The organism is Streptomyces sp. NPDC040718, from assembly GCF_055593565.1.
This window is the reverse complement of sequence record NZ_JBVIXO010000004.1, coordinates 1-111581: the sequence shown is the minus strand read 5'-3', so window position 1 is coordinate 111581 and position 111581 is coordinate 1. Positions and strand designations below refer to the sequence as shown.

At 72.8% G+C, this 111581-nt stretch carries 111 protein-coding genes and 1 riboswitch; of the genes, 63 read left to right on the top strand and 48 right to left on the bottom strand.

Going from position 1 to position 111581, the window contains the following annotated elements:
- Nucleotides 1-22: 22 nt before the first annotated feature.
- The 4 genes from ACZ597_RS12035 to ACZ597_RS12020 form a co-directional block, all read right to left on the bottom strand.
- Nucleotides 23-1012 (bottom strand): COX15/CtaA family protein, encoded by a 990-nt coding sequence (locus ACZ597_RS12035; protein ID WP_471328162.1) that lies wholly within the window; start codon nt 1010-1012, stop codon nt 23-25.
- 4 nt (nt 1013-1016) lie between these two features.
- Nucleotides 1017-2153 carry a hypothetical protein gene (locus ACZ597_RS12030; RefSeq protein ID WP_471328161.1) on the bottom strand — a complete coding sequence of 379 codons (1137 nt, stop codon included), beginning with the start codon at nt 2151-2153 and terminating at the stop codon, nt 1017-1019.
- Between the two features lie 111 nt (nt 2154-2264).
- Nucleotides 2265-3032, bottom strand: a complete 768-nt coding sequence (locus tag ACZ597_RS12025; protein WP_471328159.1) for an ABC transporter permease — start codon at nt 3030-3032, stop codon at nt 2265-2267.
- A gap of 88 nt (nt 3033-3120) precedes the next feature.
- Complete coding sequence (locus ACZ597_RS12020) at nt 3121-4047, bottom strand: ABC transporter ATP-binding protein (RefSeq protein WP_471328157.1); 927 nt, start codon at nt 4045-4047, stop codon at nt 3121-3123.
- Nucleotides 4048-4308: 261 nt separating this feature from the next.
- Between ACZ597_RS12020 and ACZ597_RS12015 the strand changes: the two genes are divergently transcribed.
- The 9 genes from ACZ597_RS12015 (at nt 4309) to ACZ597_RS11975 (ending at nt 12434) form a co-directional block, all read left to right on the top strand.
- Nucleotides 4309-5046: a helix-turn-helix transcriptional regulator gene (locus tag ACZ597_RS12015; RefSeq protein WP_471328864.1), complete on the top strand. Its 738-nt coding sequence runs from the start codon at nt 4309-4311 to the stop codon at nt 5044-5046.
- Nucleotides 5043-6458 (top strand): Fe-S cluster assembly protein SufB, encoded by a 1416-nt coding sequence (gene sufB, locus ACZ597_RS12010; protein ID WP_471328155.1) that lies wholly within the window; start codon nt 5043-5045, stop codon nt 6456-6458. Before ACZ597_RS12015 ends, sufB begins: the two co-directional genes overlap by 4 nt.
- An 83-nt stretch (nt 6459-6541) precedes the next feature.
- Nucleotides 6542-7720, top strand: coding sequence for a Fe-S cluster assembly protein SufD (sufD, locus tag ACZ597_RS12005; RefSeq protein ID WP_469113056.1), 1179 nt, complete (start codon nt 6542-6544; stop codon nt 7718-7720).
- Nucleotides 7720-8037, top strand: a complete 318-nt coding sequence (locus ACZ597_RS12000) for a bifunctional 3-phenylpropionate/cinnamic acid dioxygenase ferredoxin subunit (protein ID WP_042820167.1) — start codon at nt 7720-7722, stop codon at nt 8035-8037. Before sufD ends, ACZ597_RS12000 begins: the two co-directional genes overlap by 1 nt.
- Before the next feature lie 7 nt (nt 8038-8044).
- Complete coding sequence (gene sufC, locus ACZ597_RS11995; protein WP_030846240.1) at nt 8045-8809, top strand: Fe-S cluster assembly ATPase SufC; 765 nt, start codon at nt 8045-8047, stop codon at nt 8807-8809.
- Nucleotides 8806-10062, top strand: coding sequence for a cysteine desulfurase (locus ACZ597_RS11990; protein ID WP_471328153.1), 1257 nt, complete (start codon nt 8806-8808; stop codon nt 10060-10062). The genes sufC and ACZ597_RS11990 overlap by 4 nt, the downstream gene beginning before the upstream one ends.
- 22 nt (nt 10063-10084) lie before the next feature.
- Nucleotides 10085-10546, top strand: coding sequence for a Fe-S cluster assembly sulfur transfer protein SufU (sufU, locus tag ACZ597_RS11985; protein WP_471328151.1), 462 nt, complete (start codon nt 10085-10087; stop codon nt 10544-10546).
- A complete protein-coding gene (locus ACZ597_RS11980; protein WP_007263433.1) occupies nt 10543-10887 on the top strand; it encodes a metal-sulfur cluster assembly factor in 345 nt (114 codons plus the stop codon). Before sufU ends, ACZ597_RS11980 begins: the two co-directional genes overlap by 4 nt.
- A gap of 239 nt (nt 10888-11126) precedes the next feature.
- Nucleotides 11127-12434, top strand: coding sequence for a hypothetical protein (locus ACZ597_RS11975; RefSeq protein WP_471328862.1), 1308 nt, complete (start codon nt 11127-11129; stop codon nt 12432-12434).
- On the opposite strand, the gene ACZ597_RS11970 is transcribed toward ACZ597_RS11975, so the two are convergent.
- Complete coding sequence (locus ACZ597_RS11970; RefSeq protein ID WP_471328148.1) at nt 12421-13275, bottom strand: hypothetical protein; 855 nt, start codon at nt 13273-13275, stop codon at nt 12421-12423. The two genes, ACZ597_RS11975 and ACZ597_RS11970, sit on opposite strands and share 14 nt — an antisense overlap.
- A gap of 106 nt (nt 13276-13381) precedes the next feature.
- On the opposite strand from ACZ597_RS11970, the gene ACZ597_RS11965 reads away from it, so the two are divergent.
- Both ACZ597_RS11965 and ACZ597_RS11960 read left to right on the top strand, forming a co-directional pair.
- Nucleotides 13382-13705 (top strand): DMT family transporter, encoded by a 324-nt coding sequence (locus tag ACZ597_RS11965; protein ID WP_471328146.1) that lies wholly within the window; start codon nt 13382-13384, stop codon nt 13703-13705.
- The gene (locus ACZ597_RS11960; RefSeq protein WP_471328144.1) at nt 13705-14241 is read left to right on the top strand and encodes a TetR/AcrR family transcriptional regulator; all 537 of its coding nucleotides are present in this window, start codon (nt 13705-13707) and stop codon (nt 14239-14241) included. Before ACZ597_RS11965 ends, ACZ597_RS11960 begins: the two co-directional genes overlap by 1 nt.
- Here ACZ597_RS11960 and ACZ597_RS11955 read toward each other — a convergent pair.
- Nucleotides 14238-15086: a hypothetical protein gene (locus ACZ597_RS11955; RefSeq protein ID WP_471328142.1), complete on the bottom strand. Its 849-nt coding sequence runs from the start codon at nt 15084-15086 to the stop codon at nt 14238-14240. The two genes, ACZ597_RS11960 and ACZ597_RS11955, sit on opposite strands and share 4 nt — an antisense overlap.
- Nucleotides 15087-15202: 116 nt before the next feature.
- Nucleotides 15203-16078 (bottom strand): winged helix-turn-helix transcriptional regulator, encoded by an 876-nt coding sequence (locus tag ACZ597_RS11950; RefSeq protein ID WP_471328140.1) that lies wholly within the window; start codon nt 16076-16078, stop codon nt 15203-15205.
- A 97-nt stretch (nt 16079-16175) separates the two neighbouring features.
- Here ACZ597_RS11950 and ACZ597_RS11945 point away from each other — a divergent pair, with 97 nt between their 5' ends.
- Together ACZ597_RS11945 and dapD are read left to right on the top strand one after the other, a co-directional pair.
- Entirely contained in the window at nt 16176-17405 is a 1230-nt protein-coding gene (locus ACZ597_RS11945; protein WP_471328860.1) for an MFS transporter, read from the top strand.
- A gap of 9 nt (nt 17406-17414) precedes the next feature.
- On the top strand, nt 17415-18395 hold the full coding sequence (gene dapD, locus ACZ597_RS11940) for a 2,3,4,5-tetrahydropyridine-2,6-dicarboxylate N-succinyltransferase (protein ID WP_471328138.1): 981 nt from the start codon (nt 17415-17417) through the stop codon (nt 18393-18395).
- 87 nt (nt 18396-18482) lie between these two features.
- On the opposite strand, the gene ACZ597_RS11935 is transcribed toward dapD, so the two are convergent.
- The 4 genes from ACZ597_RS11935 to ACZ597_RS11920 form a co-directional block, all read right to left on the bottom strand.
- Complete coding sequence (locus ACZ597_RS11935; protein ID WP_471328136.1) at nt 18483-19073, bottom strand: RICIN domain-containing protein; 591 nt, start codon at nt 19071-19073, stop codon at nt 18483-18485.
- 318 nt (nt 19074-19391) lie between these two features.
- The gene (locus tag ACZ597_RS11930; protein WP_401253546.1) at nt 19392-19646 is read right to left on the bottom strand and encodes a hypothetical protein; all 255 of its coding nucleotides are present in this window, start codon (nt 19644-19646) and stop codon (nt 19392-19394) included.
- 124 nt (nt 19647-19770) lie between these two features.
- A complete protein-coding gene (locus ACZ597_RS11925; protein WP_471328134.1) occupies nt 19771-20232 on the bottom strand; it encodes a GNAT family N-acetyltransferase in 462 nt (153 codons plus the stop codon).
- An 82-nt stretch (nt 20233-20314) separates the two neighbouring features.
- Entirely contained in the window at nt 20315-22156 is a 1842-nt protein-coding gene (locus tag ACZ597_RS11920; protein ID WP_471328132.1) for an endonuclease/exonuclease/phosphatase family protein, read from the bottom strand.
- A 330-nt stretch (nt 22157-22486) separates the two neighbouring features.
- On the opposite strand from ACZ597_RS11920, the gene ACZ597_RS11915 reads away from it, so the two are divergent.
- Together ACZ597_RS11915 and ACZ597_RS11910 are read left to right on the top strand one after the other, a co-directional pair.
- On the top strand, nt 22487-23989 hold the full coding sequence (locus tag ACZ597_RS11915; RefSeq protein WP_471328130.1) for a hypothetical protein: 1503 nt from the start codon (nt 22487-22489) through the stop codon (nt 23987-23989).
- Nucleotides 23990-24350: 361 nt separating this feature from the next.
- Nucleotides 24351-25799 carry an alkaline phosphatase PhoX gene (locus ACZ597_RS11910; protein WP_471328128.1) on the top strand — a complete coding sequence of 483 codons (1449 nt, stop codon included), beginning with the start codon at nt 24351-24353 and terminating at the stop codon, nt 25797-25799.
- Between the two features lie 51 nt (nt 25800-25850).
- Here ACZ597_RS11910 and ACZ597_RS11905 read toward each other — a convergent pair whose 3' ends face one another.
- The 4 genes from ACZ597_RS11905 to ACZ597_RS11890 form a co-directional block, all read right to left on the bottom strand.
- The gene (locus tag ACZ597_RS11905; protein ID WP_470965302.1) at nt 25851-26027 is read right to left on the bottom strand and encodes a hypothetical protein; all 177 of its coding nucleotides are present in this window, start codon (nt 26025-26027) and stop codon (nt 25851-25853) included.
- Nucleotides 26028-26140: 113 nt separating this feature from the next.
- A complete protein-coding gene (locus tag ACZ597_RS11900) occupies nt 26141-27358 on the bottom strand; it encodes a TerD family protein (RefSeq protein ID WP_471328126.1) in 1218 nt (405 codons plus the stop codon).
- Nucleotides 27359-27412: 54 nt separating this feature from the next.
- Nucleotides 27413-27634 carry a hypothetical protein gene (locus tag ACZ597_RS11895; protein WP_471328124.1) on the bottom strand — a complete coding sequence of 74 codons (222 nt, stop codon included), beginning with the start codon at nt 27632-27634 and terminating at the stop codon, nt 27413-27415.
- Between the two features lie 41 nt (nt 27635-27675).
- On the bottom strand, nt 27676-29202 hold the full coding sequence (locus ACZ597_RS11890; RefSeq protein ID WP_471328122.1) for an aldehyde dehydrogenase (NADP(+)): 1527 nt from the start codon (nt 29200-29202) through the stop codon (nt 27676-27678).
- A gap of 136 nt (nt 29203-29338) precedes the next feature.
- Between ACZ597_RS11890 and ACZ597_RS11885 the strand changes: the two genes are divergently transcribed.
- The 8 genes from ACZ597_RS11885 to ACZ597_RS11850 all read left to right on the top strand — a co-directional run bounded on the left by ACZ597_RS11885 (nt 29339) and on the right by ACZ597_RS11850 (nt 37337).
- On the top strand, nt 29339-30139 hold the full coding sequence (locus ACZ597_RS11885; protein ID WP_471328120.1) for an IclR family transcriptional regulator: 801 nt from the start codon (nt 29339-29341) through the stop codon (nt 30137-30139).
- A 92-nt stretch (nt 30140-30231) separates the two neighbouring features.
- A complete protein-coding gene (locus ACZ597_RS11880; RefSeq protein WP_471328118.1) occupies nt 30232-31314 on the top strand; it encodes a hypothetical protein in 1083 nt (360 codons plus the stop codon).
- Nucleotides 31315-31345: 31 nt separating this feature from the next.
- Nucleotides 31346-32686, top strand: coding sequence for a sensor histidine kinase (locus ACZ597_RS11875; protein WP_471328117.1), 1341 nt, complete (start codon nt 31346-31348; stop codon nt 32684-32686).
- On the top strand, nt 32683-33348 hold the full coding sequence (locus tag ACZ597_RS11870; protein WP_471328115.1) for a response regulator transcription factor: 666 nt from the start codon (nt 32683-32685) through the stop codon (nt 33346-33348). Before ACZ597_RS11875 ends, ACZ597_RS11870 begins: the two co-directional genes overlap by 4 nt.
- Nucleotides 33349-33410: 62 nt before the next feature.
- Nucleotides 33411-34859 carry a peptidoglycan D,D-transpeptidase FtsI family protein gene (locus ACZ597_RS11865; protein WP_471328113.1) on the top strand — a complete coding sequence of 483 codons (1449 nt, stop codon included), beginning with the start codon at nt 33411-33413 and terminating at the stop codon, nt 34857-34859.
- Nucleotides 34860-34922: 63 nt separating this feature from the next.
- Nucleotides 34923-35414 carry a GNAT family N-acetyltransferase gene (locus tag ACZ597_RS11860; RefSeq protein ID WP_471328111.1) on the top strand — a complete coding sequence of 164 codons (492 nt, stop codon included), beginning with the start codon at nt 34923-34925 and terminating at the stop codon, nt 35412-35414.
- A gap of 62 nt (nt 35415-35476) precedes the next feature.
- A complete protein-coding gene (locus ACZ597_RS11855; RefSeq protein ID WP_471328109.1) occupies nt 35477-36184 on the top strand; it encodes a DsbA family oxidoreductase in 708 nt (235 codons plus the stop codon).
- A gap of 85 nt (nt 36185-36269) precedes the next feature.
- Nucleotides 36270-37337, top strand: a complete 1068-nt coding sequence (locus ACZ597_RS11850; protein WP_471328107.1) for an aminotransferase class V-fold PLP-dependent enzyme — start codon at nt 36270-36272, stop codon at nt 37335-37337.
- Nucleotides 37338-37372: 35 nt separating this feature from the next.
- On the opposite strand, the gene ACZ597_RS11845 is transcribed toward ACZ597_RS11850, so the two are convergent.
- On the bottom strand, nt 37373-38443 hold the full coding sequence (locus ACZ597_RS11845) for an aminotransferase class V-fold PLP-dependent enzyme (RefSeq protein WP_471328105.1): 1071 nt from the start codon (nt 38441-38443) through the stop codon (nt 37373-37375).
- A 64-nt stretch (nt 38444-38507) separates the two neighbouring features.
- On the opposite strand from ACZ597_RS11845, the gene ACZ597_RS11840 reads away from it, so the two are divergent.
- Together ACZ597_RS11840 and ACZ597_RS11835 are read left to right on the top strand one after the other, a co-directional pair.
- On the top strand, nt 38508-39602 hold the full coding sequence (locus ACZ597_RS11840; RefSeq protein WP_471328103.1) for an amidohydrolase family protein: 1095 nt from the start codon (nt 38508-38510) through the stop codon (nt 39600-39602).
- Nucleotides 39603-39876: 274 nt separating this feature from the next.
- A complete protein-coding gene (locus tag ACZ597_RS11835) occupies nt 39877-40824 on the top strand; it encodes an SCO1860 family LAETG-anchored protein (protein ID WP_471328101.1) in 948 nt (315 codons plus the stop codon).
- 12 nt (nt 40825-40836) lie between these two features.
- On the opposite strand, the gene ACZ597_RS11830 is transcribed toward ACZ597_RS11835, so the two are convergent.
- Together ACZ597_RS11830 and cobC are read right to left on the bottom strand one after the other, a co-directional pair.
- Complete coding sequence (locus ACZ597_RS11830; protein WP_471328099.1) at nt 40837-42021, bottom strand: CapA family protein; 1185 nt, start codon at nt 42019-42021, stop codon at nt 40837-40839.
- A 296-nt stretch (nt 42022-42317) separates the two neighbouring features.
- Entirely contained in the window at nt 42318-43727 is a 1410-nt protein-coding gene (gene cobC / locus ACZ597_RS11825; protein WP_471328858.1) for an Rv2231c family pyridoxal phosphate-dependent protein CobC, read from the bottom strand.
- Nucleotides 43728-43846: 119 nt separating this feature from the next.
- On the opposite strand from cobC, the gene ACZ597_RS11820 reads away from it, so the two are divergent.
- Entirely contained in the window at nt 43847-44602 is a 756-nt protein-coding gene (locus ACZ597_RS11820; protein WP_471328097.1) for a ZIP family metal transporter, read from the top strand.
- A 20-nt stretch (nt 44603-44622) separates the two neighbouring features.
- On the opposite strand, the gene ACZ597_RS11815 is transcribed toward ACZ597_RS11820, so the two are convergent.
- The 7 genes from ACZ597_RS11815 to ACZ597_RS11785 form a co-directional block, all read right to left on the bottom strand.
- Nucleotides 44623-45987: a cobyrinate a,c-diamide synthase gene (locus tag ACZ597_RS11815; protein WP_471328095.1), complete on the bottom strand. Its 1365-nt coding sequence runs from the start codon at nt 45985-45987 to the stop codon at nt 44623-44625.
- A gap of 5 nt (nt 45988-45992) precedes the next feature.
- Nucleotides 45993-46592: a cob(I)yrinic acid a,c-diamide adenosyltransferase gene (cobO, locus tag ACZ597_RS11810; RefSeq protein ID WP_352212342.1), complete on the bottom strand. Its 600-nt coding sequence runs from the start codon at nt 46590-46592 to the stop codon at nt 45993-45995.
- Nucleotides 46592-48676: a putative cobaltochelatase gene (locus ACZ597_RS11805; RefSeq protein ID WP_471328093.1), complete on the bottom strand. Its 2085-nt coding sequence runs from the start codon at nt 48674-48676 to the stop codon at nt 46592-46594. The genes cobO and ACZ597_RS11805 overlap by 1 nt, the downstream gene beginning before the upstream one ends.
- A 262-nt stretch (nt 48677-48938) precedes the next feature.
- The gene (locus ACZ597_RS11800; protein WP_471328092.1) at nt 48939-50459 is read right to left on the bottom strand and encodes a cobyric acid synthase; all 1521 of its coding nucleotides are present in this window, start codon (nt 50457-50459) and stop codon (nt 48939-48941) included.
- Entirely contained in the window at nt 50456-51427 is a 972-nt protein-coding gene (locus ACZ597_RS11795; RefSeq protein WP_471328090.1) for a cobalamin biosynthesis protein, read from the bottom strand. The genes ACZ597_RS11800 and ACZ597_RS11795 overlap by 4 nt, the downstream gene beginning before the upstream one ends.
- A 58-nt stretch (nt 51428-51485) precedes the next feature.
- Nucleotides 51486-51571: riboswitch (cobalamin riboswitch) on the bottom strand.
- A gap of 159 nt (nt 51572-51730) precedes the next feature.
- On the bottom strand, nt 51731-51952 hold the full coding sequence (locus ACZ597_RS11790) for a hypothetical protein (RefSeq protein WP_007263389.1): 222 nt from the start codon (nt 51950-51952) through the stop codon (nt 51731-51733).
- Between the two features lie 28 nt (nt 51953-51980).
- Nucleotides 51981-53273: an inorganic phosphate transporter gene (locus ACZ597_RS11785; RefSeq protein ID WP_471328088.1), complete on the bottom strand. Its 1293-nt coding sequence runs from the start codon at nt 53271-53273 to the stop codon at nt 51981-51983.
- A 343-nt stretch (nt 53274-53616) separates the two neighbouring features.
- On the opposite strand from ACZ597_RS11785, the gene ACZ597_RS11780 reads away from it, so the two are divergent.
- Together ACZ597_RS11780 and ACZ597_RS11775 are read left to right on the top strand one after the other, a co-directional pair.
- Nucleotides 53617-54747, top strand: coding sequence for an alpha/beta hydrolase family protein (locus tag ACZ597_RS11780; RefSeq protein ID WP_471328086.1), 1131 nt, complete (start codon nt 53617-53619; stop codon nt 54745-54747).
- A gap of 140 nt (nt 54748-54887) precedes the next feature.
- Nucleotides 54888-56297 carry a hypothetical protein gene (locus tag ACZ597_RS11775; protein WP_471328084.1) on the top strand — a complete coding sequence of 470 codons (1410 nt, stop codon included), beginning with the start codon at nt 54888-54890 and terminating at the stop codon, nt 56295-56297.
- A 34-nt stretch (nt 56298-56331) separates the two neighbouring features.
- On the opposite strand, the gene ACZ597_RS11770 is transcribed toward ACZ597_RS11775, so the two are convergent.
- Nucleotides 56332-56727: a VOC family protein gene (locus ACZ597_RS11770; protein ID WP_471328082.1), complete on the bottom strand. Its 396-nt coding sequence runs from the start codon at nt 56725-56727 to the stop codon at nt 56332-56334.
- A gap of 69 nt (nt 56728-56796) precedes the next feature.
- Nucleotides 56797-57687 (bottom strand): KPN_02809 family neutral zinc metallopeptidase, encoded by an 891-nt coding sequence (gene ypfJ, locus ACZ597_RS11765; protein WP_471328080.1) that lies wholly within the window; start codon nt 57685-57687, stop codon nt 56797-56799.
- A gap of 256 nt (nt 57688-57943) precedes the next feature.
- Here ypfJ and ACZ597_RS11760 point away from each other — a divergent pair, with 256 nt between their 5' ends.
- From ACZ597_RS11760 to amaP, 8 genes are all read left to right on the top strand, one after another.
- Nucleotides 57944-59542: an ABC-F family ATP-binding cassette domain-containing protein gene (locus ACZ597_RS11760; RefSeq protein ID WP_125818899.1), complete on the top strand. Its 1599-nt coding sequence runs from the start codon at nt 57944-57946 to the stop codon at nt 59540-59542.
- 376 nt (nt 59543-59918) lie between these two features.
- Complete coding sequence (locus ACZ597_RS11755) at nt 59919-60140, top strand: helix-turn-helix domain-containing protein (protein WP_267089015.1); 222 nt, start codon at nt 59919-59921, stop codon at nt 60138-60140.
- Nucleotides 60141-60345: 205 nt separating this feature from the next.
- On the top strand, nt 60346-61125 hold the full coding sequence (locus tag ACZ597_RS11750; protein WP_471328078.1) for an enoyl-CoA hydratase/isomerase family protein: 780 nt from the start codon (nt 60346-60348) through the stop codon (nt 61123-61125).
- A 149-nt stretch (nt 61126-61274) separates the two neighbouring features.
- Nucleotides 61275-61706, top strand: coding sequence for an Asp23/Gls24 family envelope stress response protein (locus tag ACZ597_RS11745; RefSeq protein WP_471328076.1), 432 nt, complete (start codon nt 61275-61277; stop codon nt 61704-61706).
- A gap of 28 nt (nt 61707-61734) precedes the next feature.
- The gene (locus ACZ597_RS11740) at nt 61735-61926 is read left to right on the top strand and encodes a hypothetical protein (protein ID WP_471328074.1); all 192 of its coding nucleotides are present in this window, start codon (nt 61735-61737) and stop codon (nt 61924-61926) included.
- Nucleotides 61927-61934: 8 nt separating this feature from the next.
- A complete protein-coding gene (locus ACZ597_RS11735; RefSeq protein WP_471328072.1) occupies nt 61935-62300 on the top strand; it encodes an Asp23/Gls24 family envelope stress response protein in 366 nt (121 codons plus the stop codon).
- Nucleotides 62198-62827, top strand: coding sequence for a DUF6286 domain-containing protein (locus ACZ597_RS11730; protein WP_471328070.1), 630 nt, complete (start codon nt 62198-62200; stop codon nt 62825-62827). Before ACZ597_RS11735 ends, ACZ597_RS11730 begins: the two co-directional genes overlap by 103 nt.
- Nucleotides 62824-63375, top strand: a complete 552-nt coding sequence (gene amaP / locus ACZ597_RS11725; protein WP_471328068.1) for an alkaline shock response membrane anchor protein AmaP — start codon at nt 62824-62826, stop codon at nt 63373-63375. Before ACZ597_RS11730 ends, amaP begins: the two co-directional genes overlap by 4 nt.
- Before the next feature lie 484 nt (nt 63376-63859).
- Here amaP and ACZ597_RS11720 read toward each other — a convergent pair whose 3' ends face one another.
- The 6 genes from ACZ597_RS11720 to ACZ597_RS11695 form a co-directional block, all read right to left on the bottom strand.
- Nucleotides 63860-64615 (bottom strand): SDR family oxidoreductase, encoded by a 756-nt coding sequence (locus ACZ597_RS11720; RefSeq protein ID WP_471328066.1) that lies wholly within the window; start codon nt 64613-64615, stop codon nt 63860-63862.
- A gap of 10 nt (nt 64616-64625) precedes the next feature.
- Nucleotides 64626-65411 carry an SURF1 family cytochrome oxidase biogenesis protein gene (locus ACZ597_RS11715; RefSeq protein ID WP_471328064.1) on the bottom strand — a complete coding sequence of 262 codons (786 nt, stop codon included), beginning with the start codon at nt 65409-65411 and terminating at the stop codon, nt 64626-64628.
- A gap of 78 nt (nt 65412-65489) precedes the next feature.
- Complete coding sequence (locus tag ACZ597_RS11710; RefSeq protein ID WP_405981313.1) at nt 65490-65723, bottom strand: hypothetical protein; 234 nt, start codon at nt 65721-65723, stop codon at nt 65490-65492.
- An 85-nt stretch (nt 65724-65808) separates the two neighbouring features.
- Nucleotides 65809-66786: a DEDDh family exonuclease gene (locus ACZ597_RS11705; protein ID WP_471328062.1), complete on the bottom strand. Its 978-nt coding sequence runs from the start codon at nt 66784-66786 to the stop codon at nt 65809-65811.
- A gap of 75 nt (nt 66787-66861) precedes the next feature.
- Nucleotides 66862-69477 (bottom strand): MXAN_6230/SCO0854 family RING domain-containing protein, encoded by a 2616-nt coding sequence (locus ACZ597_RS11700; protein WP_471328060.1) that lies wholly within the window; start codon nt 69475-69477, stop codon nt 66862-66864.
- Nucleotides 69478-69624: 147 nt separating this feature from the next.
- Nucleotides 69625-70251 carry a TetR/AcrR family transcriptional regulator gene (locus ACZ597_RS11695; protein WP_471328058.1) on the bottom strand — a complete coding sequence of 209 codons (627 nt, stop codon included), beginning with the start codon at nt 70249-70251 and terminating at the stop codon, nt 69625-69627.
- A 114-nt stretch (nt 70252-70365) separates the two neighbouring features.
- On the opposite strand from ACZ597_RS11695, the gene ACZ597_RS11690 reads away from it, so the two are divergent.
- From ACZ597_RS11690 to ACZ597_RS11675, 4 genes are read left to right on the top strand one after another with little or no spacing between them, the layout of a single operon-like run.
- Nucleotides 70366-71163, top strand: coding sequence for an acetoacetate decarboxylase family protein (locus ACZ597_RS11690; RefSeq protein ID WP_471328056.1), 798 nt, complete (start codon nt 70366-70368; stop codon nt 71161-71163).
- A gap of 1 nt (nt 71164) precedes the next feature.
- The gene (locus tag ACZ597_RS11685; RefSeq protein WP_471328055.1) at nt 71165-72049 is read left to right on the top strand and encodes an SDR family NAD(P)-dependent oxidoreductase; all 885 of its coding nucleotides are present in this window, start codon (nt 71165-71167) and stop codon (nt 72047-72049) included.
- 10 nt (nt 72050-72059) lie between these two features.
- Nucleotides 72060-73352: an amidohydrolase family protein gene (locus ACZ597_RS11680; RefSeq protein WP_471328054.1), complete on the top strand. Its 1293-nt coding sequence runs from the start codon at nt 72060-72062 to the stop codon at nt 73350-73352.
- Nucleotides 73349-74569, top strand: a complete 1221-nt coding sequence (locus ACZ597_RS11675) for an amidohydrolase family protein (protein WP_471328052.1) — start codon at nt 73349-73351, stop codon at nt 74567-74569. Before ACZ597_RS11680 ends, ACZ597_RS11675 begins: the two co-directional genes overlap by 4 nt.
- A gap of 58 nt (nt 74570-74627) precedes the next feature.
- Here ACZ597_RS11675 and ACZ597_RS11670 read toward each other — a convergent pair whose 3' ends face one another.
- Nucleotides 74628-77723, bottom strand: a complete 3096-nt coding sequence (locus tag ACZ597_RS11670) for an NACHT domain-containing protein (RefSeq protein WP_471328050.1) — start codon at nt 77721-77723, stop codon at nt 74628-74630.
- A 121-nt stretch (nt 77724-77844) separates the two neighbouring features.
- Between ACZ597_RS11670 and ACZ597_RS11665 the strand changes: the two genes are divergently transcribed.
- The 3 genes from ACZ597_RS11665 to ACZ597_RS11655 are packed head-to-tail and all read left to right on the top strand — an operon-like array spanning nt 77845 to nt 80529.
- A complete protein-coding gene (locus ACZ597_RS11665) occupies nt 77845-78753 on the top strand; it encodes a sterol desaturase family protein (protein WP_471328048.1) in 909 nt (302 codons plus the stop codon).
- Nucleotides 78750-79457, top strand: a complete 708-nt coding sequence (locus ACZ597_RS11660; protein ID WP_471328047.1) for a lysoplasmalogenase — start codon at nt 78750-78752, stop codon at nt 79455-79457. The genes ACZ597_RS11665 and ACZ597_RS11660 overlap by 4 nt, the downstream gene beginning before the upstream one ends.
- A gap of 28 nt (nt 79458-79485) precedes the next feature.
- Nucleotides 79486-80529 (top strand): zinc-dependent alcohol dehydrogenase family protein, encoded by a 1044-nt coding sequence (locus ACZ597_RS11655; RefSeq protein WP_471328045.1) that lies wholly within the window; start codon nt 79486-79488, stop codon nt 80527-80529.
- A gap of 78 nt (nt 80530-80607) precedes the next feature.
- On the opposite strand, the gene ACZ597_RS11650 is transcribed toward ACZ597_RS11655, so the two are convergent.
- Nucleotides 80608-82152 (bottom strand): S8 family serine peptidase, encoded by a 1545-nt coding sequence (locus ACZ597_RS11650; protein ID WP_471328043.1) that lies wholly within the window; start codon nt 82150-82152, stop codon nt 80608-80610.
- A 257-nt stretch (nt 82153-82409) separates the two neighbouring features.
- Between ACZ597_RS11650 and ACZ597_RS11645 the strand changes: the two genes are divergently transcribed.
- The 3 genes from ACZ597_RS11645 (at nt 82410) to moaA (ending at nt 85575) form a co-directional block, all read left to right on the top strand.
- Complete coding sequence (locus ACZ597_RS11645; protein WP_471328041.1) at nt 82410-82775, top strand: DUF485 domain-containing protein; 366 nt, start codon at nt 82410-82412, stop codon at nt 82773-82775.
- Nucleotides 82772-84409, top strand: coding sequence for a solute symporter family protein (locus ACZ597_RS11640; RefSeq protein ID WP_471328039.1), 1638 nt, complete (start codon nt 82772-82774; stop codon nt 84407-84409). The genes ACZ597_RS11645 and ACZ597_RS11640 overlap by 4 nt, the downstream gene beginning before the upstream one ends.
- Before the next feature lie 176 nt (nt 84410-84585).
- A complete protein-coding gene (gene moaA, locus ACZ597_RS11635) occupies nt 84586-85575 on the top strand; it encodes a GTP 3',8-cyclase MoaA (RefSeq protein WP_471328037.1) in 990 nt (329 codons plus the stop codon).
- A 40-nt stretch (nt 85576-85615) separates the two neighbouring features.
- Here moaA and ACZ597_RS11630 read toward each other — a convergent pair whose 3' ends face one another.
- Entirely contained in the window at nt 85616-85852 is a 237-nt protein-coding gene (locus tag ACZ597_RS11630; RefSeq protein WP_007263363.1) for a hypothetical protein, read from the bottom strand.
- Nucleotides 85853-85990: 138 nt separating this feature from the next.
- Nucleotides 85991-86323 (bottom strand): DUF3099 domain-containing protein, encoded by a 333-nt coding sequence (locus ACZ597_RS11625; RefSeq protein WP_362467568.1) that lies wholly within the window; start codon nt 86321-86323, stop codon nt 85991-85993.
- A 179-nt stretch (nt 86324-86502) separates the two neighbouring features.
- On the opposite strand from ACZ597_RS11625, the gene ACZ597_RS11620 reads away from it, so the two are divergent.
- The gene (locus ACZ597_RS11620; RefSeq protein ID WP_471328035.1) at nt 86503-86781 is read left to right on the top strand and encodes a GlsB/YeaQ/YmgE family stress response membrane protein; all 279 of its coding nucleotides are present in this window, start codon (nt 86503-86505) and stop codon (nt 86779-86781) included.
- Nucleotides 86782-86850: 69 nt separating this feature from the next.
- Here ACZ597_RS11620 and tyrS read toward each other — a convergent pair whose 3' ends face one another.
- The 3 genes from tyrS to ACZ597_RS11605 are packed head-to-tail and all read right to left on the bottom strand — an operon-like array spanning nt 86851 to nt 91128.
- Nucleotides 86851-88119 (bottom strand): tyrosine--tRNA ligase, encoded by a 1269-nt coding sequence (gene tyrS / locus ACZ597_RS11615; protein WP_471328034.1) that lies wholly within the window; start codon nt 88117-88119, stop codon nt 86851-86853.
- A gap of 52 nt (nt 88120-88171) precedes the next feature.
- A complete protein-coding gene (locus ACZ597_RS11610; protein WP_471328033.1) occupies nt 88172-89566 on the bottom strand; it encodes a metallopeptidase TldD-related protein in 1395 nt (464 codons plus the stop codon).
- Nucleotides 89566-91128, bottom strand: coding sequence for a TldD/PmbA family protein (locus tag ACZ597_RS11605; RefSeq protein ID WP_471328031.1), 1563 nt, complete (start codon nt 91126-91128; stop codon nt 89566-89568). Before ACZ597_RS11605 ends, ACZ597_RS11610 begins: the two co-directional genes overlap by 1 nt.
- Nucleotides 91129-91273: 145 nt before the next feature.
- Here ACZ597_RS11605 and fabG point away from each other — a divergent pair, with 145 nt between their 5' ends.
- The 3 genes from fabG (at nt 91274) to ACZ597_RS11590 (ending at nt 93450) form a co-directional block, all read left to right on the top strand.
- A complete protein-coding gene (fabG, locus tag ACZ597_RS11600; protein WP_125819328.1) occupies nt 91274-91993 on the top strand; it encodes a 3-oxoacyl-[acyl-carrier-protein] reductase in 720 nt (239 codons plus the stop codon).
- Between the two features lie 5 nt (nt 91994-91998).
- Complete coding sequence (gene fabI / locus ACZ597_RS11595; RefSeq protein ID WP_471328029.1) at nt 91999-92769, top strand: enoyl-ACP reductase FabI; 771 nt, start codon at nt 91999-92001, stop codon at nt 92767-92769.
- A gap of 237 nt (nt 92770-93006) precedes the next feature.
- On the top strand, nt 93007-93450 hold the full coding sequence (locus ACZ597_RS11590; RefSeq protein WP_471328027.1) for a hypothetical protein: 444 nt from the start codon (nt 93007-93009) through the stop codon (nt 93448-93450).
- Nucleotides 93451-93467: 17 nt separating this feature from the next.
- Here the strand turns inward: ACZ597_RS11590 and ACZ597_RS11585 are convergent, their stop codons facing one another.
- On the bottom strand, nt 93468-94145 hold the full coding sequence (locus ACZ597_RS11585; RefSeq protein WP_471328025.1) for a FadR/GntR family transcriptional regulator: 678 nt from the start codon (nt 94143-94145) through the stop codon (nt 93468-93470).
- A gap of 105 nt (nt 94146-94250) precedes the next feature.
- On the opposite strand from ACZ597_RS11585, the gene ACZ597_RS11580 reads away from it, so the two are divergent.
- The 4 genes from ACZ597_RS11580 (at nt 94251) to ACZ597_RS11565 (ending at nt 96638) form a co-directional block, all read left to right on the top strand.
- The gene (locus ACZ597_RS11580; protein WP_471328023.1) at nt 94251-95540 is read left to right on the top strand and encodes a CynX/NimT family MFS transporter; all 1290 of its coding nucleotides are present in this window, start codon (nt 94251-94253) and stop codon (nt 95538-95540) included.
- A gap of 5 nt (nt 95541-95545) precedes the next feature.
- A complete protein-coding gene (locus ACZ597_RS11575; RefSeq protein ID WP_260618654.1) occupies nt 95546-95665 on the top strand; it encodes an SGM_5486 family transporter-associated protein in 120 nt (39 codons plus the stop codon).
- A gap of 159 nt (nt 95666-95824) precedes the next feature.
- Entirely contained in the window at nt 95825-96028 is a 204-nt protein-coding gene (locus tag ACZ597_RS11570; protein ID WP_471328021.1) for a hypothetical protein, read from the top strand.
- A gap of 88 nt (nt 96029-96116) precedes the next feature.
- Nucleotides 96117-96638: a SixA phosphatase family protein gene (locus ACZ597_RS11565; protein WP_471328019.1), complete on the top strand. Its 522-nt coding sequence runs from the start codon at nt 96117-96119 to the stop codon at nt 96636-96638.
- A gap of 59 nt (nt 96639-96697) precedes the next feature.
- On the opposite strand, the gene serB is transcribed toward ACZ597_RS11565, so the two are convergent.
- Nucleotides 96698-97897 (bottom strand): phosphoserine phosphatase SerB, encoded by a 1200-nt coding sequence (gene serB, locus ACZ597_RS11560; RefSeq protein ID WP_471328017.1) that lies wholly within the window; start codon nt 97895-97897, stop codon nt 96698-96700.
- A 382-nt stretch (nt 97898-98279) separates the two neighbouring features.
- Between serB and ACZ597_RS11555 the strand changes: the two genes are divergently transcribed.
- Nucleotides 98280-100784: an ABC transporter ATP-binding protein/permease gene (locus ACZ597_RS11555; protein ID WP_471328015.1), complete on the top strand. Its 2505-nt coding sequence runs from the start codon at nt 98280-98282 to the stop codon at nt 100782-100784.
- A gap of 96 nt (nt 100785-100880) precedes the next feature.
- Here the strand turns inward: ACZ597_RS11555 and ACZ597_RS11550 are convergent, their stop codons facing one another.
- Nucleotides 100881-101519: a transglycosylase SLT domain-containing protein gene (locus ACZ597_RS11550; RefSeq protein WP_471328013.1), complete on the bottom strand. Its 639-nt coding sequence runs from the start codon at nt 101517-101519 to the stop codon at nt 100881-100883.
- A gap of 485 nt (nt 101520-102004) precedes the next feature.
- Between ACZ597_RS11550 and ACZ597_RS11545 the strand changes: the two genes are divergently transcribed.
- The 3 genes from ACZ597_RS11545 (at nt 102005) to ACZ597_RS11535 (ending at nt 104166) form a co-directional block, all read left to right on the top strand.
- Nucleotides 102005-103141, top strand: a complete 1137-nt coding sequence (locus ACZ597_RS11545) for a GAF domain-containing sensor histidine kinase (protein ID WP_471328011.1) — start codon at nt 102005-102007, stop codon at nt 103139-103141.
- Entirely contained in the window at nt 103134-103793 is a 660-nt protein-coding gene (locus ACZ597_RS11540; protein ID WP_471328009.1) for a response regulator, read from the top strand. Before ACZ597_RS11545 ends, ACZ597_RS11540 begins: the two co-directional genes overlap by 8 nt.
- Nucleotides 103794-103920: 127 nt before the next feature.
- On the top strand, nt 103921-104166 hold the full coding sequence (locus ACZ597_RS11535; RefSeq protein WP_319732101.1) for a chaplin: 246 nt from the start codon (nt 103921-103923) through the stop codon (nt 104164-104166).
- Between the two features lie 89 nt (nt 104167-104255).
- Here ACZ597_RS11535 and ACZ597_RS11530 read toward each other — a convergent pair whose 3' ends face one another.
- Nucleotides 104256-105035 (bottom strand): hypothetical protein, encoded by a 780-nt coding sequence (locus tag ACZ597_RS11530; protein ID WP_471328007.1) that lies wholly within the window; start codon nt 105033-105035, stop codon nt 104256-104258.
- A gap of 135 nt (nt 105036-105170) precedes the next feature.
- Between ACZ597_RS11530 and ACZ597_RS11525 the strand changes: the two genes are divergently transcribed.
- From ACZ597_RS11525 to ACZ597_RS11510, 4 genes are all read left to right on the top strand, one after another.
- Nucleotides 105171-105971, top strand: coding sequence for an ABC transporter ATP-binding protein (locus tag ACZ597_RS11525; RefSeq protein WP_471328005.1), 801 nt, complete (start codon nt 105171-105173; stop codon nt 105969-105971).
- A 77-nt stretch (nt 105972-106048) separates the two neighbouring features.
- Nucleotides 106049-106477 carry an NfeD family protein gene (locus ACZ597_RS11520; RefSeq protein ID WP_007263342.1) on the top strand — a complete coding sequence of 143 codons (429 nt, stop codon included), beginning with the start codon at nt 106049-106051 and terminating at the stop codon, nt 106475-106477.
- A gap of 84 nt (nt 106478-106561) precedes the next feature.
- On the top strand, nt 106562-107536 hold the full coding sequence (locus tag ACZ597_RS11515; protein ID WP_471328003.1) for an SPFH domain-containing protein: 975 nt from the start codon (nt 106562-106564) through the stop codon (nt 107534-107536).
- A 96-nt stretch (nt 107537-107632) separates the two neighbouring features.
- Entirely contained in the window at nt 107633-108403 is a 771-nt protein-coding gene (locus ACZ597_RS11510; protein ID WP_471328856.1) for a sulfite exporter TauE/SafE family protein, read from the top strand.
- Nucleotides 108404-108451: 48 nt separating this feature from the next.
- Here ACZ597_RS11510 and ACZ597_RS11505 read toward each other — a convergent pair whose 3' ends face one another.
- From ACZ597_RS11505 to ACZ597_RS11495, 3 genes are all read right to left on the bottom strand, one after another.
- Entirely contained in the window at nt 108452-108955 is a 504-nt protein-coding gene (locus tag ACZ597_RS11505; protein ID WP_471328002.1) for an HNH endonuclease, read from the bottom strand.
- Nucleotides 108956-109104: 149 nt separating this feature from the next.
- Nucleotides 109105-109641, bottom strand: coding sequence for a YbhB/YbcL family Raf kinase inhibitor-like protein (locus tag ACZ597_RS11500; RefSeq protein WP_471328000.1), 537 nt, complete (start codon nt 109639-109641; stop codon nt 109105-109107).
- 40 nt (nt 109642-109681) lie between these two features.
- Nucleotides 109682-110464 (bottom strand): sporulation protein, encoded by a 783-nt coding sequence (locus ACZ597_RS11495; protein WP_471327998.1) that lies wholly within the window; start codon nt 110462-110464, stop codon nt 109682-109684.
- Between the two features lie 102 nt (nt 110465-110566).
- Here ACZ597_RS11495 and ACZ597_RS11490 point away from each other — a divergent pair, with 102 nt between their 5' ends.
- Nucleotides 110567-111208, top strand: coding sequence for a DNA-3-methyladenine glycosylase (locus ACZ597_RS11490; RefSeq protein WP_471327996.1), 642 nt, complete (start codon nt 110567-110569; stop codon nt 111206-111208).
- A 149-nt stretch (nt 111209-111357) separates the two neighbouring features.
- Here ACZ597_RS11490 and ACZ597_RS11485 read toward each other — a convergent pair.
- The coding region (locus ACZ597_RS11485) for a hypothetical protein (RefSeq protein WP_471327994.1) at nt 111358-111581 on the bottom strand (224 nt) is incomplete at its 5' end.

The window sequence follows — 111581 nt, the reverse complement described above, 5'->3', positions numbered from 1 at the left end:
GGGCGTCGCCGGCCGGGCGGCGTCAGACCGCCGAGAGCTGCTCCTCGTCCCGCGCCGGGGCCTCCACCGGGTCCGCGGAGCGCTCGCGCAGGCTCAGGGCCAGGCGCAGCACCGAGATCCACACCAGGCAGGAGCCCAGCATGTGCAGGGCGACCAGGACCTCGGGCAGCTTCGTGAAGAACTGGACGTAGCCGATCGCGCCCTGGGCGAGCAGCACCACCAGCAGGTCGCGGGCGCGCGCCCGGGTGTCGGCGGGGGCGTCCACCACCCGCAGCACCAGCCACATCGCGACGGCGAGCGCGCAGACCAGCCAGGCGGCGATCGCGTGCACGTGGGCGGTGGCCGCCCAGTCGAACGGCATCCGCTTGATCTCGCTCTTGTCGCCGGCGTGCGGACCGGAGCCCGTCACGACAGTGCCCGCCGCGATCAGCACCAGGGTGGTGGCGATCAGCGCCCACGACAGCTTGCGCACGGGCCCGGGCACGCGCGGCCGGGGGGCGCCGTCACCCTCGCGGGTGCGCTGCCAGGAGACGGTGGTGACGGCGATCAGGCCGGTGGCGAGCAGGAAGTGACCGGCGACGCTGTACGGGTTGAGCCCGGTCCGGACGGTGATGCCGCCGAGGACCGCGTTTCCCATCACCAGGGCGAACTGGATCCAGCCGAGCTTCGTCAGCGAGTGCCGCCACGGCTTCGCCGCGCGTGCCGCGAGGATGAACCAGCCGACGGCCGCGCTGAGCACGTACGTCAGCATCCGGTTGCCGAACTCGATGGCTCCGTGGAAGCCCTGGGCCTGGGTGACGACCAGGCTGTCGTCGGTGCACTTGGGCCAGGTGTCGCAGCCGAGACCGGATCCGGTCAGCCGCACCGCGCCGCCGGTGACGATGATGGCCACGCTCATCAGGAGCGCGGCGGACGCGGCCCGCCGGACGATCCGGGGTGACGGTGTCCAGCGGTCGGCGATGTATGCGAATGGGTTCAACACGGCGCCTATCGTATGCGGCGCCTTGTGCAAAGTTTCACGAGGGGGTCCCGGCGGGGGCGTCGGGCCCGAACGTCGAGCGGAACCTGGCCCCCGCCGGGTCCCCCTCCTCGTGCCACCACACGAGCACCCGCCACAGGCCGCCCCCACCGGGGTGGAGCGGCGACCCGGCGAACCCCCGCACCAGGTCGGCCCCCACCTCCTCGGCGGTCAGCCCCCGCACCTGCGCCGACCCCTGCCACGGATCCGGCTGTACGTTCCACAGCCCGTCGGCGCCCCGCACCTCGACCCGCCACACCGCGAGCCACGGGGTCACCTCCAGCATCGTGGCCACCTGCTCGGCGTCCAGCCCCAGCCGGCCCCCGATCACCGCCTCGGGCACGCCCTGGATCCGGGCCGCCACCACCGCCTGCGGGAGCAGCCGCTCGGGCAGCAGCCCATCGGCCCGGAGCCCCGCCAGCGCGTCGAAGCCCAGGAAGCGCAGCCGCAGCTCCAGCTGGCGGCCGATGTGGTCGAGGGCCTCCTCGGCCTCCTGCGCTGCCTCCGGCGCGGGGCCGGCGAGCAGCAGCCGGCGGAACCCGGCCTCGGCGTCCACCGCCCAGGCGACCGCCTGCGTCGTGGAGCCCAGCTCCGCGAGACGGTCGGCGAGGAACACCTTGGCCTGCGCGAGCCCCCGCCGGTTGACCGGGTCCTCCTGGTCCAGCCCGGCCCAGACGTCGACGGCGGCCCGCGTCACGTCACGGGCGCGCTCGCCGGCCGCCCGCTCCATCGCACCCGGGCCGCTCTCGCCGCCCCGCCCCAGCGGATGCCGCGGCAGCCGGGCACCGTCGCTCAGCGGCCACGCCAGCCAGACCCCCTGGTTGATCAGCCCCCGGGCGTACCAGCGGGCGTACTCCGGCGCGTGCGGCGCGGCCCGGCGCGCGTGGCCGAGCCCCTCCTCCACTGCGGCCAGCGCCCCGGCCCGGTCCCCGCCCCCGAACCGGCGTGCCGCGAGGTCGCCCAGGCGCAGCCCGAGCCGGGCGGCGCACTCGGGGTCGGTCTGCGCGGGCCCGCGCAGCGCGCCGATCAGCTCCCGCAGCAGCCGCTCGGCCTCTGCGGGACCGGCCGGTTCGGCCCCCGACCTGATCCGCGCCCACTGTTCGTCCAGCCGCAGAGCGGCCTCCCGCTGCGCCATGCCACGCCCCCCGGCGTTCCGATGTGCGGAGGCTGGTCATCCTCCAGCCGGGCCAACGATCCGGAGCGCCGATTCACTCCCGGAGCAGCGGCTCACGCCGGGTGGTCCGGCTCACTCCCAGCGGAACCACTTCGCGGCGGCGCCCAGCCCCAGGACCGCCCAGCCGCCCAGTACGGCCGCGTCGCCCCACGGCAGCCCGGCGCCGTCCCGCAGCACAGCGCGCAGCCCGTCGGACAGCGCCGAGATCGGGAGCAGGCCGAGCACGGACTGCACCGCCGCGGGGAACTTCTCCAGCGGCACGATCACCCCGCCGCCGACCAGCAGCAGCAGGAACACCAGGTTCGCCGCGGCCAGCGTCACCTCGGCCTTGAGGGTGCCCGCCATCAGCAGCCCCAGCCCGGAGAACGCGGCCGTGCCGAGCAGGAGCAGCAGCGCGACGGACAGCGGGTTGCCGTGCGGGGACCAGCCCAGCGCGAGGGCGATCACCGTCAGCAGGGCCACCTGGAGCACCTCGGTGACCAGCACCGACAGGGTCTTGGCGGCCATCAGTGCCCAGCGCGGCAGCGGGGAGGCCCCGAGCCGCTTGAGCACGCCGTAGCGGCGGTCGAAGCCGGTGGCGATGGCCTGGCCGGTGAAGGCGGTGGACATCACGGCGAGCGCGAGGACGCCGGGCGCGAGGAAGTCGACGGCCTTCCCCTCTCCTGTGTCGACGATGTCGACGGCGGAGAAGAGGGTCAGCAGCAGCGCCGGGATGATCACGGTCAGCAGCAGCTGCTCCCCGTTGCGCAGCAGCATCCGGGTCTCCAGCACGGTCTGCGCCCAGATCATCCGGGACACCGGCGCGGCCCCCGGCCGGGGGGTGAACGTACCGGCGCTCATGCGCGCAGCTCCTTACCGGTCAGCTCCAGGCTGTGCCTTCCCGGGGGGCAACCCCCGGACCCCCGGCAAGGGGCGGTGGCGGTCGGCATCATGCGCGCAGCTCCTTACCGGTCAGCTCCAGGAAAACGTCTTCGAGGGTGTGCCGCTCCACCGAGAGGCTGTCGGGCATGACCCCGTGCTGGGCGCACCAGGAGGCGACGGTGGCCAGCAGCTGCGGGTCCACGTCACCGGTGACCCGGTAGGCGCCCGGGGTGAGCTCGGCGGCCTGGGTGCCGTCGGGCAGGGCCTTCAGCAGGGAGGCGAGGTCGAGGGAGGGGCGGCCGGTGAAGCGCAGGGTGTTCTCGGCGCCGCCCCGGCACAGCTGCTCGGGGCTGCCGTGCGCGATGACCTTGCCGGCGTCCACGATGGCGACCTCGTCGGAGAGCTGCTCGGCCTCGTCCATGTGGTGGGTGGTGAGGACGACGGTGACGCCGTCGGCGCGCAGTTCGCGTACCAGGTCCCAGGTCGCGCGGCGGGCCTGCGGGTCGAGGCCGGCCGTGGGCTCGTCCAGGAAGACCAGCTCGGGGCGGCCGACGACGGCCATGGCCAGGGCGAGCCGCTGCTGCTGGCCGCCGGAGAGCCGGCGGTAGGCGGTGCGGCCGCAGCCGCCGAGGCCGAGGCGTTCCACGAGGGTGTCCACGTCGAGGGGGTCGGCGTGCAGCTCCGCCATGTGGCGCAGCATCTCCACGGCGCGGGCGCCGGAGTAGACCCCGCCGGACTGGAGCATCACGCCGACGCGCGGGCGCAGCCGCTCGGCCTGGGCGACCGGGTCGAGGCCGAGGACGCGGACGGTGCCGGCGTCGGGGCGGTGGTAGCCCTCGCAGGTTTCCACGGTGGTGGTCTTGCCCGCGCCGTTGGGGCCGAGGACCGCGGTGACGGAGCCGCGCGGGACGGTGAGGTCCAGGCCGTCCACCGCCGTTTTGGGGCCGTACCGCTTCACCAGTCCGCGGATTTCCACGGCGGGGTCGTTGCTCATGGTGACTGAGTCTACGGAGCCCGGGAAGAGGGCCTCGGCCCCGGGGTGGACGGGCCGGGAAAGGCGGAATCGATTCGAACACCGTGCCGTGGACACGGCTGCTTCCGGTGGGAATGGAAGCGGAATTCCATCTACCGATTAACTCTCCGTAGATAAATAAGGTAACCCTTAGTGATGGACGCCACCGGGCGTGGCGTCCGTCACGGCTTGTCGGGGCTCGCTTAATTACGCAACAATGGCGTTGTGAAAAACGGCGAACGGATGAGCGAGGCCCCCCAGGGGGAGCTCGCGACCGGGGAGCGGTCAACCCGCAACCGGGTCGCGAGGTCCATCCTGGACCACGGCCCCTCCACCGTCGCCGACCTCGCGCAGCGTCTGGGCCTCACTCAGGCCGCCGTGCGCCGCCACCTCGACACGCTCGTCGCCGATGACGTGGTCGAACCCCGTGAGCAGCGTGTGTACGGCGCACGCACCCGGGGCCGGCCCGCCAAGGTCTTCGCGCTCACCGACTGCGGCCGTGACGCCTTCGACCAGTCCTACGACACCCTCGCCGCGGACGCCCTGCGCTGGATCGCGCAGTCCGTCGGCGGGGGCGAGAAGGGCGAGGCGGCCGTCGCCGCCTTCGCGAGGGCGCGGATGGAGACACAGGCGCGGGCCTACCGGGAAGCCGTGGAGGCGGCCGCCCCCGCGGCCCGCACCGAGGCCCTTGCCAAGGCGTTGACCGCGGACGGGTACGCTGCTACGGCGAAGAGCGCTCCCGGTCCGCACAGCGGTGAACAGCTCTGTCAGCACCACTGCCCGGTCGCACACGTCGCCGAGCAGTTCCCGCAGCTCTGCGAGGCGGAGACCGAGGTCTTCTCCCGCCTGCTCGGGACGCATGTGCAGCGCCTCGCCACGATCGCCCACGGCGACGGGGTGTGCACCACGTTCATTCCGCGAAGCGCCACACAGACCGACACATCAGTATCTGCAAGTACGGCCGGGAGGAACCCCGCATGACCACGGAGACTGCTCACCCTGAGCTCGATGGCCTCGGCACCTACGAATACGGCTGGGCCGACTCCGACGCGGCGGGCGCCGCTGCCAAGCGGGGCCTGTCCGAGGACGTCGTCCGAGACATCTCGGCGAAGAAGTCCGAGCCGGAGTGGATGCTGAACCTCCGCCTCAAGGGCCTCAAGCTGTTCGGCAAGAAGCCCATGCCCAACTGGGGTTCCGACCTCTCCGGCATCGACTTCGACAACATCAAGTACTTCGTGCGCTCCACCGAGAAGCAGGCCGCTTCCTGGGAGGACCTGCCCGAGGACATCAAGAACACCTACGACAAGCTCGGCATCCCGGAGGCGGAGAAGCAGCGCCTCGTCGCCGGTGTCGCGGCCCAGTACGAGTCCGAGGTCGTCTACCACCAGATCCGCGAGGACCTGGAGGAGCAGGGCGTCATCTTCCTCGACACGGACACCGCGCTCAAGGAGCACCCGGAGCTCTTCCAGGAGTACTTCGGCACGGTCATCCCGGTCGGCGACAACAAGTTCGCGTCGCTGAACACCGCCGTGTGGTCGGGCGGCTCGTTCATCTACGTCCCCAAGGGCGTCCACGTGGACATCCCGCTCCAGGCCTACTTCCGCATCAACACGGAGAACATGGGCCAGTTCGAGCGGACGCTGATCATCGTCGACGAGGACGCCTACGTCCACTACGTCGAGGGCTGCACCGCCCCGATCTACTCCTCGGACTCGCTGCACAGCGCCGTGGTCGAGATCATCGTGAAGAAGGGCGGCCGCTGCCGCTACACGACCATCCAGAACTGGTCGAACAACGTCTACAACCTGGTCACCAAGCGCGCCGTGGCGTACGAGGGCGCGACCATGGAGTGGATCGACGGCAACATCGGTTCCAAGGTCACCATGAAGTACCCGGCCGTCTACCTGATGGGCGAGCACGCCAAGGGCGAGACCCTGTCCATCGCCTTCGCGGGCGAGGGCCAGCACCAGGACGCCGGCTCCAAGATGGTCCACATGGCGCCGAACACCTCCTCCAACATCGTCTCCAAGTCGGTGGCGCGAGGCGGCGGCCGCACCTCCTACCGCGGTCTGGTCGAGATCGGCGAGGGCGCCGCGGGCTCCAAGTCCAACGTGCTGTGCGACGCGCTCCTGGTGGACACCATCTCCCGCTCGGACACCTACCCCTACGTGGACGTCCGCGAGGACGACGTGACGATGGGCCACGAGGCCACCGTCTCCAAGGTCTCCGACGACCAGCTCTTCTACCTGATGCAGCGCGGGCTCACCGAGTTCGAGGCCATGGCCATGATCGTGCGCGGCTTCGTCGAGCCGATCGCGAAGGAGCTGCCGATGGAGTACGCGCTGGAGCTCAACCGGCTCATCGAGCTGCAGATGGAGGGCTCGGTCGGCTAGTCCCGACGGCGGCCGGCTCACCCCGGCCGCCCCCGCCCCGCAGCACATTCGTCACACGTATGGAAGAGAGCAAGACGACAGCCATGGCTGAGGCTCAGAACATTCCGGCGGGCTCCACCACCGCCGGCGCGATCGCGGTGGCCGCCGAGTCCACCGTCGCCACCCGGATGAGCGCGCCCCCGTCCTTCGACGTGGCCGACTTCCCCGTTCCGCACGGCCGCGAGGAGGAATGGCGGTTCACCCCGCTGGCCCGCCTCAAGGGCCTGCACGACGGCACCGCGGTCGCCAACGGCACCATGAAGGCCCAGATCGACGCCCCCGAGGGCGTGACGGTCGAGTCCGTCGAGCGCGGCGACGAGCGGATCGGCAAGGCCGGCACCCCCGTCGACCGGGTCTCCGCGCAGGCCTTCTCCTCGTTCGCCAAGGCCACGGTCGTCACCGTGCCCAAGGAGACCGTGCTCGCCGAGCCCATCCGGGTCGCGCTCCACGGTGAGGGCGGCACGACCTTCGGGCACACCGTCTTCGACATCAAGCCCTTCGCCGAGGCGATCATCGTGATCGACCACACCGGCGACGGCGTCCGCGCGGCCAACGTCGACATCCTCGTCGGCGACGGCGCCAAGGTGACCTTCGTGTCCGTCCAGGACTGGGACGACACCGCGGTCCACACCTCGCAGCACAACGCCCTCGTCGGCCGCGACGCCAGCTTCAAGTCCGTCGTCGTGACCTTCGGCGGCGACCTGGTCCGCCTGCACCCGCGCGTCAGCTACGCCGGCCCCGGCGGCGAGGCCGAGATGCTCGGCGTGTACTTCACGGACGCGGGCCAGCACCAGGAGCACCGCCTCCTGGTCACGCACGACGCCCCGCACTGCAAGTCCAACGTGGTCTACAAGGGCGCGCTCCAGGGCCAGGACGCCCACGCCGTCTGGATCGGTGACGTGCTCATCGAGAAGACCGCCGAGGGCACCGACACCTACGAGATGAACCGCAACCTCGTCCTGACGGACGGCGCGCGCGTCGACTCGGTGCCGAACCTGGAGATCGAGACCGGCGAGATCGTCGGAGCCGGCCACGCCTCCGCGACCGGCCGCTTCGACGACGAGCAGCTCTTCTACCTCCAGGCCCGCGGCATCCCGGCCGACGAGGCCCGCCGCCTGGTCGTGCGCGGCTTCTTCGCCGAGCTCGTCCAGCAGATCGGTGTCGCGGACATCGAGGAGCGCCTCATCGCGAAGATCGAGGCCGAGCTGGCGGCGGCCGTCTGATGACGTACGTCAAGGCCTGTGCGCTGAGCGAGCTGGAGGAGAACACCCCCAAGCGGGTGGAACTCGACGGCACGCCGGTGTCCATCGTCTCCACCGAGGGGGAGGTGTTCGCGATCAACGACATCTGCTCGCACGCGAACGTCTCGCTCTCGGAGGGTGAGGTCGAGGACTGCATGATCGAGTGCTGGCTGCACGGGTCGGCCTTCGACCTGCGCACCGGCAAGCCCTCCGGTCTGCCCGCGACGCGCCCCGTCCCCGTTTATCCCGTAAAGATCGAAGGGGACGACGTGCTCGTCTCCCTCACCCAGGAGTCCTGAGGTACCCATGGCAACGCTTGAAATCCACGACCTGCACGTCTCCGTCGAGGCCGAGAACGGCGCCCGCGAGATCCTCAAGGGTGTCGACCTGACGGTCAAGCAGGGTGAGACGCACGCCATCATGGGCCCCAACGGCTCCGGCAAGTCCACCCTGGCGTACTCCCTCGCCGGTCACCCGAAGTACACCATCACCGGTGGCACCGTGACCCTCGACGGCGAAGACGTCCTGGAGATGTCCGTCGACGAGCGCGCCCGCGCCGGCGTCTTCCTCGCCATGCAGTACCCGGTCGAGGTCCCCGGCGTCTCGGTCTCCAACTTCCTGCGCACCTCCGCCACCGCCATCCGCGGCGAGGCCCCCAAGCTGCGCACCTGGGTGAAGGAGGTCAAGTCCGCGATGGAGCAGCTCCAGATGGACCCGGCCTTCGCCGAGCGCAACGTCAACGAGGGCTTCTCCGGCGGTGAGAAGAAGCGCCACGAGATCCTCCAGCTGGAGCTCCTCAAGCCGAAGATCGCGATCCTCGACGAGACGGACTCCGGTCTGGACGTCGACGCCCTGCGCATCGTCTCCGAGGGCGTCAACCGCGTCCGCGAGACCGGTGAGGTCGGCACCCTGCTGATCACCCACTACACGCGCATCCTGCGCTACATCAAGCCCGACTTCGTCCACGTGTTCGCGAACGGCCGCATCGCCGAGTCCGGCGGCGCCGAGCTCGCCGACCAGCTGGAGAACGAGGGCTACGACAAGTACGTGAAGGGTGGCGCGACCGCGTGACACAGCTGCCTGGCCTCCTCGACATCGAGGCGATCCGCAAGGACTTCCCCCTGCTGGATCGTGTGGTCCACGACGGGAAGAAGATCGTTTACCTGGACAACGCGGCGACCTCGCAGAAGCCGCGCCAGGTGCTCGACGCACTCAACGCGTACTACGAGCGGCACAACGCCAACGTCCACCGTGGCGTGCACGTGCTCGCCGAGGAGGCCACGGCACTGTACGAGGGCGCCCGCGACAAGGTCGCCGCCTTCATCAACGCGCCGAGCCGCGACGAGGTGATCTTCACCAAGAACGCCTCGGAGTCGCTCAACCTGGTCGCGAACATGCTCGGCTGGGCGGACGAGCCCTACCGGGTCGACCGCGAGACCGAGATCGCCATCACGGAGATGGAGCACCACTCCAACATCGTCCCGTGGCAGCTGCTCTCGCAGCGCACCGGCGCGAAGCTGAAGTGGTTCGGCCTCACCGACGACGGCCGGCTCGACCTGTCCAACATCGAAGAGGTCATCACGGAGAAGACGAAGATCGTCTCCTTCACGCTGGTCTCCAACATCCTGGGCACGGTCAACCCGGTCGAGGCGATCGTCCGGCGCGCGCAGGAGGTCGGCGCGCTGGTGCTGATCGACGCCTCGCAGGCCGCTCCGCACATGCCCCTGGACGTCCAGGCCCTCGGCGCCGACTTCGTGGCCTTCACCGGCCACAAGATGTGCGGCCCGACCGGCATCGGCGTCCTGTGGGGCCGCCAGGAGCTCCTGGAGGACCTGCCCCCGTTCCTCGGCGGCGGCGAGATGATCGAGACCGTCTCGATGCACTCCTCCACGTACGCACCTGCGCCCCACAAGTTCGAGGCCGGTACGCCCCCGATCGCCCAGGCCGTCGGCCTCGGCGCGGCCGTGGACTACCTGACCTCGATCGGCATGGAGAACATCGCCGCCCACGAGCACGCGATCACCGAGTACGCGGTCAAGCGCCTCCTGGAGGTGCCCGACCTGCGGATCATCGGCCCGACCACGGCCGAGGACCGCGGCGCCGCGATCTCCTTCACGCTCGGTGACATCCACCCGCACGACGTGGGTCAGGTGCTGGACGAGCAGGGCATCGCGGTCCGCGTGGGACACCACTGCGCGCGCCCCGTGTGCCTCCGGTACGGAATTCCCGCGACCACGCGAGCGTCTTTCTACCTGTACTCCTCTCCCGCCGAGGTCGACGCGCTGATCGACGGGCTGGAGCACGTACGGAACTTCTTCGGCTGACGAAGGCGACGAGGACGAGGCTGTGAAGCTGGATTCGATGTACCAGGAACTGATCCTGGACCACTACAAGCACCCGCACGGGCGCGGCCTGCGCGACGGCGACGCCGAGGTGCACCACGTCAACCCGACGTGCGGCGACGAGATCACGCTCCGCGTGAAGTACGACGGGGAGACGCTCACCGACGTCTCCTACGAGGGCCAGGGCTGCTCCATCAGCCAGGCCAGCGCGTCCGTGCTGAACGAGCTGCTCGTCGGCAAGGAACTGGCCGAGGCGCAGAAGATCCAGGGCGTGTTCCTGGAGATGATGCAGTCCAAGGGCAAGCTGGAGCCCGACGAGGCCATGGAGGAGGTGCTGGAGGACGCGGTCGCGTTCGTCGGCGTCTCCAAGTATCCGGCGCGCGTGAAGTGTGCTCTGCTGAGCTGGATGGCGTGGAAGGACGCGACCGCCCAGGTGCTGGGCGACGCGGAGAGGAAGACGGCATGACCGAGAACGCGACGCCCGAGGCGTCGATCAAGCCGGCCACCGAGGAGGAGGTCCGCGAGGCCCTCTACGACGTGGTCGACCCCGAGCTGGGCATCGACGTCGTCAACCTGGGCCTGATCTACGGCATCCACATCGACGACGCGAACATCGCCACCCTCGACATGACCCTGACCTCGGCGGCCTGCCCGCTGACGGACGTCATCGAGGACCAGGCGAAGTCGGCGACGGAGGGCATCGTCAACGAGCTCCGCATCAACTGGGTCTGGATGCCCCCGTGGGGCCCGGACAAGATCACGGATGACGGCCGTGAGCAGCTGCGCGCGCTCGGCTTCAACGTCTGAGCGACGCGTACGCGTGAGGCCCCCGGCACGGTCGTGCCGGGGGCCCTCCCTGTTCTCAGGGTTCTCCGGGGATTTTTCCGGGCCGACGCGTGACGTGCACCGGGAGTTGGCCACGGTGGCCGAACCTTCTCGACGGTCGTCACGGCGAGCGCCGTGAGGGAGAGGACGCCACCTTGAAGAAGCAGCTCGGCATCGCGGGTACCGCGGGCGCCGCCGCCCTGATCGTCGCCGCCACCGTCATGCCCGCGCACGCGGTCACCTACGGGACCCCGACCATCTCGCTCTCCGCCGCCTACCTGTCGGGATCCGTGAACGGGGCCGGCGACCAGACCGTCGACGTGACCGTCGGTCAGAGCGGTGCCGACGCCTCCGCCCTGACCGTCAGCGCCTCGGCCTCCAGCAAGGCCTCCGTCGCCGGCACCGGCGACGTCACGGTCACCGGCACCGGGGCGGTGCGCCGGCTGGCCGTCACCGCCCACGCCCGCGGCTACACCAACCTGACCATCAAGGTCACCGGGCTCGGCGGCAAGACCGCCACCAAGACGCTCTCCTACGCCGCCTCCGCCGCCGTCCAGAACCCGGCCGACGCCCGCTACTTCAGCGGCGCCTCGGACTCCTCGGCCGCCGTCGACGTGGGCGGCGGCTACACCGTGGTCGCCGACGACGAGAACAACGTGCTGCGCCTGTACGACCGTTCCCGTTCCGCCGCCCCCGTACGCACCTGGGACTTCAGCTCCCAGCTCGGCGTCACCAAGGAGGTGGACATCGAGGGTGCCACCCGGATCGGCAACACCGTCTACTGGACCGGCTCTCTCGGCAACAACAAGGACGGCGAGTACAAGGCGCCCCGCAACACGGTGTTCACCACCACCGTCAGCGGGTCCGGCGCGGGCACGCAGCTCGCGTACGGGCGCTCGTACAAGAAGCTCCGCGACGACCTCGTCGCCTGGGACACCGCGAACGGCAACCGCTACGGCTTCGCGGCGGGCACCGCGGCCGGCGAGGCGCCGAAGCAGATCGACGGGTTCAACGTGGAGGGCCTGGAGTTCGCGCCCGGTTCCACCAGCACCGCCTACCTGGGCTTCCGCGCCCCGCTGGCCCCGGCCGTGCCCGGAGGCAAGGCCCTGCTCGTGCCGGTCACCAACTTCGACCAGGTGCTGGCGAGCGGCGCCAAGGCGGCCTTCGGAGCGGGAGTCGAGCTCGACCTCGGCGGGCTGTCGGTGCGGGACGTCAGGAAGAACGCCGCCGACCAGTACCTGATCCTGGCCGGCTCCTGGGCGGCCGACGACAATTCCGACCCGTACGCCCTCTACCAGTGGGACGGCGTCCCCGGCCACGCCCCCGTCAAGCGGGCCGACCTGCCCACCGCCGACCCCGGCGGCTGGGAGGCCATCGTGGAGGTGCCGGACCTGAACGCCCCCGGGGTCCGGGTGCAGGTGGTCACCGACAGCGGCTCCGCCGACCTGTACGGCGACGGCACCGAGGCCAAGGACCTGACGCACCCGGAGTGGAAGAAGGCCCGCGCGGCCTGGTTCACCCTGAACTGACCGGGGGCCCGGCCGGCTCCGGATCCGTCGCGAGCGCCTCGGCGAGGTGCTCGCTCCGGATCCGCCGGTCCACGTACAGCAGCCCGGCGGGCAGCTGCGGGAAGGCCGGCAGCAGCACCATCGCCGACAGCGCCCCCGCCAGACCGAACCAGGCCTGGAGCGCGTATCCGGCCGTACAGGTGAACGCCACCGCCGGAGCCGTGACCCCGAGGGTCCGCCACCACGCGCCCCGCACCAGGCGCGCCGAGCGCCGCAGCGCCGCCACCGGCCCGAGCCCCTCGTACCCGGCGGCGGTGGGCGCCAGGGCGGACAGCACCCCGAGCCACAGGGCCACCGGGACCAGCGGCAGCAGCGCGAGCGCCGGCAGCCCGGCGGCCCCTGCCGCCACGATCGGGGCCGCCGCGGCGAACAGCGCCAGCAGCTGCGCACCGAGCACGACCGGAGTCCGGACCAGCGCCGCCCGCAGCAGCCCCGGCACGGTCACGGCGCGGCCGAGCACCGCCGGGCGCAGCAGCACCGCGATCAGGGCGGTGGCCAGGGCACAGGTGAACAGCAGGAACAGGGCCGCCGCCGGGAACAGCGTCCAGACGAAGACCCGGCTGCCGGAACTCCGGCTGAGGGAGGCCAGGGTGGCCGCGCCGGCCACCGCCGCGACCAGCAGGGCGGCCGTGAGCTGGCCGAGGAGCAGCGCGCCGCACAGCGCTCCGCCGTACCGGCGCAGGGTGGTGGCGGCACCCCCGAGGATCTCCCCGGGCCCCAGTGGCCGCAGCGGCACCACACCGGGCCGGGGCCGTCGCGGGGGCAGCCAGCCGCCGCCCGTGTGGGTCCAATGCTGCGCCATGAGCGGCCCCCCGTCCCCTGAGGGGGCCACCGTAGCCCCGATGCGCACGGGTGGGACCGGACATGCGCGTGTACATGTGTACGCATCGATGTGTACTGTTGTACACATGCCTTACGTACTGCTCGCCATGGCCATAGCCGCCGAGGTCGCCGGCACCACCGCCATGAAGTACAGCGACGGTTTCACGCGGCTGTGGCCCTCGCTCGGGACCCTGCTGGGCTACGCCATCGCCTTCACCCTGCTCGCCCGGACACTGAAGTCGATGTCGGTGGGCACCGCGTACGCGATCTGGGCCGGGGTCGGCACCGCGGCCATCGCCGCGATAGGGATGGTGTTCCTCGGGGAGGCCGCCAGCGCCGCGAAGATCGCCGGGATCGCGCTCGTCATCGGCGGCGTGGTGCTGCTGAACGTGGGCGGGGCGGCGCACTGATGGCCGCCGGAGCGCGCCGCTACGACCCCGGCCGCCGGCAGCGGATCATCGACGCCGCGATCCGGGTGGTGGGGGCCAAGGGGATCGCCGGGCTCAGCCACCGCAGCGCGGCGGCGGAGGCGGACGTGCCGCTGGGCTCGACCACCTACCACTTCCGGACCCTGGACGACCTGCTGGTGGCCGCCCTGCGGCAGGCCAACGAGGCCTGCGCGCCCGTGCTGGCGCTGCGCGAGGGCGAGGACCTGGCGGGGGCGCTTGCACGGCTGCTGGGGGAGCTCCTGGAGGGGAACCGGGGCCGGGCCGAGCTGGAGTACGAGCTGTACCTGGCCGCCCTGCGCCGGCCCGCGCTGCGGCCGGTCGCCGCCGAATGGTGCGAGGCGGTGGCCACGGCCCTGGCGGAGCACACCGACCCGGTCACGGCGCGGGCCCTGGTGGCGGTGATGGACGGCATCAGCCTCCAGGTCCTCCTGACGGGCACCCCGTACGAGGAGCCGTACACCCGCGAGGTCCTGTCCCGGGTGCTGCGGCCGGCCTAGACCGTTCGCGGGACCGCCTGGAAGGCGAACGAGGCTCCGTTGTCGCCGGTGTTCGTGTCGCCGGAGCCGGTGATCGACGCGTGGATGGTGCCGTTGCCGGTCGTCGTCACCGCGATCAGGAAGGGGATCTGGCCCTTCTCCCCGGCCTTGACGGTGCCGCCCGTGCAGCGGAAGCCGGAGGCTCCGGAGGGCGCGCAGGTGAAGCCGCTGAAGGCGCCGCTGTCCGGAGGCCGCCGCAGCTTCATCGGCCCGGTCGCCCAGACGTCGAGCACGACGCCGGTCGCGGCGGCGCCCTTGTTGGCGTACCCCACCCAGTAGTTCCGGTTGGTGCCCGACGGAGGGGCGGCCTCGCCGGTGATCGGGCCGACGGACAGGTCGGTCTGCGCGGTCTCGGGCTTCGCCGGGTCGGTGGGGCCGGCGCACACCTTGTTGGACTCCGCGGTGTCCGGATCCTCCAAGTCGTAGGCGTTGAGCGGGGAGTCCTCGTAGTGGACGGTCGCCCGGATCGTCGCGCAGTAGGCCACGCCCGGCTTGATGCCCTCGGCCGAGCGCGTGGCGACCCGGCCCGTACCCGGCACGTGCCCGGGTGCCGTGCGCACGATCTTGGTGTAGCCCGGGTTGTCCTTCTCGGTGAGGGTGATCGTGTACAGGGTGTCGGGTTCCGCGTTGTCGCGGAAGGTGAGATAGGCCGTCGGGGCGTCCAGCCGCAGGTTCAGCAGGGTCGGGGCCTTCGTGATCGGGTCGGCGGCCGTCGCCGGGACGGCCGTCGCCGTCGCCAGGCCGCAGGTCACGGCCACGGCGGCGGAGAAGCGCGCCAGCCGGCGCGGACGCTTCGCGGATGACATCGGACTCCCCGTTCCCTCGTGGTACTGGGACGTCCCCCACCCGTCTGATTCTCCGCCCCACCGGGAGGCGCGGCACCTCCAGCGGATCTACGGAGCGGGCGCCCCGACGGGAACCGTCAGCCGGTGCCGCGGACTGCTCCCAGGGCCGCCGCCACGCCCGCCTCGATGTCCGTGATCGGGTAGACCACCTCGCGCACCGTGCGCTCCCGGTCCACGACCAGCGTCAGCCGCTTGATCCGGCTCACCCCCGCCGCGCGGAACGTCGGCAGCCGCAGCGCCGTCACCAGGTCCAGTCCGGCGTCGGACAGCAGCGGGAACCGCAGCCGCTCCTGCTCCGCGAACTCCCGCTGCTCGTCCGGCCGCTGGGTGGAGACGCCGTGCACGGTGGCGCCGGCGGCGGTGAACTCGGCGAGCTGGTCGCGGAACGTGCACGATTCGAGCGTGCAGCCCTTCGCGCCCGGGATCCCGGCCCAGCCGGGCGGGTAGGACTCGGCCCGGGCGTACGCGCCGGGGAAGCAGTACAGGACGGTGAACGGGGTGTCCGCCACCGGGTCGCGGAGCTCGCCGAACCGGTCCGGCAGCAGCAGCTCCGGCAGCCGGGTGCCGCGCAGCGCGTGGACCCGTACGGCCTCCTTCGAGGACTCCTCGGTCGTCGCCGTCATCTCTCCCTCTCCCAGGACCCAGGTGTCTCCCCAGTCCTGGAGGGCCACCAGGACCGGCAGCAGCCCCCGCCCGCGCGGGGTCAGCCGGTACTCGTGCCGCACCGGGCGTTCCTGGTACGGCTCGCGCGTCAGCACCCCGGCCTCGACCAGCAGCTTCAGCCGCTCGGCGAGCACCTTCCGGGACACCCGCAGCTCGCGCTGGAGCTCCTCGAAGCGGTACAGGCCGCGCGCGGTGTCCCGCACGATCAGCAGCGTCCACCAGTCGCCCACGACGTCGAGGGCCTGGGCGATGGAGCAGTCCGCGTCGCCGAGGTGCGTGCGCTGGGCCATGGGAACTCCTTTTGTCCGTTGACCCAAGGCTGTCATGCTGACATAGTCCGTTCCCAAAAGGAACTGACCATGGACGGATGCGGGGGACACGGGTGTGCTGCAGGGGCTCAAGGACGTACCGAAGGTCGTGTGGCTGCTGGCTGCGGGGATCTTCGTCAACACCGTCGCAAGCTTCACCGTCGTCTTCGTCTTCCTCTACCTGACCGGTCCGCGCGGCCTCGGCGCCGCCCAGGCGGGCCTGATCGTCGGCGTCGGCGGCATCGGCCTGGTCGCCGGCAACTTCACCGGCGGCTGGTACGGCGACCGCTTCGGCCACCGCCGCGTGCTGCTCGCCGCCTCCGCCCTCGGCGGGCTCGCCCTCGTCGCCCTGCCGGCGGCCCCCACCGGCCTGCTGGCCCTTCTCCTGCCGCTCGCCCAGTACGCCTCCGGGGTGATCCGCGCCGCCAACTCCGCGCTGGTCGCCGTCACCGTGCCGGAAGGTTCCCGCCGCCAGGCCTTCGCCGTCACCCGCTGCCTGTCCAACGGCGGCTTCGCGGTGGGCGGTCCGTTGGGGGCGCTCATCGCGACCGGGCTCTCGTACGACTGGCTCTTCGTCACGGACGGCCTCGGCACCCTCTTCTTCGCCCTCTGGACCGCCCGGGTCGTTCCGGCCCGGGCCGCCACCACGCCCTCCGCGGCCCCGGACGGGGGTCTGGGCCGCGGAGGGCTGTGGCGGGAGCTGCGTGCACGGCCGGCCGTACTGGTCCTGCTCGGTGCGATCGTGGTCATCGACGTCGTCTACCGGCAGCACCTCACGACCTTCCCCGTCTACCTCGCCGACCACGGTCTGGACACCCGCGCGTACGGATGGCTCATCGCGATCAACTGCGGCGTCATCCTGCTCCTGGAGATCCCCGCCGCCCTCGCCCTGCGCCGGCGCTCCCCGCTGCACGTCATCGGCAGCGGGCTGGTGCTGGTGGGCGGCGGCTACGCGATGCTGACGCTCGGGGTCGGTACCGCGACGGCCGTCGCGATGATGCTGCTGCTCACCCTCGGGGAGATCCTCTACAAGACCACCGCCATGGCGTACGTCGCCGACGAGTCCCCCGAGCACGCCGTCGGCCGGTTCCAGAGCCTGTACGCGGGGGTCTCCATCAGTGGCTTCGTCCTCGCCGCGCCCCTCGGCGGGGCCTTGTACGACACCGCGCCCGAGCTGCTGTGGCCGCTGTGCGCGGCGCTCGGCGCGGCCGCCGGGGGGATCGTGCTCCTCACGGGTGTGCGGGGCGCGCGGCGACCCGCGAGACCGTCACATGAGACCGGTTCGCAGCCGGAGGCCGTCGCCGGTTAGGTTTCGGTCATGACTGCTACGCGTACCACCGGCGCCGTCGCCGCCGGACTTGCCACCATCACCGCCGACGGCACCGTCCTCGACACCTGGTTCCCCGCCCCCGAGCTCGCCGACGCGCCCGGCCCGGCCGGCACCGAGCGCCTCACCGCCGAGCAGGCCGTGGAGCTCCTCGGCGCCGCCGCGGCCAAGGCCATCCGCTCGGACGCGGTCCGCGGCGTCGAGGTCGTAGCCGTCCGCACCGTCATCTCCTCCCTGGAGGACAAGCCGCTGGACGCGCACGACGCGTACCTGCGCCTGCACCTGCTGAGCCACCGCCTGGTCAAGCCGCACGGCCAGAACCTGGACGGCGTCTTCGGCCTGCTGACCAACGTCGCCTGGACCTCCCTCGGCCCCGTCGCCGTCGACCAGGTCGAGACCGTCCGGCTGAACGCGCGCGCCGAGGGCCTGCACCTCCAGGTCACCTCGATCGACAAGTTCCCGCGCATGACCGACTACGTCGCCCCCAAGGGCGTGCGCATCGCCGACGCCGACCGCGTCCGCCTCGGCGCGCACCTCGCCGAGGGCACCACCGTCATGCACGAGGGCTTCGTCAACTTCAACGCCGGCACCCTCGGCACCTCCATGGTCGAGGGCCGCATCTCGGCCGGCGTCGTCGTCGGCGACGGCTCCGACATCGGCGGTGGCGCGTCCACCATGGGCACCCTCTCGGGCGGCGGCAAGCAGATCATCTCGATCGGCGAGCGCACCCTGGTCGGCGCCGAGGCGGGCATCGGCATCGCGCTGGGCAACGAGTGCGTCGTCGAGGCCGGCCTCTACGTCACCGCGGGCACCCGGGTGACCCTGCCGGACGGCCAGATCGTCAAGGCCCTGGAGCTCTCCGGCGCCGACAACATCCTCTTCCGCCGCAACTCGGTCACCGGCGCCGTCGAGGCCCGCCCGTACAAGGCGAACTGGGGCGGCCTCAACGAGGTCCTGCACAGCCACAACTGACGCCGCGCGGGCAGCGCCCGCCGCCGTCGCCACCGAGTGCCCTCCCGCCGGACGCGGGAGGGCACTCGGCTTTCGGCGCGGCGGGACTCACCCCACCAGCCGCAGGAACCAGCGGCGTGAGGGGTGGGTGTCGCAGTCGAACTGGACGAGCGGGTGGTTGTTCGCGGTGGTGGACCCGCCGGCGACGGTGGCGCACTTGCCCGTCTGCGCGTTCACGAGCTGGAAGGACCTGCCGTCGCCGTTCGTGATGCGCCAGCGGCGTGAGGGGTGGGTGTCGCAGTCGAACTGGACCAGCGGGTGGTTGTTGGCCGTGGTGGTGCCGCCGGCGACGGTGGCGCACTTGCCCGTCTGCCCGTTGACGATCTGGAAGGCGCCGTTCTCCTCGCTCGTCACCCGCCAGCGGCGTGAGGGGTGGGTGTCGCAGTCGAACTGGACCAGCGGGTGGTTGTTCGCGGTGGTGGACCCGCCCGCGACGGTGGCGCACTTGCCGGTCTGCACGTTCACGAGCTGGTACGTGGCCTCGGGGACGTCGGCCACCGTGACCGTGGGCGCGGCCGGCTGCGCCACGGTGGGCGCGGGCAGCAGCATGAGGCCTCCGGCCGCGAATACCGACGCCGTCGCGAGGAAGCGGCGTACCCGGGTCTTCCGAACGGAGTGCACGGGGCGCATGGGGCGCATGGGGGTGCTCCTCTCGGTCCTGTGAAGGGGATCGGCAGGGTGACGCGCCGTGCTGGTGGTGACCCGGCCGGTCGCCGGGTGCGGAAAGGGGAGGGGGAGCGCCCCGGGGCTGATGCCGTCGCGGCCGGCCGGAACGTCCGCGGCCCGCGTACGGCGCCCGGGCCCCGGTGATCAAGGCGCGGCTGCCTCTCCCACTATCGACGGGCGTGACCGGACCCGCAACCGAGGGCGGGGACACCGGCCGGACGTGCGGGAACGCCCCTCGCGCCGCGAGGGCGAGGGGCGTTCCGGGAGGTTCCAGGGGGCGGGCGTCCCCGGTCAGTTCAGGGCGATCGTCCGGATCAGGCCGGCGAAGGCCCGCTCCTCCGCCTCGGTCAGCTCCACCGACTCCATCGGGTGCGTGTCCGCGGCGCGCTGCGCCGGGATCACCGGCAGGCCCTCGTAGGCGCCTGGCTCCGGGTGGTGGAAGCGGCTGTCCCAGAGCATGTGGCCGAGGCCGACGACCCAGACGAGGGCGGCCACGACGAGGACGGCGAGGCCGATTTCCTGGGCGAGGGACATGGAGGGGAACACGCGGTCCTCCCGGGAGTGCGGGGGTACAAGGAGGGCAAGTTCGGGCGTGGGGACACTCAACACCACAACCGGAAGATTTTGGCCACCGTGTGTCCAGCGTCACGCCAGGGCCGAAGGTCCCGACCTACGGTTCGAGGACCAGCTTGAAGCCCTCGTGGCTGCGCGCGAAGCCCAGCCGCTCGTAGAAGCGGTGAGCGGCGCCGCGCCGCTTGTTGCTGGTCAGCTGGACGAGTCCGCAGCCCCGCTCGCGGGCCCGCTCGACCGCGAGGCGCATCAGCTCCGCGCCCAGGCCCCCGCCGCGCCGGTCCGCGCGGATCCGTACCGCCTCCACCAGGGCCCGCTCGCGGCCGCCCTGGCCCAGGCCCGGTACGTACGTCAGCTGGAGGCAGCCCAGGACCGTACCGCCGTCCGTATCCCCGTCCGTCAGGACCAGCAACTCGTTGCGCGGGTCCGTCGCGATGGCGGCGAAGGCCCGCTCGTGCTCCTCGCCTACGGTGACCGAGGCCGGGTCCAGGACCCGCTCCTCGTCGGCCAGCAGGGCGAGTACGGAGGGCAGGTCCCGGCGGGTGGCCATGCGGAAGATCATGGTCGGATTGTGGCAGGGGCCCGGCCTCGGGGGCACCTCCCGGCGGTAGCCGGGGGAGCCTGCCGGGCCCCTGCGGTCCGGGTTACGGACGGAAGCGCAGCACCTGCGGGTCGTGGTCGCTGTTCTGCGCGGCGAACTCGGCGTTGATGTGCACGCTGTCGTACGTGAAGTTCTTGATCGACGGGCTGGTCAGGATCTGGTCCAGCACCTGGGCGTTGCCCTGGTAGACGTAGGAGTAACGTTCCGCCTTCGGCAGCGACTTGATCGCCGAGTACAGCGCGCCGCCGTCCTCCAGTGCCTTCGCCGTCCCGGAGAACTCGAAGTCGTTGATGTCGCCGACCGCGAGCACGGACGCGTTCTTGTCGACCGCCAGCAGCTGCTTCACGAACCCGTTGACGGCCTGGGCCTGCACGAGCCGCTTGGCCTCGGAGGAGCGCACCGGCGGCTGGTGGTGCGAGGTCAGGCCCTCGTCGCCGCCCTTGGAGCCGAAGTGGTTGGCGATCACGAAGACCGTGCGGCCGCGGAAGAGGAACTCGCCGGCCAGCGGCTTGCGGCTGTCGGCCCACGCCGGGTTCGCCGGGTCGATCCGGCCGGGGGAGTGGGTCAGGGCGGCCTTGCCCCGCTCCGTCGTCACACCGGTCGCCGTCACCGCGTCGCCCGCGGCGCGGTCGGTGAAGGAGACCCGCGCCGGGTTGAACAGGAACACCTGGCGGATGTTGCCGCCGGGCTCGCCGCCGTCCTTGTTGTTCTCGGGGGCGATGGAGCGCCACTGGTAGGCCGGGCCGCCCGCCGCCTTGATCGCCTCGGTGAACTTCGTCAGCGTCTGCTCGGCCGAGACGGTGCCGTCGTTCTTGGCGCCGTTGTCGTCCTGGATCTCCTCCAGGGCCACGATGTCGGGCGAGGCCAGGTTGGTCACGACCGCCTTGGCGAGGTTGTCGAACTTCTCCTGGGGGTCGGACGGGTCGAGGTTCTCCACGTTGTACGTGGCCACCGCGAGCTCGCCGGGGGACTGGGCCTTGGTCTTCTCCGGGGCGAGGGTGCCCGCCTTGACCGTGCCGAGGGTGCGCGCCACCAGCGTGTAGCCGCCGAACTGGTTGAAGTCCAGGGGGCCCTCGGTGGTGCCGGTCAGCTTGTCGCCGACGTTGGCCACAGGGAAGGGCTGCTGCGCGAGCGGGGCGAGCTGCTGGATCTGGAGGCGGCCGGTGTTCTGGGACTCGTACGAGCCGTAGATGGTGCCGCCGCGCTTGGCGGTGTTCTCCCAGCCCTTCACCGTCACCCACAGCTCGGAGTACGGGTCGGTGGCGCCGACCACGCGCGAGGTGCCGATCTTGACGTTCATGCCCTCCAGGGACTCGTAGTGGTCCAGGGCGTAGCGCGAGGGCTCCAGGGTCAGGCCGTTGATGCTGCCGCCGGCGGCCGGGTCGCCCGCGGGGGCGTACTCCGCGGGGACGGAGTACTCGTTGATCGCGGTGGCACCGGGCAGGGCGTTGCCCGAGGAGAGCACCGTCACCGTGGGCTTGGCGATCTGGGTGACGGACTGGTTGCCGGAGTTCGCGCCGCCCGGGACGTACTCGCCGACCGTGCCGGAGACCTTCACGGCGTCGCCGACGGCGACGGTCGGGACGGAGCTGGTGAAGACGAAGACGCCCTCGCTGGTGGCCGGGTTGTCGTCGGCGTCGGGGTCCTGGATCCAGAAGCCGCGCGAGCCGTAGGTGCGCACGCCCGTGACGATGCCCTGGACGTCGGCGACCTGCTTGCCGTTCAGGGGGGAGATCCGGGTCGTGCCCTGGATGTCGTGGATGCGTATCGGATCGGCGGACACGGCGCCTTCGGCCGCGTCGGCGGTGCCCGCGAGCAGGCCGGTGGCCAGGGCGGTGGCGACGAGGGCCGCGACGGCGGCGGAACGGGGATGCGAGGAGCGCATGGGCGGGAACTCCGGTGTGTGGAGGAGAGGGTGCGGGCCCTTGACGGCCCGTGTACATCTACGCGCGTCAATTTCCTGGGTGACCAGGGAAGTTGTCAAGGCCTCCAGGGGATACGGAGGCCGACTGTGGGATGAACCAAAGGTGATGGCTGCCGGGCTCGTCCCGAATGCGTCTACGCTGGGTCGCCGCAACGGGCCTGACGGCCCGTCCGCATGTGTTTTCGGCCACATGGCCGGACGGCATCCCGCCGCCCGGACGCCGTCGGCCGCTCGCCCCACCGATCAGCCGCCCGACCGCCCCGTGCGCCCCCGTCCGAGGAGAACCACCCCATGTCCGCAGAGCCGCACCCCACGCTGCCGCCGGTACGGCTGCACTCCGATGCGGAGCTCGCCCGCGACGCCCTCGTCGCCCCGCTGTTCGCCCGCGCCGTACGCCTCGCCCGCTGGTCCGGCCCCGACACCCGCGTGGACGTCGGCGGCGAGCTCGCCCCCGACCAGCTGCCCGAAGCCGTCGCCGTCCTCGGCCTCGACGCCGCCGACGAGGACTCGCCCGTGTACGCGAGCCAGGCCTGGCGGGTCGCCGTGGACACCGGCCTCGTCGACGTGACCGAGCCGGAGGAGGACAGCGGCGACGGCGCCGAGGCCGGCGAGCCCGAGTACGGCACCGCCACCCCCGGCGAGGACCTGGCGCTGCTGGCCGGCGGCGCGCCCGGCGACGTGCTCGACCTGTGGCTCGCCGCCCTGGACACCGTCCTCGCGGACGCGGCCGTACCCGACCTGGACGACCTCGTCGACGCCCTCGACGCCGGCGGCGAGATCGACTTCGACCGGCTCGACTGGAACCCCCAGCGGGAAGCGGACTTCCTCGACGGGGTCCTCGCCAACCTCTACCTGCTCACCGTCACCGAACGCGGCGCCGGCGAGGGCCCGGTGCCGCTGCCGGTGCTCGCCGCCTCGATGATCGTGCCCGACGAGATGGGCGATCCCACCGACGCCGTCCTCGAACAGGTCTCGGACGCGATGATGCGCCTCGACGACCAGTTCCGGCAGCTGGAGCCCATCGGGCTGGTCGAGTACCGCCCCGTGGACGAGGCGCTGCTCGCCGAGGCGGACGAGACCACCGACGCCTCCGGGGGGACGGGGCCGGGGCAGGGCCCGGAGGACGACGAGGACGTGTCCCGGTACGGGATGGTACGGCTGACCCCGCTCGGCCTGTACGGCGTCCGCGCCCGGATGCTCGAAGCCGGGGTCGAGGCCCCCGCCGTCGGGGAGCTGGCCGACAAGGGCGCCGACGCGCTGCTCGACGCCGTCTCCTTCTACCCGGAGGACGCCGCCCAGGCCGAGATCGAGCAGTGGCTGGCCGGGCGCGAACTGCCGGTCGCCGTCGCCGAACTGCTGGCCGCCGCCCGCGGTGACGACGAGGGCGCCCCGCTGCGCCGGCTGCGCTGCCAGCAGGCCCTCGCCCCGGCCGGGCCGGAGGCCGAGCCGGCGGTCCGCGCCGTCCTGGACGACCCGGAGCTGGGCGGACTCGCCCGGGTCTGGCTCGCCGAGCGCGGGGCGGCGGACGTACCGGTGCCGGACGAGGCGATGGTGTTCTGGCTGACGGTGGACACGATCGCGGCGCAGCTCGCGGCGGACGGGGAGACCGAGGAGCTGCCGCTGCTGATGCGGAGCCTGACGGAGCACCACACCGGGTTCTTCGAGCAGGCGTGGCGGGTGGAGCACCCCGCCACCGCGTACGTCCTGGAGGCCATGGGCCGGCTGCACCCGGACAAGAAGGCCTCGAAGGAGGCGCGGAAGGCCGCGTTCAAGGCCCGCTCCCGGCAGCCCTGACCAGCGCGGCGGCCCGTGTGGCCGCCCGTGACGCGGCCCGTCGTGGCATCCGTGCGGCGCCGTGCGGCGCCGTGCGGCGTCCGTGCGGCGTCCGTCGGCGTCCGTCGGCGGACGGCGGGCGCCCGGACGGGTGTTCCGGCGGGGGAGGCGGGGGTTCGCAGGGGAGGCCGGGGGAGGCTTCGGCGAGGGTGCACAACAGGCCGATTCCGGGACGGCATCCGAATCGATTCCGCCATTCCGGCGAGCGGCAAGGGCTCGGCCCGCATTCGCGGGTAGTTCAGCCGCCGTTCACGTACGGGCGGGAGCGTGTGCGCCTGCGACCGTACGTCAGGCGCACCACCTCCCCACCCCTGGAGACCCGATGCCCCTCAGCCGCAGAGACTTCACCGCCCGCACCGTCATCGCCGGCGCGGGCGTCGCACTGACCGGGACGGTCGGCGCCCTCGCCACCGCCCCCGGGGCACTCGCAGTGGACGACCCCCGGCCCGACGCGCTCGACGCCCACGGCCGCCCGCACGCCCCCGGCTACGGGCCGCTCCTCGCCGACCCCGCCGGGCTGCTGGCCCTGCCGGCCGGGTTCACGTACCGCGTGATCACCCGCAGCGGCGTCACCACCCTCGACTCCGGTGAGAGCACCCCCTCCAACCACGACGGGACCGCCGCCTTCGAGGGGCACCACGGAGTCACCCTCCTCGTGAACAACCACGAGCTGAAGGGCCCCCGCAGCGGCTGGGCGCACCCCGTACCGCTCGCCGAGGGCCTCGTCTACGACCCGGCCGCGTCCGGCGGCTGCACCGTCGTGGAGGTCCGGCGCGGCGGCGAGGTCGCCGAATGGGTGGGCATCGCCGGCACGTCGACCAACTGCGCGGGCGGGGCCACCCCCTGGGGCACGTGGCTGACCTGCGAGGAGACCGAGGACCTGGCCGGCAAGAACGGCATGACCAAGGACCACGGCTACGTCTTCGAGGTCGACCCGCACGACCGCCGGGCCAACCGCGACCCGCGCCCGGTCAAGGCGTTCGGGCGGTACGCCCACGAGGCGGTGGTCATCGACCCGCGCCAGGGCCACGCCTACCTGACCGAGGACGCCTCGGGCCCCAACGGGCTGCTCTACCGCTGGACCCCGCCGCACGGCTTCCGGCACGGGCGCGGCAGGCTGCGTACCCTCGCCGCCGACGCCGGGGTGCTCGCGGCCGCCAAGTGCTTCGACAGCCAGGGCCGGTTCGTGGACGACCTCTCGCGCGCCGCGAAGACCGGCACCGTGTACGGGGTCGACTGGGTGGAGGTGACCGACCGAGACGCGCGCAGCATGCCGGTGCGCAAGCAGTTCGCGGCCGGTGCCGTGACCAGGGCCCGCAAGCTGGAGGGCATGTGGTGGGCCGACGGGGGCGCCTACTTCGTCTCCTCCTACGCGCGCGAGGAGAGCCCGGGCGCCGCGCACGACGGCCAGGTGTGGTTCTACGACCCCAAGCGGCGCACGGTCCGGCTCGTCGTCCTGATCGGCGTCAACCGGGACCCGGGAGCCGACGGCGGCTACGACGGCCCCGACAACATCACGGTGTCGCCGTACGGCGGCCTGGTCATCGCCGAGGACGGCGAGGGCGTCCAGCACCTGCTCGGGGCCACGGAGTCGGGCCGCGTCTACCCGCTGGCGCGCAACGAGCTGAACATCGGCACGGCCGAGAAGCCGGAGTACTCGGAATTCACCGGGGTCTGCTTCTCCCCGGACGGGCGCACCCTGTACGCCAACATCCAGGACCCGGGCATCATGCTGGCCATCACCGGCCCCTGGCGGCGCTCCCCGCGCTGACGCGGGCGCCGGCCGGCGGTCCCGGGGCACCCCTGTGCCCCGGGACACCGGCTACTGGACGGCGGCCATTTCCTCGGCACGGGAGGCCGCTGCCCACTCCTCGAGCAGGAACTCGTACGCCTCCGAGGGCCACTCCCCGTCCCAGGTCTCGACGAGGTGCCGTATCGCCTCGTTCGCCTCGGCGGCGGACGGGCGCGCGGGACCCGCGGGCTGGAGTGTGTTCTGCATGGCTCCAAGGCTACGGGCGAGCACTGACAGCCACCTCCGGATTACGCGTGGCATCCATCACCCGGACGGCCGCCCGCGAGCTCCGCGGTGTCGGCATATGCCCGCCCACCTGCTCAGAGTGCTTCCGAGGCGGGCTTGACCATGCCGCGCACTGTGCGGGACTTCACAAACTCGCCCATGGCCGTCATCTCCCATTCGCCGGAGAACTGCTTGATGAGCTTGGCCATCATGACCCCGGTCTGCGGCTCGGCGCCGGTCAGGTCGAAGCGGACCAGCTCCTCCCCGCTCGCCGCGTCGATCAGCCGGCAGTAGGCCTTGGCGACCTCGGTGAACTTCTGGCCGGAGAAGGAGTTCACCGTGAAGACCAGCCCGGTGGCCTCGGCGGGCAGCCGGCCCAGGTCCACGACGATCACCTCGTCGTCCCCGGCGCCGTCACCCGTGAGGTTGTCACCCGAGTGCTTGATCGCGCCGCCCAGGATCGACAGCTTGCCGAAGTAGCAGCTGTCGATGAAGTTGCGCTGCGGGCCGTAGGCGATGACGGACGCGTCGAGGTCGATGTCGCGGCCGCCGTAGGCCGGCTCCCAGCCCAGACCCATCTTGACCTGGGAGAGCAGCGGGCGGCCGCCCTTGACGAGGGACACGGTCTGGTTCTTCTGGAGGCTGACCCGGCCCTTGTCGAGGTTGATCTTCCCGCCGCCGACGGGAGCGGGCGGGGCGGGCGGCGCGGCGGGCGTCGGCGGGGCGACCGGAGCGGCGGTGACCGGAGCGGCCTGGGCGACCGGGGTGACGGGGGCGGCGGCGACCGGAGCGGCCGTCGGCGGGGCCGGTTCCTCGTCCACCGAGACCCCGAAGTCGGTGGCGATGCCCGCGAGGCCGTTCGCGTACCCCTGGCCCACCGCGCGCACCTTCCAGGCGCCGCCGCGCTGGTAGATCTCCACGACCACGAGGGCGGTCTCCGGGCCGAGCCGCGGCGGCGTGAAGGTGGCGATCACCGCACCGCCGGCCGCGTCCCGCACGGTGGCGGTCGGCTCGATGCCCTGGAACGTCTGCCCGGCCGCGTCGGGACTGGCGGTGACCACGATCCGCTCGATGCCGGGCGGCAGGGCGCCCGTGTCCACGGTGATGGAGTCCGGCGCCGAACCGCCGCCGGACCGGTGGCTGACACCGGGCCCGGAGGGCTGGTTGTAGAAGATGAAGTCGGCGTCGGAGCGCACCTTGCCGTCCGCCGCGAGCAGGAGCCCCGACACGTCGAGACGCACCGGGGCGGCCACGTCCACCGTCACACGGACGGTGTCGAGCGGCAGGTTGGAACCAGGGGTCATAGCGGTCATGCCCGGAGAACGACCGGAGCCGCTTTGCCGTTCCCTTACCCTCGGCGGGATTTTTCAGCGCCGGTTGCGGGGGTGGTCGCGGGCGGTGCGCTCGTTGCCGAACTTGTAGGCACCGGTCCACCTGGCCATCACCAGCTGCGCGTCACCGGACTCGACCTCGGTCAGGAACTTGTCCGCCCGGGCACCCCGCAGGGTGCCCGCGGCGCGGCCCCGGTGCGTGATGCGGACGGTGCGGTCGCTGTGCACCTCGTACGTGAACCCCTGCGGTCTCGGCATGGAGCGCAGCCTGCCCCGCCGGGGGCGGGGCGGCAAGGCAATTACGCGGGGCCGGTCACGCGGCGCGGCAGGCCCAGCGGGTTGGCCTCGCGCAGCTCGGGCGGGAGCAGCGCGTCCGGCACCGACTGGTAGGCCACCGGGCGCAGCCACCGCTCGATCGCGGTGCCGCCGACGGAGGTGGAGTGCGAGGTCGCCGCCGGGTAGGGGCCGCCGTGGTGCTGGGCCGGGGCCACGGCGACGCCGGTCGGCCAGCCGTTCACCACGATCCGCCCCGCCACCTCCGTGACCTGCGCGATCAGCGCGGCGGCCGGCCCGGGCGCGCCCTCGGTCTCCGCCCGCGAGAGCTGGAGGGTGGCGCTCAGGTTCCCGCCGAGCCGGTCCAGGACCGCGGCGGCCTCGCCCTGGCCGGCGTACCGGACGACGACGGTGACCGGGCCGAAGCACTCCTCCAGGAGCACCTCGTGGGCACCGCCCTCCAGCAGGTCGGCCGCCGGCACGCTCAGGAAACCGGCGCCGACGGTGTGCTCGCCGCCCGGACCCGGGGTGACGGGGGCGGTGACGCCCGGGAGGGCGGCCCGTTCCCGGACGCCGGTCAGGAAGTTCTCCCGCATCCGGTGGTCGAGCAGGACCCCGGGGCCGGTCTCGCCGAGGGACTTGGCGAGTGCGCCGGCGAGCCGGTCGCCGTCGGGGCCCTCGGGGACCAGGACCAGGCCGGGCTTGACGCAGAACTGGCCGACGCCGAGGGTGACCGAGCCCGCGAGCCCGGTGCCGATCTCCTCGGCGCGCTCGGCGGCGGCCGCCGGGGTGACCACGACGGGGTTGAGGGAGCCGAGCTCGCCGTGGAAGGGGATCGGCACCGGCCGGGCGGCGGCCGCGTCGAACAGCGCCCGGCCGCCCCGGATGGAACCGGTGAACCCGGCGGCGGACACCAGGGGGTGGCGGACCAGTTCCACTCCGGCGTCGAAGCCGTGGAGGACGGTGACCAGTTCCGCCGGCAGCCCGCACGCCACCGCGGCCCGGCGCAGCAGCGAGCCGCACAGCTCGGAGGTGGCCGGGTGGGCGGGGTGGGCCTTGACCACCACGGGGCAGCCCGCGGCCAGCGCGCTCGCGGTGTCGCCGCCGGGCACGGAGAAGGCCAGCGGGAAGTTGGAGGCGGCGTAGACGGCGACCACCCCCAGCGGCACCTTGTAGCGGCGCAGTTCGGGGCGCGGCGGGCTGAGGGAGGGGTCGGCCCGGTCGATCCGGACGTCGAGGTGGGAGCCCTCCTCGACCACATCGGCGAAGGCGCGCAGCTGGCCCGTGGTGCGGGCCAGCTCGCCGGTGAGGCGTACGGCGCCCAGCGCGGTCTCCGCGTCGGCGGCCTCCACCACGGCCGCCGCGGCCCCGTTGAGGAGCTCGGCGGCGGTGCGCAGGAAGCGCACCCGGAGGGACGCGTCCGCCAGGGCCCCGCGGGCGGCGTTGGCCGTGCGTACGGCGCGGTCCACGTCCTCGGGTGTGGCTTCCGCCGCAACCCGTCCGCGCTGCTTCCCGGTGCGGGGGTCCACACTCCAGACTGGTGTCCCTGCCATGGCCCGCTACCTCCTGGACCGTTCAGTATTCTGAACGCCGTTCCGGTGGATGAATGATCACTTCTGCTGCGGACTCTATTTCCGCGTCCACCGGGTGACAAGAGGCGATCAGAGCCGACCAGAGGGGAAGAGGCGTATGACGACAGCCGAGACGGCCGGCCCGGCCGATCCGGGGGTGCCCGCGACGGCGGCGCCCGTGAAGTCGGCGGTGCGCACCGTCCTGCTGCTGGAGCACTTCGCGGCACGGCCGGGCCTGCACAGCCTCGCCGACATCCAGAACGACCTCTCCCTGCCCAAGTCCAGCCTCTACATGCTGCTGCGCACGCTGGTGAACCTGGGCTGGGTGGAGACCGACGCCACCGGTACGCGGTACGGCATCGGCGTACGGGCCCTGCTGGTCGGGAGCTCGTACATCGACGGCGACGAGGTGGTGGCGGCGGCCCGGCCCACCCTGGACCGGCTCTCCGACGACACCACCGAGACCATCCACCTGGCGCGGCTGGACGGGACGAGCGTGGTCTACCTCGCCACCCGGCAGTCCCGGCACTACCTGCGGCCCTTCACCCGGGTGGGACGCCGGCTCCCCGTCCACTCCACCGCCCTCGGCAAGGCGCTGCTGGCCTCCCACACCGACGAGGAGGTGCGCGCGCTGCTGCCGAAGCGGCTTGAGGCGGTCACGGAGCACACCATCACCGACCGGGAGCAGCTGGTGGAGGAGCTGGCGCTGGTGCGGGAGCAGGGGTACGCGGTGGACCGGGAGGAGAACACGCTCGGCCTGCGCTGCTTCGGCGTGGCGGTCCCGTACCGGACGCCGGCCCGCGACGCGGTGAGCTGCTCGGTACCGGTGGCGCGGCTGACGGAGGAACACGAACGGGCCATCAAGGCGGCGCTGTTCGAGGCGCGGGACCGGCTGTCGGTCGTGACCCGGCGCATGTGACGACCGCGTCGGGAGCCGCCTCCCCCGTGCGGGGGAGGCGGTTCACCTTCGTGGGGGAGGCGGCGGGGATCCGTGCGCGGGACCGTGAGGACATGAACACACGAGCCGTCCACGCGACCGCCCCGACGAACCCCATGAAGCCCACGAGCACGACGAGCGCTACGAGCGCTACGAGCACGACGAGCACGGCGCAGGGGGCAGGCGCACCCGGCACCAGCGGTACGGTGCCGCGCCCGGCCGCGCGGCTGGGTACGGGCCGGCGGGTCCTGCGGGGCGTCGCACTGGGCGCCACCCTGCCGTACCTGACCATCAAGACGGCCTGGCTGGCCGGGAGCCACGTCGGGATACCGGCGGGCAGCGTGCTGCTGAAGGGCGGCCTGCCCCTCATCGTGGCCAACGCGGTGACGCTCGCCATGGACGCCACCGTGATCCTGCTCGTACTGGCGCTCACCCTGCCCTGGGGCAGACGGGTTCCGGGATGGGTGATGGCAGTCCCGGTCTTCGTCGCCACCGGGCTGCTCACCCCGATAGTCCTGGGCTACCCGGCCCAACTCCTCGTCAAGGCCCTGGGGATGGGTGCCGGGGAGGCCGTGAAGGCGGCCCGGGAGCCCTTCCTCGACCCCTGGGTGTTCGGCGTCGTCTACGGCGGCTTCATTCTCCAGGGGATCGCCCTGGCCGGGCTGTTCGTTCCCTATGCGCGGGAGCGCTGGGGCGGTCGCGGGCAGGACGCGCCGGCGCGGAGGCTCCCGTCTCCCACGGGGGTGGTGGCGGGAGCCGCCGCGCTGGCGGGCACCGTGGTGGGCGCGGCGCACCTGTACTGGGCGTTCGGCGGGAGTGCCGGACTGCCCGCCCGGCTGGTGGCGGCGTACTCGGCGGAGACGGCGGTGGTGTCGGGAGCCCACGCGATATGCGCCCTGGCCGCCGGGGCGGGGGCGGTGCTGCTGGCCCGGGGAGCCGCCGGCACGGCGCGGTGGCCGCTGGCCCTCACCTGGATCGGCTCGGCGGCGACGCTGACCTGGGGGGCGTGGATGACGGTCGCCGCCCTGGGCGTCGACTTCGGGACGGACGAAGGGACCACCACGGCCGCCTGCCTGACCTACGCTGGCCAGATGATCACCGGGCTGCTCGCGGCGGTGGTCCTCACCCGTCACCTGTACGCCCACCGGGCGCGCTGACGAGGGGGAACGGCGGGGACGGGGGAGCGGGATGAACGGGACGGGGACGGGGGCGGTGCGCCGGTGGCCCCGGGCGGCACTGCGGGCACGGGCCCGGCTGCGCTGGGTGCACCTGATACTCGGCGGCGCCCTGCTGATGCCGTACTTCCTGCTCAGCCAGGTGTGGGTCGGTGTCGCGGCCGGGAAGGGCAACGTCTTCTCCTCCCTGCCGCTGACCCTCGCCTCCTATGCCGCCGCGCTGCCGCTGGTCGCCGTCACCGGGCTGTTCGGGCTGGTCCGGCCGCTGTCGGTGACGGCGGTGCGGGCCATGTGCGGGGTGCCGGGGGAACTGCTGGCCGAGGGGCCCGCCCGCTCGTGGGGCTCCCGGTGGCGGGCCTCCGCCTGGTGGACCCTGCACCTGGGGGTCGGGGCGGTGATCAGCGGGATGACCCTCGCGGCGACGCCCATGGCGCTGGTGCTGCTCCTGGTGCCGTTCTCCGCCACCCTGCGCCGGGCGCCCCTGGGGTCCGGCTGGTTCAGCAGCGGGGCCGACCCGTACGTCGCACCCCTCCTCGGGGCGGGCCTGCTGGCCCTGGTCGTCCTGACCGCCGCCGCGGCGGGGGCGCTGCTGGCCCGGCTCGCACCCGTGCTCCTCGGGCCGACCGCGGCCGACCGGCTGGCCGCCGCCGAGGAACGGGCCGCCGACCTCGCCGTCCGCAACCGGCTGGCCCGGGAGCTCCACGACGCCGTGGGGCACGCCCTGAGCGCCGTCACCCTCCAGGCCGGCGCGGCCCGGCGGGTGCTCGACCGCGACCCGGAGTTCGTACGGGAGGCGCTCGCCGCGATCGAGGAGACCACCCGGCGCACGGTCGGCGAGCTCGACACGGTGCTCGGCCTGCTGCGCGACGGGGACCCCGCCCGGGCCGACGCCGCGCCCGCCCCGACCCTCGCCGCCGACCTCGACGGGCTGCTCGCCCGCACCCGCGCGGGCGGCACCACCGTCACCGTCCAGCAGGACCCCGGCCCGGCCGGGGACTGGGAGCAGCTCCCGGCCATCACCTCCCGCGAGGCCTACCGGATCGTCCAGGAAGGCCTGAGCAACGCCCTGCGCCACGGCCTCGGCCCCATCGCACTGCTGATCCGCGTCCACACACCCGACGGCCACCGAGAACTGGAGATCACCATGACCAACCCGCCGGCCCAGGCCCCGCCGGCCCCCGAGGGCGAGCGGCGGCGCACCACCGGAGGCCGCGGACTGCGCGGCGCCGCCGAGCGGGCCGCCCTGCTCGGCGGCCGCGTCGAGGCCGGCCCGCACGAGGGCCGGTGGCGGCTGCGCGCGGTCCTGCCGCTCGGCGCCGGCACCGCCGGCGCGGCTGCCGGAGCCGGGCGATGACCCGGCCGCCGCTGCGGATCGTCGTCGCCGACGACGAGCGGATGGTCCGTACCGCCCTGCGGGTCATCCTCGACGCGGAACCCGACATGGAGGTCGTCGGCGAGGCCTCCACGGGCGCCGAGGCCGTCCCCCTGGTCCGCTCGCTGGCCCCCGACGTGGTGCTGATGGACGTCCGCATGCCGGAGATCGACGGGATCCGGGCCACCGGACAGATCCTGCGCTCCATGCCCGACCCGCCCCGGATCGTGGTCGTCACCACCTTCGAGAACGACTCCTACATTTACGACGCGCTCCGCGCCGGCGCCTCCGGGTTCCTCCTGAAGCGGGCCGACCCCGACGAGCTGATCGGCGCGGTCCGCCTCGTCGCCCGCGGGGACTCGCTGCTCTTCCCGGCGGCGGTCCGCGCCCTGGCCGCAGCCCATACGGCCGGCGCCCCGCCCGCGGCGCCCGCGTGGGCGGCCCGGCTCACCGACCGGGAGGCCGACGTACTGCGCCTGATGGCCACCGGCCTGTCCAACCAGGAGATCAGCGAGCACCTCGGCGTCGGCCCGCAGACGGTCAAGACCCATGTGGCCGCGGTCCTCGCCAAAACCGGCTCCCGCGACCGCACCCAGGCCGTCATAGCCGCCTACGAGGGGGGCTTCATCATGAAGAAAGCCTGAGAACCCGGCCACAATCGGGGCAGAGCGGAACGGTCGCGGCCGCTGGAACGTCCTTCTGGGGGATGAACAAGACGATCAGGCGTGCGTCGGTCTTCTGTCTGCTTCTGGTGCTGGCCCTCATGGTGCGGGTCACCTGGGTGCAGGCGTACCAAGGCCAGGCCCTCGCAGACGACAAGAACAACCGGCGCAACCTCATCGGGCAGTACGAAAACCCGTTGGGGAACATCATCGTGGGCGGTGAGTCGATCACCGGCTCCACGAAGACGGGCGGCAAGGACTTCGGCTACAAGCGGACCTACGTGGACGGCCCGCTCTACGCCCCGATCACCGGCTACAGCTCCCAGGCCTACGGCACGACCATGCTGGAGGGCGTCTACAAGAACGTCCTCAACGGCTCGGACACCCGGCTGAAGACGGTGATGGACATGCTCACCAACAAGCGGGCCGATCCTGGCAACGTCCTCACCACCATCGACAAGGGTGTGCAGAAGACCGCCTACGACGCCCTGAACGGCAAGCAGGGCGCGGCCGTGGCCATCGACCCGGCGACGGGCCGGATCCTCGCCGTGGTCAACAACCCGTCCTACGACCCGGGCCGGATCACCGGCGCCAACGACTCGGCCGCCTGGGACGAGCTGTCCGCCGACAAGGGCAAGGCCATGGAGAACGTGGCGCTGCGCAAGCCGCAGGCGCCCGGCTCCACCTTCAAGCTGGTCACCCTCGCCGCGGCCATCGAGAACGGCCTGGTGACGAGCATCGACACGCCGACGGGCGTGCAGGGCGCGTACATGATCCCCGGCACCCGCACCAAGCTGCCCAGCGAGGCGGGCGACGAGGCCTGCAACAACGTCTCGGCCCGCACCGCCCTGAAGCTGTCCTGCAACAACGTCTTCGCGGACCTCGCCTCCAAGCTGGGCCAGGACAAGATGCGGGCGATGGCGGAGAAGCTCGGCTTCAACACGCAGATCGACACCCCCGTCCGCACCAACCCGCCGAGCAAGTACCCCACGAAGAAGCTGTCGGTCGACCAGGTCGCGCAGACGGGTATCGGCCAGTTCGACGTGCAGGCCACCCCGCTCCAGATGGCCATGGTGACCGCCGCGATCGAGAACGGCGGCAAGCTCGTCGCCCCGCACATGGTCTCCGACGTGACCGACGCCGACGGCAACGTGCTGGAGGACTTCAAGGACCCGAAGACGGAGCAGGTGATGAGCCCGAAGACGGCCTCGATGCTCCAGGACGCCATGCGCACGGTCGCGACCGAGGGCGGCGGCAAGCCCGCGCAGGTCGCGGGCGCCGAGGTCGGCGGCAAGACGGGTACCGCCCAGCGCGGCGTCAACAACAACATCCCGCCGCTGGCCTGGTTCACCTCGTACGCCAAGGCGGGCGACAAGCAGATCGCGGTCGCCGTGATGATCGAGAACTCGGACACCGACCGCTCCGAGATCGGCGGCGGCAAGCTGGCCGCGCCGATCGCCCAGAAGATGATGGCGGCGTGGCTGAAGAAGTAGCCGCCGAGCGCACGGGGCCGACGCGCCGGGAACCGACACGGTTCCCGGCGCGTTCCCTTTCCCATGATCCGGACCGCGCTCCCCAGCGACCTCGACGCCATCGCCGCCCTGCACACCAGGGCCAGGGCCACCTACTACCAGGGCCGGGTCCCCGAGGAGGCCTACGACGGTGAGACCGAGTCGGCGCGCGCCCGCGAGGGCTGGTCACGGGCGGTGGCCCGGCCGGCGGCACAGGGCCGGGTGCTGTGCGCCGAGCGGGACGGCGAGGTCACCGGAGTGGCGGCCTTCCTCACGGCCGACGGCGTGACCACCCTCACCCAGCTCCACGTGGACCCCGGCCACTGGCGCCGGGGCACCGGAGCCGCCCTGCACGCGGCCTGCCTCGAAGCATGGCGGCGGGCCGGGGTCGAGCGGGTCCGCCTGGAGGTCTACGAGCACAACCTGCGCGCCCAGGCCTTCTACGCCGCCCACGGATGGCGCCCCGACCCGGCCGGCACCCCCGCGGGCTCCCACCGCACGCTCTGGCTGGAGGTCGGCCCGGCGTCCGGGGAATGAGACGGAACCCCCGGATGGTTGAACCGGAAAGCGTTCAGTCGCAACCGGAGAGAAGAAGGAACATGCGCGTCGAGATTTGGTCCGATATCGCCTGCCCCTGGTGTTATATCGGAAAGGCCCGGTTCGCCAAGGGCCTGGCCGGGTTCGCGCACCGCGACGAGGTAGAGGTCGTCTTCCGGTCCTTCGAGCTGGACCCGAACGGCGCCAAGGGTGTCACCGCCCCCGTCCTGGAGATGCTCGCCCGCAAGTACGGCCGCACCCTCGACGAGGCCCGCGCGATGGAGGAGCACGTCGCCGCCAGCGCCCGCGCCGAGGGGCTGGAGTACCGCACCGACGGCCGCGACCACGGCAACACCTTCGACATCCACCGCCTGCTCCACCTGGCCGCCGCCCGCGGCCGGCAGGAGCAGCTGCTCGACCTCGCCTTCCGGGCCAACTTCGCCGAGGAGCGCTCCGTCTTCGACCCCGCGGTGCTGCTCGCCCTGGCCGTCGAGGCCGGACTGGACGAGGCGGAGGCCCGTGAGGTCCTCGCCGACGACTCCGCCTACGCGGACCGGGTGCGGGACGACGAGCGCGAGGCGGCCGAACTGGGCGCCAACGCGGTGCCGTTCTTCGTCCTCGACCGCCGATACGGCATCTCCGGCGGCCAGCCCGCCGAGGTGTTCACGCGCGCGCTGGAGCAGGCCTGGGCCGGCCGCGAGGCCGTGGAGACGGCTCCCGACGCCGAGGCCTGCGAGCCCGACGGCGCCTGCGCCGTCCCCCGGGGCTGAGCCGCCGCTCCATAAGTAACCCTTTGGGTTAGTACGCAAAACTCGGCAATGGACTTTTAGTTGGTGTCGGCGCAGAGTGGACGGCATGGATCTTCCGCTCTCCGACCTGTCCCGCACGTGCGCCGCCGAGTTCGCGCACTCCACCACCTACCTCAACACCGCGGGCGCCGGAGTGCTCCCGAGGGCCTCCGTCGCCGCGGTACGGGAGCTGGCCGAGGCGGCGGGGGCCGGACTGCCCGCCGGGTCCGGCGACTTCGGCGTCGTCGAGCGGGTGCGAGCCGCCTTCGCCCGGCTGGTCTCGGCAGACCCGCGGCGCGTCGCCGTCGGCTCCTCCGTCGCCGTCCACGTGGGCCTGATCGCGGCCTCCCTGCCCGCCGGCGCCGAAGTCCTGCTGCCCGAGCGGGACTTCGCCTCCGTCATCAACCCCTTCGTACTCCGCGGCGACCTCAAGGTCCGCTTCGCCCCGCTGGAGTCCCTCGCCGAAGCCGTCCGGCCCGACACCGCCCTCGTCGCACTGAGCGCCGTCCAGTCCGCCGACGGCCGTACGGCGGACCTCGCCGCCGTCCGCACGGCGACCGCCGCGCACGGGGCGCGGATGCTCGTGGACGCCACCCAGGCCGCCGGCTGGCTGCCCTTCGACGCCTCGCCGTACGAGTACACCGTCACCGGCGGCTACAAGTGGCTGCTCGGCGGCCGCGGCGCCTCGTACCTGACGGTCTCGGAGGAGGCCCAGCCCGGACTGACCCCGCTGCACGCAGGCTGGGTGGCGGCCGAGTCCAAATGGGACGCCGTCTACGGCCCCATGCGGCAACTGGCCGGGGACGCCCGCCGCTTCGACGAGTCCGCGGCCTTCCTCCCGTACCACGCCGCGGAACCCTCCCTGGCGCTGCTGGAGCGGATCGGCATCGGGGCCGTCCACGCCCACGACACCGCCCTCGCCGCCCGCTACCGGGAAGGGCTGGCCCGCCTTGGCCACGAACCCGTCCCCGGAGACGCCGCGATCGTCTCGGTACCGGGCCTGGCCCACCGGCAGCCCGCCCTGGAAGCCGCCGGTATCCACACCTCCGCCCGCGACGGAGCCCTGCGGGCCTCCTTCCACCTCTACAACACCGAGGCGGACGTGGACCGGCTGCTGGACGTCCTGGCCGGCTGACCGGCTGACCCGCCGACCGGCCGGCGAACCGGAAGCTACGCCCAGGCCGCCGAAGCCGCGGCCAGGGCCGGCGCCGGATCGACGCCGATCGCAAGGGCCAGCGCCCCCAGCGCGGCCCCGACCGCTTCCGGCGAGGCCGCCGGACCGTAGTGGTTGACCCGCACCATCTCCCCGGCCAGCGCCCCGCCGCCCGCCGCGAGCGGGGCCGCCGGATCCGCCGCCAGGGCCTTACCCGCCACCAGCGAGGCGTCCGCGACCCGCAGCGTCGTCGCCACCGGAGCGGCCTGCGCCGGGTCGCCGACCCACGGGGCGACACCCAGCGCCGCCGCGCCCGCCCGGGTGGCCCGGGCGGCCGCGGCGTGCCGCCCCAGCACACCCGCCGGGCCCTCGGCCGCGATCCGGTCCAGGCAGGCCTCCAGCGCCAGCATCTCCAGCTGCGCGGGCGCGTGGAGCAGCGCCTTGCGGCCGCCGTCGATCCAGCGCTCCTTCCAGTCGAGCAGCGAGAGGTACGAGCGGCGCGGCGCCGCCGGGTTGGCCGCGAACCGCTCCCAGGCCCGGTCGCTCACCGACACCGCCGAGACCCCCGCCGGGCCGCCCATCGCCTTCTGCGCGCCGATCACGCACAGGTCCACGCCCCACGCGTCCGGCAGCAGCGGTTCGGCGCCCACCGAGGCCACCGCGTCCAGCATGAACAGCGCCCCGTGGGCCCGTACCGCCTCACCGATCTCCGCGACCGGGTTGGTGTTGCCCGTGGCCGCCTCGGCGTGCACCAGCGAGACGAAGTCGATCTCCGGGCGCTCCGCCAGCGCGCGGGCCACCTGCTCGCCGCTGACGGCGGTGTCGAAGGGCACCGCCAGGTCCACCACGTTCGCCCCGGCGTCGCGCAGCCAGTTGCCGAAGGTGGTCCCGTACGGCCCGGTGACGACGTTCAGCGCCGTCGAACCCGGCCGCGCCCCCGAGCGGATGCACCCCTCCAGCGGGAGCAGCGCCTCGCCCTGGGTGACCACCACGTCGTGCCGGGTGTCCAGCAGCCGCGCCACCCCCCGCTCGATCGACGCGAAGTGCTCGGCGGTCAGCGGCGGGAGGTCCAGCAGGGGGTGGGTCACGGCGGTGCTCTCTTCGTCCGGGGTTACCCGCCGAGCCTACCCAGGGCGCACGTACAGTGCGGACATGAGTGATCACAACGGTGTGCTCCATGTGAAGGGGCGCGTACTCGTCGGGCCCCACGAGGTGCGCGACGAACTGTGGGTCGTCGGCGGACGGATCTCCTTCGAGCGGCCGACCGCCGCCCGCGAGGTCACCACGGTCACCGGCTGGGCCCTGCCCGGCCTGGTCGACGCGCACTGCCACGTCGGCCTCGACGCCCACGGCCCGGTCGACGCCCCGACGGCCGAGGCGCAGGCCCTCACCGACCGGGACGCCGGCACCCTCCTCGTCCGCGACGCCGGATCCCCCTCCGACACCCGCTGGATCGACGACCGCGAGGACCTCCCGAAGATCATCCGGGCGGGCCGGCACATCGCCCGCACCCGCCGCTACATCCGCAACTACGCCCACGAGATCGAGCCGCCTCAGCTCGTCGAGTACGTCGCCCGGGAAGCCCGGCGCGGCGACGGATGGGTCAAGCTCGTCGGCGACTGGATCGACCGCGACGCCGGCGACCTGACGGCCTGCTGGCCGCGCGCAGAGGTCGAAGCCGCCATCGCCGAGGCGCACCGGCTGGGCGCCCGGGTCACCGCGCACTGCTTCGCGGAGGACTCGCTGCGGGACCTGGTCGAGGCGGGCATCGACTGCATCGAACACGCCACCGGGCTCACCGAGGACACCATCCCCCTCTTCGCGGAGCGCGGCGTGGCGATCGTCCCCACCCTGGTGAACATCGCGACCTTCCCCAAGCTCGCGGCGGGCGGCGAGGCCAAGTTCCCGGCCTGGTCCGCCCACATGAGACGGCTGCACGAGCGGCGCTACGACACCGTCCGGGCGGCCTGGGACGCGGGCATCCAGGTGTACGTGGGCACGGACGCGGGCGGCTCCCTCCCGCACGGCCTGGTCGCCGCCGAGGTGGCGGAGCTGGTGAAGGCCGGCATCCCGCCGCTGGACGCCCTCTCGGCGACGGCCTGGGCGGCCCGCGAATGGCTCGGCCGCCCCGGCCTCACCGAAGGCGCCCCGGCCGACCTCGTGGTCTACGCCGCCGACCCCCGGGCCGACGTACGCGCCCTGGCGCAGCCGGACCGGGTCATCGTGAACGGCGTGGTGCGGGCGTAGGGCTGTCGTCCGGACGCCGACACGGTCGACACGGGCGTGAGGCGCTTCACGATCACCCTCCGCCATTGAACCCGGGACTACAGGTACTGCTGTGTCAGGCGTGGCGCGGCAAATCGAATACATGCATGGAAACCACCCTTTGGGGTGAACTCACCTCGGGTTGCTGACCGTTCACTCCCAGTGCGTAAGGATTTCGAACGTCGAAGCCGTCGGCGTGCGCGATGTCCCCCATTGGCGCTGCGGCGGCACCCATCTCCCCGGGGGTTCCACCATCTTGAACAGCAATACCTTCCGCATGCCCGCGGCCGTTCTGCTCGCCACGGGAGCGGTGGCCCTGCTCGCCGCGCCGCCCGCCCTCGCCACGGGCGGCGGGGCCGGGAGCGGGGGAACGTCCGGAGCCGTCGTCCTGCGGGCCGGACTGGACGTGGGCCTGCTCAACAAGGCCGTGCACGTCCCGCTGAAGGCCACCCTCAACGAGGTCACCGCCCCCGCCGCCGCCGAGAAGACGGCCCTCACCGTCACCCTCGACGGCGCCGAACAAGGCCAGCCCGTCAGCGTCCTGAAGGCCGACGTCGCCACCGCCAAGGCGACCGCCGACAAGAACACCGCCCAGGCCGAATCGAACCTCGCCCACGCCAAGGTGCACGTCCCCGGCCTGCCCCGGCTCTCCCTCATCGAGGTCGAGAAGGTCACCTCCAAGGCCGTCTGCGAAGCGGGCAAGAAGCCGGTCGCCACCTCGAACGTCCTCGGCACGGTCACCGCCCTCGGCAAGAAGGTCACCCTCACCGCCGGCGGCCCCGCCACCAAGATCGACGTCCCCGGCGTCGGATCCGTCTCCCTGGAGCTCTCCGGTACGCAGACCACCTCCACCACCGCGGCGGCGGCCGCGCTGCGCCTGAAGGTGTCGGTCAACCCGCTCGACCTGAACGTGGCCCAGGTCGACGGCGAGGTCGTACTGGCCGAAGCCCACTGCGAAGCCCCCAAGGGCGCCGCGCCCAGCCCCGCCGCCAAGCCGGAAGCCAGGCCCGACGCCAAGACTGACGCCAAGACCGACGCCAAGCCGCAGACCGCCGCCCAGACCACCACGCAGACCGCGACGCAGGCCAACCTCGCCGAGACCGGCGCCGGTTCGGCCACCCCGTACGTCGCCGGCGGCGCCCTCCTCCTGCTCGGCATCGGCGCGGGCGCCCTCGTCGTGACCCGGCGCGGCAGGGCCCAGTAGCCGCAGGACCCCTCAGCGGGTGGCGTGCTCCAGTCCCTGGCCCGAGGCGCCGCGCGAGGTGACGGCGGCCGTGACCTCCTTGTCGACCTTGGCGTAGTCGGCACGGTCCGGCGTACAGGAGGCGCAGACGACCCGGAACGGCGGCTTCATGTCCGAGAACTGGGTGAAGTACTCGGCCTTCACCACCTCCCAGCGGCCGCTGTTCCCCGCCGACGGGGCGAACGTGAACCGGGGGATCGAGGACATGTTGCCCCGCGCCTTCTCCGGTTCGTAGAAGCTCGCGACCTGATCGCCCATCCCGAACACCACCCAGGTGCCGTTGATCTTCTCGTAGGGCTGCGGCACGTGGTTGTGCGTACCGAGGATCAGATCGATGTCGGGGAGGCCGTCCGCCCCGCGCGAGGCGGTCAGCGCCTGCGCCAGGTCCTTCTGCTGCTGGTCGGGCGCCGTCTGCCATTCGGTGCCCCAGTGGACGCTGAGGAGGACGACGTTCGCCCCGGCGGCCCGGGCCGCGCGGGCGTCGGCGATGATCCGGCCCTGGTCGATCAGGTTGACGGCCCAGGGCTTGCCCGCCGGGACCGGTATGCCGTTCGTCCCGTACGTGTAGTCCAACTGGGCGATCTTCGCGCCGCCTGCCGAGAGCACGGCCGGTGCCTTGGCCTCGTCGGCGCTGCGCGCCGAGCCGACGTGCTTGAGACCGACCCGGTCGAGGTGGTCGAGGGTGCGGGTGAGGCCGTCGTAGCCGTCGTCGAGTGTGTGGTTCGAAGCGGTGGAACAGCTGTCGTACCCGGCGTCCTTGAGGGCGTCGGCCAGCTGGTGCGGGGCCTTGAAGGCGGGATATCCGGTGTAGGGGCCGCCGGGCCGGCCGTACGGTATCTCGTGGTGGCATATCGCCAGATCGGCGGCGGACACGATGGGCTTGACGCCCGCGAGTATCTTCCGGAAGTCGTACTCGCCGGCCTTGCCGCCGGCGTCGTCCGCCGCGCGCTGGATGATCGAGGGGTACGGGATGATGTCGCCGGTCGCCACCAGCGTGAACGGCGTCCCGGCCGGCCCCTTCGCCGTCCCGGGCTTCCCCTGCAACCGCTGCTCGGTGGCGTCCGCGCCACGGTCCATGATCCGGGGTACGGCGTAGACGCCCCCGCCGACCACGGCCAGCACGGCCACCCCGACCCCTATCCGCGCCGCCGTCCTCATGTGCCGCCCCCCGTTCGTCGTTTGCTCCAGCCATGTTAGGCGCGCGGCCCGGCCCCTGCGGCGGGTGGCCCGGTGGCGGGGCGGGGGACGGGGTTGCGCCGGGGCGGGGGCGGGACGCTGGGCGGGGCACCGGGGGCGGGGCACCGCCGGGAAACCCCCAAACCCTCTCTGATCCGGGCCCAGGGGCTACCGCCCCCCGCCCCCGCCCCCGCAGACGGAGGTGGGCAGCCGCCGACCCGGCCGCGCCCCTCTAGGGGGAGACGGCGGGCGCGAGCCGTGGAGCAGCGCCCCCGCCCCTACCGCGCGGCCAGCGCCAGGGCGTGGTCCAGGGCCTGGAGCAGCCGGCCCGTCGTGGCGCGGTCGCGGACCGCCAGGCGGAGCCAGTCGGCGTCCAGGCCCGGGAAGGTGTCCCCCCGGCGCACCGCGAAGCCCAGCGCGCGCAGGCGGGTGCGTACTTCCGCCGCGCCCGGGACGCGGACCAGGACGAACGGGCCCTCGGCCACCCCCGACACCGTGACTTCCTCGAACTCCGCGAGCCCCGCCAGCAGGTGCTCCCGGTCCACCGCGATCCGCCACGCGGCGGCCTCCGCCTCCGCCAGCGCCGCCGGCGAGACGCAGGCTTCCGCCGCCACCAGCGCCGGCGTCGACACCGGCCACAGCGGCTGTGCGGCGGCCAGCTTCGCGATGACCTCCGGCTCGGCCAGGACGTACCCGATGCGCAGCCCCGCCAGCCCCCACGTCTTCGTCAGGCTGCGGAGGACGACCAGCCCGGGGACGTCCGTCCGGCCGGCCAGCGCCTCCCGCTCACCCGGGACGGCGTCCATGAACGCCTCGTCCACCACCAGGGTCCGTCCCGGCCGGGCCAGCGACGCCAGGACCTCCGCCGGGTGCAGGACCGACGTCGGGTTGGTGGGGTTGCCGACCACCACCAGGTCGGCGTCCTCCGGCACGGCCGCCGGGTCCAGCCGGAAGCCGTCCTCGGGCCGCAGCAGCACCCGCTCCACCCGGTGCCCGGCGTCCCGCAGGGCCGCTTCCGGTTCGGTGAACTGCGGGTGCACCACGGCAGGCCGTACGGCACCCAGCGCCCGCGCGATCAGTACGAACGCCTCCGCCGCCCCCGCCGTCAGCAGCACCCGTTCGACCGGCAGCCCGTGCCGGACCGCCACCGCCGCCCGCGCCGCCCGTCCGTCGGGGTAGGCCGCCAGGTCGCCCAGGCAGGCCGCGATGCGCTCCTTGAGCCACTGCGGCGGCGTGTCGGAGCGTACGTTCACCGCGAGGTCCACCAGTGTGCCGCCGGCGTCCGCCACTTCCGCGTCCCCGTGGTGGCGCAGGTCGTGCTCCTCGGCGGTGGCCACCGCGCACGTCGCCGCCACCGACCGCCGCTTCGGCACGAGGAGTTCCCCGCCGCCCGCCAGGGCAGCCGCCTCCGCGACCGAAGCCGTGCCGGAGGCGTCCCGGACCGACGCCGAGGGGTGCGGTACCGGGATCAGCGCGAGCCGCTCCGCCGGATAGCCGACCAACGGCACGCCGAAACGTTCCGCCGCCCCCGCGATCCCCGGCTCCGCGGTCTTCGACTCCACCGTGGCCAGCGCCGCCACCGCCGCGGTGGCCAGCCCGGCCCCCCGCAGCGTCTCCTCGACCAGCGCGCAGACCTCCTCGACGGAGACCCCCGCGCGCCCGCCGACCCCGACCACCAGCCGCGTCACGTACTCGCCCACCGGGATCCCTCCTCCGTCCGTCGTCCGTCTCTCGTCGTCAACACGCTGCCGTCCGCCACCCGCGCGCGGAAGTGCGCACCCGGCCGCCAGTCGGTATCCAGGGGCACATGGCGGTGATCGTGGCGTTGGGCGCGTTCCTCATGACGCTGGCGGGCGGCTGGACGGCGCAACGCGTCACCGACCGCCGCCACCTGGTGCTCGGCCTGGCCGGCGGGCTGATGCTCGGCGTGGTCGGCCTCGACCTGCTGCCGGAGGCCATGCACGCCGCCGGCCAGGAGGTGTTCGGCGTCCCGATGGCCCTGCTGCTCTTCGTGGGCGGCTTCCTGGTCGCCCACGTGGTGGAGCGCCTCCTCGCCGTACGCCAGGCCGCGCACGGCGCCGCGAACAACGGCGGCCACGGCGGGCACGGCCACGGCGGCGGCCGAGTCCCGCAGGTCGGCCTCACCGCGGCAGCCGCGATGGTCGGCCACAGCGTCGCCGACGGAGTGGCCCTCGGCGCCGCCTTCCAGGTCGGCGGCGGCATGGGCGTGGCCGTGGCACTGGCCGTCATCACCCACGACTTCGCCGACGGGTTCAACACCTACACGCTCACCCGCCTCTACGGGAACGCCCGCCGCAAGGCCCTGCTGATGCTCTTCGCGGACGCCGTGGCCCCGGTCGTCGGCGCCGCGTCCACCCTGCTGTTCACCCTTCCGGAGGAACCCCTCGGGGCGTACCTCGGATTCTTCGGCGGCGCCCTGCTGTACCTGGCCGCCGCCGAGATCCTCCCCGAGGCGCACCACGAGCACCCCGCCCTGTCCACGCTGATGTGCACGGTGGGCGGGGTGGCCGGGATCTGGCTCGTGGTCGGCCTCGCGGACTGAGCGCCGGCCGGGGAGGCCGGTCACCGGTGCGCTGCCGCGGCTTCCGCGAAGCGCCGGGCGACCGAGGGCTGCGCCGCCCAGTGGGTGTGCAGGTAGCTCGCGTGCACGCCCTGCCGTACGAAGCCCTCGACGCGGCGTTCGGGATGCGTGAACCCCCACGCCGGCGCCGCCCCGGCGCCCGGCTCGACCACCGTCCGGTGGAACTCGTGCCCGCGCAGCCGCGTCCCCGCCGCGGCGAGCGAGCTGTCCGACACCGCGACCGCCTCGCGGTAGCCCAGCGTCAGCCGCTCCGACATCCGGGCGTCGGCGTCGAGGACCCCGCACATCGGCTTCCCGTCGAGGGACCGCGCCAGGTACAGCAGCCCCGCGCACTCGGCCGCCACCGGCCCGCCGGCCGCGGCGAAGTCCGCGACGGCCTTGCGGAGCGGCTCGTTCGCCGACAGCTCCGGGGCGTACACCTCGGGGAACCCGCCGCCTATCACCAGACCGGTGGCGCCCTCGGGGAGCGCCTCGTCCCGGAGCGGGTCGAAGGCGGCCACTTCGGCGCCGGCGGCCGTCAGCAGCTCCGCGTGCTCGGCGTACGAGAACGTGAACGCCGCCCCGCCGGCGACGGCGACGACGGGCCGCCGCCCCCCGACGGCCGGCACGGCCGACACGGCGTCCTCCGGCGACCACGCCGCGCAGTCCAGCGGCGGAGCCGTCCGGGCCAGCGCCATCAGCGCGTCCAGGTCGCAGCCGGCCCGCACCTGCTCGGCCAGCGCCGCCACCGCCGCGACCGCGTCGGCCCGCCGCTCGGCGACCGGGACCAGGCCCAGGTGCCGGGACGGCGTCGCCACCTGCGGGGCCCGCCGCATGACACCGAGGACCGGCATCCCGGCCTCCTCCAGGGCCTCCCGGAGCATCACCTCGTGCCGGTCGGAGCCCACCTTGTTGAGGATCACCCCGCCGAGCCGCACCTGCGGGTCGAACGAGGCGAAGCCGTGCACCAGCGCCGCCACCGACCGGGACTGCGAGGAGGCGTCCACCACCAGCACCACCGGCGCCCGCAGCAGCTTCGCCACCTGCGCCGTCGAGGCCAGCTCGCCCCGCCCCGCGGCACCGTCGTAGAGCCCCATCACGCCCTCGACCACGGCGAGGTCGCACCCGGCGGAGCCGTGCGCGAACAGCGGGCCGACCAGCTCCGGCCCGCACATGAAGGCGTCCAGGTTGCGGCCCGGCCGGCCCGTGGCCAGCGCGTGGTAGCCGGGGTCGATGTAGTCGGGCCCGGCCTTGTGCGGGGACACGGCGAGGCCGCGCTCCGCGAAGGCAGCCATCAGGCCCGTCGCCACGGTGGTCTTGCCGCTGCCGGAGGACGGCGCGGCGATGACCAGCCGGGGCACGTTCACGGACGTCACCACTCGATGCCCTTCTGGCCCTTCTGGCCGGCGTCCATGGGGTGCTTGACCTTGGTCATCTCGGTGACCAGGTCCGCGAACTCGACCAGCTTCTCCGGGGCGTTGCGGCCGGTGATGACCACGTGCTGGGTGCCGGGGCGGTTGCGCAGGACCTCGATCACCTCGTCCACGTCGATCCAGCCCCAGTGCATCGGGTAGGCGAACTCGTCGAGCACGTAGAGCCGGTGCGTCTCGGCGGCCAGGTCGCGCTTGACCTGCTCCCAGCCCTCCTTGGCGGCCTGCTCGTTGTCGAGCTGCGCGTCCCGCTGGACCCAGGACCAGCCCTCGCCCATCTTGTGCCAGACGACGGACCCGCCCTCGCCCGAGGCGCCGAGCACCTTGAGCGCGTTCTCCTCGCCGACCTTCCACTTCGCCGACTTGACGAACTGGAACACCCCGATCGGCCAGCCCTGGTTCCAGGCGCGCAGCGCCAGGCCGAACGCGGCCGTCGACTTGCCCTTGCCCGGCCCGGTGTGCACGAAGACGAGCGGACGGTTGCGGCGCTGACGCGTCGTGAGCCCGTCGTCCGGAACGACGGTCGGCTGTCCCTGCGGCATTACGCGGCCCTCCTGGGGGTTTCGTGGGTCACTGCGGTACGTACGTTCTTCACGAGCCCGGCCAGCGAGTCGGCCCGCAGCCCGTCGAGGGTCACGGCGGGCGCGCCCAGGTCGGCGGCCAGCACCCCCGCCAGCCCCAGCCGGACCGGCCCGGACTCGCAGTCCACCACCACCGAGGTGATCCCCTCGGCGGCCAGCAGCCGGGCGCTGCGCCCCGACAGCTCGCGCGGGTCACCGCCGACGGCCCCGGCCGAGGTGGCCCGCCCGTCGGTGACGACCACCAGCAGCGGGCGGCGCGAGGGGTCCCGCAGCCGCTCGATCCGCAACACCTCGTGGGCCTTGAGCAGGCCCGGTCCGAGGGGGGTGCGGCCGCCGGTCGGCAGCTTCTCCAGCCGGGCGGCGGCCGCGTCCACCGAGGAGGTGGGCGGCAGCGCCAGTTCGGCGTCCGCGCCGCGGAAGGTGATCAGGCCGACCTTGTCCCGGCGCTGGTAGGCGTCCAGGAGCAGCGACAGCACCGCGCCCTTGACGGCGCCCATCCGCTGCCGGGCGGCCATCGATCCCGAGGCGTCGACGCAGAACAGCACGAGGTTGCCCTCGCGGCCCTCCCGGGTCGCCTGGCGCAGGTCGTCCCGGCGCACGACGAGGCCGCGCCCGGCGCGCCCGCGGGCCTTCTGGTGCGGGGCGGCGGCGTGCACGGTGGCCGCCAGGTGCAGCTTCGTGAGCTGCCCCCGGGGGCGCTGGGCGCCGGTGGTGCGGCCGTGCGCGGTACGGGCACGGGAACGCCGCCCGGCCGCGCCCTCGCCGAGGCCGGGCACGCTGAGCATCTTGGTGCGGAACGGCTCGGCGGCTCCCACGGCGGCCTGCTCGGCCCCGCCGGCCCCGCCCTGCGGGGCGGAGGGCTGCGGCTCGGGGGCCTCCGCGGCCTCCGGCTCGGGGGCCTCCTGCGGCGTGTCCGGCGCGTGTCCGGTCTCGGGCCCGCCGGCCTGCGGGGGCACCCCGCCGCCGTCCCCGTCGGGGCCGCCGCCGTCACCGTCGCCGTCGTCCGGGCCCTCGGGCTCGGGCTCCGGCTCCTCGTCGGGGAAGCCGTTCAGGATCTCGTCGAGCTTGTCCTCGTCCAGGCCGGGCGCGTCGAACGGGTTGCGCCGGCGCCGGTGGGGGAGGGCCAGCAGGGCGGCCTGCCGGACGTCCTCCTTGAGCACGGAGGTCCGCCCGGCCCAGGCGGCCAGCGCGGTCGCCGTACGGGCCATCACGATGTCGGCGCGCATGCCGTCGACCTCGAACCCGGCACAGGTGGCGGCGATCTGCAGCAGCGCGGTGTCCCCGAGCCGGACCTGCGGGAGCAGCGCCCGCGCGGCCACGACCCGTGCCCGCACCTCGCTCTCGTCCCCGGCCCAGCGCGCGGCGAAGCCCGACGGGTCGTCCTCGTACGCGAGCCGGCGGCGCACCACCTCGACGCGCTGGGCGGGCTCGCGGGAGGCCGCGACCTCGACGGTCAGCCCGAACCGGTCCAGCAGCTGCGGGCGCAGCTCGCCCTCCTCGGGATTCATCGTGCCGACGAGGAGGAACCGGGCCGCGTGGCGCACGGAGACGCCCTCGCGCTCCACGTACGAGGCGCCCATCGCGGCGGCGTCGAGGAGCAGGTCGATGAGGTGGTCGTGGAGCAGGTTGACCTCGTCGACGTACAGGATCCCGCGGTGCGCGTCGGCGAGCAGGCCGGGCTCGAAGGCCTTCACGCCCTCGGCGAGGGCGCGCTCGATGTCGAGGGCGCCGACGAGGCGGTCCTCGGAGGCGCCGACGGGCAGTTCGACCATGCGGGCGGGGCGGCCGGTGCCGGGGCCGGGCTCGTGCGGGCCGTCCGGGCAGGCCGGGTCGGGCGCGGCCGGCGCGCACGAGAACCGGCAGCCGGGGACGACGTCCACCTGGGGCAGCAGCGCGGACAGCGCGCGCACGGCGGTGGACTTGGCGGTCCCCTTCTCGCCGCGCACGAGCACGCCGCCGACCGCCGGGCTCACGGCGTTGAGCAGGAGCGCCAGCCGCAGGTCGGTCTGGCCGACCACTGCGGTGAACGGGTAGGGCGTGCTCATGGGTTGCTCACTCCTCCTGTACGGGTGCGGTTGCGCTGGCTGTTGCGGGTGGGGGCCGGGGGGCCGGGGGTGCCGCTGCGCGGAGCCGCTCCCCGCCCCGCCCTTTCTCCGTTTCCCGGGGCTCCGCCCCAGACCCCGCGCCTCAGACGCCGGCGAGGCTGAAGATCCGGCCCGTCCGGCGTTCGAGGACCGGGGGCAGGGGCGGAGCCCCCGGGAACGGTGGAGGGGCGCGTAGGGGAAGAGCCCCGCGGGGCCGGGGCCCTCATGGGGCGCCCGGGGGGAGGAACGGGAGGCCCGCGGGGGCGCCGCCCTCGATCAGGCGCAGCAGGGCATCGGTGTCCGCGTGTTCGGCGATCAGGTCGCCCAGCAGGTCCAGCTGCTCCTCCCGCAGGGAGGCGAACGACGTGTCCGGCGCCGGAACGAAGCGGCGGCCCGCAGCGGCGGCCACCTCCCGGAGGAACGCGCGGCGGAAGCCGTCCGACTCCAGCGAGCCGTGCCAGTGGGTGCCCCACACGGATCCGACCCGGCAGCCGTCCAGGAACGGCTCGCCGCCCAGCACCTCGGCCACCCCGTGGTGGATCTCGTAGCCCGAGACCTCCTCGCCCAGCGCCGTGCCCACCGGCCGGGCCAGGGTCTTCTCGACGGCGAACCGCACCCGCACCGGCAGCAGCCCGAGGCCCGCCACCGATCCGGCCTTCGACTCGACCTCGTCCTCGATGTGCTCGCCGAGCGCCTGGAAGCCGCCGCAGATGCCCAGCACCGGCCGCCCCTCGGCGGCCCGCCGCGCCAGCGCGTCGGCGAGTCCCCGCTCCCGGAGCCACTCCAGCGCCTTCACCGTGCCGCGGGTGCCCGGTACGACGACCAGGTCGGCGTCGGCCAGCTCCTCGGCCCGGTCCACGAACCGCACGACCACGCCCGGTTCGGCCGCCAGCGCGTCGACGTCGGTGAAGTTCGACATCAGCGGCACCGCGCACACCGCGACCCGCAGCACGTCCTCGCCGACCGGCGGGGCGACCACGGACTCGCGCACCGTGCCCCGCAGGGAGACCCGCAGGCCGTCCTCCTCGTCGATGCCCAGCCCGTGCCGGAAGGGCAGCACCCCGTACGTCGCCCGTCCCGTCAGGCCGCGCAGCATCTCCATGCCGGGCTCCAGCAGGGACACGTCGCCGCGGAACTTGTTGACCATGTACCCGGCGACCAGCGACTGGTCCTCGGGGGACAGCAGCGCCGTCGTCCCGAAGAAGGAGGCGAACACCCCGCCCCGGTCGATGTCGCCGACCACGACCACCGGGAACCGCGCGGCCCGCGCGATGCCCATGTTCACGATGTCGGTCCGGCGCAGGTTGATCTCGGCCGGACTGCCCGCCCCCTCGCAGATCACGGCGTCATACGTGCCCCGCAGCTGCTCCAGGCAGTCCGTGACGATGCCGAGGAGCTGCTCCTGGCGGCCGCCGTGGTAGCCGCGGGCGCTCATCTCGCCGACCGGCTTGCCCAGCAGCACCACCTGGCTGCTGCGGTCGCTGCCGGGCTTGAGCAGGACCGGGTTCATCAGCGCGGTCGGCTCCACCCGGGCCGCCTGGGCCTGCATGGCCTGGGCGCGGCCGATCTCGGCGCCCTCGCGGGTCACGAACGAGTTCAGCGACATGTTCTGGGCCTTGAACGGGGCCACCTTCACGCCCTGGCGGGCCAGCCAGCGGCAGATGCCCGCCGTGACGACGCTCTTGCCCGCGTCGGAGGTCGTACCCGCGACCAGCAGTCCGCCGCCGCGCCTCGTACCGCTCATGCCCGTCCCCGTCCCCTCTTGGTCCTCGCCGTCTTCGCCACGGCGCACCGGACGGCCACGCAGGCTCCGAGCGCCAGCCAGGTCACCCGCCGCGACAGCCGTACCGCCCGTTCGATGTCGGCGACCTCCACCGGCCGCCCCCGCTCCCCGTTCAGCACCGCCCGGTGTTCGACCCGGCCGCCGTAGGAGAGGGTCCCGCCCAGCCGGACGCCGAGGGCACCGGCGAAGGAGGCCTCGACCGGGCCGGCGTTGGGGCTGGGGTGGGCGGCGGCGTCGGCGCGCCAGGCCCGTACGGCTCCCCTCCGGTCGGGACCGGCGGCCACGGCGGCGAGCGCCGTCAGCCTGCCCCCGGGCCAGCCGGCCAGGTCGTCGAGGCGGGCGGAGGCCCAGCCGTAGCGCAGGTAGCGGGGCGACTTGTGGCCGACCATCGCGTCCAGGGTGTTCACGGCGCGGAAGGCCAGCAGCCCGGGGACCCCGGCGACGGCGCCCCACACCAGGGCCCCGACGACCGCGTCGGAGGTGTTCTCGGCGACGGATTCCACGACGGCCCGCGCCATCTGCTGCTCGTCCAGCGCCTGGGGGTCGCGCCCGCACAGGTGCGGGAGCCGTTCCCGGGCGACCTCCGCGTCCCCGGCGGCGAGCGCCCCGCCGATGGCGCGGGCCTCCCGGCCGAGGGAGGTGCCGCCGACGACGGCCCAGGTGGCGGCGGCGGTCAGGGCGATACGGGCGGCCGCGGGCCGGGAGCGCACGGCGCGCGCGCCCAGCGCGCCGGCGGCGGCGGCGCCGCCCGCGCAGATGAGGGTGTGCAGGAGGCCGCGGGCGCGGTCGTCGCGCCACAGGGCGCCCTCGACTGCGGCGGCGGCTCGTCCGAAGGCGGCCACGGGGTGCCCCCGGCGCGGATCCCCGAGGATCCGGTCGCCGATCAGCCCCGCCGTGGCGCCGTACGCGAAGACGCGGTCGGCACGCATGGTGGCAGGTATGTCCTCACTCAGGGTCCGCGCCCTGGTTCGACGTGTCCGGCGGCGAGAGTTCCTGGCTCCCGGGGCGCACGCGCCGCGTGCGCTCCCCGGTGACAGTGGCGGGACCGCGCCGGATTCGCACCGGACTTCCTCTCCATGCCGCCGTATTGGCTCGGGCAGTCCACCACGCACCGCGAACGCCCGTCAACTCGCCGTTGACCTGGTGGGACGGACGGCGGAGGAGGGGCGCGGGTGCGCGAAAGCCCCCTCCGGGGAGTCCCGGAGGGAGCTTTCGCACGCGGTGCGGCGGTGTCAGCTGACGATCAGGTAGATCCCGTAGGCCACGGCCGCCGCGCAGAGCGCGAAGCAGGCGTAGGCGCCGCTGCGGGCCAGGGTCGCGGCCCCGCCCTGCTCGGTGGCGGCCTCGTGCTTGGAGAGGCCCACCAGGCCCAGGGTGAAGAGGGCCACGAGGGCGACGGTGGCGGAGAGGCTGACCCCGAAGACGGAGCCGAGTGCTGCCCAGTCGATCTTCATACTGCCGTTTCCTCTGTCGTTCTCGGGGTCAGACCGCGGCGGCCGGGGCCGCGGGGGTCTGCGGGGTGGCAGGGGCGGCCGGGTTGGCCGTCGCGGCCGGGATGGTGGCCTTGAGGTCCTCGTCCGTGACCGCGGCGGTGGTGCCCGCGACCGGCGGGACCACGACGGCGGCCATGGCGGTGGTGACCACGCCGGGCTCCTCGGCCTCGGTGGAGGCGGTGCCGGTCTCGTTGACGTTGGTGTGGTCGACGACCTGGCGGCGGGAGATCAGCCAGATGGCTGCGCAGGAGGCGACCAGGAAGACCGTGACGGCGGCGACGCCGACGTCACCGGTGCGCATGACCAGCTCGGCGCCGGAGGCGACGAGGGCGGCGGCCGGCAGGGTCAGACCCCACGCGACGAACATGCGGGTGGCGGTGGACCAGCGGACCACGCCGCCCTTGCGGCCCAGGCCCGCGCCCATGACGGCACCGGAGCAGGCGTGCGTGGTGGAGAGGGAGAAGCCGAGGTTGGACGAGGCCAGGATGACGCTGGCGGCCGAGGTCTGGGCGGCGAAGCCCTGCTGCGGCTGCAGGTCGGTCAGGCCGGAGCCCATGGTGCGGATGATGCGCCAGCCGCCCAGGTAGGTGCCCAGCGCGATGGCCAGACCGGCGGAGACGATGACCCAGACCGGCGGGTTGGAGCCGGGCGCGAGCGCGCCGCCGGCGACCAGGGCCAGGGTGATGATGCCCATCGTCTTCTGCGCGTCGTTGGTGCCGTGCGCGAGGGAGACCAGGCCGGCGGAGGCGATCTGACCGGCCTTGTAGCCCTTGGCGGAGGTCTTCTCGCCGATCTTGCCGTTCAGCTTGTACGTGACCTTCGTGGCCAGCATCGCGGCCACACCCGCCACGATCGGAGCGGCGACGGCGGGGAGGAGCACCTTGGTGACGAGCGTGTCGCCGTTGACGGCGCCGAGGCCGGCGGAGGCGACGGCCGCACCGACCAGGCCGCCCATCAGGGCGTGCGAGGAGCTGGAGGGGAGTCCGACCAGCCAGGTGACGAGGTTCCAGAGGATCGCGCCGACCAGGGCGGCGAAGATGACCTCCGGCTGAATGCCCTCCTCGTTGACCAGGCCCTTGGAGATCGTCTTGGCGACCTCCACGGACATGAACGCGCCGACGAGGTTGAGCACGGCGGACATGGCCACCGCCGTCTTGGGCTTGAGGGCGCCGGTCGAGATGGTGGTGGCCATCGCGTTGGCTGTGTCGTGGAAACCGTTCGTGAAGTCGAACACGAGAGCGGTGATGATCACGATCCCGAGGAGAAGCGTTATGTGCTCCATTTACCCAGGCTTCTGTTTGGCGTCAGTGGCACGGCGACCGTAGGCAACCTGGGTGAACGGAAGATGAACTGACTCGGGCGACACGGTGTCCCCACGCGCCACACGATCGGGTCATTCGTCCTGATTCTGTCGTAGCCATCCCGGTTCATGCACGTCAAAGCCGGGTGAACGGCCCCTTCCGGCGGGTCCCGGCGCCGCGCGGACGCCCCCCTCCCGGACCCGGAAAGAGAGCTAGATCACTCCACTCGGAACCGCCTCGTCCGCCGCTCGTCCGCCGCCCGCGCCACCCGGGGAACGATCTCCTCCGGTGGCCCCTCCGCCCCCGCGCGCCGAGACTGGAACGGTGCGTACCGCCACAGCGACGGCAGCGGCCGTCACCACGACCCTGATCGGCGCCGGAGCGGCCGCGGTCGCGGCCGGCCGGTACGCCGCCGACGCGGCCCTGCGGCCCGAACCGGGCCGCCCGCTGCCCGGCGGCCCGCGCCTCAGCGTGCACGCCACCGCCCCCGGCCGGGTGTTCCTCACCCGCTCGCTGGCCTCCCTGCGCCCCGGCCTGTACGGCCTGGAGGCGCCCGGGGTGCACGCCGTGGTCGGCTCCGTCCTCACCGGCGTCCCGCACGGCCCGGACACCGTCGTGCGCCGGCTCCTCTCCGTCAGCCACGGCGAGCTGACCTCCGGCCTGCGGGTCGCCCTCACCCCCCAGGTGCACCGGGGCAACCCGCGCTCCGCCCTCGGGCTGGACCACGCCGACGTGGACGTCCCCGGCGAGCTCGGCCCGCTCCCGGCCTGGTTCCTGCCCGGCGCCCGGGGCACGTGGGTGATCACCGTCCACGGGCTCGGCACCGGCCGGGAGCACCCGATGGCCGTCATGCCCTTCCTGCACCGCCACCGCCTCCCGGTGCTCGACCTCGGCTACCGGGGCGACATCGGCGCCCCCGCCTCCCCGGACGGCCTCGGCCACCTCGGCGAGTCCGAGTGGCGGGACCTGGACGCCGCCATCCGCTACGCCGTGCGCTACGGGGCCCGCCGCGTGGTCCTGTACGGCTGGTCCACCGGGGCCGCCATGGCCCTGCGCGCCCTGGAGCGCTCCGCCCTGGCCGGCCGGGTCTCCGGGCTGGTGCTGGACTCGCCGGTGCTGGACTGGCACACCACCCTGCGGGCCCTGGCCGCCGCCCGCGGCACCCCGGCCCCGCTGCTCCCGCTCGCCGTCCGGGCCGCCGAGGGCCGCGCCGGGCTGCGTGCCGACCACCTCGCGCCGGGAGCCGACCCCGGCGGGCTGCGCGTGCCCGTCCTGATCTTCCACGGGCCCGCCGACACGATGGCCCCCTGGGGGCCGTCCCGCCGGCTCGCCGCCGCCCGGCCCGACCTGGTCACCCTGCACACCGTGATGGACGCCGGGCACGGGGCGATGTGGAACGCCGACCCGCTGCGCTACGAGGAGGCGCTGCGCCGCTTCCTGACCCCTCTCATGTGACGTGTGATGTGGCGCCCGGGTGAAGGGCCTGTGGCGGACGGGACCCGGTGGGGGATTCATCCCGGTTCATCCACCCCGTGACCTGTGGAAATGACCGGTTCCGTTTGGGCTTTCGGCCAGTGACGGGCGAGACTGCTTCCGTGACGTCCCGAAAGCCTGATGAGCAGTTGGCTCGCGACTCCAGACTCCGACTCGTCTCCCAGCGTTCCGTCGCCACGGCGCGCAAGGCGGTGACCGACCGCCGAACCCGGCCGGCCCCCCGGCCCCCGGCGGGCACCCCCGCCACGGCGGACCTGGCGAACCGCGCCCGCGCCTCGCTCGCCGACGCGGTACGGCTGGCCCGCTGGGCCGAGCTGAACCTCGGCGCGCGCGACGGCGGCCGCCCCGCGCCCTCGGGCGCACTGCCCGCCGTCGACGTCGAACGGGCCGCCGCGGAACTGGGCCTGACGCACGGGCAGATCCGCGTCGGCTGGGACCGCGCCCGCCTCTCCGGCCTCGTCGAGGTGCACGGCGGACACGCCCGCCCCGGCTGGCGGCTGCGCGCCTGGGGCCGTGACGACACCGCCGTGCTGCGCGGCTGGGTCGCCCTCTTCGACGCCTGGTCCCTCGTCCACCCTGCCCCCGCGGACATCGCCCCCTCGGCCGTCGCCGAGGTGGTCGAGGCCATGCCGCAGCTGCTGTCGCTGCTCCAGCTGTCCGCCGGCCCGGTGACCGTCCCCGACCTCCTGGACCTCCTCGGCCAGCGGGTCACCGAGCTGCGCGACGAGCGCTGCGAGGTCCCCTACGGCCCCGAGCCCGCCTCCGGCTCCACCGCCGAACCCCGGCCCCTCCCGCTCGCCCGCCTGCTGCGCTGGGCCCTGGGCGGACTCGCCGCCGTGGACGCCGTCACCCTCGGCCCCGCCCGCGCCACCCTCACCCCCCTCGGCAGCTGGGCCGTGTGGGTGAAGCTGGAGCAGATCTGCGTGGCCGCACAGAGCCCGGCCGGCAACATCGAGCAGTCCGCCGCCGCCATGCTGCACGGCTGCGCCCGGCTCACCCCCGGACCGGCCCGCGCCGAGTACCAGGCCTGGCTCGCCGCCCGGCCCGTCGGCCACGCCGTCAGCGAGCTCCTGCACGCCGCCCAGGGCGAGGACGCCCTGCTGCGCGGCCTGGCCTTCGAGGCCCTGCGGGTGGTCGGCGCCCCCGCCGAGCGGGAGGTCCGCGCGGCCCTGCGCGAGCCCGCGCTGCGGCCGTACGCCCTCCTCTGGCTCGCCGAGCACGACGGGGTGGACCCCGACGACGCCCAGGACGTGCTCACCCCCGAGGAGTCGACCTGGCTGTGGGTGGACACGGCCGCGGCCATCGCCGACCACGGCGAGGCCGACCTGCTCGCCCGGCACCTCGACTCCGCCGTCCGCACCACCGTCCCCCGGCTGCTGGACGAGGTCCGCGCGGTCGGCCACCCCCGCACGGTGCAGGTACTGGTCGCCCTGGCAGCCGCCCACCCCGACCCGGCCCTCGCCAAGGCGGTCCGCCGGGCCGCCTTCCAGGTCCACACCGGCGGCGGCTGACCGCCCGCCCGTACGCGCGGACGCGCCGCAGCGCTCACAGCTGCGGCGCGTACGTCCCGAAGCTCCAGACGTTGCCCTCGGCGTCCCGCGCCATGTAGTCCCGGGACCCGTAGTCCTGGTCGGTGGGCTCCATCAGGATCTCGACGCCGTGCTCGGCGGCTCGCCTGTGATGGGCGTCCACGTCGTCGACCACGACGTAGACCGCGGCCGGGCCCGCCGCGTCCATGGCCTTGTCGAAGACCCCGCCGCGCCCCTTGCTGCCCAGCATCACCGCGCCGTTCCCGTACGCCAGCTCCGCGTGCATCACCGAGCCGTCGTCGCCCTCGTAGACCGCGACCTGGGTGAACCCGAACGCCTCGGTGAGCTGCTGGATCGCTCCCTTCGCGTCGCGGTAGAGCAGCGCGGGGTAGATGGACGGAACGCCTGCCATGACGATCACTCCCTCTCGTGACGGTGGCCCAAGTGACCCGCGTCACAGCATGGCAGGCGCCGTCGACGGTCAGCGGAAGGTGTTGCACTGGGCCATGTCGCCCGTGCGGTAGCCCTGGTAGAACCACTGCTGGCGCTGCTCGGCCGAGCCGTGCGTCCAGGACTCCGGGGTGACCCGGCCCTGGAACTTCTCCTGGATCCGGTCGTCGCCGACCGCCGCCGCCGCGTCCAGCCCGTCCCGGATGTCCTGGTCGGTGAGGCTGGTGATCAGCGGCCGCCCCGTGGACTCGTCCGGGGTCCTCGTCGCGTTGTGCGCCCACACCCCCGCGTAGCAGTCGGCCTGGAGCTCGACCTTCACCGCGTTGCTGTTCGCGCCCTGCTGCCCGTCCTGGGCCCGCTGGAGCGTCCCGGTCAGGTTCTGGATGTGGTGGCCGTACTCGTGGGCGACCACGTAGGCCTGGGCGAAGGGTCCGCCGCTCGCCCCGAACTTCGTCCGCAGCTCGTCGAAGAAGCCCAGGTCCAGGTAGACCTGCCGGTCGCCGGGGCAGTAGAACGGCCCGACCGCCGAGGTGGCCGTTCCGCAGGCGGTGTTCACCCGGCCGGTGAAGAAGACCGTGGACGCCGGGCGGTAGGCGCCGCCGCGCTTCTGGAACTCCTGCCTCCAGAAGTCCTGGGTGCTGTTGACCACCGCGACCAGCCGGCAGTCCTCGCGCGTGTTGGCGTCCTGCCCGGTCTTGCACGACTGCTGCACCTGTGCGGCCGAGGAGGAGGTCGCGACCGGCTCCGGACTGCCGTCCGACAGCCCCAGCTGCTCCGGGCCCACCCCGAAGAGCAGCCCCAGCACCAGCGCGATCAGGCCGACGAGCCCACCGCCGATGGTGGCCCTGCCACCCGGGACACGGCTGCCGCGCACGTCCTTGACCTCGGACGTGTCCAGATTGGCGTTGTCGTCGAACTGCATCCCGCACCGCCCATATCGGTGAGACCGGAGGGGCCGCCTGCCGCCCCTGCGGCGAGTATCAACCTCTTCATCCTGATACGCGCCCGGGCGGCCCCGCGTGGCCCGTGCGCCGAACGGGGGACGGGAGGCCCCGAAAAGTGGTTGCGCACCCCCGGTAGAATGAATCCCATGGCAAATCTCCTCGCGGATTAGCGGCGTCGAAGCAACGCGCGTCCTGCCCCCACTTCCGCCGTCCCCACCGCCCTGGAGTATTTCCGTGATCACCGCCACCGGCATCGAGCTGCGCGCCGGCGCCCGCATCCTCATCGAGAACGCGTCCTTCCGTGTCGCCAAGGGCGACCGCATCGGGCTCGTCGGCCGCAACGGCGCGGGCAAGACCACCCTCACCAAATGCCTCGCGGGCGAGGGCCAGCCCGCCGGCGGCACCATCACCCGGTCCGGTGAGGTCGGCTACCTCCCGCAGGACCCGCGCACCGGTGACCTCGACGTACTCGCCCGCGACCGGATCCTCTCCGCGCGCGGGCTCGACGTGCTGATCAAGAAGATGCGCGCCAACGAGGAGCGCATCGCCACCGGCTCCGGCGCCACCCGCGACAAGGCCCTCAAGCAGTACGAGCGCCAGGAGACCGAGTTCCTGACCAAGGGCGGCTACGCCGCCGAGTCCGAGGCCGCGACCATCTCGGCCGCCCTCAGCCTCCCCGACCGGGTCCTCGGCCAGCCGCTGCACACCCTCTCCGGCGGCCAGCGCCGCCGCGTCGAGCTCGCCCGGATCCTCTTCTCGGACGCCGACACCCTGCTCCTCGACGAGCCCACCAACCACCTCGACGCCGACTCGATCGTCTGGCTGCGCGACTACCTGAAGAACTACCGCGGCGGCTTCATCGTGATCTCCCACGACGTCGATCTCGTCGAGACCGTGGTCAACAAGGTCTTCTACCTCGACGCCAACCGGTCCCAGATCGACGTCTACAACATGGGCTGGAAGCTCTACCAGCAGCAGCGCGAGGCCGACGAGAAGCGCCGCAAGCGCGAGCGCCAGAACGCCGAGAAGAAGGCCGCGGCCCTGAACTCGCAGGCCGACAAGATGCGCGCCAAGGCCACCAAGACGGTCGCCGCGCAGAACATGGCCAAGCGCGCCGAGCGGCTGCTCTCCGGGCTGGAGGCCGTCCGCGCGTCCGACAAGGTCGCCAAGCTCCGCTTCCCGGAACCGGCGCCCTGCGGCAAGACCCCGCTGACCGCCGAGGGCCTGTCGAAGTCCTACGGCTCGCTGGAGATCTTCACCGACGTCGACCTGGCCATCGACAAGGGCTCCCGCGTGGTCATCCTCGGCCTCAACGGCGCCGGCAAGACCACCCTGCTGCGCCTGCTGTCGGGCACCGAGAAGCCCGACACCGGCACGGTCGTGCCCGGTCACGGCCTCAAGCTGGGCTACTACGCCCAGGAGCACGAGACGCTCGACCCGGACCGCACGGTCCTGGAGAACATGCGCTCCTCCGCACCCGACCTGGACCTGGTCGAGGTGCGCAAGACGCTCGGCTCCTTCCTGTTCTCCGGCGACGACGTGGACAAGCCGGCCGGCGTGCTCTCCGGCGGCGAGAAGACCCGCCTGGCCCTGGCCACCCTGGTCGTCTCCTCGGCCAACGTGCTGCTGCTCGACGAGCCCACCAACAACCTCGACCCGGCCAGCCGCGAGGAGATCCTGGGCGCGCTGCGCACCTACAAGGGCGCGGTCATCCTCGTCACGCACGACGAGGGCGCCGTGGAGGCCCTGGAGCCGGAGCGGATCATCCTGCTCCCGGACGGGGTCGAGGACCTGTGGGGCCCGGACTACCGGGACCTGGTCGCCCTCGCCTGATCTCCGCTCGCTTGCCCCGCCCGACGGCCCCCGAGGGGTTGATCCAGTTCCTTATGGATCATTCGGCTCAGGCGTGATCCATCATCTGAGTGAGACGGTCTCGTACCCCCGCGCCCTGTACATCGGCCCCGGCCGCGTCCTCCTGGATGCGCGTCCGGGGCCGGCCGCTCTCCGCGTCCGGCCCCTGACCTGGTGATTCCCTTCGACGGCGGAGAAATGTGACGGAGGTCATGCGGCGGAAGAGGAGATTCCGTTCTGCTCGGCCGTCCACGGGCCGGGAAATGCCGTCGCACCGACCTTGCTGAATGGGTGGCCAGGAAGCCGGGGAGGGGTGATCATGAGAAGTCCAGAGCGCACTTCCCACGAGGAGGCACGGGTGGCCGAGACTCTGAAGAAGGGCAGCCGGGTGACCGGCGCCGCGCGCGACAAGCTCGCGGCAGACCTGAAGAAGAAGTACGACTCCGGTGCGAGTATCCGGGCGCTGGCCGAAGAGACCGGCCGGTCATACGGATTCGTCCACCGGATGCTCAGCGAGTCCGGAGTCACGCTGCGTGGTCGCGGTGGCGCGACGCGCGGCAAGAAGGCGGCTGCGGTCTGACCCTGGCCGTCAGGCCGAGGCCGGTGCCGAAGACCGCCCGACAGCTCCGTTCTCTTTCACGCTGTCTGATCCATGCTGTCGGTTTCGTCCCGTTCCATGCACGGTACCTTCAGTGACCCCCGGTCGGCCCCGCGGCCGACTGGGTGGTTACTGTGCAGTCACTTAGGCCGAGCATGCGGCCGCGACTGCACACCGGAGGCACCAGATGGCTCTGCTCGACAAGGATGGCGTACGGCTCACCATCGACGACACGGTCGCCACGGTGACACTGACCAATCCGGCCAAGCGAAACGCCCAATCCCCCGCGCTCTGGCGGGCGTTGGCGGAGGCCGGACGGTCGCTGCCCGGCACCGTCCGGGTCGTCGTACTGCGCGGCGAGGGCAAGTCCTTCTCCGCCGGGCTCGACCGGCAGGCGTTCACCCCCGAGGGTTTCGAGGGCGAGCCGTCCTTCCTCGATCTGGCGCGCGGTTCCGACGAACTGCTCGACTCCACCATCGCCGAGTACCAGGAGGCCTTCACCTGGTGGCGACGCAATGACATCGTCTCCATCGCCGCCGTACAGGGGCACGCGATCGGCGCCGGCTTCCAGCTCGCGCTCGCCTGCGACCTGCGGGTCGTCGCGGACGACGTGCAGTTCGCCATGCGCGAGACCAGCCTGGGCCTGGTCCCCGACCTGGCCGGCACCCAGCCGCTGACCGCCCTGGTCGGCTACGCCCGCGCGCTCGAAATCTGCGCGACGGGCCGCTTCGTGCACGCCGAGGAGGCCGAGCGGGTCGGCCTGGCCAACCTGGTCGTCCCGGCCGCCGAACTGGAGGCCGCCGTCCAGGACCTCACCACCGCCCTGCTGGCCCCGCCCCGTGACGCCGTCATCGAGACCAAGGCACTGCTGCGCGCGGCCCCGTCCCGTGCGTACGACGACCAGCGCGCCGCCGAGCGCGCCGCCCAGGCCCGCCGGCTGCGCGACCTGGCGGGGCTGTCCGACTGACGCCCGCCCGCACGCACGGCCCGGAGGCCGGAACGGGATCGCCGTTCCGGCCTCCGGGCCGTTCCGGCCTTCCGGCCCAGTCTCCGGAGCGCCCGCGTCCGTACGCGCTTACCGTGGTCGGGAGACTTCCCCCCTCCCAAGGAGGTCCGATGACCGAATCCGCACCGGGGGGCTCCGCCGGGGCCCCCGCGGACCGGGGCCGCACCACCATCGCCGACGGCGTGGTGGAGAAGATCGCCGGGCTGGCGGCCCGGGAGGTGCTCGGCGTCCACGCCATGGGCAGCGGCAGCGGCCTCTCCCGTACCTTCGGGGCCGTCCGCGACCGGGTCCCCGGCGGGGCGAAGTCCGCGGCCGCCCGAGGGGTCAAGGCGGAGGTCGGGGAGGTGCAGACCGCCCTCGACCTGGAGATCGTCGTCGACTACGGGGTCGAGATCCGCGAGGTCGCCCGGGCGGTCCGCGAGAACGTCATCGACGCCGTCGAGCGGATGACCGGCCTGGAGGTCGTCGAGGTCAACATCGCCGTCAGCGACGTCAAACTGCCCGACGAGCCCGACGAGGAACCGGATCCCCGGCTCCAGTAGCGGGCCGGCAGCGGAGAGGAGCCAGGCCATGAGCATGGCGGTCGCCGGCCTGTTCGCCGGCATCGCCCTGGCGTTCGCCGGGTACTTCGGCGGCTTCGGGGCCTTCCTGCTGGTGGCGTCGCTGGGCGCCATCGGCTTCCTCGTCGGCCGCTACCTCGACGGGGACCTCGACCCGGGCGACCTGTTCCGGCCCCGGGGCCGCGACGACCGGCGCGGGTGAGACCGCCGATGAGCACTCCGCGCCCGCTGCCCCCGAAGGTCCCGCCCGCCGAGCGGGGCGCCCTGCGGATCGCGGACCGGGTCGTCGCCAAGATCGCGGCACGGGCCGCCCGGGAAGCGCTCGACGTCCTGCCCGGAGCCGTCCCGCACGCCACCGTCTCCGTCCACCACGACATCGCGCGGGTCCGGGTGAGCCTGGAGCTGGACTACCCCTCCGACCTCGCCGCCCAGTGCGCCGCCGTACGCGGGCAGGTCGTCCGGCGCATCGAGCGGTGCGCGGGGATGGCGGTGCCCGAGGTGGACATCGACATCGAGCACCTGCACTCCACCCACACCCGGCCGGGCACCGCCGGGCGGGACCGGCGGCTGTGGTGAGCGCGCCCCGCCGGTTCCGGTCCCCGCGCCGGATCCCGGCCGGGCTCACCGCGCTCGTGGTGCTCGCCGTGGCGGGGCTCTTCCTCTACGACCTGGCCGCGGTACGGGCACACCGGCCCGGGATGCGCTGGCGGCGCGAACTCGGCGCCCTGCTGGAGCGGCACACCCCGGCCGACGCGGAAGTGCTGGCGGCCGGGGCGCTGCTGGCCATGGCCGGAGCGGTGCTGTTGCTACTGGCGCTGGCCCCCGGGCTGCGGGGGGTGCTGCCGATGCGGACGGAGCCGGGGGTGCGGGCGGGCATCGGGCGCCGGGCCGCCGCGCTGGTCCTGCGGGACCGGGCCATGGAGGTCGCCGGGGTCCGCTCGGTCCGGGTCAGGGTGGGCCGTAGCCGGGTCGGGGTCCGGGCCACCTCGCACTTCCGCGAACTGGACGACGTACGGGCCGACCTGGACGAGGTGCTCGCCGTCGGCATCGGGGAACTGGGCCTGGCGCACCCGCCGCGGGCCCGGATCAGGGTCAGGCGGTGAGCGGCGCGCTGGGGGTGGTCAACCGGGCGGTGCTCGCGCTCGGCGGCCTGGTCCTCCTGGCGGCCGGCCTCGCGCTCCTCACCGGGTCCTGGCCGCTCGACGGGCGGCACGCCCCGCTGCTGCGGTGGCGGCGGAGCCCGGACGGCGCGTGGTGGTGGGCGGTGTTCGCCGCCCTGGCGGTGTGCGTGCTGCTGGCGCTGTGGTGGCTGGCGGCGCAGCTGCGGCGCCGACGGCCCGCGGCGCTGGCGGTGGACACCGGCGACGGGGGCTTCGCGCTGCTGCGGGGGCGCGCGCTGGAGGATGCGGTGGCGGCCGAGGCGGCTGCGGTCGACGGGGTCGCCGGTTGCCGGGTCGCGCTGCGGGGGCGGCGCGGTGCCCCGACCCTGCGGGTGGCGCTGGAACTGGAACCCCACGCCGTTCCGGCGGACGCCCTCGCCGCCCTGGCCGGCCCGGTCCTCACCCACGCCCGCACCGCGACGGGACTCCCCGCCCTCCCGACGGAAGCCCGCCTGAAGGTAACCCCCCACCCGGCGCGACGCGTCACCTAGCCTCTGCCGGGTGGAATCCGTGGCCGGTGGCCGGTGGCCGGTGGCCGGTGGCCGGTGGGCGTGTGCGGGTGGGTTGGCCGCTGCGCGGGGCCGAGGTCCCCTACCCGCCCTTCGCCCGTTCTCCGGGGCTCCGCCCCGGACCCCGCGCCTCGAACGCCGGCGAGGCTGGAATCCGCCGGCGTTCGAGGCGCGGGCGCGGTAGCGCCGTGCAGTGAGCCGCACCGGCGTGGAGCACCGGCCCCCCCCGGAGCCGCGCCGACGCTTGAGCCTGGGGGGGTCCTCCCGGACGGAGTCTGGGGGAGGGTGAAGGGCGGGGAGGGGCAAGCCCCGCGCAGCGGCCACCCACCCCCACCCGACCGACCCACCGGCCCCAGCCACGCAAACCGACCCCGTCCCGGCCCCGCCGGACGGAGTCCGGCGCAGCGGCGCGAAGCCGGGGAGGCGCCCCGGCGCCGAGCCGCGCGAGCGGCTCGTCACGAAGGAACTAAAAGCCGTGGCGGGCTCCGCCGTCCACCGGGAGCATCAGGCCCGTGAGGTACGACGCCGCCGGGGACAGGACGAACGCCGCCGTGCGGCCGAACTCCTCCGGCGTGCCGTAGCGCCGCAGCGGGATGCGGGACTCGTTGCCCGCACGGGCCGCGTCCGCGTCGCCGGACAACGCGTCCAGCTCCCGCACCCGGTCCGTGTCGATCCGGGCGGGCAGCAGCCCGATCACGCGGATCCCGCGCGGGCCCAGGTCCACCGACAGGGACTTGGCGAAGCCCGCCAGGCCCGGCCGCAGGCCGTTCGAGATGGTCAGGCCGGGGATCGGCTCGTGCACCGAGCCCGACAGCACGAAGCCGATGACCCCGCCCTCGCCCAGTTCGGCCGCGGCCGTCCGGGCGAGGCGGACCGCGCCCAGGAAGACGGTGTCGAACGCGGCCGCCCACTGCTCGTCGGTGTTGTCCGCCCCGAGGCCCGGCGTGGGGCCGCCGACGCTGATGAGGATGCCGTCGAAGCGGCCGAAGCGCTCCCGGGCCGTGGCCACCAGCCGTGCGGCGGCCGCGGGGTCGGAGTTGTCCGCCACCACGCCCACCGCGTTCGGGCCGAGTTCGGCGGCGGCGTCCGCCACCCGCTTCTCGTCCCTGCCGGTCAGTACGACCTTCGCCCCGTCGGCGGTGAGCTCGCGCGCGGAGGCGAAGCCGAGTCCCCGCGTGGCACCGGTGACGACGTAGACGCGGTCCTTCAGTCCAAGATCCATGCCGGACAACCTACGCCGAAGCGGGCTCCGGCGACACGGCCTTGGCGGCGGCCTCCTCGCGGTCGCGCTTCTCCCGCCGCACCAGCACCAGCCAGCCCACCGGCACCGACGCCGCGAAGAGCCACCACTGGACGGCGTACGCCATGTGCGCGCCGATCGAGTCGTGGTCGGGCTCGGCCACCGGCTCGGGGCTGCCGCCGGCCGGTTCGGGGCCGGTCAGTTCGAGGTAGCCGCCGAGTACCGGCTTCCCCAGCGCGGCCGCCTGCTGCTCGCTGTTGATCAGCATCACCTGGCGGTCGGGCAGGCCCTTGCGGTCCTTGATCCCGCTGCCGCCGCTGGTCTCGTCGGCCTTGAGCCGCCCGGTCACCGTGACCTCGCCCGAGGGCGCGGCCGGCACCGGCGGGTAGGCGCGCGGGTCGTCTCCGCCGGGCACCCAGCCCCGGTTGACCAGGACCACCCGGCCGTCGCCCAGCACCAGCGGCGTCACCACGTGGAAGCCGACCTTGTCGTCGTTCGAGGTGCGCATCCGTACGACGACCTCGTGCGCGGGGTCGTAGGTGCCGGTGGCGGTGACGGCACGCCAGTAGTCGGCCCTCGGGACGGTGTGCCCGGGCGAGGTGACCCCGGTCACCGGCACCGGCTTCCCGTACAGGTTCTCCGCGATCAGCTCGTTCTGGGCGACCCGGTGCTCGTGGCGGTGGAACTGCCAGAACCCCAGCTTGATCATCACGGGGATGAGGACGAGGGCGACGAGGGTGAGGGACACCCACTGCCGGGTCAGCACAAAGCGGTACACGCCCACGACGGTACCCCCAGCGACGGGGACCCCGGCGGCCGGGTGGCCTTCCGGGGTCCGGGGGAGCGGAGCGGGCGGTCAGACGCGGTCGACGATCCCCACCTTCCCCTCCGCGCGGGCGCAGTGCCCGCCGCAGTACCACTGGCCATCGACCTCGACGCCCTGGCCGATGATCTGGACCCGGCAGTGCTCGCAGATGGGCGCCATGCGGTGGATGGCGCAGGAGAAGCAGTCGAAGACGTGCACCGCGCCCTGCGCGTGCACCTCGAAGGACATGCCGTAGTCGTTTCCGCAGACCTCGCAACGTGCCATGCGCCGCATGCTGTGCGGGGCGGCCTGACGGAACAAGATCCATCGGGGTGAGTCGCCGTGCCTGCACCCGGCCGGAGCAACGCCGCTACTCGTCCCCGGCGGCCGCCACGTCCCGCAGCAGCTGGGTGAAGGCCGCCTCGTCCACGATGGGAGTGCCGTACGACTTGGCCTTGACCGTCTTGGAGGTCGAGGAGTCCGGGTCGTTGGTCACGAGCAGGCTGGTGAGCCGGGACACGCTCGTCGCGATGTGCAGGCCCGCCTCCACCGCCCGGTCCTCCAGCAGCTCCCGGTCCACGGAGGTGTCCCCGGAGAAGGCGATGCGCATGCCCTGCTTGAGCGGCTTGCCGTCCGTGAAGCGCCCCGGGTTGGGGTACGGGCACGGCGGCCGCTTGCGCGAGGCCCGCCAGCTGCCGCCGTTCCCGTACGAGGACTGGTAGCCGACCCGCGGCGTCGCCGGGGAGTCCGACCACTCCGTCAGAGGGCGGCACTCCAGCAGGGGCAGCCTCACGCCGTCCCGCGCGGCCGCGTGCAGCGACGGGCGGAACGCCTCCGCGAGCACCCGGGCGTCGTCGAGCGCGTGGTGGGCGCGCTGCTGGACCACGCCGTAGTGCGCGGCGAGGGACTCCAGCTTGTGGTTGGGCAGCGGGAGGTTCAGCTCCTTCGACAGGGCGATGGTGCACAGCCGCTGCCGTACGGGCGCGGTCGCGGAGGCCCGCGCGTACTCCCGGGCGATCATCTGCCAGTCGAAGATGGCGTTGTGCGCGACGAGCACACGGTCGGCGAGCCGGCCCGCGAACTCCTCGGCGATGTCCTCGAAGAGCGGGGCGTCCTGGAGCATCGAACTGGTCAGGCCGTGGATCCAGGTGGGTCCGGGGTCACGGCGCGGGTTGACCAGGGTGTACCAGTGGTCCTCCACGTTGCCCTGGGCGTCGAGCCGGTAGACGGCCGCGGAGACTATCCGGTCGTCGCGAGCGAGCCCGGTGGTCTCCACGTCGACGACCGCGTACCCCTGTGGGTACGCGGTCGGCCATTCCGCCTCTGCGGTCGTACGGTCGTAGAGCATGGTCACAGAGGATATCGGCACCGACTGACACCCGTGGCCCGATGCCCCCTCAGGCCGACGCGGGCACCGGCCCGGTCACAGCCCGGCCGCCAGCTCCGCCACCAGGTCCGAGGCGCCCACCGAGGCGAAGGATCCGGCCACTTCGGCCGGCCCCGGGAAGAGCCGGTACGCCGTCCCCGAGGCATCGGCGCCGGCCGCCGTGGCGTGCACCGTGGCAAGGAACACCCTGCGGCCCGCGCTCGCTTCGGCGACGGCCGTCCCGGCGTCCGCGGCCGGGCGCCGCTCCTCGGGCTCGCCCAGCGAGGCGACGCGGGAGGCGAATCCGGCCACCGTCTCGGTCGCGCCGGCCCGGTACCTCCACAGTTCCCCGGACCGGATGACGGCCACCTCGCGGGAGCGGGCAGCGGCCCGCCACACCGCCAGGTCCCACAGGGTGGTACGGGTTCCGGAGCCGAAGTGCTCCCGGACGTCCCGGGCGACGGACGCCAGGCGCTCCCCGTGCGAGGCGATGCTCTGGAACCCGCCGGACGGCGGCAGGTGGACGTCCGCCCACAGGGCCCTGCGGGCGGGGAGGTCCACGACCATCGGCATGCAGACCCGGGACTCGCCCGTCAGGTCGAAGCGCTGGCGCACGGTCCGCGGGTCGTACGAGGAGCCGCGCGGGCCGTCCGCAGGCAGGGTCATGAAGCCCGCGAACGCGTCCGGCAGTTCGTCGAAGGGGATGTTGTTGTAGCTGAAGACGATCGGGACCGCGTACACGTCCCCGTTCTTCGCGAGGGCCGCCAGGTCCAGGTCCACGTACTCGGTGGCACCGTCCGGGGCGGGCGCCGAGGTGAGGTCGCCCGAGTGCACGGCGGCCGCGCGCGGCCCGTACCGCAGGTGGGTGTAGTCGCAGAGGCCGGTGTACTTCCAGTCGGCGTCGAAGAAGGCGACGGACAGGTCCAGGTCGGTACGGCTGCCCGCCGGCTCCGTCCAGTGCAGGAACAGCCGCAGCACCTCGCCCCCGGGCAGGGTCTGCGTACTGCCGCGCGGTACGGCCACCAGCGCCCGGGCGGCGTTGCGCTCGCCGAAGGGCACGGTCAGGTCCGCGAGCCCGGCGTCCAGGACCGCGAGGTCGTACGGCTCCCCGCCCGCGGCGGCGAACCGCCGCAGCACCTCCGCCTCCAGCCGGCCCGTGACCACCGCGACGAGGGGCGCCGGCAGCGGGGCCCGCTCTTCCCGGGCCACCTGGGCGCGCGCCACCCGGCCGCGCGGGAAGAACACCCGGCGCCCGCCGAGGCGGTCGTCGGCACGGGTGCGCAGGGCCCCGAGCGCGGACAGCAGCGGGCCCGCGCCCGCCTTGGGCAGGCCCCGGTCGAGCGCCCGCTCCAGCTCGGGCAGGAGTTCCGCGCCCGGATGCAGCCGCAGCAGATGGTCGAGGCGGCGCACGAGCTCCCCCGGGCGCTCCCCGGCGAGCGCGGCGGCGGCCGCCGCGTCCCCCTCGGCGAGGGCCTGCTCCAGCCGGCCGGCCCAGGTGGCGGGCCGGATCCGGTCCCCGTCCACGCGGACGGCGTCCGGGTGCGCGGCGGCGCTCTCCAGCAGCGCCGCGCCGAGCGGGGTGCCGGCGGACGCGGTGGTGCCGCGCAGCACGGCGAAGGCGAGCGCGGCGCGCGGGTGCCGGGCGTACCGCTCGAAGGGGTGGAGCGGCTCTGCGGCCCGCTTCCAGGCGACGGGGTGCCGGAGCAGGTCCTCGACCAGGTACTGGGGGTTGAACGAGTCGAGCACCGCGAGGAGTTCCCGGCGCAGCGGCCGTCCGGGGTTCGCGAACCGGGGCAGCGGAAGCAGGCCCGCGTCCCCGCCGGACAGCACGGCGAGCAGCCGCAGTACGTCGGTGGCGGTGGTGAGCCGGGAGGCGAGCAGCGGTCGTACCGCGTCGGCGGTCCGCCAGTCGCGCAGCAGTTCGCCGAGGACCCGCGCCTTGGTCTCGCGTACCGGGATCTCCTCGGGGAGCCAGCCGAGGTCCGCCGGGGCGGCGGGCAGCAGGAGGTCCAGGTCGTCGCGGTCCTCGGGGGACAGCGGGGTCTGCCGGGCGAGCAGTGAGGCGATCACGCGGGCGCAGTCGGCCGCCCGGTCGGTGCCGAGCCGCAGCAGCCGCAGCGGGTCGGCCGGGAGGTCCTCGGCTCCGCGGGCGGAGGGCCGGCGGGACTCCGCGCGCTCCGGGCGCAGAAAGGGGTCGGCGGGGTCGACACGGCGGTGGCAGACGGGGCAGCCGGTGTAGTCGGAGCCGTCCCAGCAGGTGCGGCAGACCAGGTGGGCGCAGGGCGCGACGGGGTGGACCGTGCGGGCCTCCCCGCACAGTACGCACGGCTGCTCTGGCTCCTGGAGCAGCAGGGTGAGGACACGGCCGACGTAGCAGCCCTCGGTGTCCTGCGGGACGGAGAAGGGGAAGCGGCGGAAGAGCGGCTTGTGCACACGGTCGGAGCCCATCAGCTCGTCCACCAGCGCGAGCAGCCGCAGCCGCTCCTCGGCGAGGTCGGTCGGCGCGAGCTCCGAGAGCGCGGCGTGCAGCTCCGGGCTCAGGGCGTGGCCGCGCTCCAGGAGCTCGCCCTCCAGGGGCCGGACCCCTTCGCGCCCGGGTGACGCGGCGGCCTCGGGCAGGTCGACGTAGACGGTCCCCAGCCGGCGCAGCAGGACGGAATCGATGGCGGACACAGCTGGAACTCCCCCTCCGGGAACGACGAAGCGGGGGCGGAGAGTGGGCGCGCGGGATTCTTGGTAAAGGAGTGAGAAGGATGCGCGCCGGGGAGCCGCCCCCGCACGACCGATCTGATCACGGGCCGGCTCGCCGGGGCAATCCGATTAGCTTCCCGGCCTTGCGAGCAGGGCCTCGGTCAGCGCCCGCACCGACAGCAGGAACAGCCGTTCCGGGTCCGCCGGGCGGGCCAGGGCGCGGGCGAGCGCCGGGTCGCCGGGGGCGGCCTCCGGGTCCCACAGTTCGTCCTCGCCCGGCGACTGGGCGGGGGAGCGCTCGCGGTTGCGCTCGACGAGCAGGAAGCCGACGATCTGGAACTGCACGGCGCGCACCGCGTCGGCGGCCCGCGCCCCGCGCAGCCCGGCGGCGTGCACCTCGTCGACCAGCGCCCGTTGGGCGGGCAGGAACATCCGCTCGGTGAGCCCGCGCTCGTGGACCATCGCGATCAGGTGCGGGCGGGCGCGGATCTCGTGCCGCAGGGTCCGGGCCACCGAGACGATCCGCTCGGCCGGGGTGCGGCCCACGGGGCGGACGGCGCCCATTTCCTGGACGGTCCGCTCCACGAGCGCGTCGAGCAGGGACTCGCGGTTGCCGACGTGCCAGTAGATCGAGGTCACGGCCGTGTCCAGCTCGCCGGCGAGCCCCCGCATGGTCAGGGCGGCCGGCCCGTGCTGCCTGACCAGGGCGGCGGCCGCGTCCAGGACCTCCCCGCGGGTCAGCGAGTTCCTCGCCATGGCCAGAGCCCGCCCATCTGCCGGATCGTCAGTTCTCTTGTGTGCATGGGTCTTTACCCTTCATCGGCGGCAGTGTAACTGTGTTACAGAACCGACCGAAGGGTGGTGCGAGACATGGCACGCGTACGGTACGGAGCGCGGACCGAGGCCGAGATCGCGGCGTCGCGCGAGAAGAGCGCCAAGCTCCCCGACATCTGGTCCACCGGTGTCGTGGCCGTCTGGGAGACCGATCCCGACGTGGTGGCGGCGGTCCTGCCGCCGCCGCTCAAGCCCGCCGAACGGCCCCTCGTACGGGCCAACATCAGCAAGGTCGACCTGCCGGGCTACCCCCTCGGCGCCGGTTCGGTGGCCGTGGCCGCCCGGCACGGCGGGGTCGACGGCTGGTACCCGCTCGTGATGCCGATGACCCACGAGCGCGCCCTGACCGGGGGCCGCGAGGTGTTCGGCGAGCCGAAGAAGCTGGGCGAGGTCACCGTCGAGCGCGAGGGGCTCGTCGTACGCGCCGCCCTCGCCCGGCACGGGATCGCCTTCGTCGAGGTCCGCGGGGCCGTGGACCGCGAGCTGCCGCTGCCCGAGCCGACGGTGAAGACCGACTTCTACTTCAAGTTCCTCCCGGCGGTGGACGGATCCGGCCTGGACGGCGACCCCGTGCTCGTGCACTGCACCCGCAACGAGAAGGTCCGCAAACTGGAGCACCTCACCGGTGACGTCGTACTGCGCGAATCGATGTACGACCCGGTCGCCGACCTCCCCGTACGCCGCCTCGTGGAACTCACCATCGGCGAGAAGACCACCGACCAGAGGGGCCGGGTCGTCGAGCGGGTCAGCGCCCAGGCCCTGCTCCCGTACCTCCACCAGCGCTACGACGACCCCCTCCAGATCCTCGACGGCCCGCCCGAGGGGAGCGTCTGACATGCGGCTCGAACCCGGGCAGGTGGCGGTCGTCACCGGCGCCGCGAGCGGCATCGGCCTCGCCATGGCCCGCCGCTTCGCCGCCGAGGGCCTCAGGGTGGTCCTCGCCGACGTGGAGGAAGCCGCCCTGCGCAAGGCCGCCGGCGAACTCGCCGCGGACGGGGCCGAGGTGCTCGCCCGGCTCGTCGACGTCAGCGAACGCGACTCCGTGACCGCCCTCGCCGACGCCGCCTACGAGGCCTTCGGCGCCGTACACGTCCTGTGCAACAACGCGGGCGTCGGATCCGGCGCCGAGGGCCGCATGTGGGAGCACGAGCCCAACGACTGGAAGTGGGCCTTCTCCGTCAACGTCTGGGGCGTCTTCCACGGCATCCAGGCCTTCGTCCCCCGCATGATCGCCTCCGGCACCCCCGGCCACGTCGTCAACACCTCCTCCGGCGACGGCGGCATCGCCCCCCTGCCCACCGCCTCCGTGTACGCCGTCACCAAGGCGGCCGTGGTCACCATGACCGAGTCCCTCTACGCCCACCTCAAGGCCGAGGGCGCCCCCGTCGGCGCCTCCGTCCTCTTCCCCGGACCGCACATGCTGCGCACCGGCCTGTGGGAGTCCCACCGCAACCGGCCCGAGCGCTTCGCGAAGGAGCGGCCGCGCAGGTCCCCGTACCGCAGCCTCGACCAGTACGAGGCCGCGATGAAGCAGGCCGGGCACGAGGTGCGCTTCACCCCGGTCGAGGAGGTCGCCGAGCACGTCGTCGACGGCATCCGCGCCGACCGCTTCTGGATGCTGCCGGCGAGCGAGCACAGCGACCGCCAGATCCGCGCCCGGTCGCAGTCCATGCTCGACCGCGCCAACCCCGCCTACCTGGAGAGCTTCATCCTCGACTGAGGGGACCGCCGTGCCTGACGAGACGTACGAAGACCCGTACCTGATCATCTCCTCCGACTGCCACGCGGGGCTGCCCACCGAGCGGTACCGCCCCTACCTCGACTCCCGCTTCCACCGCCGGTTCGACGAGTTCCTCGGCCAGCGCGACGCCCGCCGCGAGGAGGCCACCCGGCTCGGCGTGCGCAACGAGGCCTTCGCCGAGAAGTGGTTCCACGACCACGAGGAAGGCCTCAAGGGCGGCTGGGACAGCACCCAGCGCCTCAAGGAGCTCGACGGCGACGGAGTGGCCGCCGAGGTCGTCTTCCCCGACGCGGACGCCGTCGACAGCCAGACCGCCGCCCCCTTCGGGGTGGGCCTGGGCCTGTCCGGCGACCAGGACCCCGAGCTCGGGATGGCGGGCGCGCAGGCCCACAACCGCTGGCTGGCGGAGTTCGTCGGGCAGAATCCCGAGCGGCACTGCGGGGTCGCCCTGCTGCCCGTCACCGGCGAGCCGTCCAAGGTGGTCGCGGAGATCCACCGGGCCAAGGAGTCCGGCCTCGGCGCCCTGATGATCCCCTCCATGTGGGTGGACCAGGCGCCCTACCACGACCGCCGCTACGACCCCGTGTGGGCGGCGGCCGCCGAGACGGCGATGCCGATCGTCACCCACTCCGGAGCCGCGCCCCGCCAGGAATACGGCGACCACCTGGGCATCTACGTCTCCGAGGTCACCTGGTGGCCGGCCCGCCCGCTGTGGTTCCTGCTCTGGTCCGGGGTCTTCGAGCGCCACCCCGGCCTGAAGTTCGGGGTGGCCGAGTCGGGCTGCTGGTGGCTGCCGAACCTCCTGTGGTTCATGGACCGCCTCTACCTCGGCGCCCACGGCGGCAAGAAGCTCTCGCCCTTCTCGGAGCTGAAACGGCCCCCGAGCGAGTACCTGGACCGGCAGGTGTTCGTCTGCGCGACCAACACCAAGCGCCGGGAACTGGCCCAGCGCTACGAGATCGGGGTGGACAACATCCTGTGGGGCTCGGACTTCCCGCACCCCGAGGGCACCTGGCCCGACACCCGCAACTGGCTGAGGAACACCTTCCACGACATCCCGGTCGCCGAGACCCGCCGGATGCTCGGCCTGGCCGCCGCCGAGGTCTTCGGCTTCGACACGGAGGCACTCGCCCCGATCGCCCGCCGCATCGGCCCTACCCCGGCCGGCCTCGGCCAGAGCCCCGACCAGGCGGCCGTCGAGGCCTCCTGGGCCCGCTCCCGCGAGACGGGCCGGCACTGGCTCACCGGCGGGGACTTCCCGGTCATGGGGGTCTCGTCATGACGGAGGACCGCTACACGGTCGTCTCGGCGGACTGCCACGCGGGCGCCGACCTGCTCGACTACAGGCCGTACCTGGCCAAGCGCCACCACGAGGCCTTCGACGCCTGGGCCGCCACGTACGTCAACCCGTACGAGGACCTCCTCGCCGACTCGGCCGACCTCAACTGGAACTCGGCCCGGCGGCTGGCCGAACTCGAAGCGGACGGGATCGTCGCGGAGGTCATCTTCCCCAACACCATCCCGCCCTTCTTCCCCAAGGCCTCGCTGATGGCCCAGCCGCCGACGGCCGAGGAGTACGAGCTGAGGTGGGCCGGGCTCCAGGCGCACAACCGGTGGCTGGCCGACTTCTGCGCGGACGCCCCGGGGCGCCGGGCGGGTGTCGCGCAGATCCTCCTCAACGACGTGGACGCGGCAGTCGCCGAGATACGCCGCGCCCGCGAGGCGGGCCTGACCGGCGGGATCCTGCTCCCCGGAGTCCCGCCCGGCTCCCCGGTGCCGGAGCTGTACTCGGCGGCGTACGACCCGATCTGGGCGGTGTGCGCGGAACTGGACGTCCCGGTCAACCACCACGGCGGCTCGGCGTCCCCGCCGCTCGGCGACGAACCGGCCGCGCGGGCCGTCTTCATGGTGGAGACCACCTGGTTCTCGCACCGCGCCCTGTGGCACCTGATCTTCGGCGGCGCCTTCCGCCGCCACCCGGGCCTCAAGCTGGTCCTCACGGAGCAGGGCTCCGGCTGGATCCCGGGCGTGCTGGAGATGCTGGACTACTACCACGGCCGCCTGGTCGCGGCCTCCTCCACCGCCGAGGCCAAGTTCGGCGCGGGCCTGGCCGAGTCCATGGGCCGGGGGCCGAGCGAGGTCTGGCGGGACAACTGCTTCGTGGGGGCCAGCTTCATGCGCCCCCACGAGGTCCCGCTGCGGGAGCGGATCGGCCTCGACAAGATCATGTGGGGCAGCGACTTCCCCCACGACGAGGGCACCGCCCCCTTCTCCCGCGAGGGCCTGCGGATCGCGTACGCGGGCCTGCCGCGGGAGGAGGTCGCGGCGATGGTCGGCGGCAACGCGGCCCGCGTGTACGGCTTCGACCTGGCCCTGCTGGACGCGGTGGCGGCGAAGCACGGCCCGCTGGTCTCGGAGATCGCCGAACCGCTGGAGGAGATCCCGGCCGAGGCCACCAGCCCGGCCTTCGCCCGGGGGGCGTCGGTCCGGGTCTGGTGACGCACGGCTCCCGCCGGGGCGGCCGCGGTCCGTGGGGGACCCGGGCCTCCCCGGCGGGTCAGTGGAGGTAGGTGACCTGCCCGGGGGAGAGGGCATCGGCGCCGAGCACCCGGACGTCCGCTCCCACGTGGACACCGAGTCCGGGCGCCCGGGCCAGGGGCGAGAGGTCGTACTCGCCCCCGTTGAGGAGGGTCAGCCGGGTCAGCTCCGGGAGTTCCAGCAGCGCGGACAACCCCTGCGGGAAGGTGCAGTTGCTCAGGATCAGCAGCTCCAGTCCGGGGCAGCGCAACGGCACCTCGGCGCCGACCTCCGCGTCGATGATCTGCAGCCCCTTGAGGGCGGACGGATCGGGCAGGGACAGGAACTCGGCCGTCCGCTCGGGGCCGGAGAAGGTCAGCCGGCTCAGCCCCGGCCAGCGGTCGATGCCGTCGAGGGCCAGGTGCGAGGCCCGCGGGTGCAGGTGCAGGTGCCTGAGCCCCTCGGGCGCGGGCAGGTCGGAGACCCGGTCGACGCCGGGCACCGGGTAGTTCAGGAACAGGTACGCCAGCGCTTCCATGCGGGCCAGCGGGGCGAGGCCCAGCCGCTCCGAGGCGTGGACGAGGGTGAGGCTCTCCAGGGACCGCAGCACGGTCAGCGGGTCGAGGAACGCTATCCGCCGGCAGTCGTACAGGCCCAGGTACTTCAGCTCCTCGAACACAGCGAGGCCGGCCAGGTCCGTCAGGGAGCTCTGGAGGAGCACGAGGTTCTCCAGCTGCCTCAGGCCCCGTACCTGCGGCGGCAGGCCCCCGCCCCCGGTCAGGGCGATCCGCCGGAGCCCGGTCAGCCGGGGGAGCACCGCGAGCTGGGCGGGGGTGCGCGCCCACACCTGGACGTCGTCCAGCCGGGTGCGCGCCAGCACGGCGTCCGCGTACTCCTCCACCTGCTCGAAGCGGTCCCAGCCGTTGGCCAGCTCCCACCGCACCTTGAACCGGTCGTCCGGGCGGAAGCGCGCCAGCAGCTCCACCGCCTGGTCCCCGCCGATCAGCGTGGCCGTCCGTACCGTGGCCGCCGCCTCGTCCTCCTCCAGGAACAGCGGCTCCGTCAGCAGCTCCAGCACGAGCGGCCCCGCCTTCGCCAGCTCCTCCGCCTGCGCGGCGCTGCGCGGCGGAAGGAGTTCGGCCGTGCGGCGCTCGACCTCGTGGCGCACCGCCGGGTCCAGTTCCGGCGCGTGTTCCAGGCAGGCGGCGGCCAGCAGGACCAGTCGGCCCCGGTACTTCTTCACCTTGTCCGCCCTGGCCAGGATCCGGCGCAGCAGCGTGGCCCGTTCGTCGGGACGCGCGTGCCCCACGGCCATGCGCACGACGTCGTCCCAGGTGTCGTCGTGGGCGTTGCGCACCAGCAGGCCCAGGTCGCGGGCCTCCACGGCGGCCTTCGCCGCGAGGTAGTCCTGGAAGGTCCGGTGGACGAAGTGCACCGTGCCCGGGACGGGTTCGCGCAGCAGCCCGCTGCGGATCAGGAGGTGGCTGAAGACCTCGGCCGCGGTGCCCTGTGCCCGGACCTGGGCCATGGAGTCCAGCCACTCCTCCACCAGCTCCACGGCCTCGTCGCAGTCGGCCTCGGTCTGCCCGTTGCGGATGAGCCAGTACGCCAGCCGCTGGAGCAGCACGGTCTGTTCGTCACGGGTGAGCCGGACCCCCTCCACGCCGGTGATCTCCCGCTCGGCGTCCCGCCGTACGAGCAGCATCTCCAGCGCGGCGTCGTACAGCTCCTTGCGGGCCCGGGGCAGCTGCATGCGACGGTCCCGGTTGAGCGCGCAGAGCAGGGCGCACATCAGCGGGTTGGCGGCCAGCTTGCCCAGGTCGCGGCGGGTGCTCACGGCTTCCCGTAGGGAGGCCTCGTACACGTCGGTCGCCGCGCGCTGGGCGTCGTCGGCGCATTCGGCGCGGGCGGCGGCGTGCCAGTGCCCGACGAAGGAGCCGATGTCCTCCCGTTCCATGGGCAGCAGGGAATGGGCGGTGAAGGCCTGGCCCGCGAGCCAGTCCTCGGGGACCGCCGACGGGCGGGTGGTCACCACGTACCGGGCCTTGGGGAAGGCGGAGATCAGGCCGCGCAGCCACAGCTGCGTGCGCCCCCGCAGGCGCAGCGGGACCTCGTCCACCCCGTCGACCAGGACCAGGGCCCGTCCCTCGCGCATCATGTCCTCGGCCCAGCCCGCCGGGGCGGTCAGCGGAACCCCGGACTCGGGCAGGAACTCCGCCGGCAGCGGCAGGCGTTCGGTGTTGGTGAAGGAACGCAGCCGCAGGACGAACGGCACGCAGGCGTTCCACGGGGTGAGGGCGCCGGTGAAGGAGCGCCGGGCGGCGTTGACGGCCAGCCACTGCACGAGGGTGGTCTTGCCGGAACCGGCGGGGCCGCGCAGCAGCGTGCGCTCGGCCGAGGCCAGCGCGTCGTCCGCCCGGCGGACCGTGCGGTGGGAGGCGGGGTTTCCGGGGAGCAGCTGCTCCCCGCTCACCGCGAGGCTGATGTAGGCCACGTCCAGCGGCCATTCCTGCGGGGAGCGGCTGAGGGTGATGCCGAAGAGCTGGAGCCTGCCGTGAGCGCCGGCGATGTACTCGGCGTACCGCTCCTCGAAGGCGTGTGCGGCGCCGTTCGAGCCCTCCTTGGGGTCGCGTGCCTCCCCGGCCCGGGCCCCGCTGCGCCGCAGGATTTCGACAGCGGCCCGCGGGGCGAAGGCCGGCAGGCTCGTCATGTGCTCCACGGCGTGCACGCAGCTCTGGGTGACCAGTTCCCGGTACAGGGCCTGCGCGGCGTCGCTGAGCCCGGCGGGCGGGGTGTGTGCCAGCACGCGCTCCGCGAGGGCTTCGGGGGAGAGGTCCAGGGCGAGCACGGTGTCCATGTCCAGGGCGCCCAGGGCTTTGAAGGCGTCGCCGACGGCGTCCACCGCGGCCAGCCGCTCGTTCTCCGGTAATGCCGCCGAGGCCGTGCCGAGCCGTCCGGCCAGGGTCTCGGTGAGCCGGCGGACCTCGGGGTCGCGCAGTTCCGCCGGGGGCTTGAACCAGCGCCGGCCCGGCGGTACCGGGGCGGGGGCCAGGCCCGCGCCCGGGGCCCGCGCCAGGAACGACTTGACCACGGCGCTCGCCGCCGTGCCCGCCACCCGTAGGAGAACGCTCTCCACACCCGTCACAGGACCTCCCCGACCCGGTCGACCAGTATCTCGGGTACCGCCGGTAACATCGATGGATACCGATCGGTAACAACCTCTGGCGGCAGCCCCGGAGGAGCTCTATGGTGCGGGCATGCCGAACCTGCCCGATGTCGTGCTGTGGTCCATACCCGCCTTCGTGCTGCTCACCGTCATCGAGGTGGTCAGCTACCGGCTCCATCCGGACGAGGACGCCGCCGGTTACGACACCAAGGACGCGGTCACCAGCGTCACCATGGGGATCGGCAGCATCGGCTTCGACCTGCTCTGGAAGATCCCGGTCGTCGCGGTCTTCACCGCCGTCTACGAACTGACCCCGCTGCGGGTGCCGTTCCTTTGGTGGACGGCCCTGCTGATGCTGCTCGTCCAGGACTTCCTCTACTACTGGCAGCACCGGCTCCACCACGTCATCCGCATCCTGTGGGCCTGCCACGTCGTCCACCACAGCAGCCGCAGGTTCAACCTCACCACCGCCCTGCGCCAGCCCTGGACCAGCGCGACCACCTGGTGGTTCTACCTGCCGATGGTCGCCCTCGGGGTGCACCCGGCAGCGATCCCGTTCTGCTACGGCATCAACCTGCTCTACCAGTTCTGGGTGCACACCGAGCGGATCGGGAAGCTGCCGCGGCCTTACGAGTACGTCTTCAACACCCCCTCCCACCACCGCGTCCACCACGCCTCCCAGGGCGGCTACCTGGACCGCAACTTCGGCGGGATCCTGATCGTCTGGGACCGGATGTTCGGGTCCTGGGTGGGGGAAACGGAGCGGCCCGTCTACGGGCTGACCAAGAACATCGGCACCCACAACCCGCTCCGCGTCGCCACCCACGAGTACGCGGCCATCGCCCGCGACGTGCGCGCGGCCGACAGCTGGCGCGAGCGCGCCGGGCGGGTGTTCCGGGGGCCCGGCTGGCAGCCGGCCGCCAAGCGGGCCGAAGCGGCGCGGGCCGCCGCCACCCCCGCCCCCGTCCCCGCCGAGACGGCGCCGGAGCCCGCCGCGTGAGCGCCGCCGGGACCCGTACGCCCTCCTGGGCGGTCCGGCCCGCGGCCGCCGGGCGCGCCGGCCGGGTGCTGCTCGCCGGCTTCGGCGCGGCCGCCGCCGCCGACCTCGTCTCGCTGCTGGCCGGCTGGCACCTCGGGCACGTCCTCGCCAAGCCGCTGCTGATGCCGCTGCTGGTGGCGTACGCACTGACCCTCCGCGCGCCCCGGCTGCTGGTCGCCGCCCTGCTCTTCGGCTGGGGCGGGGACCTCGCCCTGCTCTTCGACGCCGAGCCCGCCTTCCTCGTCGGCATGGGCTCCTTCGCCGCGGGGCACGTCTGCTACCTCGTGCTCTTCAACAAGCGCAGCCTGTTCGGGCGGGGCCGGACGAACCCCGCGCTCGGGGGCGCGTACGCCCTCGCGCTCGTCGGGACCGTCGCGCTGCTGTGGCCGGACCTGCCGGAGGGCCTGCGGATCCCCGTCGCCGGGTACAGCCTGCTGCTCACCGCCATGGCCTACCGCTCCGGTGTCCTCGGGCCCACGGCGGGCGTCGGCGGGGCCCTGTTCCTGCTCTCCGACACCCTCATCGCGACCGGGGTCGCCGAGTGGCCGCAGCTGCCGCGCCCCGACTTCTGGATCATGGCCACCTACCTCGCGGCCCAGTACCTGCTGGCCACGGGCGCGATCACCCGCGAGCAGGCGTACGGTAGGGAAGTCATACAAGACTGAACTACTTGATCCGGAGGGCTGCACCACCATGCGCGCCACCGTCATCCACGCCCCGCACGACATCCGCGTGGAGGAGGTGCCCGACGCTGCGATCCAGCGCCCCGAGGACGCCGTCGTCCGCGTCCTGCGCGCCTGCATCTGCGGCAGCGACCTGTGGGCCTACCGCGGCGAGGCCGCGCGCCAGCCGGGTCAGCGCATCGGGCACGAGTTCCTCGGCATCGTCGAGGAGACCGGCTCCGCCGTCTCCGGCCTGAAGGCCGGAGACCTGGTCGTGGCCCCCTTCATGTGGTCCGACGGCACCTGCCACTACTGCTCCGAGGGCCTGTACACCTCCTGCGTGCACGGCGGCTTCTGGGGCTCGGTCGGCTTCGACGGCGGCCAGGGCGAGGCCGTCCGGGTCCCGCACGCCGACGGCACCCTGGTGAAGCTGCCCGCCGAGGCCGTCTCCGACGACCACCTGCTGACCGGGCTGCTCGCGCTGTCCGACGTCATGGGCACCGGCCACCACGCCGCCGTGGGCGCGGGCGTCCGCGCGGGCTCCACCGTCGCCGTCGTCGGCGACGGCGCGGTCGGGCTGTGCGGCGTCCTCGCGGCCAAGCGGCTCGGCGCCGAGCGGATCATCGCCCTGGGCCGGCACAGCGCCCGTACGGACATCGCGAAGCTCTTCGGTGCCACCGACGTGGTCGCCGAGCGCGGGGAGGCCGCCGAGGCCGCCGTACGCGAGCTGACCGGCGGCCAGGGCGCGCACGCCGTCATCGAAGCGGTGGGCACCGAGCAGTCCATGCGGACGGCCGTCAACATCACCCGCGACGGCGGCGCCATCGGCTACGTCGGCGTCCCGCACGGCAGCGGCACCGGCCTCGACCTCGGCGTGATGTTCGACCGGAACATCACCCTGCGCGGCGGCGTGGCCCCGGTCCGGGCCTACATCCCGGAGCTGCTGGAGGACGTGCTGAGCGGCGCCATCGACCCGGCCCCCGTCTTCGACCGGGGCGTCTCCCTGGACGAGGTCCCGGACGGCTACCGCGCCATGGACGACCGCAGCGCGCTGAAGGTCCTGATCAAGCCCTGACCCGGCGGGTCAACGGCAGCGGCGGAGGGCCGGGCGGGGAGCACCCCGCCCGGCCCTCGCGCGTTCACGCCTGCGGTGCTACTTGACGGCCTTGAGCGCGTCGACCACGCCCGAGCCGTAGTACGCCGTCTGGCCCCACTTGGCGGTGCAGGTGGTGGCGTCGATCAGGTTGCCGGTGGCGTCGTAGACCTTCTCCGGGCAGGAGACCTTCGTGGCCTGGGCCTTCAGCATGGCCTGGAGCTGCGAGGGCGTGGCCGTCGGGTGCGCGCTCTTGAGCAGCGCCGCGACGCCCGCGACGTGCGGGCCGGCCATCGAGGTGCCCTGCTTGTAGCCGTAGCCGCCGCCCAGGACGGTCGACAGCACGCGGCCGTTGGCGTCCGGGGTCGCCGGGACCTGCCACTTGTCGCCGCCGGGGGCCGCGACGTCGACGACGCCCAGGCCGTAGCTGGAGTAGTAGGACTTGACGCCCTTGTCGCCCGTCGCGCTCACCGTGACCACACCCGGCAGCTGGGTGGGGAGGTCCAGGCAGACCTTCGGGTCGATGGTGCGCGGCACCGGGGTGCTGTCGTTCGGGCTGGTGGTGTCCTCGATCGAGTCCGCCGCCAGGTCGTGGTTGGAGTTGCCGGCCGAGGCCACGCTGAGGACGCCCTTGCGCTCGGCGTACTTGGTGGCCCGGCTGAGGGCCTCCACCAGCGCCTTCTGGTCGTCGTCGTTCTTGCAGGTGTAGTTCCACGGGTCGACGTAGTAGCTGTTGTTGGTCACCTCGATCCCCTTCTCGGCGGCGAACATGAAGCCGCAGACGACCGCCTCGGTGTAGAAGAGGCCGCTCCCGGCCTCGCTCACCTTGATGCCGGCGACCTTCGCGCCCGGCGCGACACCGCTGATGCCGATCCCGTTGCGGGCCGCGGCTATGGTGCCGGCCACGTGGGTGCCGTGGTCGCTGCCGTCCACGTACGGACGCCACGCGCCCTCGGTGGTGTCGGCGACACCGCCGACGCAGTTGGCGGACTGCCCCTTGGAGAAGTTGGGGGCCAAGTCGGGGTGAGTGTCGTCCACACCCGTGTCGATGACGCCGACGGTGACGTCGGGGCTGCCATCGTTGATCTTGTGAGCCGCGTCGGCCTTGATCGCCCGCAGGTCCCACTGGTTGGACTCCAGGGGCTCCTGGCCCGGCTCGGCCTGCGCCGCGGCCTTGGCGGCGTCGGCCGCGCTCAGCGTCTGGGTCGTGCCCTCCTCGGTGGTCTGCACCGGCTTCAGGGGGGCCGTACGGGTGGCGCCGACCGAGGCGAAGAGGCCGCGCTGCGCCCGCAGCTGCTTGGCGAAGTCCGGGTTCTCGGAGTGCGCGACGATGACCCCGATCTGCTCGTGGGCGATCACCACCGTCCCACCGGCCCGCTCGATGGCCTTCTTCGCCGCCGTCGTCGTGGCGTACACGTTGAGGTTCGCCACGTAGGACAGCTTCGGGCCGGTGGCGGCGGGCTTCGCGGCCGTCACCGAGTCCGCCGTGTTGCCCAGCGGCGCGGCCGAGGCGGCCACCGAGGGCAGGAAGGCGAGCGAGGCAGTGAGCGCCAGGCCGACCGGTACGGCGAGAGCTCGCCGGCGGCCGTGTCCCAGATGAGCCATGGGTTCTCCACATCATCCGTGAAAAAGCCGTCCTGACGCGGTCGCGTCGGACGGGTTCATGACACGCGAACCTAGCGCTGACGTTCCCGTTTGCGCCATCAGTTCGAGAAAGAAGTTCTCAAAGAATCAGCGGGTGTTGAACCGTCCCGACACGCCGGCCGTGCCGTTGACAGGGGGGATCAGCACCACCGTCCCCCCACACGGAGGTTGTTTTGTCCGTCGTCCCCACCGCACCCGCGTCACAAGGAGAACCCCCCGTGACCACCGAAGCAGCGCCGCCGCCGGGCGGCGCGGGACCGGCCCCGGCACTCCCGTCGGCCGAAGAGTTCACGCGCGTCCAGCAGAGCCCCGAATTCGCCGAACTGCGCGGCTCCTACCGGTCCTTCGCCTTCCCGCTCACCGTGGCCTTCATCGCCTGGTACCTGCTCTACGTCCTGCTGTCCAGCTACGCGGGCGGCTTCATGGGGACCAAGCTGTTCGGCAACATCAACGTCGCCCTGGTCCTCGGCGTCGCCCAGTTCCTCACGACCTTCCTGATCGCCTGGCTGTACTCGCGGCACGCCGCCGCCGAGCTCGACCCCAAGGCCGAGGCCATCAAGAAGCGCATGGAGGCCGGAGCATGACCACGAGCACCAGCGCGATCCCCCCGCTCACGGTCGCCGCCGGGGCGAGCGAGCACCGCCCCCTGATCATCACCCTCTTCGGGCTGTTCGTCGTCGCCACCCTCGTCATCACCGTCTGGGCCGGCCGCCAGACCAAGGACGCCGCCGACTTCTACGCGGGCGGCCGCCAGTTCACCGGCTTCCAGAACGGCCTGGCCATCTCCGGCGACTACATGTCCGCCGCGTCCTTCCTCGGCATCGCCGGAGCCATCGCCCTCTTCGGCTACGACGGCTTCCTCTACTCCATCGGCTTCCTCGTCGCCTGGCTGGTGGCCCTGCTCCTGGTCGCCGAGCCGCTGCGCAACTCCGGCCGCTACACGATGGGCGACGTCCTCGCGTACCGGATGCGCCAGCGGCCCGTCCGCACCGCCGCCGGCACCTCCACCATCGTGGTCTCGATCTTCTACCTGCTCGCCCAGATGGCCGGCGCCGGCGTGCTCGTCTCGCTGCTCCTCGGCATCACCAGCGACGGCGGCAAGGTCGCCGTCGTCGCGCTGGTCGGCCTGCTGATGATCGTCTACGTCACGATCGGCGGGATGAAGGGCACCACCTGGGTCCAGATGGTCAAGGCGGTCCTGCTCATCGCGGGCGCCCTGCTGATCACCTTCCTGGTGCTGCTGAAGTTCGACTTCAACATCTCCGCACTGCTGGGCCAGGCCGCCGAGAACAGCGGCCAGGGCACCAAGTTCCTGGAGCCCGGACTCAAGTACGGCAAGGACGGCCTCACCAAGCTCGACTTCCTCTCCCTCGGCCTCGCCCTCGTCCTCGGCACCGCCGGTCTGCCGCACATCCTGATCCGCTTCTACACCGTCCCCACGGCCAAGGCCGCCCGCAAGTCCGTGAACTGGGCCATCGGCATCATCGGCGCCTTCTACCTGATGACGATCGCCCTCGGATTCGGCGCCGCGGCCCTGCTCAAGCGGGCCGACATCCTGGCCTCCAACAAGGCCGGCAACACCGCCGCACCGCTCCTCGCCCAGGAGATCGGCGGCGGCCCGGACTCCACGGGCGGTGCGGTCCTGCTCGCGGTGATCTCCGCGGTGGCCTTCGCCACCATCCTCGCGGTGGTCGCGGGCCTGACCCTGGCCTCCTCCTCTTCCTTCGCGCACGACATCTACGTGAACGTCATCCGCAAGGGACAGGCCACCGAGAAGGAGGAGGTGCGCGCCGCCCGCTGGTCCACCGTGGTCATCGGCGCCGTCGCCATCTTCCTCGGAGCCCTCGCCCGCGACATGAACGTGGCCGGCCTGGTCGCCCTCGCCTTCGCGGTCGCCGCCTCCGCGAACCTCCCCACGATCCTCTACAGCCTCTTCTGGAAGCGCTTCACCACCCAGGGCGCGCTGTGGTCGATCTACGGAGGCCTGATCTCGGCGGTCGGGCTCGTCCTCTTCTCGCCCGTCGTCTCCGGCAAGCCCACCTCGATGTTCAAGGAGGCCGACTTCTACTGGTTCCCGCTGGAGAACCCGGGGATCATCTCCATCCCCCTCGGCTTCCTCCTGGGGTGGCTGGGAACGGTCCTGTCCAAGGAAGAGGCCGATCCGCAGAAGTTCGCCGAGCTGGAGGTGCGCTCCCTCACCGGTACCGGAGCCCACTGACGGGGGCCTGACAGGGGCTCCCCGAAACCGTACGAACACCGTGCGTGGCCGCGTCGTACTTCCATACGACGCGGCCGCGTTACGTATCGTTCATTCGGGCATCCCTCCACGACACACGGGTCGCGTACGCTCGAACTGAAGAAACCTCTAGATCCGGACAGGGGAGGGGGCCCACAGTGCTTCTCGACACGTACGGCCGCGTGGCCACTGACCTGCGCGTCTCACTCACCGACCGGTGCAACCTGCGGTGTACCTATTGCATGCCCGAGGAGGGCCTCCAGTGGCTGGGGAAGTCCGATCTGCTGAGTGACGAAGAGATCGTCCGGCTGATCCGCATCGCCGTCACCAGCCTCGGCATCACCGAGGTCCGCTTCACCGGCGGCGAGCCGCTGCTGCGGCCCGGCCTCGTCGGCATCGTGGAGCAGTGCGCGGCCCTGGAGCCCCGCCCCAAGATGTCGCTGACCACCAACGGCATCGGACTCAAGCGCACCGCCCAGGCCCTCAAGGCCGCCGGCCTGGACAGGGTGAACGTTTCCCTGGACACCCTGCGCCCCGAGGTCTTCAAGACCCTCACCCGCCGCGACCGCCACCACGACGTCATCGACGGCATGGCCGCCGCCCGCGAGGCCGGCCTGACCCCGGTCAAGGTCAACGCCGTCCTGATGCCCGGGCTGAACGACGACGAGGCCCCCGACCTGCTCGCCTGGGCCGTGGAGAACGAGTACGAGCTCCGCTTCATCGAGCAGATGCCCCTGGACGCCCAGCACGGCTGGAAGCGCGAGGGCATGATCACCGCCGGAGACATCCTGGCCTCCCTGCGCACCCGCTTCACCCTCACCGAGGAAGGCGCCGAGGAGCGCGGCTCGGCACCGGCCGAGCGCTGGCTGGTCGACGGCGGCCCGGCCACCGTCGGGGTCATCGCCTCCGTCACCCGCCCCTTCTGCGGCGCGTGCGACCGTACCAGGCTCACGGCCGACGGCCAGGTCCGTACCTGCCTGTTCGCCACCGAGGAGTCGGACCTGCGCTCCGCACTGCGCTCGGGCGCCCCGGACGAGGAGATCGCCCGCCTGTGGAAGGTGGCGATGTGGGGCAAGAAGGCCGGGTCCGGACTCGACGACCCGTCCTTCCTGCAGCCCGACCGCCCCATGTCGGCGATCGGCGGCTGACGCCCCGGGCCGCGTCCCGGCCTGAGCCGGAAGGCGCGGCCTACGGGCGCTCGCGCTCGGATCCCTCGGGCTGGACCCACTCGTCCAGCTTCACGACGTCCTTGAGGAAACCGCGGACCCCCAGGAACTGGGAGAGGTGTTCGCGGTGTTCCGCGCACGCCAGCCAGGTCTTGCGCCGCTCCGGCGTGTGCAGTTTCGGGTTGTTCCACGCCAGGACCCAGACGGCCGCGTCGCGGCAGCCCTTGGCGGAGCAGGTGGGGGTTTCGGGAGAAGTCACGGCCCCAACCCTACAAACGGAAGGGCGACGCCGGGCAGCCACGGGGGGAGCTGCCCGGCGTCGGTCCGTCGCTCCGACGGGGGATGCGGAGCGCGTAGGCAGTATGTCACGCACGACCCCGTGGGGTGCACCGGAACTTCATGATTGATCTGAGCTTTTATTGAGGTTTCCCGAGTCCAGTGCCGGGCGCACAGGGGCGGGGATGAAGTTCGAGGGCAGATTGGGCGTCGACTCGCGCCCCGCGTTGGCGATGACCACGGCGATGTACGGCAGCAGCAGGCCGGCGGCCAGCGTCACCATGGCCACATGGCGCTCCACGTTCCACAGGACCACCGTGGCGACCACCGACAGGGTGCGGATCCCCATCGAGATGACGTACCGGCGCTGGCGCCCCCGTACGTCCTCGGCGAGGCCCATCCGGGCTCCCGTGATCCGGAAGACCTCGGGTCCGTTCCGCTTCGTCCGCTGCATGCTCCACCGCCCGATCCGCCCGCCGGACGCTCCCCGGTCCGGACCACTCCACGGTACGCCGCGCGTGCCCGGGGGAGGAGGGCGGGTGTCCCCCGAACGGGAGTGTCCGAAATGCGTAGTAGGCCGGATAGGTCGAAACTGGGCCCACATGCGCACAACGCGCCACGAGGAGGCTCGACATGCAATGGTTGTGGGCGATCATCGTCGGTTTCGTGCTGGGCCTCATAGCCCGCGCCATCCTGCCGGGCAAGCAGCACCAGCCCCTGTGGCTGACCACCCTCTTCGGCATCGTCGGCGCCATCCTCGGAAACGCCGTCGCGCGCTGGGTCGGCGTCGAGGACACCCGGGGCGTCGACTGGCTCCGGCACCTGTTCCAGCTGGTCGGAGCCGTGGTCATCGTCGGCCTCGGCGACATGGTCTACATGGCCCTGCGGGGCGGCAGACGCCACACGGTCTGACGCGGGCACGGCGAAGGGGCCGACGCGGACGAGAGTCCGCGCCGGCCCCTTCGCCGTGCTCCGTGCGCGTCAGGCGCCGGTGACCTCCACCGCGGCGAGGTTCTTCTTGCCGCGGCGCAGCACCAGCCAGCGCCCGTGCAGCAGGTCCTCCGGTGCGGGGACCGCGTCCTCGGCGGTGATCTTCACGTTGTTCACGTAGGCACCGCCCTCCTTCACGGTCCGGCGGCCCGCGGACTTGCTCGCGACCAGGCCGGTCTCCGCGAACAGGTCCACGACCTGCGCCAGCTCGGCGACGCGGGCGTGCGGCAGCTCGGAGAGGGCCGCGGCCAGCGTGGCCTCGTCCAGCTCCGCCAGCTCGCCCTGGCCGAACAGCGCCTTCGAGGCGGCGATCACGGCGGCGCACTGGTCCGCGCCGTGCACCAGCGTGGTCAGCTCCTCCGCCAGCGCCCGCTGGGCGGCCCGCATCTGCGGACGCTCCGCGGTCTGCGCCTCCAGCGCCTCCAGCTCCTCACGGGACCTGAAGGACAGGATCCGCATGTAGGTGGAGATGTCCCGGTCGTCCACGTTCAGCCAGAACTGGTAGAACGCGTACGGGGTGGTCATCTCCGGGTCCAGCCAGACGGCCCCGCTCTCGGACTTGCCGAACTTGGTGCCGTCCGCCTTGACCATCAGCGGGGTCGCCATCGCGTGCACGTGCGCCGTCGGCTCGACCCGGTGGATCAGGTCGAGGCCCGCCGTCAGGTTGCCCCACTGGTCGGAGCCGCCCTGCTGGAGGGTGCAGCCGTAGCGGCGGTACAGCTCCAGGAAGTCCATGCCCTGGAGCAGCTGGTAGCTGAACTCCGTGTAGCTGATGCCCTGTTCGGAGTCCAGCCGCTTGGCGACCGAGTCCTTCGTGAGCATCTTGTTGACGCGGAAGTGCTTGCCGATGTCCCGCAGGAACTCGATGGCGGACAGGCCCGCCGTCCAGTCCAGGTTGTTCACCATGACCGCCGCGTTCTCGCCCTCGAAGGACAGGAACGGCTCGATCTGCGTGCGCAGCCGGTTCACCCAGTTCGCGACCGTCTCCGGGTCGTTCAGGGTGCGCTCCGCCGTCGGACGCGGGTCACCGATCTGACCGGTGGCCCCGCCGACCAGCGCCAGCGGCCGGTGGCCGGCCTGCTGGAGCCGGCGCACGGTGAGCACCTGCACCAGGTGTCCCACGTGCAGCGAGGCCGCGGTCGGGTCGAAGCCGCAATAGAACGTGACGGGACCGTCCGCGAAGGCCTTGCGCAGCGCTTCTTCGTCCGTGGACTGGGCGAACAGCCCGCGCCACTTCAGTTCGTCGACGATGTCCGTCACGGTCTCTCGACTCCTTACGAATTGTGGAAATGCCGAGCTCAGTCTAGGTGGATCAGACGCCCTTGCTGACCGAACTCATGTTGAAGTCCGGGATGCGGACAGGAGGCATCGCGGCCCGGGTGAACCAGTCGCCCCACTCGCGCGGAAGGGTCTTCTCGGTACGCCCCGCCTCGGAGGCCCGCGACAGCAGGTCCACCGGCGACTCGTTGAACCGGAAGTTGTTCACCTCGCCCGTGACCTGCCCGTTCTCCACCAGGTACACCCCGTCCCGGGTCAGGCCCGTGAGCAGCAGCGTGGCCGGGTCGACCTCGCGGATGTACCAGAGGCAGGTCAGCAGCAGACCCCGCTCGGTGCCCGCCACCATCTCGTCCAGGGACTTCTCGCCGCCCCCGTCCAGGATCAGGTTCCCGAACGCCGGGGACAGCGGCAGCCCGGTCAGCGCGGCGCTGTGCCGGGTCGTGGTCAGCCGGGCCAGCTCGCCCTCCTTGATCCACTCCGTCGCCGGGACGGGCAGCCCGTTGTCGAAGACCGACGCGTCGTCGCCCGAGCTGTGCGCGATCACGAACGGCGCGGACTCCAGGCCCGGCGCGTTCGGGTCGCTGCGCAGGGTCAGCGGCAGCCGCGACAGCCGCTCCCCGATCCGGGTGCCGCCGCCGGGCTTGGAGAAGACCGTCCGGCCCTCCGCCGCGTCCCGGGCCGCGGCCGACCACATCTGGTAGATCAGCAGGTCGGCCACCGCGGTCGGCGGCAGCAGGGTCTCGTACCGGCCGGCCGGCAGTTCGACCTTCCGCTCGGCCCAGCCCAGGCGCACGGCCAGCTCCGCGTCCAGAGCCGTCGGGTCCACGTCCTTGAAGTCCCGGGTGGCCCGGCCGGCCCAGGCGGAGCGCAGCCGGTCGGGTGACTTGGCGTTGAGCTCCAGGGTGCCGTTCGGCTGGTCGTGGCGCAGCCGCAGCCCGGTCGAGGTGCCGACGTAGGTGGAGGTCAGCTCGTGGTTGGCGAAGCCGTACAGCTCGCGGCCGCCCGCCCGGGCCCGGGCGAAGGCCTCGCCGAGGGCCGGGGCGAAGTCCGCGAACACGGCCGAGGAGGTCTCGTCCGGGGCGTCGGTGAAGTCCGGGGAGGCCGGGGTGCCGGTCACCAGCGGCTGGGCGTCCTCGGCGGGACCGCCCGCCCGCGCGGCCGCCTCGGCGGCCCGTACCAGCGGCTCCAGGTCGGCGGCGGTGACGGCGGAGCGCGAGACGACCCCCGAGGCCGTGCCCTCCTTGCCGCCGACGGTGGCGATGACCGTCAGGGTCCGGCCGCGGGTCACCCCGTTGGTGGTGAGCGCGTTGCCGGCCCAGCGCAGGTTGGCGCTGGACTCCTCGTCCGCGATGACGACGCAGCCGTCGGCGGTGGACAGCTCCAGGGCCCGCTCGACGATCTCGTGGGGCTTCGTGCGGTTCGGCGACATCAGCGTCCGGCCTCCTGGGTGGTGTTCAAGATGTTCACGTCGCGGAACAGGGCGGACGGGCAGCCGTGCGAGACCGCCGCGACCTGGCCCGGCTGGGCCTTGCCGCAGTTGAAGGCGCCGCCCAGGACGTAGGTCTGCGGGCCGCCGACCTTCTCCATGGAGCCCCAGAAGTCGGTGGTCGTGGCCTGGTACGCGACGTCGCGCAGCTGCCCGGCCAGCTTGCCGTTCTCGATCCGGAAGAAGCGCTGCCCGGTGAACTGGAAGTTGTAGCGCTGCATGTCGATCGACCACGAGCGGTCGCCGACCACGTAGATCCCGCGCTCCACCCCGCCGATCAGGTCCTCCGTGGAGAGCCCGCCCGGATCCGGCCGGAGCGAGACGTTCGCCATGCGCTGCACGGGCACGTGCCCGGGGGAGTCGGCGTAGGCGCAGCCGTTGGAGCGGCCGAGGCCGGTCAGCTTCGCGATCCGCCGGTCGGTCTGGTAGCCGGTCAGGGTGCCGTCCTTGACCAGGTCCCAGCTCTGCGCCTCGACGCCCTCGTCGTCGTAGCCGATGGTGGCCAGACCGTGCTCGGCGGTGCGGTCACCGGTCACGTTCATGATCGGGGAGCCGTACTTGAGCTTGCCCAGCTGGTCGAAGGTGGCGAAGGAGGTCCCCGCGTACGCGGCCTCGTAGCCCAGCGCCCGGTCGAGCTCGGTGGCGTGGCCGATGGACTCGTGGATGGTGAGCCACAGGTTGGACGGGTCCACGACCAGGTCGTAGCGCCCGGCCTCCACGCTGGGGGCCCGCATCTTCTCGGCGAGGAGCGCCGGGATCTGCTCCAGCTCGGCGTTCCAGTCCCAGCCGGTGCCGGTCAGGTACTCCCAGCCGCGTCCGGCGGGCGGGGCGATCGTGCGCATGGAGTCGAACTCGCCGGTGGTCCCGTTGACGGCGACCGCGGTGATCTGCGGGTGGACGCGCACCCGCTGCTGGGTGGTCGTGGTGCCCGAGGTGTCGGCGTAGAACTTGTTCTCGTGGACGGCGAGCAGCGAGGCGTCCACGTGCGCGACGCCCTCGGCCGCCAGCAGCCGCGCGCTCCAGTCGGCGAGCAGCGCCGACTTCTCGGCGTCCGGCACCTCGAAGGGGTTGACGTCGTAGGCGGAGATCCAGGTCTTGTCGGCGTGCACCGGCTCCTCGGCCAGCTCCACCCTCTCGTCCGAGCCGGCGGCCTTGATCACCTGGGCGGACAGCTTCGCCATGGCCACGGCCTGCGAGGCCACCTTGGCGGCGGCGTCCATGGTCAGGTCGACCCCGGAGGCGAAGCCCCAGCTGCCGCCGTGCACCACCCGGACCGCGTAGCCGAGGTCGGTCGTGTCGGAGCCGCCGGAGGGCTTGGCGTCGCGCAGCCGCCAAGAGGCGCTGCGGATCCGCTCCAGCCGGAAGTCGGCATGGTCGGCGCCCAGCGCGCGCGCCCGGGCGAGTGCCGCGTCGGCGAGCGCCCGCAGGGGCAGCGCGGTGAAAGCCGCGTCGATGGAATGGGCCACGGAAGTCCTCCCGGGGTCGGGGCCGGTCGCCCCGATCATGTCGCGACCGGGGCGGCTGTGCCTACATCTTTCTGTAGGGACTCGACAGAGCGGGTCGCGAGGCCCTGTCGGAGCCCGATTCTCCGGATTACCGGCACGGCCTATAGATTTTTGCCAATCAGACCGCTAGCGAAAGGGTGATCCGTTGAGCCGCTCGGTTCTCGTCACCGGAGGAAACCGGGGCATCGGCCTCGCCATCGCCCGAGCCTTCGCAGAGGCCGGCGACAAGGTCGCCATCACGTACCGTTCGGGTGAGCCCCCGCAGGAGCTCACCTCGCTCGGTGTGCTGGCGGTGCGCTGCGACATCACCGACTCCGAGCAGGTGGAGCAGGCCTACAAGGAGATCGAGGAGAAGCACGGCAACGTCGAGGTGCTGGTCGCCAACGCCGGCATCACCAAGGACACGCTGCTGATGCGGATGTCGGAGGAGGACTTCGCGTCCGTCGTCGACACCAACCTCACCGGGACCTTCCGCGTGGTCAAGCGCGCGAACCGCGGCATGCTCCGCGCCAAGAAGGGCCGCGTCGTCCTGATCTCCTCGGTCGTGGGCCTGCTGGGCTCGGCCGGCCAGGCCAACTACGCCGCCTCCAAGGCCGCGCTGGTGGGCTTCGCCCGCTCCCTCGCGCGCGAGCTGGGCTCCCGCAACATCACCTTCAACGTGGTCGCCCCCGGCTTCGTGGACACCGACATGACGAAGGTGCTCACCGACGAGCAGCGTGCGGGCATCGTGGCGAACGTGCCGCTCGCCCGCTACGCGCAGCCCGAGGAGATCGCGGCAGCCGTCAGCTTCCTGGCGTCCGACGACGCCGCGTACATCACCGGAGCCGTCATTCCCGTTGACGGCGGATTGGGCATGGGTCACTGATCACCATGAGCGGAATTCTCGAGGGCAAGCGCATCCTCATCACGGGTGTGCTGATGGAGTCCTCCATCGCTTTCCACACCGCCAGGCTGGCCCAGGAGCAGGGCGCCGAGGTCATCCTCACCGCGTGGCCGCGCCCGTCGCTGACCGAGCGCATCGCCAAGAAGCTGCCCAAGCCGGTCAAGGTGATCGAGCTCGACGTCACCAACGACGAGCACCTCGCCCGCCTGGAGGGCCTCGTCCGCGACGAGCTCGGCGGCCTCGACGGCGTCGTGCACTCCATCGGCTTCGCCCCGCAGGACGCCCTCGGCGGCAACTTCCTGAACACCCCGTTCGAGTCGGTCGCCACCGCCATGCACGTCTCGGCGTTCTCGCTGAAGTCGCTGACCATGGCCTGCAAGCCGCTCTTCCCGGCGGAGGGTGCGGCCATCGTCGGCCTCACCTTCGACGCGCAGTTCGCCTGGCCGCAGTACGACTGGATGGGCCCGGCCAAGGCCGCCCTGGAGGCCACCAGCCGCTACCTGGCCCGCGACCTGGGCAAGGAGAACATCCGCTGCAACCTGGTCTCGGCCGGCCCGCTCGGCTCGATGGCCGCCAAGTCCATCCCGGGCTTCTCCGACCTGGCCGACACCTGGAACCACCGCTCCATGCTGGAGTGGGACATGAGCGACCCGGAGCCCACGGGCCGCGGTGTCGTCGCGCTGCTGTCGGACTGGTTCCCGAAGACCACCGGCGAGATCGTCCACGTGGACGGCGGCCTGCACGCGATGGGTGCCTGATCCCAGGAGCTCCCCCGCACGAGCGGCGATGGCCGCGCCTTCCTCCCGGAAGGCGCGGCCATCGCCGTTCCCGCGTGCCGCAGCGGTGGGTGAGGGGGCCTCAGGGGGTGTCGTGCAGACCCGTTCGATCGGATTTCCGAGCCCGGGGTGGATCTTCCCGAGTCGAAAACCGGGACAGATGCCTGCAAAATGACCACGTCGGGATCTTCCCGGTGGGTTCGGGGAGGAGGTACGGGCGTGGGCGCGAGGCCGAACCGAGCGGTATCACTGCTGGTCACCTCCGTGTTCCTGACCGGCCTCCTGGGCCCCGGAGCCCTCGCCCAGCCCGGCGTGCGCGAACCCGCGCCCGGCCCCGAAGCGGCCGGCCGGGCCGTCGTGGACCTCGACGACATCCCCGCCGAGCCACCCGTACGGCCCGCGCGGCCGCCCACCCGGGAACTCTTCGGCGCCGATTGCGACACCGAGATCACCGGCTCCACGGTGGTCGCGTCCTGCCACAACGCCTACCCCGAGACCGACCTGCTCCGCCTCCACGTCGAGTGCGAGCGCTGGTGGGACGTCGACGGGGACGGCGCCCTCGTCCCCCTGCACCCGGCCGGCCGCACCCGGCTCACCGGCCGCTGCTGGAAGGAGGTCCGCACCGCCTGGGTGAGCCACCAGCGCACCCCAGAAGGCCCCTAGGGCCCCTGTCCGGCGGATCAGGCCGGGGTTCTGCCCAGGCAGACGAAGGGGTAGCCCGCCGCCTCCGCCGCCGCGGTGTCCGCGTCCCCGCGCCGGATCGCCTCGATCAGCCGGGCGTGGTCCAGGTGGTCAGCCGGGTTCAGCTCGGTGCCGACGTCCGTCCGGAGCCAGTCCGCGACCAGGTCGCCGAGGTCCGCGTACAGCTCGATCAGCACGTCGTTGTGCGAGGCCGCCACCACCGCCATGTGCAGGCCCACGTCCGCCGCCACGAACAGCTCCGCGTCCCCGCTCGCCCACGCCTCCTCGCGCCGGGCCAGCAGGGCGTCCAGCTGTACGAGGTCCCGCCCGGTCCGCCGCTCCGCCGCCAGCCGGGCCGCCGAGGACTCCAGCGTCGAGCGCAGCTCCGCGATGTGCCGGGGGTCGGCCCCCGCGAAGCGCCGGTGCATCACCCCGGCCAGCTCGCTGGTGGCGAGCACGTACGTACCCGAACCCTGGCGGATGTCCAGGAGCCCGTTGTGCGCGAGGGCCCGGACCGCCTCCCGCACGGTGTTGCGGGCGACGCCCAGCAGCTCCACCAGCTCGGGCTCGGTGGGGATCCGGCTCCCGACCGGCCACTCGCCGGACGTGATCTGGTTCCTCAGCTGGGCGATCACCTGGTCGACGAGCGCGGATCGCCGGGGCGAGGTCAGCGGCATGGCGGGTGGGGTCCCCTCGGGGTCGGCTGGAGCGGGGCGGGACTGAGGCGTGCAGGACGGTTCACGACTGGACAACCAATCATCCCATGATTCTATGATGGCTGGATGCACGACGAAGACATTCAGACCATGGACCGCCCGAAGGTCGCGAGCGGCGGCTCCGCCGCCCTGCCCGCGCCCGCCCCCGCCGACGCCGCCCCCAAGTGGCTGGGCCCGGTACTGGTCGTCGGAATCGTGCTCGCCGCCCTCAACTTGCGGCCCGCCATCACCAGCCTCGGAGCCCTCTTCGAGGAAGCCCGCACCGGCCTCCACATGAGCGGCGCCGTAGCCGGGCTCATCACCTCGGTCCCCGCCCTCTGCTTCGCCGTCTTCGGCGTCACCGCCCCCCGGCTCTCCCGCCGCTTCGGCCCGGCCGCCGTCGTCTGCGCCGGCATGGCCGCCGTCGCCGCGGGCCTGCTCATCCGCCCCTTCACGGACAACGCCGCCGGCTTCCTCGCCGCCAGCGCCCTGTCCCTGGCCGGCATAGCCCTGACCAACGTGCTGCTCCCGGTGATCGTCAAGCGGTACTTCCCGGACCGCGTCGGCACCATGACCGGCCTCTACTCCATGGCCCTGGCCGCCGGCACCTCCCTCGCCGCCGCCGCGACCGTCCCGCTGACCAGCGCCCTCGGCGGCAGCTGGCGCACCGGCCTGCTGATCTGGGCCGTCCTCGCCGTGGCCGCCGTACTGCCCTGGCTGCCCATCGCCGCCGCCGGCCGCCGCGAGAAGGCCGCCGCCCCCGCCGCCGCGACCGGGGCCACCGGCCCCTCCGTGGTCCGCAGCCGCACCGCCTGGGCCCTGGCCTCCTACTTCGGCCTCCAGGCCACAGGCGCCTACGTCACCATGGGCTGGCTCCCGCAGATCTTCCGCGACGCGGGCGTCTCCGCCTCCACCGCCGGAGTCCTGCTCGCCGTCACCATGGTCATGGGCGTCCCCCTCGCCTTCGTCATCCCCGGCCTCGCCGGACGGATGCGCAACCAGGGCCCCATCGCCGCCGTCCTCGGCCTCTTCGGCCTGGCCGGCTACCTCGGGCTCTACCTCGCCCCCGCCGCCGGAGCATGGGCCTGGGCCCTGCTGCTCGGCATCTCCAACTGCGCCTTCCCCCTCGTCATCACGATGATCGGGCTGCGCGCCAAGTCCCCGGCCGGGGTCGTCAAGCTCTCCGCCTTCGCCCAGAGCACCGGCTACCTCATCTCCATCCCCGGCCCCCTGGTCATCGGCACCCTCTACCAGCACAGCGGCGGCTGGGACCTGCCCCTGGCCCTGATGGCGGGCCTCCTCGTCCCCCAGATCGCCCTCGGCGTCCTCGCCGGCCGGGACCGCACGATCGAGGACGAATGCGGCATGGGAGACTGAACGGCATGTCGCCCGTACTCGAACCCAACCCCCAGAACGGCCACAAGAAGCTCGGCCTCGTGCTCGGCGCGATGCTGCTCGTGACCGTGGTCATCGCCGTCATCGCGACCATCGCCTCCCCCTGACACCAGGGGCCCCAGGGGATGGTGGGGTTATCCCCACCATCCCCTAGGGGGCCAGGTTCAGGGTTGCCTGGGGTGCGTCCCGGATGGGAACCGCTCCTTCGGATCCATAGATTCGAAGGAGAGCGAGCCCGTCCCACCGGCACACACACGGAGGCGGCCATGTCGGCCCCCGCACACCTTCCCGGCCCCCGCCGCACCACCGCCCCCGACACCAGGCTGCACTGGTGGACGCTGGCCCTGCCCGCGCTCGCCTTCGGCCTCCTCCTGCTCCTCCTCGCCGGCTCAGGCCAGGCGCACGCCGCCACCGGAGAGGGATCCGCGCTGGTCCAGGTCACCCACCAGCTGCTGCGCGCCGTCGGCTGACCCGCGTGCGCCGGGCACGCCCCACGGTGGAGGGGCAGGCCCCCAACACCCTGCGCCCGGTGGCTCGTTTCGTGCGAAGCTGGGGGCCATGAGCGCCGACACACCCCGCAGGATCGCCCTCCTCCGGCACGCCAAGGCCGACTGGCCGCAGGTGTCCGACCACGACCGCCCGCTGGCGGAACGCGGCCGCAAGGACGCGCCCGCCGTCGGACTGAAGCTGGCCGAGACCGGCATCACCTTCGACCTGGCCCTCTGCTCCACCGCCGCCCGCACCCGGGAGACCTGGAAGCTCGCCGTCCAGGAACTCCCGTCCCGGCCGAAGACCTCGTACGAGGACCGGATCTACGAGGCGTCGCCCGGCGAGCTCATCGCCCTGCTGAACGAGACCCCCGACGAGGTGTCCGACCTCGTCGTCATCGGCCACAACCCCGGCATGCACGCCCTCGCGGACGTCCTCTCCGGACGCGCCGAGGGCGACACCCTGGCCCGGATGACCCGTACGGGCTTCCCGACCGCCGCGCTGGCCATCGTCTCCTTCACCGGCTCGTGGAAGTCCCTCGAACCCGGCGCGTGCACCCTGCTGGACTACTGGACGCCCAAGGAGCACTGAGCCCGCGACGACGCGCGCCCGGCCGGAAGGATCCGGCCGGGCGCGCGGTGCGTACGGGGTCAGGCCAGGTCGGCCGCTTCCACTTCCTCGCGGGTGATGCCGAGCAGGTACAGCACGGCGTCCAGGAAGGGGACGTTCACGGCGGTGTGCGCGGCCTCGCGGACCACCGGCTTGGCGTTGAAGGCGACCCCCAGCCCGGCCGCGTTCAGCATGTCCAGGTCGTTGGCCCCGTCACCGATCGCCACCGTCTGCGACAGCGGCACCCCGGCCTCCTCGGCGAAGCGGCGCAGCAGCCGGGCCTTGCCCGCCCGGTCCACGATCTCCCCGGTGACCTTGCCGGTCAGCTTCCCGTCGACGATCTCCAGGGTGTTCGCCGAGGCGAAGTCCAGCCCCAGCCGCTCCCGCAGGTCGTCCGTGACCTGCGTGAACCCGCCCGAGACCACGCCCACCTGGTAGCCCAGCGTCTTCAGCGTCCGGATCAGGGTCCGCGCGCCCGGCGTCAGCCGCACCTCGGAGCGGACCTTGTCCACCACCGAAGCGTCCAGCCCCGCCAGCAGCGCCACGCGGGCGTGCAGCGACTGCTCGAAGTCCAGCTCCCCGCGCATGGCCCGCTCGGTCACCTCGGCGACCTCCGCCTCGCATCCGGCGTGCGCGGCGAAGAGCTCGATGACCTCGTCCTGGATCAGGGTCGAGTCCACGTCCATGACCACCAGCCGCTGCGCCCGGCGGTGCAGCCCGGCCGAGACCACGGCCACGTCCACGCCGATCTGCGCGGCGGTGGTGGCCAGAGCGGTGCGCAGCGGCTCGGTCTCGACGCCGGAGACGGCGAACTCGACCGCCGTCACCGGGTACTTGGCGAGCCGGAAGATACGGTCGATGTTGCCGCCGGCCGCGGTGATCCGGGCGGCGATGGTGGCGGTGGACTCGGCGGTGAGCGGGTGCCCGAGGACGGTGACGTGGGAGCGGCCGCTGCCGCGCGGCCGGTTGTCACCGGTGCCGGAGAGGATCTCCGCCTGCAGCTTGAGCGACTCGGCCCAGCTGTGCACGGTGGCCCGCAGCTCGCCCTCGGAGCCGGCGGCGGGCTTGGTGACGAGGACGCACAGGACGATGCGGCCGCGGGTGACGACCTGCTCGATGTCGACGACATCGACGGAGTAGGCGGCGAGGGTGTCGAACAGCCCGGCGGTGATCCCGGGACGGTCCTTGCCGAAGATCTTGACGAGGAGGGTGGGGACGTCGGAGGTCTGCGAAGCGCTCATGGTGCCCACACCGTATCTTCCCGCCCCCCTGAGCCGGACCCCCGTCCCATTCTTCAGACGCGCCGCGCGCGGGGCGGCGCCGGGAGGACGGCGGAAGGGCGGGTGGGGAGAACCGGCCCCGCGCGGCGGCGCACCACCCGCGTGGAGGAGGAACGGGGTGAAGGGCGTGAAGAAGGCGAGGAGGCGAGAAGTCCCGTATCGCACTCTCCGGGTGCCTTTCGACCCCGTCGACACCCGCACACGGCCCCCGCGGAAGGCCCCGATTCCACATGTGGCCCCAGGCCTGAAATAGTTCCACCGGATGTTCGCCATCCCTAGACTCCCTGACGTCGTTCTCCCTGGACGCCAGGGGGATTCTCGGGGGACCTTAAGTGGGGCTGGAGTGCCGGAACTCGTACTGGAATTGAACGGAAGGACCTGGACGCTCGATCCGTCCAGGTCGTACTCGCTGGGGCGCGATCCCCAGGGAGACATGGTGATCGATGACGCCAGGGTGTCGTGGCGGCACGCCACCATCAGCTGGAACGGCCGGGGTTGGGCCATCGAGGACCACGGCAGCACCAACGGCACCTACGTGCACGGCGCGCGGGTCCAGCAGACGGAGCTCGTACCGGGCACCCCGGTCCACCTGGGCAACGCCACCGACGGCCCGCGGCTGAATCCGAGCGCCGCGGCGCAGGCGCAGCAGCCGGCCTACCAGGCCCCCGCCGCGCAGGCACAGGCGCAGCAGCAGGCGTACCAGGCCCCGCCCCAGCAGCAGCCGCAGTCGCAGCAGCCCGCGTGGGACCAGCGGCAGCCGTACGTGCCGCAGCAGCAGGGCGGCGGCGTCGGCGGGGGCATTCCCGCGCAGCAGGCCGCCGCGGCCCCCGGGTACGGCAGCGACCACCGCAGCCCGACGACGTTCCACCAGATCGCCGTCGGCCGCGTCATGCGCATCGGCCGCGCCCTGGAGAACGAGCTCGTCGTCTCCGACCTCCAGGTCTCGCGCCACCACGCGGAGTTCCGCTCCACCGGCGGCCGCTTCGAGATCCACGACCTCGGCAGCCACAACGGCACCTACGTCAACGGTCAGCCGCTGCCCAAGTCCGGCACCGCCCTGCTCGGCCCGAACGACATCGTCGGCGTCGGCCACTCGACGTTCAAGATCGTCGGCGACCGGCTCGAGGAGTTCGTCGACACCGGTGACGTCTCCTTCTCGGCCCGCCACCTCACCGTCACCGTCGACGGCGGCAAGCAGATCCTCAAGGACGTCACCTTCGGCGTCCCGGAGAAGTCGCTCATCGGCGTCATCGGCCCCTCCGGCTCCGGCAAGTCGACGCTCCTGAAGGCGCTCACCGGCTACCGGCCCGCCGACCAGGGTGACGTCCTCTACGACAACCGCAACCTGTACAAGCAGTTCGCGGAGCTCCGCCAGCGCATCGGCCTGGTCCCGCAGGACGACATCCTGCACAAGGAGCTGAAGGTCTCGACCGCCCTGAAGTACGCGGCCAAGCTCCGCTTCCCGGGCGACACCGCCGAGTCCGAGCGCTCCGCCCGCATCGACGAGGTGCTGCGCGAGCTCAAGCTCGACATCCACAAGGACAAGAAGATCACCTCGCTCTCGGGTGGTCAGCGCAAGCGCGTGTCCGTGGCCCTGGAGCTGCTCACCAAGCCGTCGCTGATCTTCCTGGACGAGCCGACCTCCGGCCTCGACCCGGGCATGGACCGCGATGTCATGCAGCTGCTGCGCGGCCTCGCCGACGACGGCCGCACGGTCCTGGTCGTCACCCACTCCGTGGCCGAGCTGGGGCTGTGCGACAAGCTGCTCGTCATGGCCCCGGGCGGGTCCGTCGCCTACTTCGGCCCGCCGGACGAGGCGCTGAACTTCTTCGGCTACACCACCTGGGCCGACGTGTTCTCCGCCTTCGAGAACTACCGCGACTACGACTGGGCCGGCCGCTGGAAGGGCTCGCAGCACTACCAGCTGTACGCCGCCGACCTCGACGCGGTCGCCCCGCAGCAGGTCGCCATGGCGCCGCAGCAGATGATCCCGCCGAAGCCGCAGGGCTGGGGATCGCAGCTGTGGACGCTGATGCGCCGCTACGTCTCGGTGATCGCCTCCGACGTGGGCTTCCTCGCCCTGATGGTGCTGATGCCCGCGGTCCTGGGCGTCGTCTCCATCGTGATCCCCGCGAAGTTCGGCCTCGCCCCGCCGACCCCGCCGTCGCGCTTCAACGGCGACGCGGGAACGATCATGCTGATCCTCGCGGTCGGCATGTGTTTCTCGGGCGCGGCCAACTCGGTCCGTGAGCTGATCAAGGAACGCGTCATCTACGAGCGTGAGCGCGCGACCGGCCTGTCCCGGTCCGCTTACCTCATGTCGAAGGTGATCGTCCTCGGCGCGATCACCGCGCTCCAGGGCGTGATCATCTGCGCGATCGCGTTCACCCCGCGCAAGCTGCCCGCCGAGGGCCTGTTCATGAATCCGGCCGTCGAGCTGTGCATCGCGGTCACCTCGCTCGGCTTCACCGCGATGATGTTCGGCCTCGTGATCTCCTCGCTGGTGAAGACCGCCGAGAAGACCATGCCGCTGCTCGTCATGTTCGCCATCGTCCAGGTCGTCTTCACCGGCATCCTGTTCCAGCTGTACGACAAGATCGGCCTGGAGCAGTTCGCCTATCTGATGCCGTCCCGCTGGGCCATCGGCGCCGCCGGCACCACGCTGAACCTGGGCAAGCTCATGGCGCCGTGGGACCCGCAGAACCCCACCAACACCGACCCGCTGTGGGACCACACCGCCGGCCAGTGGTTCATGGACGTCTTCGTCCTGCTGGCGCTCGGCGTGATCTGCGGCTTCGCCGTGGCGCGCCTGCTGCGCCGCCACGAGCCCGAGGTCATGCGCAAGTAGCGGGCGGGTCCGGCAGGACCGCGCACGCGTGAAACGCCTCAGGGCGGCACCCGGGACTCCGGGGGCCGCCCTGAGGCGCATGGGGGCGTGCGGTGCCTAGTAGGCGCTGTTCACGTTGTCCATCGAGCCGTAGCGGTCGGCGGCGTAGTTGCACGCGGCGACGATGTTCGCGACCGGGTCGTACTGGTCGAACTTGGTGCCCTTGACGTGGTACGTCTTGAAGGTCGGGGCGATCACCTGGAGCAGGCCCTTGGACGGGATGCCGTTCTGCGCGTTGATGTCCCAGTTGTTGATCGCGCGGGGGTTGCCGCTCGACTCGCGCATGATGTTGCGGTGGATGCCGGCGTAGGTGCCGGGAATGCCCTCGCGCTTCATGATGAAGAGGGCTTCCTTGATCCAGCCGTCGAGGTTGTTCGCGAAGACCGGCGTGCGGGCCGCGGAACGGCTGGCGGCTTCCTTGGTCTCGCGGTCCTTCTTCGCCTGCGCCTCGGCCTGGGCCTTCGCGGCGTCCTTGGCCTTCTGGTCGGCGACGACCTGCTGGGCGCCGACGTGCTTCTGCACGGACTGGGTCCAGGCGACCGGGGCGGCCTCGAACGTCTGAGCCTGAGCGGTCTCGGCACCGGCGGGGACGAGGGAGAAGGCGAGGGCGGCGGCACCGAGGGTGGCGACACCGGCGATCGACAGCTTGTGCGCCTTCGTCAGACGACTGTGACCGGGAGTGCTGGAAGCAGACATGCGGGGCAACCTCTTCGAATAGCGGGGGCCGCAGGAAAGCGCCGCTCGGATCCGGGATCCGCGGCGCTGTGCGACGGCAGCCATTCTTAGCGGCGGCAAAATCGCCTGGCAAAGGTGTGACGTACGATCCCGGTTAGTGGATCACGGCCCCGGACCGAAGCGGCATTTCCGCTCCAGCCGCTAGGCGCAGCAGCACTGACGGCGTCCTTATGCGTCCACTACGCGGCTTCGTAAGTGATGTGCGTCCTATGCCGGGGCTCACACGGGGTCCCCGCCGCTCTCACCCAGAGTTGCGGCCGCAATTCAATGCGTGAGCGAACTCCGCCTTCCGGACCAGCCGACCGCCCCCGGACCTCCTCCCCAAGGCAGAGGGCCCGCACCGGCACCCCTCCCCAGGTCGTACGCCCCTGGGGCTCGGGACCTACGCCCGAGACCTACGCCCAAGGCCCGATACCGCAGGTCAGGGCCGCCGGTACGGTGACCCCATGCACCACGGACCCGCTACGGGAGGACTGGCGGCCGTCAGCACCGCGCTGCTCGCCATGAGCCGCCGGCTGGAGGTCCACGACGTCCTGCGCACGATCGTCGCCTCCGCCCGCGAACTGCTGGACGCCGAGTACGCCGCCCTCGGCGTCCCGGACGACCACGGGGGCTTCGCCCAGTTCGTCGTGGACGGCGTCAGCGACGAGCAGTGGCGCCGCATCGGCCCGCTGCCCCGCCAGCACGGCATCCTCGCCGCGATGCTCCACGAGGAGACCCCCGAGCGGCTGGCCGACGTACGGAAGGACCCGCGCTTCGGGGGCTGGCCCGCCGCCCACCCCGAGATGTCCGGCTTCCTCGGCCTCCCCATCAGGAACGGCGAGGAGACCCTCGGCGCCCTCTTCCTGGCCAACAAGAACGGCCCGGACGGGTTCACCGACGAGGACGAGGCGCTCCTCTCCCTCCTCGCCCAGCACGCGGCCATAGCCCTCACCAACGCCCGCCTCTACGAGCGCAGCCGCGAGCTGACCATCGCCGAGGAGCGCTCCCGGCTCGCCCACGAGCTGCACGACGCCGTCAGCCAGAAGCTGTTCTCCCTGCGCCTGACCGCCCAGGCGGCCGCCGCCCTCGTGGACCGCGACCCGGCCCGCGCCAAGGGAGAGCTCCAGCAGGTCGCCGTGCTCGCCGCCGAGGCCGCCGACGAGCTCCGCGCCGCCGTGACCGAGCTGCGGCCCGCCGCCCTGGACGAGGACGGCCTCGTCCACACCCTGCGCGACCACGTCCGCGTACTGGACCGCGCCCACAGCGCCCGCGTCACCTTCACCTGTGACGGCGTACGGGCCCTGCCCGCCGCCCAGGAGGAGGCCCTGCTGCGGGTCGCCCAGGAGGCCCTGCACAACGCCCTGCGGCACTCCGGCGCGGATCGCGTCGAGGTCACCCTCGCCCGCACCCCCGGCGGCGGCGCCGTCCTGCGCGTGCGGGACTGGGGGCGGGGCTTCTCCCCTTCCACCGTCCGCAACGCCGGCCGGCACCTGGGGCTCGTCTCCATGCGGGACCGCGCCAGTGGCGCCGGAGGCCGGCTGGAGGTCCGCTCGGAGCCCGGTGAGGGCACCACGATCGAGATGGAGGTCCCCGGTGGCTGACACCCCCGGCCGCGGCCGGATCCGCGTCCTGCTCGTCGACGACCACCAGGTGGTCCGGCGCGGCCTGCGCACCTTCCTGGAGGTCCAGGAGGACATCGAGGTGGTCGGGGAGGCCGCCGACGGGGCGGAGGGCACCGCCCGCGCCGAGGAGCTGCGGCCCGACGTGATCCTCATGGACGTCAAGATGCCCGGCACCGACGGCATCGAGGCCCTGAGGCGGCTGCGGGACCTGGAGAACCCGGCCCGGGTCCTGATCGTCACCAGTTTCACGGAACAGCGGACCGTGGTCCCCGCGCTGCGGGCCGGCGCCGCCGGATACCTCCACAAGGACATCGACCCCGACGCCCTGGCCGGAGCCATCCGCTCCGTGCACGCGGGACACGTACTGCTGCAGCCGGAGGTCGCCGAGGCCCTGCTGGCGGCCCAGGACGACCAGAGCGGCCCCGGTGGCCGGCCGGGGGCGCTGACCGACCGCGAGCGCGAGGTCCTGGGCCTGATCGCCGACGGCCGCTCGAACCGGGAGATCGCCAGGGCGCTCGTCCTGTCCGAGAAGACGGTCAAGACGCACGTCTCGAACATCCTGATGAAACTGGACCTCTCCGACCGAACCCAGGCCGCGCTGTGGGCCGTCAGGCACGGCCTCGCGGAGTAATGGGCTGAGCTGAGATTCATACGGTCGGGTGTATGTCGCCCACATGGCGTATCCCGGCCGGGGGGCGGCCGTTCTCCATGGCGTGCCGCGACGGCTGGTCGCGGCAGACGTACTGGAGGACGAGAACGTGAAGAACTTCAAGAAGGCCGCAGCCGTCACCATGATCGCGGGCGGCCTCGTCGCCGCCGGCGCCGGTGTCTCCTCGGCGCACGGCGGTGCGTCCGCGGAGGGCGAGGCCCTGAACTCGCCCGGCGTGGCCTCCGGGAACCTGCTCCAGGTCCCCGTGCACGTCCCCGTGAACGTGGTCGGCAACACCGTCAACGTGATCGGCCTGCTCAACGGCGCCTTCGGCAACACCGGCGTCAACGCCTGACCCCGGCACCGCCCCGCGGCCCCGCCTTCCCCCCTTCTCCCCGGGAAAGCGGGGCCGCGGCCGTGCGGCCCCGCCCAACCGCCGGAGGGCTACCGCCCGGCCTCCTCCACCGCCGCGTTGTACGCCGCCACCAGAGCCCGCCGCGCCACCCGCTCCACCGGCCGCAGCGCCTCCGCCCGCGCCGCCATCTCCGAGGCCGCCACCGCGCCCCCGTGCCCGCGCTGGTACGCCAGCGACACCATCAGGTCCACCCGCTGCGCCAGCGCCAGCACCCGCACAGCCCGCGCCGGGTACCCGGGCGCCAGTACGTCCCGCCCCGCCTCCGCCCGCGCCCGGTACGCCGACAGCGCCGCCTCCGCCACGGGCCCAGACCCCGCCACGTCCAGCCGGGTCAGCACCACCGTCGCCTCGCGCAGCGCCTCGGCCAGCTCCCGCTCCGCCTCGCCCAGCGACGGCACGTCCGCCGGCGGGGCCTCCCGTACCGGCAGGCAGTGCCACACCACCGAGACGTGCACGTCGCCCGCCGGGCCCGCCTCCGTGACCTCCGGCACCAGCCCCAGCGCGGCCCCCGCGCACACCACCGCCTCCTCGGCCTCCAGCGCCCGCGCGTTGAACTCCGGCGGTCCGCTCAGCCCCAGCGGATGCCCGGCCACCGGCAGCGCCACCCGGAGCCCGGTCACCCCCAGCGCCCGCAGCCGCCCCAGCGCCAGCGTGAGCCCCACCGGCCCCGCCTCGCCCGGCAGCCCGGCGACCCGGTGCACGGCGTCCTCGCCCACGATCGACAGCGCCGCCTCGTCGGGCGAGACCAGACCGGCCAGCAGAGCGTTCCCCCAGGCGGCCAGCCGCCCTGAACGTGGTTCGAAAAGCATCCCCCCACTCTACGGATCGGCCCCCCGACCCGGCCTGGCGCCCGGAGCCCGCTCCGAGTGGCGTAGGTTTTCCCCTGGGGCCGCGCCTACAGGCGCGCACAGAGAACCGTGACTGCAAGGGGTGACAACACGCTCATGAGCGATGTTCTGGAGCTGGTGGACGTATCCGTGGTCCGCGAGGGCCGGGCTCTGGTGGACCAGGTCTCCTGGTCGGTGAAGGAGGGGGAGCGCTGGGTCATCCTCGGCCCCAACGGCGCCGGCAAGACCACGCTGCTGAACCTCGCCTCCAGCTACCTCTTCCCCACCAAGGGCAGCGCCACCATCCTCGGCAGCACCCTCGGCAAGCCCGGCAGCGACGTCTTCGAGCTGCGCCCGCGCATCGGCGTCGCCGGCATCGCGCTCGCCGACAAGCTCCCGAAGCGGCAGACCGTCCTGCAGACCGTGCTCACCGCCGCCTACGGCATGACCGCGACCTGGCAGGAGGAGTACGAGGAGATCGACGAGCAGCGCGCCCGCGCGTTCCTCGACCGCCTCGGGATGACCGAGTACCTCGACCGCAAGTTCGGCACCCTCTCCGAGGGCGAGCGCAAGCGCACCCTGATCGCCCGCGCCCTGATGACCGACCCCGAGCTGCTCCTCCTGGACGAGCCCGCCGCCGGCCTCGACCTCGGCGGCCGCGAGGACCTCGTCCGCCGCCTCGGCCGCCTGGCCCGCGACCCCCTGGCCCCGTCCATGGTCATGGTCACGCACCACGTCGAGGAGATCGCCCCGGGCTTCACGCACGTCCTGATGATCCGGCAGGGCAAGGTCGTCACCGCCGGTCCCATCGACCTGGAGCTGACCTCCCGGAACCTGTCCCTCTGCTTCGGCCTCCCGCTGATCGTCGAGCGCAACGAGCACGACCGCTGGACCGCCCAGGGCCTGCCCCTGCGCTAGGCCCCGAGCCGAGCCCGGCGCCAGGCACCGCCGTTCGCGCCCTGTCCGGCCGCGCCCGCCCGACCTACCATGACCATGTGGACATCGACGCATGGGTGTGGTGGCTCATCGGCGCGGTCGGACTGGGCATCCCCCTCGTCCTGACCGCCCTCCCGGAGTTCGGCATGTTCGCCGTCGGCGCGGTCGCCGCGGCCGTCACCGCGGCCGTCGGCGGGGGAGTGGTCGCCCAGGTCCTCGTCTTCGTGATCGTGTCGGTCGCGCTGATCGCCGTCGTACGGCCGATCGCCAACCGCCACCGCGACCAGCGGCCCCAACACCGCAGCGGCATCGAGGCGTTGAAGGGCAGATCCGCCGTCGTCCTCGAACGGGTCGACGGCAGCGGCGGCCGCATCAAGCTGGCCGGCGAGATCTGGTCCGCCCGCACCCTCGACTCGGACACCAGTTTCGAACCCGGCCAGTCCGTCGACGTCGTCGACATCGACGGGGCGACCGCGGTCGTCATGTGACAAGCAGCCCACCCGCGGCCCCGGGGTCTGCGAGACTCCGATCAACGGGGCAGCACAGACAGCCGGAAGGGCACGGGGAACCGCATGCAACCGATCATCATCGTCCTGATCATCCTGGTGGTACTGGTCTTCATCGCCCTGGTCAAGACGATCCAGGTGATCCCGCAGGCCAGCGCCGCCATCGTCGAGCGGTTCGGCCGCTACACCCGCACCCTCAACGCGGGCCTCAACATCGTCGTCCCGTTCATCGACTCCATCCGCAACCGGATCGACCTGCGCGAACAGGTCGTCCCCTTCCCGCCCCAGCCGGTGATCACCCAGGACAACCTGGTCGTCAACATCGACACCGTCATCTACTACCAGGTGACCGACGCCCGCGCCGCCACGTACGAAGTGGCCAGCTACATCCAGGCCATCGAGCAGCTCACCGTCACCACCCTGCGCAACATCATCGGCGGCATGGACCTGGAGCGGACCCTCACCTCCCGCGAGGAGATCAACGCCGCCCTGCGCGGGGTCCTCGACGAGGCCACAGGCAAGTGGGGCATCCGCGTCAACCGCGTCGAGCTGAAGGCCATCGAGCCGCCGACCTCCATCCAGGACTCGATGGAGAAGCAGATGCGCGCCGACCGCGACAAGCGCGCCGCGATCCTCCAGGCCGAGGGCGTCCGCCAGTCGGAGATCCTGCGCGCCGAGGGCGAGAAGCAGTCCTCCATCCTGCGCGCGGAAGGCGAGGCCAAGGCCGCCGCCCTGAAGGCCGAGGGCGAGGCCCAGGCCATCCGCACCGTATTCGAGTCCATCCACGCCGGCGACGCCGACCAGAAGCTCCTCGCCTACCAGTACCTCCAGATGCTGCCGAAGATCGCCGAGGGCGACGCCAACAAGCTCTGGATCGTGCCCAGCGAGATCGGGGACGCGCTCAAGGGCCTCTCGGGCGCCATGGGCAACTTCGGCCCCCTCGGTGGCGGTTCGGCCGGCTTCAACCCGCAGAACCCCGGCAAGGGCGCCCCCGCCCAGGACACCGGCGCCGAGCGGCGCGAGCAGCCCCCCATCGACTGACGCGGCCTCCCCTTCGTGCATGATCGGTGGGGCCCCTCGACCTTCACGGCGGGGAGGCGACCCACTCACGCAAAGGGGATGGCTCCGTCCATGTCCATGTCCATCTGGGAATCACTCGCGGTATTCGGCGCCGGAATCGGCGCCGGCACCATCAACACGATCGTCGGCTCCGGCACCCTGATCACCTTCCCGGTGCTCCTCGCCACCGGCCTGCCCCCGGTCACCGCCAACGTCTCCAACACCCTCGGCCTGGTGCCCGGTTCGATCAGCGGGGCCATCGGCTACCGCAAGGAACTCCAGGGCCAGCGCGCCCGCATCCTGCGGCTCGGCGCCGTCTCCCTCGTCGGCGGGCTCGCGGGCGCCGTCCTGCTCCTGACCCTGCCGTCGGACTCCTTCGACACGATCGTGCCCGTCCTCATCGGCCTGGCCCTCGTACTCGTCGTCCTCCAGCCCCGCCTCGCCGCTGCCCTGCGCCGCCGGCAGGAAGCCGCGGGACGCGACCCGGGCGGAGCGGACGGCGGGACGCCGCTGCTGGCGGGCATGCTGCTGTCCAGCGCGTACGGGGGCTACTTCGGCGCCGCGCAGGGCGTCCTCTACGTCGGCCTGATGGGGCTGCTGCTCCACGAGGACCTGCAACGGATCAACGCCGTCAAGAACGTGCTCGCCGCACTCGTCAACGGCGTCGCCGCCCTCTTCTTCCTCTTCGTCGCCGACTTCGACTGGACGGCCGTCCTCCTCATCGCTGTCGGCTCCACCATCGGCGGCCAGATCGGCGCCAAGGTCGGCCGTAAGCTCCCCCCGACCGCCCTGCGCGGAATCATCGTGGCGGTCGGGATCGCGGCCATCGTCCAACTGCTCCTCCGCTGAACGACGTAGGGGAAATACGCCGCCCAACGGGCCCGGGTCGGCGCCGGACTACGCGGTGCGCGCCAGCCAGTCGGGCAGCGCGTCCTCCCCGCCCACCCCCAGAGCGAGCAGCATCGCGTCCGCCGGAGAAGGCACGAAGGGCTTCCGCAGCAGCGGCATCCCCGCCTCCTCCGGCGTCCGCGCCGCTTTCCGGTGGTTGTCCTCGGCGCAGGAGGCCACCGTGTTCAGCCACGTGTCACCACCGCCCTGGGCCCTCGGCAGCACGTGGTCCACGGTCGTCGCGCGCTTCCCGCAGTACGCGCACCGGTGCTGGTCCCTGACCAGCACCCCCCGCCGTGACCAGGGAGCATGTCTTCGGAAGGGCACCCGTACGTACCGGCACAGCCGGATCACCCGCGGCATCGGGAGCTCCATGGTGGCCGCACGCACACGCAGCTCGGGATGCGACTGTTCGACGACGGCCTTGTCCTGGAGAACCAGCACGACCGCCCGGTTCAGCGTCACCGTCGACAGCGGCTCGAAGCTCGCGTTCAGTACCAGCGTGTCCCGCATCTCGCCCACCTCCCGTGTGCAGGCCCGCGACCACCATGGCGGCAAGGCCCGCAACCACTCTGGCCGCGCGCGCCACGCGGGACAACGCAATAAAAATGCCCGGTCCTGGCCTTCTTTAGACCAGGACCGGGCAAACACCGGAAGAACGATCAACGCGCCGCGGGCGACTCGTACTCACCGATCAGCTGGGCACGGCCGAGGGCGTGGAACCGGAGGTGGAAGCCGACCGACGCCGGCGAGGAGTCCTCGTCCGTCCCCAGCTCCTCCCGGTCCACCGCGTACACGGTGAACACGTACCGGTGCCGCTCCCCGCGCGGCGGAGCCGCCCCACCGAAGTCGCGCGTGCCGTAGTCGTTGCGCACGTGCACCGCACCCTCCGGCAGCCCCTCGAAGTCCCCGCTGCCCGCACCGGCCGGCAGCGAGGTCACCGACGCCGGGATGTCGAAGAGCACCCAGTGCCAGAACCCGCTGCCCGTCGGCGCGTCCGGATCGAAGCAGGTCACCGCGAAGCTCTTCGTCCCCTCGGGGAAGCCCTCCCAGCTCAGCTCCGGCGAGAGGTTCTTGCCCGTCAGGACCTGGGCCGCGTGCAGGTCGGCCCCCGGCGCGACGTCCACGCTGGTCACGGTGAAGGACTCCACCTCGGGGTGGAAGTCGTGCGGAAGGGGAGCCCTGTTCTGTTCGGCCACTGCTGTCCTCCTGGATCGGATGAGGGGTACGGGCCCGAGCCTAGAACCAGTTGCGCTGCGAACCGACCGAGGCGATCCACTGGTTCAGGTACGCCGCCCAGTCGGTCCCCTGGTACGACTGCAGACCGACCTGGAAGCAGCGGTAGGTGTCGCTGCCCTCGCTGAACAGCCCCGGCTTCTTGTCCATCTCCAGCACGACGTCCATCTCGTGCCCGTCCGAGACGAAGGTCAGCTCGACCTGGTTCAGCCCCCGGTACTGCGACGGCGGCAGGAACTCGATCTCCTGGTAGAACGGCAGCGTCTGCCGGGTCCCGCGGATGTGCCCGCGCTCCATGTCCGCGCTGCGGAAGGTGAAGCCCAGCTGCCGGAACGCGTCCAGGATCGCCTGCTGCGCCGGCACCGGGTGCACGTTGATCGGGTCGAGGTCGCCCGCGTCCACCGCCCGCGCGATCTCCAGCTCGGTGCTGACGCCGATGTTCATCCCGTGCAGGTGCTGGCCGCCGAAGTGGGTCACCGGCGTCTCCGCCGGGATCTCCAGCCCGAAGGGCACCACGTGCAGCGCACCGGGCTGCACCTTGAAGGCACCGCCGAGGCGCTGCTTGGTGAAGACGATGTCCTGCTTGTACTCGCCGTCGCCGCCCTCCACCTCCACCCGCGCCTGGAGCCCGACGGACAGCCCCTCGATCTGCTGCTCCACGGACCCGCCCTGGATCCGCACCTCGCCCTGGACGATCCCGCCCGGCACGACGTTCGGCTCGGTGATGACCGTGTCCACCGAGGCCCCGCCGGCACCGAGGCTCGCGAACAGCTTCCTGAAGCCCATCTCAATCTCCCCTTGCACAGACATACGGATCCACTGACCCCTTACCACTGCGGAACCCTAGGGCCCGGTTGCAGCGACGCGCGTTCCACTACGCTCGACCGGATGAGCGCGCGCCCCGACCGTACGCCCCTGTCCCGGTCCTTCTTCGACCGCCCGGTCCTCACCGTGGCCCCCGACCTGCTCGGCAGGATCCTGGTCCGCCGTACTCCGGACGGCCCCATGGAACTGCGCATCACGGAGGTGGAGGCGTACGAGGGCGAGGCCGACCCCGGCTCCCACGCCTACCGGGGCCGCACCGCGCGCAACGCGTCGATGTTCGGCCCGCCCGGACACGCGTACGTCTACTTCATCTACGGCATGTGGTTCAGTCTCAACCTCGTCTGCGGCCCGCCGGGCCACGCGAGCGGTGTGCTGCTGCGCGCGGGGGAGGTGACGGTGGGCGCCGAGCTGGCTGCCAAACGTCGGCTCTCGGCCAGAAACCCGCGTGAACTGGCCAAGGGTCCGGCCCGCCTGGCGACGGCGCTGGACGTGGACCGCTCCCTCGACGGCACGGACCTCTGCGGAGGTCCCGATTCCGCCCTGTCCCTCCTCACCGGCACCCCCACCCCGCCCGACCAGGTCGGAAACGGCCCCCGCACGGGCGTGGGCGGCGCGGGCGCCGCCCACCCCTACCGCTACTGGATCGCCGGCGACCCGACCGTCAGCCCGTACCGGGCCCACGCACCGCGCCGGCGCGCAACTTGACTCGATCTTGGGAGACGCCTAACGTAGCCCGAGCCGCTTGAACGGGGCACTGCCTTCAGCAGACCTCCGGAGCGGCCAAACCACTACCTACGACTTACCCCTGGCGGGGTCTTATTCGGCATGCCCGAATTCCCTGCCAACCGGCTCGATTATGAGTCGGCAGGGAAAAGCGTTAACGTAGTCACCACGCCGAAAGGGAAAGCGCGAAAGCGCAGGACCTCGAAAGCGCCGAGGAAATCGGACACGAAAGAGTCTGATAGAGTCGGAAACGCAAGAATGAAGAACGAAAGCCCGGAGGAAAGCCCGAGAGGGTGAGTACAAAGGAAGCGTCCGTTCCTTGAGAACTCAACAGCGTGCCAAAAATCAACGCCAG

Coding starts and splice junctions, on each gene's coding strand:
- ACZ597_RS12030 (WP_471328161.1), bottom strand. CDS start 2,153: ATGGCGCAGCGGGAGGCCGCTCTGCGGCTGGACGAACAGTGGGCGCGG.
- ACZ597_RS12025 (WP_471328159.1), bottom strand. CDS start 3,032: ATGAGCGCCGGTACGTTCACCCCCCGGCCGGGGGCCGCGCCGGTGTCC.
- ACZ597_RS12020 (WP_471328157.1), bottom strand. CDS start 4,047: ATGAGCAACGACCCCGCCGTGGAAATCCGCGGACTGGTGAAGCGGTAC.
- ACZ597_RS12015 (WP_471328864.1), top strand. CDS start 4,309: ATGAGCGAGGCCCCCCAGGGGGAGCTCGCGACCGGGGAGCGGTCAACC.
- sufB (WP_471328155.1), top strand. CDS start 5,043: ATGACCACGGAGACTGCTCACCCTGAGCTCGATGGCCTCGGCACCTAC.
- sufD (WP_469113056.1), top strand. CDS start 6,542: ATGGCTGAGGCTCAGAACATTCCGGCGGGCTCCACCACCGCCGGCGCG.
- ACZ597_RS12000 (WP_042820167.1), top strand. CDS start 7,720: ATGACGTACGTCAAGGCCTGTGCGCTGAGCGAGCTGGAGGAGAACACC.
- sufC (WP_030846240.1), top strand. CDS start 8,045: ATGGCAACGCTTGAAATCCACGACCTGCACGTCTCCGTCGAGGCCGAG.
- ACZ597_RS11980 (WP_007263433.1), top strand. CDS start 10,543: ATGACCGAGAACGCGACGCCCGAGGCGTCGATCAAGCCGGCCACCGAG.
- ACZ597_RS11975 (WP_471328862.1), top strand. CDS start 11,127: ATGCCCGCGCACGCGGTCACCTACGGGACCCCGACCATCTCGCTCTCC.
- ACZ597_RS11970 (WP_471328148.1), bottom strand. CDS start 13,275: ATGGCGCAGCATTGGACCCACACGGGCGGCGGCTGGCTGCCCCCGCGA.
- ACZ597_RS11965 (WP_471328146.1), top strand. CDS start 13,382: ATGCCTTACGTACTGCTCGCCATGGCCATAGCCGCCGAGGTCGCCGGC.
- ACZ597_RS11960 (WP_471328144.1), top strand. CDS start 13,705: ATGGCCGCCGGAGCGCGCCGCTACGACCCCGGCCGCCGGCAGCGGATC.
- ACZ597_RS11955 (WP_471328142.1), bottom strand. CDS start 15,086: ATGTCATCCGCGAAGCGTCCGCGCCGGCTGGCGCGCTTCTCCGCCGCC.
- ACZ597_RS11950 (WP_471328140.1), bottom strand. CDS start 16,078: ATGGCCCAGCGCACGCACCTCGGCGACGCGGACTGCTCCATCGCCCAG.
- dapD (WP_471328138.1), top strand. CDS start 17,415: ATGACTGCTACGCGTACCACCGGCGCCGTCGCCGCCGGACTTGCCACC.
- ACZ597_RS11935 (WP_471328136.1), bottom strand. CDS start 19,073: ATGCGCCCCATGCGCCCCGTGCACTCCGTTCGGAAGACCCGGGTACGC.
- ACZ597_RS11925 (WP_471328134.1), bottom strand. CDS start 20,232: ATGATCTTCCGCATGGCCACCCGCCGGGACCTGCCCTCCGTACTCGCC.
- ACZ597_RS11920 (WP_471328132.1), bottom strand. CDS start 22,156: ATGCGCTCCTCGCATCCCCGTTCCGCCGCCGTCGCGGCCCTCGTCGCC.
- ACZ597_RS11915 (WP_471328130.1), top strand. CDS start 22,487: ATGTCCGCAGAGCCGCACCCCACGCTGCCGCCGGTACGGCTGCACTCC.
- ACZ597_RS11910 (WP_471328128.1), top strand. CDS start 24,351: ATGCCCCTCAGCCGCAGAGACTTCACCGCCCGCACCGTCATCGCCGGC.
- ACZ597_RS11905 (WP_470965302.1), bottom strand. CDS start 26,027: ATGCAGAACACACTCCAGCCCGCGGGTCCCGCGCGCCCGTCCGCCGCC.
- ACZ597_RS11900 (WP_471328126.1), bottom strand. CDS start 27,358: ATGACCGCTATGACCCCTGGTTCCAACCTGCCGCTCGACACCGTCCGT.
- ACZ597_RS11895 (WP_471328124.1), bottom strand. CDS start 27,634: ATGCCGAGACCGCAGGGGTTCACGTACGAGGTGCACAGCGACCGCACC.
- ACZ597_RS11890 (WP_471328122.1), bottom strand. CDS start 29,202: ATGGCAGGGACACCAGTCTGGAGTGTGGACCCCCGCACCGGGAAGCAG.
- ACZ597_RS11885 (WP_471328120.1), top strand. CDS start 29,339: ATGACGACAGCCGAGACGGCCGGCCCGGCCGATCCGGGGGTGCCCGCG.
- ACZ597_RS11880 (WP_471328118.1), top strand. CDS start 30,232: ATGAACACACGAGCCGTCCACGCGACCGCCCCGACGAACCCCATGAAG.
- ACZ597_RS11875 (WP_471328117.1), top strand. CDS start 31,346: ATGAACGGGACGGGGACGGGGGCGGTGCGCCGGTGGCCCCGGGCGGCA.
- ACZ597_RS11870 (WP_471328115.1), top strand. CDS start 32,683: ATGACCCGGCCGCCGCTGCGGATCGTCGTCGCCGACGACGAGCGGATG.
- ACZ597_RS11865 (WP_471328113.1), top strand. CDS start 33,411: ATGAACAAGACGATCAGGCGTGCGTCGGTCTTCTGTCTGCTTCTGGTG.
- ACZ597_RS11860 (WP_471328111.1), top strand. CDS start 34,923: ATGATCCGGACCGCGCTCCCCAGCGACCTCGACGCCATCGCCGCCCTG.
- ACZ597_RS11855 (WP_471328109.1), top strand. CDS start 35,477: ATGCGCGTCGAGATTTGGTCCGATATCGCCTGCCCCTGGTGTTATATC.
- ACZ597_RS11850 (WP_471328107.1), top strand. CDS start 36,270: ATGGATCTTCCGCTCTCCGACCTGTCCCGCACGTGCGCCGCCGAGTTC.
- ACZ597_RS11840 (WP_471328103.1), top strand. CDS start 38,508: ATGAGTGATCACAACGGTGTGCTCCATGTGAAGGGGCGCGTACTCGTC.
- ACZ597_RS11830 (WP_471328099.1), bottom strand. CDS start 42,021: ATGAGGACGGCGGCGCGGATAGGGGTCGGGGTGGCCGTGCTGGCCGTG.
- ACZ597_RS11820 (WP_471328097.1), top strand. CDS start 43,847: ATGGCGGTGATCGTGGCGTTGGGCGCGTTCCTCATGACGCTGGCGGGC.
- cobO (WP_352212342.1), bottom strand. CDS start 46,592: ATGCCGCAGGGACAGCCGACCGTCGTTCCGGACGACGGGCTCACGACG.
- ACZ597_RS11805 (WP_471328093.1), bottom strand. CDS start 48,676: ATGAGCACGCCCTACCCGTTCACCGCAGTGGTCGGCCAGACCGACCTG.
- ACZ597_RS11800 (WP_471328092.1), bottom strand. CDS start 50,459: ATGAGCGGTACGAGGCGCGGCGGCGGACTGCTGGTCGCGGGTACGACC.
- ACZ597_RS11795 (WP_471328090.1), bottom strand. CDS start 51,427: ATGCGTGCCGACCGCGTCTTCGCGTACGGCGCCACGGCGGGGCTGATC.
- ACZ597_RS11790 (WP_007263389.1), bottom strand. CDS start 51,952: ATGAAGATCGACTGGGCAGCACTCGGCTCCGTCTTCGGGGTCAGCCTC.
- ACZ597_RS11785 (WP_471328088.1), bottom strand. CDS start 53,273: ATGGAGCACATAACGCTTCTCCTCGGGATCGTGATCATCACCGCTCTC.
- ACZ597_RS11770 (WP_471328082.1), bottom strand. CDS start 56,727: ATGGCAGGCGTTCCGTCCATCTACCCCGCGCTGCTCTACCGCGACGCG.
- ypfJ (WP_471328080.1), bottom strand. CDS start 57,687: ATGCAGTTCGACGACAACGCCAATCTGGACACGTCCGAGGTCAAGGAC.
- ACZ597_RS11750 (WP_471328078.1), top strand. CDS start 60,346: ATGGCTCTGCTCGACAAGGATGGCGTACGGCTCACCATCGACGACACG.
- ACZ597_RS11745 (WP_471328076.1), top strand. CDS start 61,275: ATGACCGAATCCGCACCGGGGGGCTCCGCCGGGGCCCCCGCGGACCGG.
- ACZ597_RS11740 (WP_471328074.1), top strand. CDS start 61,735: ATGAGCATGGCGGTCGCCGGCCTGTTCGCCGGCATCGCCCTGGCGTTC.
- ACZ597_RS11735 (WP_471328072.1), top strand. CDS start 61,935: ATGAGCACTCCGCGCCCGCTGCCCCCGAAGGTCCCGCCCGCCGAGCGG.
- ACZ597_RS11720 (WP_471328066.1), bottom strand. CDS start 64,615: ATGGATCTTGGACTGAAGGACCGCGTCTACGTCGTCACCGGTGCCACG.
- ACZ597_RS11710 (WP_405981313.1), bottom strand. CDS start 65,723: ATGGCACGTTGCGAGGTCTGCGGAAACGACTACGGCATGTCCTTCGAG.
- ACZ597_RS11705 (WP_471328062.1), bottom strand. CDS start 66,786: ATGCTCTACGACCGTACGACCGCAGAGGCGGAATGGCCGACCGCGTAC.
- ACZ597_RS11695 (WP_471328058.1), bottom strand. CDS start 70,251: ATGGCGAGGAACTCGCTGACCCGCGGGGAGGTCCTGGACGCGGCCGCC.
- ACZ597_RS11690 (WP_471328056.1), top strand. CDS start 70,366: ATGGCACGCGTACGGTACGGAGCGCGGACCGAGGCCGAGATCGCGGCG.
- ACZ597_RS11685 (WP_471328055.1), top strand. CDS start 71,165: ATGCGGCTCGAACCCGGGCAGGTGGCGGTCGTCACCGGCGCCGCGAGC.
- ACZ597_RS11675 (WP_471328052.1), top strand. CDS start 73,349: ATGACGGAGGACCGCTACACGGTCGTCTCGGCGGACTGCCACGCGGGC.
- ACZ597_RS11665 (WP_471328048.1), top strand. CDS start 77,845: ATGCCGAACCTGCCCGATGTCGTGCTGTGGTCCATACCCGCCTTCGTG.
- ACZ597_RS11655 (WP_471328045.1), top strand. CDS start 79,486: ATGCGCGCCACCGTCATCCACGCCCCGCACGACATCCGCGTGGAGGAG.
- ACZ597_RS11650 (WP_471328043.1), bottom strand. CDS start 82,152: ATGGCTCATCTGGGACACGGCCGCCGGCGAGCTCTCGCCGTACCGGTC.
- ACZ597_RS11640 (WP_471328039.1), top strand. CDS start 82,772: ATGACCACGAGCACCAGCGCGATCCCCCCGCTCACGGTCGCCGCCGGG.
- ACZ597_RS11625 (WP_362467568.1), bottom strand. CDS start 86,323: ATGCAGCGGACGAAGCGGAACGGACCCGAGGTCTTCCGGATCACGGGA.
- ACZ597_RS11620 (WP_471328035.1), top strand. CDS start 86,503: ATGCAATGGTTGTGGGCGATCATCGTCGGTTTCGTGCTGGGCCTCATA.
- ACZ597_RS11610 (WP_471328033.1), bottom strand. CDS start 89,566: ATGTCGCCGAACCGCACGAAGCCCCACGAGATCGTCGAGCGGGCCCTG.
- ACZ597_RS11605 (WP_471328031.1), bottom strand. CDS start 91,128: ATGATCGGGGCGACCGGCCCCGACCCCGGGAGGACTTCCGTGGCCCAT.
- fabI (WP_471328029.1), top strand. CDS start 91,999: ATGAGCGGAATTCTCGAGGGCAAGCGCATCCTCATCACGGGTGTGCTG.
- ACZ597_RS11585 (WP_471328025.1), bottom strand. CDS start 94,145: ATGCCGCTGACCTCGCCCCGGCGATCCGCGCTCGTCGACCAGGTGATC.
- ACZ597_RS11580 (WP_471328023.1), top strand. CDS start 94,251: ATGCACGACGAAGACATTCAGACCATGGACCGCCCGAAGGTCGCGAGC.
- ACZ597_RS11575 (WP_260618654.1), top strand. CDS start 95,546: ATGTCGCCCGTACTCGAACCCAACCCCCAGAACGGCCACAAGAAGCTC.
- ACZ597_RS11570 (WP_471328021.1), top strand. CDS start 95,825: ATGTCGGCCCCCGCACACCTTCCCGGCCCCCGCCGCACCACCGCCCCC.
- ACZ597_RS11565 (WP_471328019.1), top strand. CDS start 96,117: ATGAGCGCCGACACACCCCGCAGGATCGCCCTCCTCCGGCACGCCAAG.
- serB (WP_471328017.1), bottom strand. CDS start 97,897: ATGAGCGCTTCGCAGACCTCCGACGTCCCCACCCTCCTCGTCAAGATC.
- ACZ597_RS11550 (WP_471328013.1), bottom strand. CDS start 101,519: ATGTCTGCTTCCAGCACTCCCGGTCACAGTCGTCTGACGAAGGCGCAC.
- ACZ597_RS11545 (WP_471328011.1), top strand. CDS start 102,005: ATGCACCACGGACCCGCTACGGGAGGACTGGCGGCCGTCAGCACCGCG.
- ACZ597_RS11530 (WP_471328007.1), bottom strand. CDS start 105,035: ATGCTTTTCGAACCACGTTCAGGGCGGCTGGCCGCCTGGGGGAACGCT.
- ACZ597_RS11525 (WP_471328005.1), top strand. CDS start 105,171: ATGAGCGATGTTCTGGAGCTGGTGGACGTATCCGTGGTCCGCGAGGGC.
- ACZ597_RS11515 (WP_471328003.1), top strand. CDS start 106,562: ATGCAACCGATCATCATCGTCCTGATCATCCTGGTGGTACTGGTCTTC.
- ACZ597_RS11510 (WP_471328856.1), top strand. CDS start 107,633: ATGTCCATCTGGGAATCACTCGCGGTATTCGGCGCCGGAATCGGCGCC.
- ACZ597_RS11505 (WP_471328002.1), bottom strand. CDS start 108,955: ATGCGGGACACGCTGGTACTGAACGCGAGCTTCGAGCCGCTGTCGACG.
- ACZ597_RS11495 (WP_471327998.1), bottom strand. CDS start 110,464: ATGGGCTTCAGGAAGCTGTTCGCGAGCCTCGGTGCCGGCGGGGCCTCG.
- ACZ597_RS11490 (WP_471327996.1), top strand. CDS start 110,567: ATGAGCGCGCGCCCCGACCGTACGCCCCTGTCCCGGTCCTTCTTCGAC.